Annotated in this window: 83 protein-coding genes, 1 tRNA gene and 12 pseudogenes (2 of these 96 running past the window's edge); 40 read left to right on the forward strand and 56 right to left on the reverse strand. The window is 63.6% G+C overall.

Going from position 1 to position 115343, the window contains the following annotated elements:
* From ACZ1G0_RS10495 to ACZ1G0_RS10520, 6 genes and pseudogenes are all read left to right on the forward strand, one after another.
* On the forward strand, positions 1-901 hold the 3' end of the coding sequence (locus ACZ1G0_RS10495; protein WP_472736890.1) for an N-6 DNA methylase. Its footprint begins 1232 nt before the window's first position; only the last 901 of its 2133 coding nucleotides appear in the window; its start codon lies beyond the left edge, outside the window; the stop codon is at positions 899-901.
* Positions 898-2808, forward strand: a complete 1911-nt coding sequence (locus ACZ1G0_RS10500) for a restriction endonuclease subunit S (RefSeq protein ID WP_472736891.1) — start codon at positions 898-900, stop codon at positions 2806-2808. Before ACZ1G0_RS10495 ends, ACZ1G0_RS10500 begins: the two co-directional genes overlap by 4 nt.
* Positions 2801-3589 (forward strand): hypothetical protein, encoded by a 789-nt coding sequence (locus tag ACZ1G0_RS10505; RefSeq protein WP_472736892.1) that lies wholly within the window; start codon positions 2801-2803, stop codon positions 3587-3589. The genes ACZ1G0_RS10500 and ACZ1G0_RS10505 overlap by 8 nt, the downstream gene beginning before the upstream one ends.
* 8 nt (positions 3590-3597) lie before the next feature.
* Positions 3598-4392: a type I restriction endonuclease gene (locus ACZ1G0_RS10510; protein ID WP_472736893.1), complete on the forward strand. Its 795-nt coding sequence runs from the start codon at positions 3598-3600 to the stop codon at positions 4390-4392.
* Positions 4356-6665, forward strand: coding sequence for a type I restriction endonuclease subunit R (locus tag ACZ1G0_RS10515; protein WP_472736894.1), 2310 nt, complete (start codon positions 4356-4358; stop codon positions 6663-6665). Before ACZ1G0_RS10510 ends, ACZ1G0_RS10515 begins: the two co-directional genes overlap by 37 nt.
* A 315-nt stretch (positions 6666-6980) precedes the next feature.
* Positions 6981-8002: pseudogene (locus ACZ1G0_RS10520) on the forward strand (L-idonate 5-dehydrogenase).
* On the opposite strand, the gene ACZ1G0_RS10525 reads toward ACZ1G0_RS10520, so the two are convergent.
* Positions 7999-9930, reverse strand: coding sequence for a DEAD/DEAH box helicase (locus ACZ1G0_RS10525; protein ID WP_472736895.1), 1932 nt, complete (start codon positions 9928-9930; stop codon positions 7999-8001). The pseudogene ACZ1G0_RS10520 and the gene ACZ1G0_RS10525 sit on opposite strands and share 4 nt — an antisense overlap.
* Before the next feature lie 239 nt (positions 9931-10169).
* Between ACZ1G0_RS10525 and bchE the strand changes: the two genes are divergently transcribed.
* Positions 10170-11858: a magnesium-protoporphyrin IX monomethyl ester anaerobic oxidative cyclase gene (gene bchE / locus ACZ1G0_RS10530; protein ID WP_472736897.1), complete on the forward strand. Its 1689-nt coding sequence runs from the start codon at positions 10170-10172 to the stop codon at positions 11856-11858.
* Entirely contained in the window at positions 11851-12423 is a 573-nt protein-coding gene (bchJ, locus tag ACZ1G0_RS10535; RefSeq protein ID WP_472736898.1) for a bacteriochlorophyll 4-vinyl reductase, read from the forward strand. Before bchE ends, bchJ begins: the two co-directional genes overlap by 8 nt.
* Here the strand turns inward: bchJ and ACZ1G0_RS10540 are convergent.
* Positions 12420-15875, reverse strand: coding sequence for a Hint domain-containing protein (locus ACZ1G0_RS10540; protein WP_472736899.1), 3456 nt, complete (start codon positions 15873-15875; stop codon positions 12420-12422). The genes bchJ and ACZ1G0_RS10540 overlap by 4 nt on opposite strands.
* A 256-nt stretch (positions 15876-16131) precedes the next feature.
* Here ACZ1G0_RS10540 and ACZ1G0_RS10545 point away from each other — a divergent pair, with 256 nt between their 5' ends.
* The 5 genes and pseudogenes from ACZ1G0_RS10545 to ACZ1G0_RS10565 all read left to right on the forward strand — a co-directional run bounded on the left by ACZ1G0_RS10545 (position 16132) and on the right by ACZ1G0_RS10565 (position 22825).
* Positions 16132-17910, forward strand: coding sequence for a sensor histidine kinase (locus tag ACZ1G0_RS10545; RefSeq protein WP_472736900.1), 1779 nt, complete (start codon positions 16132-16134; stop codon positions 17908-17910).
* Positions 17907-18887, forward strand: coding sequence for a sigma-54-dependent transcriptional regulator (locus tag ACZ1G0_RS10550; protein WP_472736901.1), 981 nt, complete (start codon positions 17907-17909; stop codon positions 18885-18887). The genes ACZ1G0_RS10545 and ACZ1G0_RS10550 overlap by 4 nt, the downstream gene beginning before the upstream one ends.
* Positions 18848-19255, forward strand: a complete 408-nt coding sequence (locus ACZ1G0_RS10555) for an AAA-type ATPase lid domain-containing protein (RefSeq protein WP_472736902.1) — start codon at positions 18848-18850, stop codon at positions 19253-19255. The genes ACZ1G0_RS10550 and ACZ1G0_RS10555 overlap by 40 nt, the downstream gene beginning before the upstream one ends.
* A 216-nt stretch (positions 19256-19471) precedes the next feature.
* Positions 19472-20461 carry a TAXI family TRAP transporter solute-binding subunit gene (locus ACZ1G0_RS10560; protein WP_472736903.1) on the forward strand — a complete coding sequence of 330 codons (990 nt, stop codon included), beginning with the start codon at positions 19472-19474 and terminating at the stop codon, positions 20459-20461.
* A 125-nt stretch (positions 20462-20586) separates the two neighbouring features.
* A pseudogene (locus ACZ1G0_RS10565) lies at positions 20587-22825 on the forward strand (TRAP transporter permease).
* A 311-nt stretch (positions 22826-23136) separates the two neighbouring features.
* Here ACZ1G0_RS10565 and ACZ1G0_RS10570 read toward each other — a convergent pair.
* The 4 genes from ACZ1G0_RS10570 to lon all read right to left on the reverse strand — a co-directional run bounded on the left by ACZ1G0_RS10570 (position 23137) and on the right by lon (position 27165).
* A tRNA-Val gene (locus tag ACZ1G0_RS10570) sits at positions 23137-23211 on the reverse strand.
* Positions 23212-23256: 45 nt separating this feature from the next.
* Positions 23257-23715 carry an HU family DNA-binding protein gene (locus ACZ1G0_RS10575; protein ID WP_472736904.1) on the reverse strand — a complete coding sequence of 153 codons (459 nt, stop codon included), beginning with the start codon at positions 23713-23715 and terminating at the stop codon, positions 23257-23259.
* 61 nt (positions 23716-23776) lie between these two features.
* Positions 23777-24568 carry a polysaccharide deacetylase family protein gene (locus tag ACZ1G0_RS10580; RefSeq protein WP_472736905.1) on the reverse strand — a complete coding sequence of 264 codons (792 nt, stop codon included), beginning with the start codon at positions 24566-24568 and terminating at the stop codon, positions 23777-23779.
* Positions 24569-24768: 200 nt separating this feature from the next.
* Positions 24769-27165: an endopeptidase La gene (gene lon / locus ACZ1G0_RS10585; protein WP_472736906.1), complete on the reverse strand. Its 2397-nt coding sequence runs from the start codon at positions 27163-27165 to the stop codon at positions 24769-24771.
* A 207-nt stretch (positions 27166-27372) separates the two neighbouring features.
* Between lon and ACZ1G0_RS10590 the strand changes: the two genes are divergently transcribed.
* A complete protein-coding gene (locus ACZ1G0_RS10590; RefSeq protein ID WP_472736907.1) occupies positions 27373-27768 on the forward strand; it encodes a DUF4149 domain-containing protein in 396 nt (131 codons plus the stop codon).
* Positions 27769-27831: 63 nt separating this feature from the next.
* On the opposite strand, the pseudogene tgt reads toward ACZ1G0_RS10590, so the two are convergent.
* Positions 27832-28961 (reverse strand): annotated as a pseudogene (gene tgt / locus ACZ1G0_RS10595) (tRNA guanosine(34) transglycosylase Tgt).
* Positions 28962-29142: 181 nt separating this feature from the next.
* On the opposite strand from tgt, the gene ACZ1G0_RS10600 reads away from it, so the two are divergent.
* From ACZ1G0_RS10600 to ACZ1G0_RS10615, 4 genes are read left to right on the forward strand one after another with little or no spacing between them, the layout of a single operon-like run.
* Entirely contained in the window at positions 29143-29499 is a 357-nt protein-coding gene (locus ACZ1G0_RS10600; RefSeq protein WP_472736908.1) for an SUF system Fe-S cluster assembly protein, read from the forward strand.
* Positions 29500-29538: 39 nt separating this feature from the next.
* Positions 29539-29901, forward strand: a complete 363-nt coding sequence (locus ACZ1G0_RS10605; RefSeq protein WP_472736910.1) for a HesB/IscA family protein — start codon at positions 29539-29541, stop codon at positions 29899-29901.
* A gap of 21 nt (positions 29902-29922) precedes the next feature.
* Positions 29923-30654 (forward strand): triose-phosphate isomerase, encoded by a 732-nt coding sequence (gene tpiA, locus ACZ1G0_RS10610; protein ID WP_472736911.1) that lies wholly within the window; start codon positions 29923-29925, stop codon positions 30652-30654.
* Positions 30651-31799 carry a cytochrome P450 gene (locus tag ACZ1G0_RS10615; protein ID WP_472736912.1) on the forward strand — a complete coding sequence of 383 codons (1149 nt, stop codon included), beginning with the start codon at positions 30651-30653 and terminating at the stop codon, positions 31797-31799. Before tpiA ends, ACZ1G0_RS10615 begins: the two co-directional genes overlap by 4 nt.
* 81 nt (positions 31800-31880) lie before the next feature.
* On the opposite strand, the gene uvrA is transcribed toward ACZ1G0_RS10615, so the two are convergent.
* The 8 genes and pseudogenes from uvrA to ACZ1G0_RS10655 form a co-directional block, all read right to left on the reverse strand.
* Entirely contained in the window at positions 31881-34760 is a 2880-nt protein-coding gene (gene uvrA, locus ACZ1G0_RS10620; RefSeq protein WP_472736913.1) for an excinuclease ABC subunit UvrA, read from the reverse strand.
* A gap of 88 nt (positions 34761-34848) precedes the next feature.
* On the reverse strand, positions 34849-35982 hold the full coding sequence (locus ACZ1G0_RS10625; protein WP_472736914.1) for an MFS transporter: 1134 nt from the start codon (positions 35980-35982) through the stop codon (positions 34849-34851).
* 107 nt (positions 35983-36089) lie between these two features.
* Positions 36090-37487: a dihydrolipoyl dehydrogenase gene (gene lpdA, locus ACZ1G0_RS10630; protein ID WP_472736915.1), complete on the reverse strand. Its 1398-nt coding sequence runs from the start codon at positions 37485-37487 to the stop codon at positions 36090-36092.
* Positions 37488-37563: 76 nt separating this feature from the next.
* Positions 37564-38136, reverse strand: coding sequence for a DUF924 family protein (locus ACZ1G0_RS10635; protein ID WP_472736916.1), 573 nt, complete (start codon positions 38134-38136; stop codon positions 37564-37566).
* A 78-nt stretch (positions 38137-38214) separates the two neighbouring features.
* On the reverse strand, positions 38215-39486 hold the full coding sequence (locus ACZ1G0_RS10640) for an MFS transporter (RefSeq protein WP_472736917.1): 1272 nt from the start codon (positions 39484-39486) through the stop codon (positions 38215-38217).
* A 75-nt stretch (positions 39487-39561) separates the two neighbouring features.
* Positions 39562-40622 (reverse strand): annotated as a pseudogene (gene queA / locus ACZ1G0_RS10645) (tRNA preQ1(34) S-adenosylmethionine ribosyltransferase-isomerase QueA).
* Positions 40623-40627: 5 nt separating this feature from the next.
* Positions 40628-42409 (reverse strand): hypothetical protein, encoded by a 1782-nt coding sequence (locus ACZ1G0_RS10650; RefSeq protein WP_472736918.1) that lies wholly within the window; start codon positions 42407-42409, stop codon positions 40628-40630.
* Positions 42346-43911, reverse strand: a complete 1566-nt coding sequence (locus ACZ1G0_RS10655; protein WP_472736919.1) for a hypothetical protein — start codon at positions 43909-43911, stop codon at positions 42346-42348. Before ACZ1G0_RS10655 ends, ACZ1G0_RS10650 begins: the two co-directional genes overlap by 64 nt.
* Before the next feature lie 122 nt (positions 43912-44033).
* Here ACZ1G0_RS10655 and bcp point away from each other — a divergent pair, with 122 nt between their 5' ends.
* From bcp to ACZ1G0_RS10675, 4 genes and pseudogenes are all read left to right on the forward strand, one after another.
* On the forward strand, positions 44034-44495 hold the full coding sequence (gene bcp / locus ACZ1G0_RS10660) for a thioredoxin-dependent thiol peroxidase (RefSeq protein ID WP_472736920.1): 462 nt from the start codon (positions 44034-44036) through the stop codon (positions 44493-44495).
* Between the two features lie 23 nt (positions 44496-44518).
* Positions 44519-45312: pseudogene (locus tag ACZ1G0_RS10665) on the forward strand (ferritin-like domain-containing protein).
* Between the two features lie 159 nt (positions 45313-45471).
* Complete coding sequence (locus tag ACZ1G0_RS10670) at positions 45472-46797, forward strand: DUF5930 domain-containing protein (protein WP_472736921.1); 1326 nt, start codon at positions 45472-45474, stop codon at positions 46795-46797.
* Entirely contained in the window at positions 46787-47305 is a 519-nt protein-coding gene (locus ACZ1G0_RS10675; RefSeq protein WP_472736922.1) for a bactofilin family protein, read from the forward strand. Before ACZ1G0_RS10670 ends, ACZ1G0_RS10675 begins: the two co-directional genes overlap by 11 nt.
* Before the next feature lie 49 nt (positions 47306-47354).
* Here ACZ1G0_RS10675 and ACZ1G0_RS10680 read toward each other — a convergent pair.
* Positions 47355-48148, reverse strand: a pseudogene (locus ACZ1G0_RS10680) (DUF2189 domain-containing protein).
* A gap of 99 nt (positions 48149-48247) precedes the next feature.
* Between ACZ1G0_RS10680 and ACZ1G0_RS10685 the strand changes: the two are divergent.
* Positions 48248-48772 carry a hypothetical protein gene (locus ACZ1G0_RS10685; protein WP_472736923.1) on the forward strand — a complete coding sequence of 175 codons (525 nt, stop codon included), beginning with the start codon at positions 48248-48250 and terminating at the stop codon, positions 48770-48772.
* Positions 48712-49506 (forward strand): glycosyltransferase, encoded by a 795-nt coding sequence (locus ACZ1G0_RS10690; RefSeq protein WP_472736924.1) that lies wholly within the window; start codon positions 48712-48714, stop codon positions 49504-49506. The genes ACZ1G0_RS10685 and ACZ1G0_RS10690 overlap by 61 nt, the downstream gene beginning before the upstream one ends.
* Positions 49507-49554: 48 nt before the next feature.
* Here ACZ1G0_RS10690 and prfB read toward each other — a convergent pair whose 3' ends face one another.
* The 6 genes from prfB to ACZ1G0_RS10720 all read right to left on the reverse strand — a co-directional run bounded on the left by prfB (position 49555) and on the right by ACZ1G0_RS10720 (position 55760).
* Positions 49555-50682, reverse strand: a complete 1128-nt coding sequence (prfB, locus tag ACZ1G0_RS10695; protein WP_472736925.1) for a peptide chain release factor 2 — start codon at positions 50680-50682, stop codon at positions 49555-49557.
* A gap of 62 nt (positions 50683-50744) precedes the next feature.
* A complete protein-coding gene (locus tag ACZ1G0_RS10700; protein ID WP_472737797.1) occupies positions 50745-53270 on the reverse strand; it encodes a penicillin-binding protein 1A in 2526 nt (841 codons plus the stop codon).
* Between the two features lie 110 nt (positions 53271-53380).
* Positions 53381-54073, reverse strand: coding sequence for an N-acetylmuramoyl-L-alanine amidase family protein (locus ACZ1G0_RS10705; RefSeq protein ID WP_472736926.1), 693 nt, complete (start codon positions 54071-54073; stop codon positions 53381-53383).
* Complete coding sequence (locus ACZ1G0_RS10710; protein ID WP_472736927.1) at positions 53995-54474, reverse strand: hypothetical protein; 480 nt, start codon at positions 54472-54474, stop codon at positions 53995-53997. The genes ACZ1G0_RS10705 and ACZ1G0_RS10710 overlap by 79 nt, the downstream gene beginning before the upstream one ends.
* Positions 54471-54599, reverse strand: coding sequence for a hypothetical protein (locus ACZ1G0_RS10715; RefSeq protein ID WP_472736928.1), 129 nt, complete (start codon positions 54597-54599; stop codon positions 54471-54473). Before ACZ1G0_RS10715 ends, ACZ1G0_RS10710 begins: the two co-directional genes overlap by 4 nt.
* An 18-nt stretch (positions 54600-54617) precedes the next feature.
* Complete coding sequence (locus ACZ1G0_RS10720; protein ID WP_472736929.1) at positions 54618-55760, reverse strand: pyridoxal phosphate-dependent aminotransferase; 1143 nt, start codon at positions 55758-55760, stop codon at positions 54618-54620.
* Positions 55761-55812: 52 nt separating this feature from the next.
* Between ACZ1G0_RS10720 and ACZ1G0_RS10725 the strand changes: the two genes are divergently transcribed.
* A complete protein-coding gene (locus tag ACZ1G0_RS10725) occupies positions 55813-56826 on the forward strand; it encodes a M48 family metalloprotease (RefSeq protein ID WP_472736930.1) in 1014 nt (337 codons plus the stop codon).
* Positions 56827-56885: 59 nt separating this feature from the next.
* The gene (locus ACZ1G0_RS10730; RefSeq protein ID WP_472736931.1) at positions 56886-57137 is read left to right on the forward strand and encodes a hypothetical protein; all 252 of its coding nucleotides are present in this window, start codon (positions 56886-56888) and stop codon (positions 57135-57137) included.
* Positions 57138-57211: 74 nt separating this feature from the next.
* On the opposite strand, the gene ACZ1G0_RS10735 is transcribed toward ACZ1G0_RS10730, so the two are convergent.
* The 8 genes and pseudogenes from ACZ1G0_RS10735 to purC all read right to left on the reverse strand — a co-directional run bounded on the left by ACZ1G0_RS10735 (position 57212) and on the right by purC (position 67040).
* Positions 57212-60193: an Rne/Rng family ribonuclease gene (locus ACZ1G0_RS10735; RefSeq protein WP_472736932.1), complete on the reverse strand. Its 2982-nt coding sequence runs from the start codon at positions 60191-60193 to the stop codon at positions 57212-57214.
* A 495-nt stretch (positions 60194-60688) separates the two neighbouring features.
* The gene (locus ACZ1G0_RS10740; RefSeq protein WP_472736933.1) at positions 60689-62020 is read right to left on the reverse strand and encodes a sigma-54-dependent transcriptional regulator; all 1332 of its coding nucleotides are present in this window, start codon (positions 62018-62020) and stop codon (positions 60689-60691) included.
* A gap of 14 nt (positions 62021-62034) precedes the next feature.
* Positions 62035-63796: pseudogene (locus ACZ1G0_RS10745) on the reverse strand (sensor histidine kinase).
* A gap of 57 nt (positions 63797-63853) precedes the next feature.
* A complete protein-coding gene (gene purQ, locus ACZ1G0_RS10750; RefSeq protein WP_472736934.1) occupies positions 63854-64522 on the reverse strand; it encodes a phosphoribosylformylglycinamidine synthase subunit PurQ in 669 nt (222 codons plus the stop codon).
* A 4-nt stretch (positions 64523-64526) separates the two neighbouring features.
* Positions 64527-65564, reverse strand: coding sequence for a zinc-dependent alcohol dehydrogenase family protein (locus tag ACZ1G0_RS10755; protein WP_472736935.1), 1038 nt, complete (start codon positions 65562-65564; stop codon positions 64527-64529).
* Between the two features lie 74 nt (positions 65565-65638).
* Positions 65639-65893: a hypothetical protein gene (locus ACZ1G0_RS10760; RefSeq protein ID WP_472736936.1), complete on the reverse strand. Its 255-nt coding sequence runs from the start codon at positions 65891-65893 to the stop codon at positions 65639-65641.
* A gap of 142 nt (positions 65894-66035) precedes the next feature.
* On the reverse strand, positions 66036-66266 hold the full coding sequence (gene purS, locus ACZ1G0_RS10765; protein ID WP_472736937.1) for a phosphoribosylformylglycinamidine synthase subunit PurS: 231 nt from the start codon (positions 66264-66266) through the stop codon (positions 66036-66038).
* 12 nt (positions 66267-66278) lie between these two features.
* Positions 66279-67040: a phosphoribosylaminoimidazolesuccinocarboxamide synthase gene (gene purC, locus ACZ1G0_RS10770; RefSeq protein ID WP_472736938.1), complete on the reverse strand. Its 762-nt coding sequence runs from the start codon at positions 67038-67040 to the stop codon at positions 66279-66281.
* Positions 67041-67187: 147 nt separating this feature from the next.
* On the opposite strand from purC, the gene ACZ1G0_RS10775 reads away from it, so the two are divergent.
* The 5 genes from ACZ1G0_RS10775 to ACZ1G0_RS10795 all read left to right on the forward strand — a co-directional run bounded on the left by ACZ1G0_RS10775 (position 67188) and on the right by ACZ1G0_RS10795 (position 72283).
* A complete protein-coding gene (locus ACZ1G0_RS10775; protein WP_472736939.1) occupies positions 67188-67502 on the forward strand; it encodes a DUF1476 domain-containing protein in 315 nt (104 codons plus the stop codon).
* A 309-nt stretch (positions 67503-67811) separates the two neighbouring features.
* A complete protein-coding gene (locus ACZ1G0_RS10780; RefSeq protein ID WP_472736940.1) occupies positions 67812-69707 on the forward strand; it encodes a GNAT family N-acetyltransferase in 1896 nt (631 codons plus the stop codon).
* A gap of 57 nt (positions 69708-69764) precedes the next feature.
* On the forward strand, positions 69765-70781 hold the full coding sequence (gene bmt / locus ACZ1G0_RS10785) for a betaine--homocysteine S-methyltransferase (RefSeq protein ID WP_472736941.1): 1017 nt from the start codon (positions 69765-69767) through the stop codon (positions 70779-70781).
* A 160-nt stretch (positions 70782-70941) separates the two neighbouring features.
* Entirely contained in the window at positions 70942-71646 is a 705-nt protein-coding gene (locus tag ACZ1G0_RS10790; protein WP_472736942.1) for a corrinoid protein, read from the forward strand.
* Positions 71647-71656: 10 nt separating this feature from the next.
* On the forward strand, positions 71657-72283 hold the full coding sequence (locus ACZ1G0_RS10795; protein WP_472736943.1) for a DUF1638 domain-containing protein: 627 nt from the start codon (positions 71657-71659) through the stop codon (positions 72281-72283).
* A 30-nt stretch (positions 72284-72313) separates the two neighbouring features.
* On the opposite strand, the pseudogene der reads toward ACZ1G0_RS10795, so the two are convergent.
* The 3 genes and pseudogenes from der to ACZ1G0_RS10810 form a co-directional block, all read right to left on the reverse strand.
* A pseudogene (gene der / locus ACZ1G0_RS10800) lies at positions 72314-73776 on the reverse strand (ribosome biogenesis GTPase Der).
* A 123-nt stretch (positions 73777-73899) separates the two neighbouring features.
* The gene (locus ACZ1G0_RS10805) at positions 73900-75138 is read right to left on the reverse strand and encodes a PQQ-binding-like beta-propeller repeat protein (protein WP_472736944.1); all 1239 of its coding nucleotides are present in this window, start codon (positions 75136-75138) and stop codon (positions 73900-73902) included.
* Between the two features lie 44 nt (positions 75139-75182).
* Positions 75183-75827 (reverse strand): hypothetical protein, encoded by a 645-nt coding sequence (locus ACZ1G0_RS10810; RefSeq protein ID WP_472736945.1) that lies wholly within the window; start codon positions 75825-75827, stop codon positions 75183-75185.
* Between the two features lie 208 nt (positions 75828-76035).
* Between ACZ1G0_RS10810 and ACZ1G0_RS10815 the strand changes: the two genes are divergently transcribed.
* Both ACZ1G0_RS10815 and ACZ1G0_RS10820 read left to right on the forward strand, forming a co-directional pair.
* A complete protein-coding gene (locus ACZ1G0_RS10815) occupies positions 76036-77283 on the forward strand; it encodes an efflux RND transporter periplasmic adaptor subunit (protein WP_472736946.1) in 1248 nt (415 codons plus the stop codon).
* Positions 77280-81007: pseudogene (locus tag ACZ1G0_RS10820) on the forward strand (efflux RND transporter permease subunit). The gene ACZ1G0_RS10815 and the pseudogene ACZ1G0_RS10820 overlap by 4 nt, the downstream one beginning before the upstream one ends.
* Before the next feature lie 60 nt (positions 81008-81067).
* On the opposite strand, the gene ileS reads toward ACZ1G0_RS10820, so the two are convergent.
* The 4 genes from ileS to ACZ1G0_RS10840 all read right to left on the reverse strand — a co-directional run bounded on the left by ileS (position 81068) and on the right by ACZ1G0_RS10840 (position 88408).
* Positions 81068-84031 carry an isoleucine--tRNA ligase gene (gene ileS / locus ACZ1G0_RS10825; protein ID WP_472736947.1) on the reverse strand — a complete coding sequence of 988 codons (2964 nt, stop codon included), beginning with the start codon at positions 84029-84031 and terminating at the stop codon, positions 81068-81070.
* A 370-nt stretch (positions 84032-84401) separates the two neighbouring features.
* Positions 84402-86012: an FAD-dependent oxidoreductase gene (locus ACZ1G0_RS10830; RefSeq protein WP_472736948.1), complete on the reverse strand. Its 1611-nt coding sequence runs from the start codon at positions 86010-86012 to the stop codon at positions 84402-84404.
* Between the two features lie 3 nt (positions 86013-86015).
* A complete protein-coding gene (locus ACZ1G0_RS10835; RefSeq protein ID WP_472736949.1) occupies positions 86016-86996 on the reverse strand; it encodes a YcjF family protein in 981 nt (326 codons plus the stop codon).
* On the reverse strand, positions 86993-88408 hold the full coding sequence (locus tag ACZ1G0_RS10840; protein ID WP_472736951.1) for a YcjX family GTP-binding protein: 1416 nt from the start codon (positions 88406-88408) through the stop codon (positions 86993-86995). The genes ACZ1G0_RS10835 and ACZ1G0_RS10840 overlap by 4 nt, the downstream gene beginning before the upstream one ends.
* Before the next feature lie 79 nt (positions 88409-88487).
* On the opposite strand from ACZ1G0_RS10840, the pseudogene truA reads away from it, so the two are divergent.
* Both truA and ACZ1G0_RS10850 read left to right on the forward strand, forming a co-directional pair.
* Positions 88488-89260 (forward strand): annotated as a pseudogene (gene truA, locus ACZ1G0_RS10845) (tRNA pseudouridine(38-40) synthase TruA).
* Between the two features lie 116 nt (positions 89261-89376).
* Positions 89377-90559, forward strand: a pseudogene (locus ACZ1G0_RS10850) (alpha-hydroxy acid oxidase).
* On the opposite strand, the gene ACZ1G0_RS10855 reads toward ACZ1G0_RS10850, so the two are convergent.
* A complete protein-coding gene (locus ACZ1G0_RS10855) occupies positions 90556-91710 on the reverse strand; it encodes an MFS transporter (protein WP_472736952.1) in 1155 nt (384 codons plus the stop codon). The pseudogene ACZ1G0_RS10850 and the gene ACZ1G0_RS10855 sit on opposite strands and share 4 nt — an antisense overlap.
* Positions 91711-91905: 195 nt before the next feature.
* Here ACZ1G0_RS10855 and ACZ1G0_RS10860 point away from each other — a divergent pair, with 195 nt between their 5' ends.
* From ACZ1G0_RS10860 to ACZ1G0_RS10870, 3 genes are all read left to right on the forward strand, one after another.
* A complete protein-coding gene (locus tag ACZ1G0_RS10860; protein ID WP_472736953.1) occupies positions 91906-92532 on the forward strand; it encodes a 50S ribosomal protein L25/general stress protein Ctc in 627 nt (208 codons plus the stop codon).
* Between the two features lie 99 nt (positions 92533-92631).
* On the forward strand, positions 92632-93342 hold the full coding sequence (gene pth, locus ACZ1G0_RS10865) for an aminoacyl-tRNA hydrolase (protein WP_472736954.1): 711 nt from the start codon (positions 92632-92634) through the stop codon (positions 93340-93342).
* A 24-nt stretch (positions 93343-93366) separates the two neighbouring features.
* Positions 93367-93759, forward strand: coding sequence for a DUF2237 family protein (locus ACZ1G0_RS10870; protein ID WP_472736955.1), 393 nt, complete (start codon positions 93367-93369; stop codon positions 93757-93759).
* A 261-nt stretch (positions 93760-94020) separates the two neighbouring features.
* Here ACZ1G0_RS10870 and trpB read toward each other — a convergent pair whose 3' ends face one another.
* The 14 genes and pseudogenes from trpB to ACZ1G0_RS10940 form a co-directional block, all read right to left on the reverse strand.
* Positions 94021-95268 (reverse strand): tryptophan synthase subunit beta, encoded by a 1248-nt coding sequence (trpB, locus tag ACZ1G0_RS10875; RefSeq protein WP_472736956.1) that lies wholly within the window; start codon positions 95266-95268, stop codon positions 94021-94023.
* A gap of 60 nt (positions 95269-95328) precedes the next feature.
* Positions 95329-95973, reverse strand: a complete 645-nt coding sequence (locus tag ACZ1G0_RS10880) for a phosphoribosylanthranilate isomerase (protein WP_472737798.1) — start codon at positions 95971-95973, stop codon at positions 95329-95331.
* A gap of 3 nt (positions 95974-95976) precedes the next feature.
* On the reverse strand, positions 95977-96321 hold the full coding sequence (locus tag ACZ1G0_RS10885) for a lipopolysaccharide assembly protein LapA domain-containing protein (protein ID WP_472736957.1): 345 nt from the start codon (positions 96319-96321) through the stop codon (positions 95977-95979).
* A 2-nt stretch (positions 96322-96323) separates the two neighbouring features.
* On the reverse strand, positions 96324-96608 hold the full coding sequence (gene ihfB / locus ACZ1G0_RS10890) for an integration host factor subunit beta (protein ID WP_472736958.1): 285 nt from the start codon (positions 96606-96608) through the stop codon (positions 96324-96326).
* A 250-nt stretch (positions 96609-96858) separates the two neighbouring features.
* The gene (rpsA, locus tag ACZ1G0_RS10895; RefSeq protein WP_472736959.1) at positions 96859-98535 is read right to left on the reverse strand and encodes a 30S ribosomal protein S1; all 1677 of its coding nucleotides are present in this window, start codon (positions 98533-98535) and stop codon (positions 96859-96861) included.
* A gap of 313 nt (positions 98536-98848) precedes the next feature.
* Positions 98849-100249: a UDP-N-acetylmuramoyl-L-alanine--D-glutamate ligase gene (murD, locus tag ACZ1G0_RS10900; RefSeq protein WP_472736960.1), complete on the reverse strand. Its 1401-nt coding sequence runs from the start codon at positions 100247-100249 to the stop codon at positions 98849-98851.
* Between the two features lie 57 nt (positions 100250-100306).
* A pseudogene (mraY, locus tag ACZ1G0_RS10905) lies at positions 100307-101388 on the reverse strand (phospho-N-acetylmuramoyl-pentapeptide-transferase).
* Positions 101389-101399: 11 nt separating this feature from the next.
* The gene (locus tag ACZ1G0_RS10910; RefSeq protein WP_472736961.1) at positions 101400-102809 is read right to left on the reverse strand and encodes a UDP-N-acetylmuramoyl-tripeptide--D-alanyl-D-alanine ligase; all 1410 of its coding nucleotides are present in this window, start codon (positions 102807-102809) and stop codon (positions 101400-101402) included.
* Positions 102806-104278 (reverse strand): UDP-N-acetylmuramoyl-L-alanyl-D-glutamate--2,6-diaminopimelate ligase, encoded by a 1473-nt coding sequence (locus tag ACZ1G0_RS10915; protein ID WP_472736962.1) that lies wholly within the window; start codon positions 104276-104278, stop codon positions 102806-102808. The genes ACZ1G0_RS10910 and ACZ1G0_RS10915 overlap by 4 nt, the downstream gene beginning before the upstream one ends.
* Before the next feature lie 12 nt (positions 104279-104290).
* Positions 104291-106090 (reverse strand): peptidoglycan D,D-transpeptidase FtsI family protein, encoded by a 1800-nt coding sequence (locus ACZ1G0_RS10920; protein WP_472736963.1) that lies wholly within the window; start codon positions 106088-106090, stop codon positions 104291-104293.
* A complete protein-coding gene (ftsL, locus tag ACZ1G0_RS10925) occupies positions 106087-106527 on the reverse strand; it encodes a cell division protein FtsL (RefSeq protein WP_472736964.1) in 441 nt (146 codons plus the stop codon). Before ftsL ends, ACZ1G0_RS10920 begins: the two co-directional genes overlap by 4 nt.
* Positions 106528-106530: 3 nt before the next feature.
* Positions 106531-107511, reverse strand: a complete 981-nt coding sequence (rsmH, locus tag ACZ1G0_RS10930) for a 16S rRNA (cytosine(1402)-N(4))-methyltransferase RsmH (RefSeq protein ID WP_472736965.1) — start codon at positions 107509-107511, stop codon at positions 106531-106533.
* Between the two features lie 7 nt (positions 107512-107518).
* On the reverse strand, positions 107519-108025 hold the full coding sequence (locus tag ACZ1G0_RS10935; protein WP_472736966.1) for a division/cell wall cluster transcriptional repressor MraZ: 507 nt from the start codon (positions 108023-108025) through the stop codon (positions 107519-107521).
* A gap of 507 nt (positions 108026-108532) precedes the next feature.
* Entirely contained in the window at positions 108533-109612 is a 1080-nt protein-coding gene (locus ACZ1G0_RS10940; RefSeq protein ID WP_472736967.1) for an Mrp/NBP35 family ATP-binding protein, read from the reverse strand.
* Between the two features lie 34 nt (positions 109613-109646).
* On the opposite strand from ACZ1G0_RS10940, the gene ACZ1G0_RS10945 reads away from it, so the two are divergent.
* Complete coding sequence (locus tag ACZ1G0_RS10945; protein WP_472736968.1) at positions 109647-110066, forward strand: DUF1127 domain-containing protein; 420 nt, start codon at positions 109647-109649, stop codon at positions 110064-110066.
* Positions 110067-110275: 209 nt separating this feature from the next.
* Here the strand turns inward: ACZ1G0_RS10945 and ACZ1G0_RS10950 are convergent, their stop codons facing one another.
* From ACZ1G0_RS10950 to ACZ1G0_RS10965, 4 genes are all read right to left on the reverse strand, one after another.
* Positions 110276-112678 (reverse strand): ATP-dependent helicase, encoded by a 2403-nt coding sequence (locus tag ACZ1G0_RS10950; RefSeq protein WP_472736969.1) that lies wholly within the window; start codon positions 112676-112678, stop codon positions 110276-110278.
* Between the two features lie 72 nt (positions 112679-112750).
* Positions 112751-114076, reverse strand: coding sequence for an MATE family efflux transporter (locus ACZ1G0_RS10955; protein WP_472736970.1), 1326 nt, complete (start codon positions 114074-114076; stop codon positions 112751-112753).
* Positions 114066-114575: a PaaI family thioesterase gene (locus tag ACZ1G0_RS10960; protein WP_472736971.1), complete on the reverse strand. Its 510-nt coding sequence runs from the start codon at positions 114573-114575 to the stop codon at positions 114066-114068. The genes ACZ1G0_RS10955 and ACZ1G0_RS10960 overlap by 11 nt, the downstream gene beginning before the upstream one ends.
* Positions 114572-115006: a PaaI family thioesterase gene (locus ACZ1G0_RS10965; protein WP_472736972.1), complete on the reverse strand. Its 435-nt coding sequence runs from the start codon at positions 115004-115006 to the stop codon at positions 114572-114574. The genes ACZ1G0_RS10960 and ACZ1G0_RS10965 overlap by 4 nt, the downstream gene beginning before the upstream one ends.
* Before the next feature lie 91 nt (positions 115007-115097).
* Between ACZ1G0_RS10965 and ACZ1G0_RS10970 the strand changes: the two genes are divergently transcribed.
* Positions 115098-115343, forward strand: partial view of a MerR family transcriptional regulator gene (locus ACZ1G0_RS10970; protein WP_472736973.1) — the 5' portion only. It continues 126 nt past the right edge of the window; the window shows 246 of its 372 coding nt (coding positions 1-246); the start codon lies at positions 115098-115100; its stop codon lies off the right edge, out of view.

Here is a 115343-nt window from a genome sequence, read left to right on the forward strand (position 1 = left end):
CTATGTCTGGATGGTCACGAACCGCAAACCGGCTGAGCGGCGCGGAAAGGTGCAACTGATCGACGGCACCTTGTTTGCCGAGCGGATGGACAAAAGCCTGAACAACAAGCGCCACCGCATCACGGACGACCAGATTGCCGACCTGACCTGCATCTATGGCAACTACTGCGACGGGGAACAGGCCGAGGTGGTGGTGAACAAGAAGACGGGCGAACGCGAAATTCGCACCGTCTCGCGCATCTTCAAGAACCACGAGTTCGGCTTCCTGCGCATTGTCGTGGAACGCCCCCTGCGCATGAACTTCCAGACCACGCCAGAGCGGATCGCACGGCTGGACGACCTCGACCCCAACAAGCACCCGGTGGCAGATATGCGGGCAGTGGTCGAGGCGATGGACGCAGACCGCCTTTACATGGACCTTGCCGAGTTTGATGCCGATGTGGTCGCCACCGCCGCCGATCTGGACATCAAACTGGGCAAAGGCGTTCGCAAGACCCTGTGGCTGACCATTGGCGACAAAGATCAAAAGGCCGAGCCGTGCATCTGGGTGGGCAATCGCCCTGAACCCGATGCTGAGCTGCGCGACACTGAGAACGTGCCGCTGCCTGAGGGCACCCAACTGCCCCTGCCAATGCAATTCGGCCCGGACCCGCAGAACAAGCTGAATGGCGAGGTGGTCACGCTGATGACCCCGGCCATCGATGCCTACATGGAGGCCGAGGTTCTACCTCATGTGCCCGATGCCTGGGTAGACTACAAAAAGACCAAGGTCGGCTACGAAATCCCGTTCAACCGGCATTTCTACGTCTACAAGCCCCCGCGTGAGCTGGATGAGATCGAAGGCGAGATCGAGACGCTTGAAGGCGAGATCGCCAAGCTGTTGGAAGGGTTGACGGCATGAGCTTTGTCGCCCGCCCTGACAGCAGCCCTACATGGGCCGACGACCTGCCAGAAGGCTGGACCGCTAATTGGGTCAAGTGGTCCGTCGCGTTCGCATCGGCCAAACCCGATGGCGAGGACATCGAGAAACTGCCCTACATCTCGAACGAAGACATCACGTCTTGGACAGGCAAGCTGCTCAAGGAAGACCCTGAGCCTGCCGACAAGGAAGGGCGGCTGTTCCGGCGTGGTGACGTGCTCTTCAACAAGCTGCGCCCCTATCTCGCCAAGGTCTATCAAGCGGACTTCGACGGGATCAGCTCGGGCGAGTTGTTGAACCTGCGGGCCTCGGAACGTGTCCTGCCCCGGTTCCTGTTTCACGTCCTGTCGTCCTATCCGTTTATCGACATCATCAATTCCGAGAGCTTCGGCACCAAGATGCCTCGTGCGGATTGGGAGACGGTGGGCCACCAGCCATTGCCACTCCCCGACCTCGACACGCAGCGGCGGATTGCGGGGTATCTGGATGACAAGACGGCGCGGATTGATGCGCTGATCGAGAAGAAACGGGCGCTGCTGGACCGGCTGGCCGAGAAACGCCAAGCCCTCATCACCCGCGCCGTCACCCGTGGTCTCAACCCTGACGCCCCCCTGAAAGACAGCGGCATTGACTGGCTCGGCAAGGTTCCGGCGCATTGGACGGTTGAAGCCCTCGGGTATCGGTATCAGGTCCAGCTTGGACGGATGCTGAATGCCGAGCGCGCCGAAGGTGACAACCTACGCCCATATCTGCGCGTTAATGATGTCCAATGGCGAAAGATCAGCGTCAAAGACCTGCCCATGATGGACTTCCCGCCAGACGCACAAGAACGGTATCGGTTGGAACCCGGCGACTTGCTCATAAACGAGGGTGGGAGTTATGTTGGCCGTTCCGCGATGTGGCGGGGTGAGTTGGAAGAATGCTACTATCAGAAAGCCCTCCATCGCGCCCGTCCATTGAATGATGAACGGGACACGGCGGAGTTCCTGTACTTCATCATGGAGATGGCTACACAGCGCAGCGTGTTCATCGCTGGTGGCAATCAGACAACTATTGACCACCTGACTGCTGAGCAATTGCGCTCATACCGCTTTCCCTTTCCACCTTTGGATGAACAAGAACGAATTGTTGCCTTTTTGGAGCCTCGTATCCAGACGTTTGAGGCTCTGGACGAGCAGATCAACAAGTCAATCGAACGGCTGAACGAGTACCGCGCCGCCGTCGTCACCGCTGCCGTGACGGGCAAGATCAAGGCGCTGCTGGCCGAGGATGCGCCCAAGCCCGCCAAGAAGGAGGCCCCCGCCGCCTTCAAACGCTCTGTGCTGGCCGCCTATATCGCCGATACGCTCTGCGATCACCCCACCTTTGGCCGGGTGAAGTTCCAGAAGCTCTTGCACCTGTGCGAAGCGCATCTGGAATTTCAGGAAGTCGCGGGCAACTACCACCGCGATGCCGCTGGCCCCTTCGACACGCAGATGATGCGTTCGGTCCATTCCCAGATCGAAAAGCAGGGCTGGATCGCGCCGGTGAAGGGCGACAAGGGCTGGACCTATGCCCGAGGCGAGAAGGTGGATGGCTATCGCAACCACTTCGACCGCTACTTCGGCGACCGCAAGAAGGCATTGGAAGACCTGCTCGCCCTGATCGCGCCGATGAAGACCCAACAGGCCGAAATCGTCTCGACCGCCTTCGCCGCGTGGAACGATCTGCTCTTGGAAGGCAAGTCGCCCAGCGATGATGAGATCGTTGACCTGATCCTGAACGACTGGACCGAGAGCAAGAAGGCCATCAGCCCCGACCGCTGGCATAGCGCACTCGCGTGGATGCGCGAAAAGGGCCTCACCCCACGCGGGTTGGGGGAGCATACGAAGAGGAAGCGTGATGAGTGAAATTGACGACAAGGACAAAGTCTGGAAGCAGCGACCTGTGATGCTCGCGCTCAGCGTAGCCGTGGCGCTTGTCGGTGGGTTTCTGGTAGGCGGAGCATTCGTTGATAGTTCCTTTGCCGACTATATTTATAATTACAACCTTCTGTTTGTCGGTGGGACAATCGTCTTGTCTATCCCGATCTTTTACAATGCGACCCGCAGCACGCTGCGATCTGACTTGCTGGACAGAGAAGTTATTGAAGAGAACAAGGAGCGGTTTGCCAATTTCTCCGGATACGAACAGTCTCCTTTGGTGCAGTCAGTTTATCGTCTCTATCTGGAGGCGGGTGATCAAAGAAGTTATGCGACAAAAAACCTTGCTATTGGAATGGGTCTAACGCTGGTCTCTGTGATCGTAATTGTATCCTTAATCGTAACAAGTCGTGCTACCGATGTGGCGGCATTAGAAACCGAGCGCTTTTTGTATACCTACCTGCTGCCTCGGGCCTCTGGGGTGCTGATTATCCAGTTGGTCGGTGCATTTTTCCTTCGTTGGTATTCACAAAACGTGCAGCGTATTGGGGATTTGTCCGAGCGCATTCTGATGATCGAGGTAATGCTTGCGGCCCAAGTTCTTGCCGGTGACGACGAGAAAAGCAAAAGAGACGTGCTCAAAGAACAGTTGTTGACCTTTGAGCTATCAAAGCTGTCGCGGCAGGCCGACAATCCAGATCGGCTTGACAAAGCTGTAATCCGAAAAATTGCGAACAACACAAGCGTGAGCATTTCCAACAAGGAATAGTAGGTTCCATGGCAGGGCACACTGAAACCGATTTTGAGAAGGCAATTGACCACGGGCTAACCTCGCAGGGGGGATACGCTCGCCGGTCGCCTGCGGACTTCGATGAGGACTTGTGCCTCTTTCCTGCCGATGTGGTGGGGTTCCTTAAGGACACCCAGCCGCAGAAATGGGATCAGCTCGAAGCCCTCTTAAAGGGGCAGACCGAGGATCAGGTGCTGTCCGATCTCGCCAAGGAGCTGACGACGAAGGGCACGCTGCATGTCCTGCGCCACGGGTTCCGCTGCTATGGCAAGACGCTGCGGCTCGCATATTTCCAGCCGAACACGGGCATGAACCCCGAGACGACCGCTCTCTATGCCCAGAACCGACTGACGATCACCCGGCAGGTCGCCTTCACCTCGGTCAAGAAGGCCCCCGGCGGCAAGGCCAAGCGGTGCATCCTCGACGTGACACTTGCCGTGAATGGCCTGCCGGTCGCCACGGCTGAGTTGAAGAACCCGATGACCGGCCAGCGGGCCGTGGACGCCAAGAAACAGTATGAGCGCGACCGCGACGAACGCGATCTGATTTTCAAGTTCAAGGAACGTGCGCTCGTTCATTTTGCCGTTGACCCTGACGAGGTGTGGATGACCACGCGCCTCAAGGGGGTGAGACTTTCTTTCTGCCTTTCAACAAAGGGTACAACCGGGGGGCGGGCAATCCGCCTGCAGAGGGGAACTGGAAGACCGCCTACCTGTGGGATGAGGTCTTGGCGCGGGATAGCCTCTTGGACATCCTGCAACGGTTCATGCACTTGGAGGTGAAGGAAAAGAAGGTCGCCACCAGCCGGGGTCCGAAGACCGTTCGTAGGGAAACGATGATCTTCCCCAGGTACCATCAGCTTGATGCGGTGCGGAAGCTGGTGGCCCATGCCAAGGGGCATGGAGCAGGCCGCAACTATCTCGTGCAGCACTCGGCAGGTTCGGGCAAGTCGAACAGCATCGCATGGCTGGCGCACCGTCTGGCGGGTCTGCATGACGCGGTGGACGCTAAGATTTTCCATTCGGTGATCGTGGTCACGGATCGCCTCGTTCTGGATCAGCAGTTGCAGAACACGATCTATCAGTTCGAGCATAAGACCGGCGTCGTAGAAAAGATCGACGAGAACACGCAGCAGCTTGCCCGCGCGATCTCGAACGGGGTTCCGATCATCATTTCCACGATCCAGAAGTTCCCGTTCATCGCTCAGGCGCTGCGCACGTTGGAGGATAAGGGCGAAGAGTTGACGCTGACTACGGCGGGCAAGCGATATGCCGTGATCGTGGACGAGGCGCATTCTTCTCAGACTGGTGAAACGGCATCAGCACTGCGGGGGATGTTGAACAAGGACGGGATCGAGGCGGCAATTGCTGCCCAGCTTTCAGATGTGGAAGACAAGAACCTGACGGATGAGGCAAAAAGGGCGATCCTGCGGGATACGCTGCGGCGTGGGAAGCAGCCGAACCTGAGTTTCTTCGCCTTCACGGCAACGCCCAAGTTCAAGACCAAGTCGATGTTCGATGAGCAGGGGCCGGATGGTCAGTCGCCATTCCACGAGTACACGATGAAGCAGGCCATCGAAGAGAGCTTCATCATGGATGTCCTCAAGCACTACACGACCTACAAACGGTTCTTCGGACTGGTGAAGCAGATCGAGAACGACCCACAGGTGCCTAAGCGGTCAGCGGCAAAGGTCCTGACCCAGTTTCTCACGCTGCACCCGCACAATATTGAACAGGTCGTCACGATCATTGTCGAACATTTCCGCTCGAACGTGATGCACGAGATTGGCGGGCGGGCAAAAGCGATGGTTGTGACCGGCTCTCGCCTAGAGGCCGTGCGCTACAAACTCGCCTTTGATCGCTATCTTGAGGAACGCGGTTACAAGGGGATCAAGTCTCTGGTGGCCTTCTCGGGCACTGTCGAAGACCCCGCCATTCCTGAAAGCGCGTACACCGAAGTTGGGATGAACAATGGGCTGCCAGAAGCAGAGTTGCCGGAGACATTCGACAGCGATGAGCATCGCGTTCTGTTGGTGGCAGACAAGTATCAGACCGGGTTCGATCAGCCACTGCTGCAAACGATGTATGTCGTAAAGCGGTTGGCTGGGGTGCAGGCTGTTCAAACCCTGTCTCGGTTGAATCGCATGGCACCGGGCAAGTCGCGGACCTTTGTTCTCGACTTCGCAAACGAAGAAGAGGACATCTTCAAGGCCTTCAAGCCGTACTACGAGGATACGCCCACCGGCGAGAACGTAGACCCCCAGCGCCTGAACGAGCTACAGCATCGACTATTGGAGTGGGCGATCTTCACGACTGAGGATGTCAGCGCCTTTTCAGTCGTTTGGTATGGCAAGAAGAAGGATCACACCGCATCCGACCATCGGACGATGAACGCTATTCTGGATCGTGCGGTTGAAGCTTTTCAGGATCGAGAAGAGGAAGAGCGTGAAGAGTTCAGGGGGCAGATCACCGCGTTTCGCAACCTCTACGCCTTCCTGTCGCAGATCATCCCTTATCAGGATAGCGAGCTTGAGCAGTTCTATACCTTCTGCCGCAACCTGATCTCCAAGCTGCCGCCTCCGGGTGATGGGTCGTCCTTCACTCTGGATGACGAAGTTGCGTTGAAGTACTTCCGCATTCAACAGATGACGCAAGGATCAATCGACCTTGACGATGGCGAAGCCGATCCGCTGAAAGGGCCAACGGATGTTGGAACGGCTGGCAGAAAAGATGAAGAGGTTGGGCTACGCGACCTAGTAGAACGGCTGAACGAGCGGTTCGGCACCAGCTTTACCCGTGCGGATCAACTATTCTTCGAGCAGGTCCGTGAGAGTGCAGAAAGTGATGACCGTATTGTCGAAGCTGCGCTTGCCAACAAGTACGACAACTTCTCGTCGTATCTCGAACGGATGTTGGATGAACTGTTCATAGACCGCATGGATGGCAATGAAGAGGTGTTCTCGAAGGTTATGAGCGACCAGCCGTTTCGGGCAGCAGTGCATAAGGGGTTGGCGCGGGAACTGTACGAGCGAATTAGGTCTTCCAAACAGCACTAAAGCGGGAAAAGCTTTCCTTGGTCCGGGCATCTGGTACAGTGAACCCAAGTACCTCTGGCAAGGCCTCTGCTAACCCACTGGTATCGTTTAAACAGATGGAAACCGGAGGCATTCCCTTCGTCTCCGCCACCCACATCCCTACCCCACATGTCATGACGTTGATTGAAGACGTGTATGGCTATTGCCAGTGTCCATGTGCTTCATCAATGATCCCGGTGCCCGCGTGCATGCCCGCATCACGCTAGACTGGCGTCGCGGGACTCGGTGTGGCAGCCTTTTTCTGCGCATCTTGCGCCGTGCCGCAAAGGAACACAGATGAAGACAATCGTTGCACATGCCGCAAGGGACCTGCGCGTTGAGGACCGTCCCGCGCCGGAACCTTTGCCCCATGAGGTGCTGATCGGGATCGAGCGTGGGGGCATTTGCGGATCTGACTTGCACTACTACAACCATGGCGGCTTTGGGACGGTCCGTTTGCGCGAGCCGATGACACTGGGGCACGAGGTCGCCGGTCAGGTGGTCGCCTTGGGGGCCGAGGTGCGCGGGCTGACGGTGGGCCAGCGCGTCGCGGTCTCCCCTCCCGACCTTGTTATGCCTGCGCGTTCTGCCATGAGGGCGCGCACAATCATTGCCTGGATATGCGGTTCTACGGCTCTGCCATGCCCTTCCCCCATATCCAAGGCGCGTTTTCGCAGTTCATTACGGCCGATCCGCGCCAGTGCGCCGATGCGGACGGGTTGTCCTTGGGCGAAGCGGCCATGGCAGAACCCTTGGCCGTGGTGCTGCACGCCGCCAGACGCGCGGGGGATTTGATGGGACGCCGCGTGCTGGTCACAGGCTGCGGACCCATCGGACAATTGGCAGTGATCGTGGCCCGCGCGGCAGGAGCTGCGCAGATCGTGGTCACAGATATCGCGCCCTTCACCTTGGCCAAGGCGGCTGAGGTGGGCGCAGATGCAACCCACGACATGACATCCGAGACCTTGGATCCCTATGCCGCCGACAAGGGCACCTTCGACGTGTTGTTCGAGTGTTCCGGCGTGGCGGCGGCGCTGGCGGCGGCGGTGCCCGCGATGCGCCCGGGCGGGATCATTCTGCAGCTGGGCTTGGGCGGAGACATGACCCTGCCCCTGCAAGCCATGACCGCCAAAGAGCTGGAGCTGCGCGGGTCTTTCCGCTTTCACGCGGAATTCTTCACCGCCGTGGACATGATGCGCAAAGGGCACCTCGATGTGGCGCCCTTGATCACACATACATTTCCGCTGGACCAAGCCATCGCCGCCTTTGAGATGGCATCAGACCGAACCCAAGCCATCAAGGCCCAGATCGCGTTCTAGTCCGACTTGGACCGCTTTTTGGCGTCGATGCGGGCCTTGTTCTTCTTGCTGTTGGACTTGCCCTTGGGCGGCGGTGGACCCTTGGGGCCATCGGGCTTGGGAACTTTGCCGCGGTGGAACGGCTTGCCGTCGGCCTTAGGTTTGGCGTGCGGTTTTCCGGGGGCTTTGCCCTTTGGCTTGCCCTCGCCTTTGGGTACGCCCTCGCCTTCGGGTTTGCCCTTGTAGGCGCTGACACCAGGCTGCGGTTTGCGCTTAGGCTTGCCCTCGAACTTGTCCCCCGGTTTGCCGTCAAACTTGGGTTTGTAGCCCGGTTTGCCACCGGGTTTTCCGCCCGGCTTGCCGCCAAATTTGCCTTGGGACAGGTTCGGCGCCTCGGCCAGTTGTTCGGCGTAAACGTCATCTTCGACCGGGCCGTTGCCCACGGCAGCCATGAACTTGGTGTCCGGGCCTTCGGCAATCTGAACGAAGGTATGGTCGGGGAAGATGCGGATCGCGCCCACATCATCGCGGGTCAGGTCACCCTTCTTGCAGATCATCGGCAACAGACGGCGCGGGTCCGCGTTGTCCTTGCGCCCGATGGACAGTTTGAACCACGTGCTGGGGCCAAACTCGGGGCGCGGGGTGGGTTTGGTGTCCACCGACGACAGCTCTTCGGGGGCAGTGTGGCTGGCGTGGAACAGGCGCAGGTAGGCGGCGGCCAGTTGTTCGGGGCTGAAGGTTTCGACCATCTTGGCGATGGTGTCGGCCTCGGTCTCGGGGGCAGGTTCTGCCCATGCGGGATCGGCAAAGATGCGGTCCATATCCTTGCCGCGCACAGCGTCCGCCGAGGGGGCCGCGCCCCATTCCGCCGTCACCTTGGCCATTTTCAGGATGCGCTCGGCTTTTTTGCGGGATTTGCGCGTGACGATCAGGGCGCTGGCCCCCTTGCGTCCGGCCCGGCCCGTGCGGCCCGACCGGTGCAGCAAGGTCTCGTGGCTGCTGGGCAATTCGGCGTGGACCACAAGATCGAGGTTGGGCAGGTCGATGCCGCGCGCCGCCACATCCGTGGCCACACAGACCGAGGCCCGCCCGTCGCGCATGGCTTGCAGGGCGTGGGTGCGTTCGGTCTGCGACAGCTCCCCGGACAGGGCCACGACCTTGAAGCCCCGGTTCGACAGCCGTGTCGTCAGACGGTTCACGGTGGCCCGCGTGTTGGCGAAGACAATCGCGTTGGGTGCCTCATGGTAGCGCAGGGTGTTGATCACCGCGTTCTCCACGTCACGTTCCCCGACCTCCAGGGCCAGATAGCTGATGTCGGCGTGCTGCTTCGCCTCGGACTTTGTCTCGACCCGGATCGCGTCGCGCTGATAGCTTTGGGCCAGCCGCACGATGGGCTGGGGCACGGTGGCCGAAAACAGCAGGGTCTGGCGATCCTCGGGCGTCTCGCCCAGGATGAACTCAAGGTCTTCGCGGAAACCCAGATCCAGCATCTCGTCCGCTTCGTCCAGCACCACGGCGCGCAGGTTGGTCAGGTCGATGGACCCGCGCAGGATATGGTCCTTCAGGCGGCCGGGGGTGGCGACGACAATGTGCGCACCGCGCGACAGGGCGCGGCGTTCGTCGCGCATGTCCATGCCCCCCACGGTCGAGGCCAGCTGCGCGCCCGCCTTTTCGTAGAGCCACGCCAACTCGCGCTTGACCTGCAATGCCAGCTCGCGCGTGGGCGCGATGACAAGGCCCAAGGGTGCGGCGGCTTGATCGAAGATGTCCGCCTCGCCCAGCAGGGTCGGCGCGATGGCCAGACCGAAACCGAGCGTCTTGCCCGACCCCGTCTGGGCCGAGACCAGCAGGTCCGCGCCGATGTATTCGGGGGACATGACGGTGGTTTGGACGGGGGTCAGTGTGTCGTAGCCGCGCGCATCCAGCGCAGCTTGCAGAGTCTTTTTCACAGTATGGGCTTCTTCAGATCTTGGCCGCACTTGAGGTCTTTCGACAGGGCCGGATGCCCGGTGTCCGCCACGGCGCGCGAACACAGAGCAGGCATAGGGCCTTGCGCGGGAAAAGTACAGGCCCCCTGCCCGGTCTGCGACGATTGGGGCCGCGTTCTGCGCGCGGCTTGATCTGTGTCAACCTCAACAATGATAAAATGTGTCAATTTGTTGTTACACCTGCAAGCGAGGCCCCTCAGATGCGAATCGTATTTATTCACCCGAACTATCACTCTGGCGGCGCGGAAATCGCGGGCAACTGGCCCCCGGCATGGGTGGCGTATCTCGCAGGCTCCCTGAAACGGGCGGGCTTTGATGATGTGCATTTCATCGACGCCATGACCAACCATTTCGACGACGACACCGTGGCCGACAAGCTGCGCGCGTTGCAACCGGACCTTGTGGGCTGCACCGCCATCACCCCGTCGATCTACATGGCCGAACGCGCCCTTGAAATCGCGCAAGAGGTCGTGCCAAACGCCCTACGCGTGCTGGGCGGGGTCCACGCAACCTTCATGTACAAACAGGTTCTGTCCGAGGCGCCCCATGTCGACGTCATCGTGCGCGGCGAGGGCGAAGAGATCATGGTCAACCTGGCCCAGTCCGTGGCCGAGGGGCGCTATGACGCGGATCGTGGCACCATCAAGGGGTTGGCCTTTAAGGACGGCGATCAGATCATCGCCACCCCCGCGGCCAGCACGGTCAAGGATCTGGACGGCATCGACCCCGACTGGTCCCTGCTGGAATGGGACAAGTACATCTACATCCCCCTGAACAAAAAGGTGGCGATCCCGAACCTTGCGCGCGGCTGTCCGTTCACCTGTTCGTTCTGTTCGCAATGGAAGTTCTGGCGCGACTACAGGGTGCGCAACCCGATCAAGGTGGTGGACGAGATCGAGCGTCTGGTGAACGACCACGGGGTCGGCTTCTTCATCCTTGCGGACGAGGAACCCACGATCAACAAAAAGAAATTCGTCCAGTTCTGTCAGGAGCTGATCGACCGGGGCCTGCCGGACAAGATCCAGTGGGGCATCAACACCCGCGTCACCGACATCTACCGCGACAAGGACCTGTTGAAGTTCTACCGCAAGGCCGGGCTGGTTCACGTATCCTTGGGCACAGAGGCGGCGGCCCAGCTGAAGCTGGATATGTTCAACAAGGAAACCAAGGTCGAAGAGAACAAAGAGGCGATCCGCCTGCTGCGCGAGGCCGACATCTTTACCGAGGCACAGTTTATCGTCGGGCTGGACAACGAGACCGCCGAGACGCTGGAGGAGACCTTCCAGATGGCCTGGGACTGGCAGCCTGACTTGGCAAACTGGTCCATGTACACCCCCTGGCCCTTTACGCCGTTGTTCCAGGACCTCAAGGATCAGGTCGAGGTGTTCGACTTCAGCAAGTACAACTTTGTGACACCAATCATGAAACCTGCGGCCCTGACGCGCGGGGAACTGCTGGACGGGGTGATGAAGAATTACCGCCGCTTCTACATGCGCAAGGCGCTGTTCCATTACCCTTGGCGCGGGACTGGATACCGGCGCAATTATCTGCTGGGCTGCCTGAAGGCCTTTCTGAAGGCAGGCGTCGGGCGTACCTTTTATGACCTTGGCAAGGCCGGGTATTGGGGGCCGCAGACCAAGGGCAAGGTGGATTTCCACTTTGACGAGACCCGCACCATCGCCGAGGCCCAGATGGAGGATTGGGAAGCCAGCGCCGACAAGGCCGCCCGCGCCGCCGAACGCCGCGAGGCCGTGAAGGCGCAGATGAAGGAACGCGGGATCGAGCGGCGCGCTGATTTCAAAATGCCCAACGCGGCCGAAGTGAAGGCGGACCGGCGCATGTCGGTCAAGGCCTGCGGCGGCGGGACGGAGCAGATGGAAGATGTCTAGCACCGTCGGGCCCAATGCGATCCTGCAGTTGCAACAGCCCATGGATCGGCATTTAGGCGCAGGCGCGCTGGCCGCCATTTTGGCCCGCACCCGGATCGACCTGCCCAGCGGAGAGGAGATGATCCCCCAAGGACAGGTCGCCGCCGTGCACAGCGCCCTGTGGCACGACCATCCCGGCGCGGCCCGTCAGGTCAGCCGGGACGCGGGCAAGGGCACGGCGGAATACATCGTCGCCCATCGCATCCCCGCGCCCGCACGTCTGGCTCTGCGCTGGATGCCCCGCGCGCTGGCCGAACGCGCCCTGACCCGCGCGATCCTGAAACATGCGTGGACATTCTGCGGCTCCGGCTCGGTCACGGCCACGCACAAGCGCGGCGCATGGCAGTTTCACATCCACGACAACCCCCTGATTGATCCCGCGCGCCCGGGGGTCAAGCAATGCCACTGGCACGCGGCGGTTTTCGCGCAGTTGTTCAGCCAACTTTTGGGCCGCACGTACCGCGCCAACGAATTGAGCTGTTGCGGCCAAGGGGCAAAGGCCTGCACGTTCGAGGTACGTGCCTAAACCGCACACCGGCCCGGGCCCATTTGCCACAAAGCGGCTTCATAGGCCTTGAGCGTGCTGCGCGCTGTCGGGCCATAGCTTGCAGCACCTTTGGTTCGCAGTTCAGGGAACAGCGTCAGCACTTCTTCGCGCGCCTCTTCCGCCAATCCCGCAAGGGCCATGTCACCGGGGTGAAAGCTCTCGCTGAATGCGCCGTCGGCCAGAACGATCTCGTGATGGTCAAACATCATGTGGAAATACTCAACCTGCGCGCAGGGCACACGACGGATCGTGGTATCATTGATCAGCATTTTTGCGGCTGCCAGAACCTCGGTTTCTGCGGTCAACATCTCCGCTTGCCACCCGGTCAACAGCATCCTGTGCTGCGGCGAGACGGTCAGGTCACGGTCATTCCCGAAGGTGCCCGCCGCGATGGCGATCGGGGCCAGCGCCCCCTGCCCGACGACAGCACGCGACCCAATCCAACGGATGGGCTGAAAGCCGTTGTCACGGGTCAGTATCAGATCACCTTCGCTCAGGTCCTCGATCGCAACGGGCCCTTTGATCGTGGTGATCATGGCCCCACGCGTAAAGCATGGCACAAAGCTTTCGATGTTTTCAAAGGCAAGTGTGCCAAGCGTGTCACCGGCCGCGTTGGTCCATGTCACGGTGCCGTCGAACCCATTGCCATCTGCATCGACAACCGTATCAATCGACAACCCACCACCCGGCGTGGCAGAGCCGGTCAGGTCCAGCGTATCTTGATCCGAGGCCGAGCCGTCGCCGCCCCCGTAGATCAAGTCGCCATAGCCCTCACTTAGCCCATTGATCAGGAATAGATCGGCATCCGCCCCACCGTCCATGACATCGCTGCCCGCGCCGCCAGTCATGGTGTCTTGCCCAAGCCCTCCCGAAATCTGATCAGAACCAGCATCACCGAACAACGCGTCATCGCCAGCACCACCGTCCAACGTGTCCGCCTCGGTGCCGCCATTGATCGTATCGTCCCCACCTTCACCGAAAATCTGATCTGCCCCGGCGCCACCAGACAGAACGTCTTTGCCCGCAATGGGTGTGCCGGTCACTGTGCTCAGATCATTGATCTGATCAAGGTCAATGGTGCCATCGAACGCGCCATCAGCAGCGTCTAGCGCGTCAAAGTCGATGTTACGCAGAAGCGTCAATTCACCGGTTTGTATGTCGCCCAACGGATCAAGGGCGGTGTTATTGCTGAACGCCAGATCAGCCAGACCGTCGCCGTCAAAGTCACCAACATTCGCGCCAGAATTGGAAAAGTCGCTTTTGTCGATAATTCGATAGGAATTCGCCTGTGCCGCGATGTTGGACGAGATGATGTTGCCGTCCACCGAACCGTCCGCGGCGTCAGCGGCGGCCAAGTCTTGCGACGACAGCAGATAGTATTCGTGCCCTTCACCGCCACCGCCAGAGGCAAGAAAGACATCCTCAATCCCATCACCGTCCGTATCCTCCACAAACCGAGACTCGCCAAAAATGCGGTCTGCAGCGGTCCCTGTGATCTTGTACGAATTGGGGCCAAGCACGGTGTTGTCGCCCAGAACGATGGCATTTCCAATCGTGCCATCAGCGGCGTCCATGGCCGCAACATCGGTAGAATCGATAATGAAAACCTGACCAATCTGCGAAAACACGGACCCGCTCGCATCGGTCCCGCTGGAGGAGATCAGAAAATCAAGCGTTCTGTTGCCAGTGTGATCTGCGGTGGCATCAATATCCAAGGACCCCAGGAAGGTATCGTTTGACCCACCCGTGCTGACGCCCCGAAACTGAAAGCTGTTGGCCTGCGCAGCAATCTGACCGCCAAGGATGATCCCATCCCCGTCTGCGTCCGCCGCCGCCAATTCGGCAGAGGAGACAAACGTGACCTGAGAGTTGCCCGCGTTCGATGTATAGGCGAAATCGTCAATACCATCGCCGTCGAAATCCCCGACATTTTCAACTTGGTTACCCGTGGCGGTCCGATTGCCATCGCGCAGCTCGTAGCTGTCGGTTTGATCCTTGATCAGGTCTGCGTTGATCTGGCCATCCACCGCGCCGTCTGCAGCATCGAGGGCGGCAAGGTCGCTGCTGGCCAAAGCCAGCACCCGGCCCGCAACAACTTGAGTGTCCCCAAATTCTTCTCGCAGAGACCCGATCAAGATGTCATTCAGGCCATCGCCGTTGAAATCAATAGGCTCTGCGACAGACGAGGCAAATTCAGCGCCTTGGTCGGGGATCAGGAATTCGTAGGAATTGGCAAGGCTCGCAATGTTGTCGGCGTCGATACGATTGTCATCGGTGCCATCCGCCATATCCGCAGCCTCTAGCTGCGCACCGGATAGGATATAAGCCTCGGATTCCGAAAAATCGCTTTGGGCGAAATAGTAGTCTTGAATACCGTCGCCGTCGATGTCGCCCAAGGTCACAGCACGCACATCACTGGCCCCGATCTGGCCCATGTCGATCTTGTAGCTGCCCGAGTTGGTTTGGGTCAGGAGGTGTTGTGCCCGAACCCCGCCGTCCACAAGGCCGTCATCCCAATCGGCGGGCTGCACGTCCTTGGCCGAAATGATGTATGCCACACCGGACCGACCTGTAGCCATAAAGTCGTCAAGACCATCGCCATCATAGTCGCCGATGCCGTTGTATTCGTAGCCGATCTGCTCGACCCCCAGTTCGCCGTAGATGCGCAAGCTATACTCAGGCGCGCCGACAGGGACGCCAGCATCACCGAATATGACGTCATCGCCAGCACCACCATCGACGGTATCGGCCCCTTCACCGCCAAGCACAGTGTCATTGCCAAGGCCTGCACTAATGTGGTCATCACCGCCATTGCCGTGGATCACGTCGTCCACGCCGTCCGGCCCGTCAATAATGTCACCACCGTCGTCTGTGGCACCAAGCGTGTCGTTGTAATCAGGGGCCATCACCTCGCCCGTATCCTCGCCGTCGACGACGCCATCAGGCGGCGGTGTCGTATCGAGGCCCGGTGTCGTTTTGGCAAAATCTGAATGGGTCAGTGGACCATTGCCTGTGGCACCAGTAAAAGTGATTGCCGTGACATTCGCATATTGGGGTGCGCCGGGTATGGCTGGGGTTGAGTCCTGAATGGCTTGGTCTGTGAAAAAGCCGACGGTGTATGTGTTCAATCCATCGCTCAGAACAACGATCCCTATGGGCACGCCGGTCACAGATTTTGCACCGTTGTCATAGGTCAAATCGACTGTGTATTCCGTAATGCTTTGGACCAATAAGCCAGTGGTACCATCATAGGTAAAGGCATCACCGACGTTGATTTGGCCCGCCATACTTTCTGAGGTTTGCAGTGTTGTCGCAGGATCAATCACCCCGCCCGAAGCATCAGTAGCGCCCTTGTAGGTGAAGGTGCTGCCAACAGAGATCGCGGGGGCTGTTTGCCAAAAACTGACCTGGTTGCCGTCAAGATTGACCATTTCACACTCCTTTTCGCTGTCTGGATGCGATTCCGTCACCGCGCCAACGTGTGCCCGCCAAATGGCAGGTCTTTGCGGCAAAAAGATGGGCGGCTTGTTACGAAAGCTAGGGCACACAATTCCCAGCAGCCGTATTGGCGCCGCATTTGAACGTAGCTCTACGGGGTCGTGCGGGCCTGCGAATGACCTATGACGACAGGTGCAGCGATGCAGGTTTACCTTGCGACCACGTTCTGCAATGGCCCATACCTAGCCCATGTTGACGCCCCGTCGGTCTGTATCGCTGTTTGTCACCACCTTGGGGGGACTGTGCCTTGTGGCGGGTGCACTGCTGTTTGCGCCGCTGGAACGACACTACCAAACCCGGCAGGCCGCGCAGGACACCATCGCGTTGAAACTGGCCGCCGAAAGCTTGCGCGCCGCCTTGGGACGCTTCGCCCCTCTGCCCGCCTTGATCGCGGAACGGCCCCAATTGATCGAGGCGCTTGCGGGCGCGGCTGATGCCCGCGTGCTGGACCGCGTGAACGACGACCTGCGGCAGACGGCAACGGCGGTCGGGGCCTCGCAAGTGTTCTTGATGGATATCACAGGCCAGACCATCGCCACCTCTGCCAAGGATGAACAGGGCAGCTTTCTGGGCCGCAATTTCAACTACACGACCTACTTCGAACAGGCTGTAAATGGGGACCCCTCCAGCTTTCAGATCTATGGCACGACCACGGGCGAGCAGGGCTATTACTACGGTGCACCGGTCGAGGATGGCACGCGCCTTGTCGGCGTGTTGGCGGTCAAGTTCCAAGTGGACGCCTTCGAGAGTGTCTGGCGTGGGGCGGACAATGAGTTTGTGGTGTTCGACCAAAACGACTTCATCCTGATGTCGTCCAACCCCGATTGGCACTTTCGCGCCATGCGCCCGCTCAGCGAGGCGACGCGCCAAGTTATTGCACAGAACCTGCAGTATCCCATCGACCGCATCGACCTTTTGCCCATCACAACCCGCGCCCTGACCGACACGGCCAGCGTTCTGGCTGTGGACGGCAGCGACGCAGGTTCATTTGTGATGGTCGCCTTGGATTTGCCCGAACATGGATGGACCATCGCCTCGCTGTCGCCCACAACTCCGGCGACCGCGAACGCCCTGCGCGCTCTGTTGATTGCGGCCCTCAGCGCCTTGTTGATCCTGGCGGGGCTGTTTGCCCTTCTCTTGGCGCGGGTGCGTCAGGTGGAAAAGGCAGAACAGCAAGAAAAATCCAAACGCGCGCTGGAGAATGCCGTGGCAGAACGGACCGCGGACCTGCAGCACGCCGTACGCGAATTGAAACGAACCCAGGCCGATTTGGTGCAGGCGGGCAAAATGGCGGGCCTTGGCCAGATGTCCGCAGCCTTGTCGCACGAGTTGAACCAACCCCTGTCCGCGGTCAAAACCTATGCGGATAACGCAAGGGCATTTGTCAGGCGCGGGGATTTGGACGGCGCGGACGGCAACCTGAGCCGTATTTCCAAGATGGCCGATAGGATGGCGTCCATCTCGGCGCATTTGCGTAACTTTGCCAGACGCCCGCAACAAGCGATCGGTCCGGTGTCTTTGGATGGCGTAATCCGGGACAGCCTTGGTGTGATTAGCTTGCGCCTAGAGGCAGAGGGCGGTCTGATCAACTACACCCCACCCGATGCGGACGTGTGGGTCATGGGCGGGCAGGTCCGTCTGCAACAGGTCGTAGTGAACCTGATCAACAACGCCCTTGATGCCATGGAAGGGCAGGTTAACCCGGTCGTCGACATCTTTGTGTCTGATACCCGCATCACCGTACGCGACCATGGCCCGGGCATTGACGACACCGTCCGTGATCAGCTGTTTGATCCGTTTGTAACCACGAAGATCACGGGCAAAGGGTTGGGGCTGGGCCTTGCGATTTCCTATAACATCGTGTCGGACTTCGGCGGTAAGATAACGGGCCGGACCCACCCGGACGGAGGCGCCGTGTTTTGTGTAGACTTGATGCCAGCGGTTGCAGAGAAGATCCCGGCCCAATGACCCAAACCGTGTTTTTCGTAGATGATGAAGAAGAGCTGCGCGCCGCCGGGGCCCAGACCTTTGAGTTGGCCGACATCCCCGTCGAGACCTTTGCCAACGCCGAAGATGCGCTGGCCCGCATCAGTCGCAGCTTTCCGGGCGTCCTTGTCACCGATATCCGTATGCCCGGCAAAGACGGCCTGTGGTTGCTGCGCGCGGTCTTGGAGATTGACCCAGCCTTTCCGGTGATCCTTGTCACAGGCCACGGGGACGTGGAACTGGCGGTTCAGACCATGCGCCAAGGTGCCTATGATTTCGTCGAGAAACCCTTTGCTCCGGCGCGTTTGGTGAGCACCGTGGAACACGCACTGGAAAAGCGCCGCCTGACGATTGAAAATCGCGCGTTGAAACGGGACGTGGGCGGCAATGACCGGGTCGAGGCCCGTTTGATCGGACGCTCTGCCCCCATGGTCGCCCTGCGCAAGGCTATCCGCACCATTGCTGCAACGGATGCCGATGTGTTGATTTGCGGGCCAACCGGGGCGGGCAAAGACCTGACCGCCCGCGCCTTGCATGATATGTCCGAACGCAGCCAGCACCCGTTTGTGCATATCAATTGTGCTGCCCTGCCCGTGGATTTGGTCGAGACAGAATTGTTCGGTCACGAGGCGGGCGCCTTCGCCGGTGCCATGCGCCCCCGTTTCGGCAAGTTTGAACACGCCCGCCAAGGCACCGTGTTTCTGGACGAGGTCGACTGTTTGTCCGTCGAGGTTCAGGCCAAACTGTTGCAGGCCATTCAGAACCGACAGATCACACGACTGGGCTCCAACGACCCGGTGGATCTGGATATCCGCATTCTGGCTGCGGCCAAAACCGACCTCACAGACGCGGTGGCCGAAGGTCGCTTTCGCGCCGATCTGTTGTATCGCCTGAATGTCATCACGATCGACGTCCCCCCTTGGATGCGCGTCGTGAAGATATCGCATCGCTGTTTCTGAACCTCGTGGCACAGGCCAGTGCGCGCTACTCAAAACCCCTGCCCGATGTACCGCCGCAGGTTCTGACCCAACTCGGCATGCGGTCGTGGCCTGGCAACGTGCGCGAGTTGCGTAATGCGGCGGACCGGTTCGTTCTGGGTCTGGGGGCCGTGCCTCCGTCGGGCGAACCCGCGGCAGAGCAGTCGTTGGCGCAAGCGATGGCCGCACACGAAAAATCCTTGATCGTGGCCGCTCTGACAGCCAACGGCGGGCAGCTGAAAGCGACCTATGAAACCCTCGGCCTGTCGCGCAAATCGCTCTACGAGAAAATGCAGAAGCACGGGATCAGCCGACAAGACCTCGCCGATGACAGGGTGGAACGGGATTGAGATCGCCCGGTGTCCCCAATTCCACACACGCAGAGCACCGTTTGCCCCCAAAGCCACCCATCGCGCCGAGCTTTTTGAAACTGTTATCGCTATCACCGCGCTCGTCCTGTTGCGTTTTATCGCGGGCACGGATGTCTATGGCCCCGGATCACGGCGCGCATAGCACCTGATTAAAGCCCATCGGGGAGTGGTGGGCACATATGTGGAGGAAACATAATGAAAACGATTACCGCAATTCTTGCGACGACAGCCCTGACGGCTACGGCTGCTTTTGCTGACGGCCATCAGGACCGCACCGGCTGGCCCGAAAGCTTTACCGTGGGCACAGCATCCCAAGGCGGCACCTACTTTGCCTATGGCGCAGGCTGGGCCAACCTTGTGGCCGAAGAGCTGGGCGTGACCGGCGGCGGCGAAGTCACCGGCGGGCCGATGCAGAACATGGCGCTGGTTCACACCGGCGACGCCCAGTTCGGCATGACCACAATGGGCCCCGCAGCAGAATCCCGCGCGGGCACCAACCCGATTGCACCGGGCCTGCAAATGGACAACGCCTGCGCGATGTTCCCCATGTACCAGACACCGTTCTCGGTCACGGCGCTGGCCTCGTCCGGCATCGCATCCATCTCGGATATCCCTGATGGGGCGCGCATCGGTTTTGGTCCCGCAGGCTCAACTTCTGACACCTACTTCCCTCGTATGATGGAAGAGCTGGGCGTGAACTTTGAACGCCGCAACGGCGGTTGGTCCGACCTTGGTGGCCAGCTGCAAGACGGTCTGCTGGACGTGATCGCCTTCGCCGCCGGTGTGCCCGTGCCCGCCGTCAGCCAGCTGGAAGTGCAAACGGATGTGAACATCATCGAGTTCACCGAAGAAGAGCAAGCGACCATTCAGGCCGCCTTCCCCGTGGCCGCCTTCGAGATCAGCGCTGACGCCTACACCACGCTGACCGCGCCCGCGCGTTCCGTGTCCATGTGGAACTTTGCGATTGCAAACTGTGATCTGCCCGCCTCCTTCGTAAAGGCCGCTGTGGACGTGGTCATGTCCGACAACGAGCGTATGGTGAACATCCACCGCGCCGCCCGTTCCACCCTGCCCGAAAACTGGGACAAAAACGCCGGTGTTCTGCCATGGCACCCCGGTGCGGCCGAATGGTTCATTGAGAACGCAGGCGCAGACATCCCTGCCGATCAGATTTTTGGCAACTGATCTGACCTGATGCTCCGGGGCGGCGATCTGCTGCCCCGGAACTTTGCGACAGCCTTTTGCCGGTTCTGACGTGATAAGCGGTCCTATTGGGGGAGCGTTTTTCCCGTAAGACGTAGGGCGAAACAATGAACACCACAGCACGACACGACGATGATCAACCCGGCGACCAGCTTGATGGCCCCGTCCTCGCCGAAGGCGTTGACGAAGAACCGGTCGTCAGCAATCAGCGTATTTTCACCGGCAAAGCCTATCTGGCCATCGCAGCCCTTGCAGGCTTCTACGCGATTTTCCACATGGCGGCCCTGAACGGCTGGTCGATCCGGGGCTGGACCGGTGTGGATCTGCCCTTCCTGCCCGTCTTTCCCATGGAGACATGGAACTTTCGGATCGTGCACATCGCAGGCGCGCTGATCCTTGGGTTCATCCTGTACTCTGCCCGGGCCTTTCCTGACACGGACAAGGGGGGCAAACACCCGCTGGACCTTGCGGCCTATGCCGCTCTGATCCCCGCGCTCTATGCGCTTTATACCGCGTTCTCCTTCGCCAGTCAGATTGCTGGCGGGGTCATGTGGAACGGGATGAGCCCCGAGATCCGCGCCGATGAAATCTATCACTACGGTCTGCCTCTTGTCGGCGCGACCACTGCGGGCATCGTCATCAGTTGGCTGCGCCCCCGCGTGCAAGGGGCCATCGCCCCCGCTGATCTGGTGCTGTCGGTCTGTGCCGTAGCCGTGGCCGCCTACCTGATCACCATCTTTGGCACCGCCATGCGCACGTCCACGGGCACCGCATTCGCCCCCATCGGCATGAGCATCGCCGCCGTCGCAGGGGCCGCCCTGATCATGGAGTTGACCCGCCGCGTCGCGGGCCTTGCCCTTGTGATCATCGCAGGCGTCTTCCTGGTCTATGTGTTTGTGGGTGATCTGTTGCCGGGTTTCCTGAACGCGCCCAACATCACTTGGGACCGCTTCTTTAGCCAAGTCTATACGGACGCAGGGATCCTTGGGCCAACCACGGCCGTGTCCTCCACCTACATCATCCTGTTCATCATCTTTGCGGCCTTCCTTCAGGCCTCCAAGGTGGGTGACTATTTCGTCAACTTCGCCTTTGCCTGTGCCGGTCGGGCGCGGGGGGCCGGCCAAGGTGTCTATCTTTGCCTCGGGCTTGATGGGCATGATCAACGGCACTTCGGCGGGCAACGTGGTCGCCACTGGATCCCTGACAATCCCCTTGATGAAGAAGGTGGGCTACAAGCCCCAGACCGCAGGCGCGGTCGAGGCTGCGGCGTCAACTGGTGGACAGATCATGCCGCCCATCATGGGGGCCGGTGCCTTCATCATGGCAGAGATCACAGGCATCCCCTACCAAGACATTGCCATCGCGGCGCTGATCCCGGCGGTCCTGTACTTCACCTCCATCTACTTCATGGTCGACTTTGAGGCCGCGAAACTGGGCATGCGCGGCATGCGCGAAGATGAGCTGCCCAAGTTCAAGGACATGATCCGCCGCGTGTTCCTGTTCCTGCCCATCATCATCCTGATTGCGGCCCTGTTCATGGGATACTCTGTCATTCGGGCGGGCACGCTGGCCACGGCCTCCGCAGCGGTGGTCAGTTGGTTCACGCCCTACCGCATGGGAATCCGGTCCGTCGCCAAAGCCTTTGAGCTGGCGGGCGTCATGTCGATCCAGATCATCGCGGTCTGTGCCTGTGCGGGTATCATCGTGGGCGTGATTTCCCTGACAGGGGTGGGCGCGCGGTTCTCGTCGGTGTTGCTGAACATCGCGGATGCGAACCAACTGCTGGCACTGTTCTTTGCCATGTGCATCTCGATCCTGCTGGGCATGGGGATGCCGACCACCGCCGCCTACGCCGTGGCCGCATCGGTGGTGGCCCCGGGCCTTGTACAGCTGGGCATTCCAACCCTGACCGCGCACTTCTTTGTGTTCTACTTTGCCGTGGTGTCGGCCATCACGCCCCCTGTGGCGCTGGCCAGCTATGCGGCGGCGGGGATCTCGGGGTCGAACCCCATGTCGACCTCCGTGGCGTCGTTCAAGATTGGCATCTCGGCCTTTATCGTGCCCTTCATGTTCTTCTACAACGGTGCGCTCCTGTTTGACGGGGCGTGGTACGAAATCCTGCGCGCAGGGATCACGGCCATTTTTGGGGTGTTCTTGCTGTCCTCCGGGGTGCAGGGCTGGTGGGTCGGCAACCGCGCCGCACCCCTGATCCGAGTGGCCCTGATCGTCGTGGCCCTGTTCATGATCGAGGGCAGTGTTCTTTCCGACATGATTGGCGTGGGCGCCGCGTTGGCCCTGTTCCTGATCGCCCGCGCAACCAAGGGTGGGACGCTGGCCAAAGGCTAGTCCCCACTTGCACAAACGAAAACGCCCGCGCCGTGAACGATACACAGCGCGGGCGTTTGGTATTGGTACCACGGGCCCTCAGACCGAGACCCTGGACAGCACCTTTTTCCCGGTCCGACCGCCCGCGCGTATTGTTGATATGGCAGCGCCCCCAAGGGCCGCGCCACACAACCACTGACGCCCGTCATTCATCTCACAAATGGCCCACACGACAGGCCCAAGTCTGATGCAAGGCGAGATCTGTGTTCCGCAAAAGGCCGCGAAGCCCAAGAGCGGAGGCTTTAGGCTAAAGCCGAAAAAAGAGATAAAAGTGGTGGGTGATAAGAGATTTGAACTCCTGACATCTTCGATGTGAACGAAGCGCTCTACCACTGAGCTAATCACCCTTGGCGCGGGGTTTAGCGGCCCCGCGCAGCCGATGCAAGACCGATTTAGTCGGCGTCTGGCCCGTTTTCCGGCCCGTCTACCGCACGCAAGGGCGGGCGGGTTGAAGGGCGGATCTTGGCGACGAAAACCTGACCGCCGGACGTCTGTTTTGCGCGTTTGATCTTGATGGCACCCAGTTCCGGCGATTGCACGTCGCGGCCTGCGGCAAAGCCTTCGGACAGGATGCCCATCATCGCCTCGACGGCATTCTTCGCCTCTTTGCGCTTCATGCCGGTGCGTGCGGCGACCTGCGCGATCAGCTCGGGCGTTTTCAACGGCGCGACGTCAGGGCCGTCGGGCACCGCGGGTGTGATCACGGTGGGTTTCGTAACGGGGGATGCGTCCTGCACCGCCTTGGACACAGGTTCGGACGTGGGTTGCACGACCTTGGGCTTGACCGTGGATTTGGCCAAAGTCTTGATCGGTTTCTTTTTCGGGGTCTTTGCCAGTGTTCTGCTTGCCATGTTGGGCTCCTCTGCTCCGCTCCAGCCTACCAAACCCCGCCCCAACACGCAAAGTGTTTGCCTAGGACGGTACGGCAGACAGCCTAAAGTTGCGTGTATGCCAGCGCGGCCAGCCCAGCATTTCGGACACGGTCACGCATTCCAGCCCCCGCGCCACCAGCCCATCCAGCGTGGCAGGCATGGCGTTGATCGTGCCCGGGTGGATGTCGTGGGACAGGATGATCCCGCCCGGACGCGCAGCGCGCAGGATACGTTGGGCCACGACCCCTGCCCCCGGACGCCGCCAGTCCTGCGGGTCAACGGACCACAGGATCGTGGGCAGGTTGCGGGTCTGGTGCACCATCAGCCGCTGGCGTGAGGTCAGTGCGCCGTAGGGTGGACGCATGGTGACCGGGGCCTTGCCCGTCGCCTTAAAGATGGCGCGCGTGGTGCTGTCGAGTTGGGCGCGCACCTCCCCCTCCCCCAGTTTGGACAGGAAGGGGTGGGACCAGCTATGATTGCCGACCTCGTGCCCCTCGTCCATCATCCGGCGCACAAGGCCGGGGTGCCGGACCACACGGTCCCCAATCACATAGAACGTGGCCCGCAAGCCCCGCGCCCGCAGCATATCCAACAGGATCGGCGTCAGACGGGGATGCGGCCCGTCGTCGAAGGTCATGGCGACCACCGGGCTGGCGGTTTTGATCGCGCTGATCGTCGCCCGCTCGCCGCTGTTGATATCCCCGGGCAGGCGGATGCGCGGCACGGCCCCGCTGACGTGCCCGGCGGCGTGGTTTGGCGTGGTGGCAAGGGCCGGTGCGGCCAGGGTGCTAGCCAGCCCCGCAAGCACCAGCCTGCGCGATAGAATTTCCATAAAGCTCCCCCAGAGCATGAGTCGCCACGACCCTAAACAGCGCGCCGATGGGGGACCAGCCCTTAGTGGGCGGTCAGGGTGAACCAAGGGGATAAATCACGGGAAGCAGCTTGGCGGGCAAGCGGCGCACATGCACTGCGACCAGCCCGCGCAAGGGCACGGAAAAAGGGCGGGACCATCGCTGGCCCCGCCCCTATGGGTCAGTGTGCTGTGGCGGCGGCGCCAGTGTCGCCGCTGGCGCGGGCAATGGCTGCGGCCTCCTCGGCCGCGGCGTCCCATTCGACCGGCTCTGGTGTGTCCACAAGGGCCAACTTCAACACCTCGGACACGTGGGTCACCGGAATGATTTCCAGCCCCTGCTTCACGTTGTCGGGGATATCCGCCAGATCCTTTTCGTTTTCCTGCGGGATCAGCACCGTCTTGATGCCCCCGCGAAGGGCGGCCAAGAGTTTCTCCTTCAGGCCACCGATGGGCATGGCGTTGCCGCGCAGAGAGACTTCGCCCGTCATTGCGATGTCGTTACGCACCTTGATGCCCGTCAACACCGACACGATGGAGGTGACCATGGCCAGACCCGCACTGGGCCCATCCTTGGGCGTGGCCCCATCGGGGACGTGGACGTGGATATCCATCTTGTCGAACGCGGGCGGTTTGACCCCGATCGAGGGCGAGATGGACCGGACATAGCTGCTGGCCGCATCGATGCTTTCCTTCATCACATCGCCCAGCTTGCCTGTCGTCTTCATCCGCCCCTTGCCGGGCAGCTTGAGCGCCTCGATATGCAGCAGATCCCCCCCGACGGACGTGTAGGCAAGGCCCGTGACGACGCCGACCTGGTTTTCATCCTCAGCCAGACCGTAGCGGTACTTCTTGACGCCCAGATAGTCGTCCAGATTGTCCGCATCCACCTTGACCGCATCCACCTCGCCCTTGACGATCTTGGTGATTGCCTTGCGGGCGACCTTGCCGATCTCGCGTTCCAGATTCCGCACGCCCGCCTCGCGGGTGTAGGTGCGGACCATCTCGCGCAGGGCACTTTCGTCCAAGGCAAACTCGTCCTTTTTCAGGCCGTGGTTTTTTATCTGCTTAGGCACAAGGTGCTGCTTGGCGATCTCGGTCTTTTCGTCCTCGGTGTAGCCAGCCAACGGGATGATCTCCATCCGGTCCAGCAGGGGCCCAGGCATGTTATAGCTGTTGGCCGTGGTCAGGAACATGACGTTGGACAGGTCGTACTCGACCTCCAGGTAGTGGTCCACGAAGGTGGAGTTCTGTTCTGGATCCAGCACCTCCAACATCGCAGACGCGGGATCGCCCCGGAAATCCTGCCCCATTTTGTCGATTTCATCGAGCAGGATCAGCGGGTTCGTCGTCTTGGCCTTTTTCAACGCCTGAATGATCTTGCCGGGCATCGACCCGATGTAGGTCCGCCGGTGGCCCCGGATCTCGGATTCGTCGCGCACGCCGCCCAGCGAAATGCGGATGAACTCCCGCCCCGTGGCCTTGGCCACGGATTTGCCCAGCGACGTCTTACCGACACCGGGGGGGCCCACAAGGCACATGATCGGGCCGCGCAGCTTGGCGCTGCGCTGTTGCACGGCGAGGTATTCGACGATGCGTTCCTTGACCTTGTCCAGACCGTAGTGATCCTTGTCCAGAACCGCCTGGGCGGCGTTCAGGTCTTTCTTCACGCGGGACTTCTTGTTCCACGGGATAGACAGCATCCAGTCCAGATAGTTCCGCACCACGGTCGCCTCGGCGGACATGGGGGACATGTTCTTGAGCTTTTTTACCTCGGCCTGCGCTTTCTCCAACGCCTCCTTGGACAGCTTCACACCCGCGATCTTGTCCTCAAGCTCCTGGATCTCGTTCTGGCCGTCTTCGCCGTCGCCCAGTTCCTTCTGAATGGCCTTCATCTGCTCGTTCAGATAGTACTCGCGCTGCGTCCGCTCCATCTGGCTTTTGACGCGGGTCTTGATCTTTTTCTCGACCTTGAGCACGGACATCTCGCCCTGCATGTGGCCGTAGACCTGTTCCAGACGGTCCGCCACGGTCAGGGTTTCCAGCAGATGCTGTTTCTCGCCCACCTCGATGCCCAGATGCCCGGCCACAAGGTCGGCCATCTTGGCCGGTTCCTGGGCGTCGGCCACGGCCGTCAGCGCTTCTTCGGGGATGTTTTTCTTGACCTTGGCGTAGCGTTCGAACTCTTCGGCCACGGACCGCATCATGGCGTCCACGATGGTCTCGTCGCCAAGGCTTTCTTCCAGCACCGATGCCTCGGCCTCGAAGAAATCGGGGTTGTCGATGAACGCCTCGATCCGCACCCGCGACCGCCCCTCGACCAGAACCTTCACGGTGCCGTCGGGCAGTTTCAGCAGTTGCAGGACATTGGCCAGCACGCCGGTGCCGTAGATGCCGTCAATTTCGGGGTCGTCCACACTGGCGTCGATCTGACTGGCCAGCAGGATCTGCTTGTCGTCGCGCATGACATCTTCGAGCGCTTTGACAGATTTTTCGCGTCCCACGAACAGCGGCACGATCATGTGGGGAAACACCACGATGTCGCGCAGGGGCAGGACGGGATAGGATGGATTTTGCATCAGGTTTCCTTCGTTTTTCGCAGACTGGCCTGTCCCGCTTGGCGGCAACGGGGCCGGTCCCGGTGAGGGACTATACATCTGGGGTGTCGGACCAGTCCCGTCAACCATTGGCACGCAGTGTGCACGTGCGGCCCCTGCGCCGCAAGGGTGCCTGGGGCATTTGGTGAACAGTCTTGACCCCGCAGGCCGCGCCCTAGGTCACACAACATGACAATGATCCTGACCCTTATCGCGGCCCTGTTGTTCGGGGCCATGTCCGCCTTCAGCTTTGGCTTTGCGGTGTTGATGTTCAAACTGTTTCCCAAGGATCAGGCGCGTGCCGCGATCCGGGGGGCGTTTCCCCATTACTATTTGGCCGTGATCGTGATGTCCGCGATCTGCGCCCTGGGGGCGGTCCTTGTGGACCCGCTGGTCGCAGGGGTCCTGGCCGCGGTGTCCGTCACAACGATCTATGCCCGCCAGATCCTGATGCACCAGATCAACGCCGCCACGGACCGGGGCGACACGGGTGCGTTCGGGCGGCTGCACGGGGTGTCCGTAGTGCTGCAACTGGCGCAGATTGCCGCCGTGGGGTGGGTGTTGGTCAACGTAAGCGCCGGCTGAGGCAGCAGGAGCGAGGGGCCAGCCCCTCGCGCTCCCCGAGGGTATTTGAGGAACAATGAGGGGTCAGAGCGGCTCCAGGTCGCCAGCGGCGCGCATTTTATGAAAATTTGCTTGGAATTGATCGTAGGTGCCCGCCGCGATGGCCGCGCGAATGCCCTGCATCAACTGTTGGTAGTAGTGCAGATTGTGCCATGTGAGCAGCATGCCGCTGATCATCTCGCCGCTGCGGAATACGTGGTGCAGATAGGCGCGGGAGTAGTTGGTGCAGGCCGGACAGGTGCAGCTTTCGTCCAGCGGGCGCGGGTCGTCGGCGTGGCGGGCGTTCTTGATGTTGACCTGTCCGCGCGGGGTCCAGGCCTGTCCGGTGCGGCCCGACCGGCTGGGCAGCACGCAGTCAAACATATCAATGCCGCGCGCCACGGCGCCGACGATGTCGTCAGGCTTGCCCACGCCCATCAGGTAGCGCGGCTTGTCCCGGGGCAGCTGTTCGGGGGCATAGTCCAGACAGCCGAACATCGCCGCCTGCCCCTCGCCCACGGCCAGCCCGCCCACGGCGTAACCGTCGAATTCGATGGCGCGCAGGGCCTCGGCTGACCGGGCGCGTAGGTCTTGCTCGAGGCCGCCCTGCTGGATGCCGAACAAGGCGTGGCCGGGTCGATCCCCGAACGCATCGCGGGACCGTTGGGCCCACCGCATGGACAGCTCCATGCTTTGCTCGATCCGGTGGTAATCGGCGGGCAGCGCGGGGCATTCATCGAAACACATGACGATGTCGGAGCCCAGCAGTTTCTGGATCTCCATGGACCGTTCCGGCGTCAGGCTGTGCTTGGACCCGTCGATGTGGCTGCGGAAGGTCACACCCTCTTCGGTGAGTTTGCGCAGGTCCGACAGGGACATCACCTGAAACCCACCGCTGTCAGTCAGGATCGGGCGGTCCCAGTTCATGAACCGGTGCAGCCCCCCAGCCGCGCGATGCGTTCGGCAGTCGGGCGCAGCATCAGATGATAGGTGTTGCCCAGCAGAATGTCCGCCCCCGTGGCGCGCACGCTTTCGGGCATCATCGCCTTGACGGTCGCCGCCGTGCCCACAGGCATGAACGCGGGCGTGCGGATCTCGCCGCGCGGGGTGTCGATCTGGCCCGTGCGCGCACGGCCATCGGTGGCGGACAGGGTGAAGGTGAAGCGCTGTGTCATGGGGCGTGGCCTACCCCGAGGCGCGGCCCGCGCCAAGGGGGAATGGGAAGCGGACATGCGTCTGTATGGGCGGTGCGCGGGGGTGGCACCGATTGTGGCCGTAAACGAATGGCCCCTAGACGCGCCCGGTCATGATCCCTATGTTTTCAGTCAGAAATCGAAAATCGCAGGACATGCACACATGACCACCGAACACATGGAAGGCGCGCCCCTGATCAAGCCGTCCTCGACCGATCACCCCTTGCACGAGGATATCGTCGAGGCCTGCCGCAGCGTGTTTGACCCCGAGATTCCGGTCAACATCTACGATCTGGGATTGATTTACACCATTGATATCAATCCCGAAAACGAGGTCAGCGTGATTATGACCCTGACCGCACCGGGCTGCCCCGTGGCCGGCGAGATGCCCGGCTGGGTGGCCGATGCCATCACGCCCCTGCCCGGTGTCAAACACGTGGACGTCGATCTTGTGTGGGAACCACAGTGGGGCATGGACATGATGTCGGACGAGGCCAAATTGGAACTGGGCTTTATGTAGCCCCGCACAGCCCCTATGTTGGGGCGAAAGGAGACACCCATGTTCGGCATTCCCGGTCAAGCGCCCGTCACGCTCACCCCCTCTGCGGTCACGCAGATTTCCAAGTTGATGGCCAAGGACGGCACCAAGGGCCTGCGCATCGGCGTCAAGAAGGGCGGCTGCGCGGGCATGGAATACACCATGGAATACGTGTCCGAGATCGAGCCTCACGACGAGGTGATCGAGGTCGAGGGCGCGCGCGTCATGATCGCCCCCATGGCCCAGATGTTCCTGTTCGGTACCGAAATCGACTACGAGGTCGCGCTGCTGGAATCGGGCTTCAAATTCAAGAACCCCAATGTCGTTGACGCCTGCGGTTGCGGTGAATCGATCAAGTTCGCGGACGCGGATACAGACCAATAATCCGTCAAGAAGGACGCGCCGATGCCCCGTAAACTGGCCGCCGGAAACTGGAAAATGAACGGCCTGTCGGCGCATCTGGACGCCCTGTCCGGCATCGCAGACACGGCTCGCAGCACCGGGGTGGACACGCTGATCTGCCCACCGAACACCCTGATTTCGCGCGCAAAAACAGACGGCCTGTCCCTTGGTGGGCAGGCCTGCCACGCGCAAGTGTCCGGCGCGCATACGGGCGACACCTCCGCCGAGATGCTGGCGGACGCCGGAGCGTCTTACGTGCTGGCGGGGCATTCGGAACGGCGCACGGATCACGGCGAGACCGACGCGGACGTCGCCGCCCAGACCCAGGCCGCATGGCGCGCCGGGCTGATCGCGGTGATCTGCATCGGCGAGACTTTGGCACAGCGCGAAGAGGGCGAGACCCTGTCCGTCCTGCGCGCCCAAGTCGCCGGATCTGTCCCCACGGGGACAACCGCCGCCAATACCGTCATCGCCTACGAACCCGTCTGGGCCATCGGCACCGGGCTGGTCCCCAGCACCGATCAAATCGCCCAGGTGCACGCCGACTTGCGCGCGCAATTGACGGACCGGTTCGGCACGGGTGCCGATATCACGCTGCTGTACGGCGGGTCGGTCAAGGCCGCCAACGCAGCTGACATCTTCGCCGTGGCCGACGTGAACGGCGCACTGGTGGGGGGCGCCTCCCTGACGGCGGCCGACTTCTGCCCGATCATCGAGGCCCTGGCGCAGGCGTGAAGACGGTCCATTTCGACATCCGCGACCGGGCCTTTATCCAAGACCCCTACCCGACCTACGACCACATCCGCGCCATGGGCGAATTGGTCTGGTGGGACGCCTTGGATATGCCCGTTGCCGCTGGATATGACACGGTCAACGCCCTGCTGCGCAACAGAAAACTCGGCCGCGCGCCGATTTCACCCCCGGACATCCCCGCGCGGCTGCAACCCTTCTACGATGTGGAGGCCCACTCGATCCTGGAGCTTGAACCCCCGCGCCACACCGCCCTGCGCGGACACCTGACGCGGGCCTTCACCTCTCGCGCCATCGCCGCCCTTGGCCCCCAGATCGAGGCCCTGTGCGACCACCTGATCGACGCCTTCCCCACGGGGACGTTCGACCTGCTGGACACGTTTTGCCGCCCGATCCCAGTACGCATCATCGCCCGCTTCATGGGCGTGCCAGAGGGAGACGCAGATCAGCTGGTCGACTGGTCCAACGCCATGGTACGCATGTATCAGACCCACCGCACCCGGGCGGACGAAGACACCGCCGTGGCCGCCACACTCGCCTTTCGCGCCTACCTGACAGATCACATCACCCACAAGCGCCGCCACCCGGGCGATGACATGATCACAACCCTCTTGGCCGGTGACATGACCCATAACGAGCTGATCACCACCTGCATCCTGCTGCTGAACGCGGGGCACGAGGCGACGGTGCACACCCTTGGAAACGCGCTCAAAACCCTGCTGGACACCGGCGCGCGCCCGGATGGCACCGCCAGCTTTACCGAAGAATGCTTTCGCCAAGACCCGCCCCTGCACCTGTTCACGCGCTATGTCTATGACGACGTCACCGTGGCCGATACGACCCTGAAACGCGGGGATCAGGTGGGACTGCTGCTGGGGGCCGCCAACCGCGACCCGCGCGTGTTTCCGGACCCGGCTACCTTTGACCCGACCCGCAAGAAACCCGCGATCCTCAGCTTTGGCGCGGGCCTGCATTTTTGCATCGGCGCGCCCCTGGCCCGGCTGGAGGTCGGCATCGCCCTGACCCGCCTGTTCCAGCGCTGCCCCAGCCTTCGGCTGGCCACACAGCCAAGCTACGCGGACATCTGGCATTTCCACGGGCTGGACGCCCTGTACGTCGCACAGCCCTAGCCCTCATTGTTCCAAAAATACCCTCGGGGGTCTGGGGGCAGCGCCCCCAGCGGATCGGGGCCGCAGGGCCCCGAAACATCTCTACTCCGCCGCCAGCTTCCGCTCCAACAACGGTTTCAGGTAGTGGCCGGTATGGCTCTCAGCGACCTCCGCCACCTGCTCGGGCGTGCCCGTGGCCACGACGCGCCCACCGCCATCCCCGCCTTCGGGACCGATGTCGATGATGTGGTCGGCGGTCGTGACCACGTCCAGGTTGTGCTCGATCACCACCACCGTGTTCCCGCCGTCCACCAGCTCGTGCAGCACTTCCAACAGCTTGCGCACATCCTCGAAGTGCAGGCCCGTGGTGGGTTCGTCCAAAATATACAGCGTCCGTCCCGTAGACCGTTTCGCCAGTTCCTTGGACAGTTTCACCCGCTGCGCCTCGCCGCCTGACAGGGTCGTGGCCTGTTGGCCCACCTTGATATAGCCAAGGCCCACCCGCATCAGCGCATCCATTTTCTCGCGGATCGACGGCACGGCCTTGAAGAAGGTCTGCGCATCCTCCACGGTCATATCCAGCACGTCGGCGATGCTTTTGTCCTTGAACTTGATTTCCAGCGTCTCGCGGTTGTAGCGCGCGCCTTTGCAGGTCTCACACTCCACATAGACGTCGGGCAGAAAGTGCATCTCGATCTTGATCACGCCGTCGCCCTGACAGGCCTCGCACCGCCCGCCCTTGACGTTGAAGCTGAAACGCCCGGGCTTGTAGCCGCGCGCCTTGGCCTCTGGCAGCCCGGCGAACCAGTCGCGGATAGGCGTGAAGGCACCGGTGTAGGTGGCGGGGTTGGACCGGGGCGTGCGCCCGATAGGGCGCTGGTCGATGTCGATGACCTTGTCCAGATGCTCCAGCCCCTTGATCGTCTCGCAGGGTGCGGGCGTCTGGCGCGCGCCGTTCAACTTCATGGATGCGGTCTTGAACAGCGTCTCGATGGTCAGCGTGGACTTACCGCCCCCCGACACGCCCGTCACACAGACGAATTTGCCCAAGGGGAACTCGGCCGTCACCGATTGCAGGTTGTTGCCCGTGGCCTTGACCACGGTCAGCTTTTTCTTGTTGCCCTTGCGACGCTTGGTGGGCACGGCAATCTCGCGCTTGCCCGACAGGTAGGCCCCGGTGATGGAATTCTCGTCGGCGGCGACCTGCGCAGGCGTGCCGTGGGACACGACCCGCCCCCCGTGCACCCCGGCCCCCGGGCCGATGTCGAACACGTAGTCGGCCTCGCGGATCGCCTCTTCATCGTGTTCCACCACGATCACCGTGTTGCCCTGATCGCGCAGTCCCTTCAGGGACGTCAGCAAGCGGTCGTTGTCACGCTGGTGCAGCCCGATGGATGGCTCGTCCAGCACATAAAGCACCCCCGTCAGCCCCGACCCGATCTGGCTGGCCAGCCGGATGCGCTGGCTTTCGCCCCCCGACAACGTGCCGGAGTTGCGCGACAGGGTCAGATATTCCAGCCCGACATTGTTCAAAAAGCCCAGACGTTCGCGGATTTCCTTGAGGATGGCGCGGGCGATTTCGTTGTTCTGGGCGGACAACTGGCTGGGCACCCGGTCGATCCACTCGAACGCCTCGCGGATCGACATCTGGACGACATGGCCCACGTGCAACCGCTCTTCTGCCGGGCCCTTTACGGGGCCGATGCGCACGGCCAGCGCCTCTGGCCGCAGGCGAAAGCCGCCGCAGGCCCCGCAGGACCGGTTGTTCTGGAACCGCTCAAATTCTTCGCGAATCCAGTTGCTGTCGGTCTCGCGGTAGCGGCGTTCCATGTTGGGGATCACCCCTTCGAACACGCGCGTCACCTGATAGATCCGCCCGCCTTCGTCGTAGCGGAAGGGGATTTCCTCTTCGCCCGAGCCGTAGAGGAACAGCTTTTGCACCTTTTCCGGCAGGTCCTTCCACGCGGCCTTTTTGTCAAAGCCCAAGTGTTTGGCGATGCTGTCGATGGTTTGCAGGAAATAGGGCGATTTGGTCTTGGCCCATGGGGCCAGAGCGCCCTTGGCCAGCGACAGGGTCACGTCCGGCACGACCAAGCGTTCGTCAAAGAACAGCTCGTGCCCCAGCCCGTCACACTTGGGACAGGCCCCAAAGGGCGCGTTGAACGAGAACAGACGCGGCTCGATCTCCGGGATGGTAAAGCCGCTGACGGGGCAGGCAAATTTCTCGGAAAAGGTGATCCGCTCGGGGTCCCCTTCTTTGGGCGCGGTTTCAAGGATTGCGATGCCATCGGCCAGATCCAGCGCGGTGCGGAAGCTGTCCGCCAGCCGGGTCTGCACCCCGTCGCGCACCACGATCCGGTCCACCACCACGTCGATGTCGTGGCGGAATTTCTTGTCGAGGGTGGGCGGTTCGTCCAGATCGTAGAATTCCCCATCCACCTTGACGCGCTGAAACCCCTGTTTGCGCAGTTCAAGGAATTCCTTGCGGTACTCGCCCTTGCGGTCGCGGATGATCGGCGCCAGCAGGTAGCCGCGGGTGCCCTCCTCCATGGCCATGACGCGGTCCACCATGTCTTGCACCTGCTGCGCCTCGATCGGCTCCCCGGTCTCGGGCGAATAGGGCGTGCCCGCGCGCGCGTACAGCAGACGCAGGTAGTCGTAGATCTCGGTCACGGTGCCCACGGTGGACCGGGGGTTCTTGGAGGTCGTCTTTTGTTCGATACTGATCGCCGGGGACAGGCCGCTGATGTGATCCACGTCCGGCTTTTGCATCATGTCCAGAAACTGTCGCGCATAGGCAGACAGGCTTTCGACATAGCGCCTCTGGCCTTCGGCATAGATCGTATCAAACGCAAGGCTGGATTTGCCCGACCCCGACAGCCCCGTGATCACCACCAACTGGTCGCGCGGGATATCCACGTCGATGCCCTTCAGGTTGTGTTCGCGCGCGCCGCGCACTTCGATCTGTTTCAACTCAGGCATATCATTCCCCACGGCTTTGGTTGGAACCTAATCGCGCGGCGCGCCGGGTCCATGGGGTTTATGGAACATTACCCGAACACGGGCAACTTTATTTGATCCGCGCCTGCAGGACGGCCAAGATCGCCACGCCGCCCGCGCAAAACGCCAGCGTCACGGCGACCATGGCGGGCAATCCGCCCAAGGCATAGGCGGCCACAAAGATCGGCGTGCCCGTGGTGGTACCCACATTGCCCAGCTGCGCAATGGCCCCCGTGGCCCGGGCGCGGTCCGTCAGGCTGGCGTTGAAGTGCGGGATGGTGGCAAAGCACGCCCCCGGGATCAGCCCCGCCGCCAGAAACAGGGCCAGCGCGGTCAGGGTGCCGGGGGCGGCCACCACGGCCACCATGGCAAGCCCCGTGGCGACAAAGCCCACGATGGACAGGTGGGTGGGGGCAGTGCGGCGCGCCAGCACCCCTGCCCCGAAGGTCCCAATCAGCGACACCAGCGGCAGGATCGCCGTCTTGATCGCCGAGAACCCAAGCGCGCCCGGCAGCACGGCAATCAGCGCGATGTACAGGATCGTGTAGAACACGAACCCCGCCCCCGCGATCACAAGGCGCGGGGTGGTGTAGATAGTGCGGTGCACCGCCCAGAAACCGGGCTGCGCCGTTGTCCCCGTGGGGACGGGTGCGATGCGCCGGGCGGTGATCAGGGCCATCACGGCCAGCCCTACCCCATGCAGTGCGAACACCAGCGGCAGGCCTCCGATGGCGAGGATCGGCGGAAAGATCACCGCGCAGATCGCAAGGCTGATCCCGAAAAAGCTGGCCCAGATGCCCATGACCACCGGGCGGTCGGCGTCGGTGGCAAAACCCGCCATCAGGGGCGGTGCCGCGACCACAAGGCCAAGGTGGGAAAACCCCTCGACCGCGCGGGTGGCGATCATGGCCCATGCGGGCAGGTTCAAGGCTTGCATCAGGGACATGGCCGCGCCCAGAACCATGGACCAGACCAGCACACGCACGACCCCTTGCCGCGCGATCCAGCCACCCGCCACAACACCGAACACTATCCCGACGAGGCCCACGACCGAGATGATGAAGGGCGCAATTGCCCCGTACCGGTCGGTCAGCGGGTCAAGGGTCAGCGTCAGCTTACCGAACTGAGCGGCGGCAAAAAGGCCCACCAGCAGGATCAGAAAGACGGCGGGCCAGTCGGTGCGGGGTTGGGCAGATTGGGTCATGGCGCTGGCTTAGACCTGTCCGCCCGACGTGCATAGGTCAGAAATGGCAAGGGGCGCGGGCGTCAGCCCGCGCCCCCCGTGGCGACGCATGAAATGCGGCGCAAAACCTACATGTGAATCACGCGGTCGTAAGCGTCCAGCACCGACTCGTGCATCATTTCCGACAGGGTCGGGTGTGGGAACACGGTTTCCATCAGGTCCTCTTCCGTGGTCTCCAACTTTTGGCCCACGACGTAGCCCTGGATCATCTCGGTGACCTCGGCCCCGATCATATGGGCGCCCAGCAGTTCCCCGGTTTTGGCGTCGAACACGGTTTTCACCAATCCCTCCGGCTCGCCCAGGGCGATGGCCTTGCCGTTGCCGATGAAGGGGAAGCGGCCGACCTTGATGTCGTATCCCAACTCTTTGGCCTTGGCCTCGGTATAACCCACAGAGGCGACCTGCGGATGGCAGTAGGTGCAGCCCGCGATGCTTTCGGGTTTGATCGGGTGGGCTTTGTTCGACCCTTTGATCAACTCCGCCACCATGACGCCCTCGTGGGACGCCTTGTGCGCCAGCCAAGGCGCGCCAGCGATGTCACCAATCGCGTACAGGCCATCAACGCCCGTGCGGCAGTATTCGTCTGTCACCACATGGGTGCGGTCGATCTTCACGCCCAGCTCTTCCAAACCCAGACCTTCGACGTTGCCCACGATCCCCACGGCAGAGATCACGGTGTCGAACTCCATTTTCTCGACCTTGCCCTTGGTCTCGATGTGGGCGGTCACGACACCCTTGCCCCGGTCCAGCTGTTTGACCATGGATTTCTCCATGATCTTCATGCCTTGCTTGGTAAAGGACTTCTTGGCGAAGGCGCTGATTTCGGCGTCTTCGACAGGCAACACGCGGTCCATGACCTCGACCACGGTCGTGTCGGCGCCAAGGGTGTTGTAGAAGCTGGCGAATTCGATGCCGATGGCGCCGGACCCGATCACCAGCAGCTTTTTGGGCATGCGCTTGGGCGTCAGGGCGGCCTTGTAGGTCCAGACCAGATCGCCATCCGCCTCCAGCCCCGGCAGTTCGCGGGCCCGTGCGCCCGTGGCCAGTACGATGGCCTTGGACGTCAACTCTTCGGTGCCCTTGTCGGTCTTGACGCTGACCTTGCCCTTAGCAGGGATTGTCGCCTCGCCCATCACCACGGTGACCTTGTTCTTTTTCAGCAGGTGGCCGATGCCGCCCGACAGCTGCCCCGCCACATCGCGGGAGCGTTTGACCACGGCGTCCAGATCGTAGCCGATGTTTTCCGCCTTCAGGCCGAAATCCTTGGCACGTTCCATCAAATGAAACACCTCGGAAGATCGCAGCATGGCCTTGGTCGGAATACAGCCCCAGTTCAGGCAGATGCCGCCCAAATGCTCCCGCTCTACCACGGCGACGTTCAGGCCCAGTTGGGCCCCCCGAATGGCGGCAACATAGCCGCCGGGACCCGCGCCGATTACGATCATATCATAGGATTTCGAAGACATCACTCACTCCGTGTCTGATTTAGTTTAGCCTTAAACCATTTCAGACACGGATTCGAGAAGCCCCTTGGTCACTGCGTCAAGCTGCCGCCTTTAGCGCCTCCACCACCGCGCCGTAGCCGCCTTGTTCCATGAACGTCTGCTCGGCCCCGGTGTCCGTGCGCCCCAGGGCCGCGTTGCGGAACGGAAAGCGGCCGAACTTGCGAATGATGTCCCGGTGGGCCTGCGCGTGTAGCAGGGTTTCGGGCGCATCCATCCGGCTGGCGATCAGGCGCACGGCCCGGTCCTGATCCACCAGACATTCGGAATGTTCCAGCGGCAGGTAAAAGAACTGACGCGCGGGGGCGTCGATCTGTTCGTCAAGCCCACGGTCGATGGATTTTTTGGCCACGGCCCGGGCCTTGTCGTCCGTGGCAAAGGCCTGGGCGTTCCCACGGAACATGTTGCGGGGGAATTGATCCAGCAGGATCAACAGGGCCAGCGCCCCGCGCGCCGTGGTGTCCCAAGCGTCATAGGCTCCGGCCTTCGCCGCCACCCACGCCGCGCCGAAGCGGTCTGTGATCCTGGTGTCCAGATCGGGACCGCCGGTGTACCACTGGTCCGGTCCGCATTCGTCCAGCCAAAAGGTCAGGACGTCATCAGGCGTCGTCATTGGGATGTCCTCCACACTTCTCCCGCTCTGGGTTAGCTTTGCCTGTTTTTTAAACACTGTCCAGCGCGGCGTTATACCCTAGGCCGCCGCGTCGTCAGGCTCTTCGCCCGCCTGCTCTTCCCACTCTTCGACAACAGCCTCCATGGTGACGGCGGTGGCGGCTGGGGTCATGGGGGTCATGGGCACCATTTCGTAATCGTCATCGTTCACGGGGATCGCCCGCTGGGTCATCCGGTATGCGGCGTAGGCCGACAGTGTCCCCAGAAGGACGGCGAGGAAGATAAAGAACCCCTCAGGCCCGATCACATCCATCATCACGCCCACGATCAGCGGCCCCACAATCGCCGCAGCCCCGTTGATGAACAGCAGCCGCGCCGAGGCGGAGGCCATGTCTTCGGGCGCAAGGTAGTCGTTGGTATAGGCCAGCACCAGCGCATACAGCGGGTTCGCCATGCCACCGATCATAAAGGCCGCCGCCAGCAATCCGTAGAACCCGCCAAGACCCGCAACCGCAGGCAAACACCCGAACGCCCCGGCAATCGAGACGTAGAAGATCAACTGCCGCCGATCCATGCGGTCGGACAGCCAGCCGATGGGCAATTGCAACAGCATCCCACCCGCGTAGATCGCCGACACGAACAGCGCGATCTGCCCCATGTCCAAGCCGATCAGCGCGCCGTAGACCGCCGCCATCCCGAACAGGGCCGAGAACATGCCCCCCAGCAGAAAGATGCCAACGCAGCCCAAGGGCGACACGGCATAGATCTCGCGGAACGACATGGGTTTGGTCGCCTCGAAGGGCGGCACCGGGCTGGCCGAAAGCAGGATCGGCGCAAAGGCGATGCTGACCAGAACGGACGGCAGGATGAACAGGATGAACCCGCCCGCGTCCCCAAAGGCAAAAATCGCCTGCGCCGTGACGATGCCGGCCATCTGGACGATCACGTAAAGCGACAGGGCCTGCCCGCGCGTCTCGTTCGTGGTGGCATTGTTCAGCCAGCTTTCGGCGGTGATGTAGACCCCGCAAAAGCAGAACCCCACAACCACCCGCAACGCCGTCCACGAGATCGGATCGACCAAGACCGGAAACAGGATCAACGCCGCCGAGATCAGGGACCCAAGGGCCGCAAAGACCCGCACGTGGCCCACGCGGCGGATCATCTCGGGCACCATCCGGCTGCCCAGCAAGAAGCCCGCGAAATAGGCGGACATGACGATGGACAGGACAGAAGTCGACATCCCCTCCAGCCCGCCGCGCACCCCCAGCAGCGTGCCCTGCAGGCCATTGCCCACCATCAGCAGCATCATGCCAAGCAGCAGCGCCCAAGTGTTGTTAAAAACGTTGATCATGGCCGCATCCAATCCGCCGGGGTTCCCCCTCGCATATGCCTTTGCACCGGGGATTCTATCCCAAGGGCGACTGTTTTATGCGCCCTTGTCGCTGGGCAACAAAAGGGAGGCATCCCCATACGAGAAGAACCGGTACTTTTCCGCCACCGCATGGGCATAGACCCGGTCCATCCGGTCCTTGCCCATCAGCGCGCTGACCAGCATCAAAAGGGTGGATTTCGGCAGGTGAAAGTTTGTCATCAACCCATCCGTCACCTGCCACTTGAACCCCGGATAGATAAAGATGTCGGTCCAATCGGCAAAGGGCTGCACCTGCCCGTCCTTGGCCGCGCTTTCGATCAGGCGCAGGGCGGTTGTCCCCACGGGGACAACACGGCCACCTGCCGCGCGGGTGGCGTTGATCTCGGCGGCGGCGCGCGCGGTCACTTCACCCCATTCGGCGTGCATCTTGTGGGTGGTGACGTCATCCACCTTGACCGGCAAAAAGGTGCCCGCGCCCACGTGCAGGGTGACTTCGGTAAACTCTACCCCCTGTCCCGCAGGGCCTGCAACAGGGGCGCGTCAAAATGCAAGGACGCGGTGGGCGCGGCAACGGCCCCCTTGTGACGCGCGAAAATCGTCTGATAGTCGTCGTGGTCCTGCGCATCCGCCGCGCGTTTGGCGGCGATGTAGGGCGGCAGGGGCATGGCCCCGGCCTGCGCCAGTGCCGCATCGAAATCGTCACCCGTCAGGTTGAACCGGATCGTCACGTCGCTGTCGCCGCGCGCCACCACCTGCGCCGTCAGGGCGTCGGAAAAGGTGATCGGATCCCCCGGGGCCAGTTTGCGCAAAGGTTTGGCCAAGGCGCGCCATGTCCCGTCCGCACCGGGGTCGGTCAGGGTCAGTTCCACCTTGGCCGTGACCGGGCCTTGGGCACTATCCCGGTGGCGCTGACCGAACAGGCGGGCGGGCAGAACCTTGGTGTTGTTCAGCACCAACCTGTCGCCCGGGCGCAGCCAACGGGTCAGGTCCGTAACGATCTGGTCGTGGATCGCATCCCCATCTGCCACCAGCAACCGGGCAGAGGATCTTGGCCGCGCGGGCCGCGTTGCAATCAGGCTTTCGGGCAGGTCGAAATCAAAGTCGTCAAGTTTCATGGCGCTCACTGGCTGGCGGTGGGTGGGGGGCGTCGGAAGATATCGCGAAACACCCCGGGCGTCAGGGCCGACAGGGGGTTCACGGAAATCTGCGGCGCATCCGCACTGCCAGATAGCCTGTAGTTCAGGCCAAACAAACCCTCATCTCGCCGCGCAAACAGACCGCCCAGCAAACCGTTGACGATGTAGAAGGGCGACACCACCCCCTGCAGGTCCAACTGCCGCGCGCCCAGATCGACCACACCGTCGGCGGTCAAACCGATGGAGGGACCAAGGGCCGAGGCCCGCAGGACGCGGATGTCCCCCGGGCGCAGCTCGAACGCGCCGCTGACGTCGTTGAAAACCAGCCCCTCGCCCGACAGCTGTTCAAGGATCCCCACGATAGAGGCCGCCTGCAAAAGCTGTGCCAAGGCGGGGGCGTTGACCACCCGCAGACCCTCGATCTGGACTGTGCCATCGTAGCGGCCCGGCCCCGGGCGCGGCATCAGGGTCAAATCCAGTGTGCCGCCACGGGCGTCCCGGAACGCCTTGATCGCGGACAGGACCGCGCCTGCATCGTTGGACAGAATGCGCACGGCAGTGCCCTGATCCGTGGGCAGCAGCGTCCCCCGGACCGCCGCCTGCCCGTTGACCCGGCCCGTGAACTGCCCGCCCATGCCGCCCGCGTCCGACAGCTCGGCGGTCAGTTGGTTCAGGACGATCCCTTCCGAGACGACCAGTCGGTCGAGGGCCAGCGTTACCGGGCCTGCGGTACCACCGCCCGACCCGTCCCCGCCCAGATTGGCGCGGCGCAGATCGACCGCACCCCCCGCCACGGCCACAGCCACGGGCCGACCCGGCCCCCGCCCGGTCAGGCGCACCGGCGCGTCCAGCCAACCGCCCAGGCGCACCCGGTCAAACCGTGCCACATCCAGATCGCCACCGGGGTTCAGCGTGATGCTGCCCGAAGCGGTCAGGCCCGGCACCTCGATCGACAGGCGCGGGATCTGCGCGGGGTTGGTCAGGATCACATCCAACGACAGCGCCCCGGTTTGTCCCGCCTGCTTGGTCAGGCCAAGACCGGGCGCGGAAAGGGTCAGCCCCGCCAGATCACTGTCCAGCGCCAGGGCTCCGGGCTGGCCCCGCGCCAGCGCCATGGCAAAGCGCAGGGGCGTGCTGCCGCCGATGGTGACTTGGCCGAGGTTGATGCCAAAGGTCTGCAACGCCTCGGGCGTGACCGTGGCCACCCCGGTCAATTTTGCGGGGGCCGCCCCTTCGCCCGGCGCGGTGATCGGCTGGCGCCAGTTGGCCCGCGCCGCGACCCCGTCCAGCGTGACGTCGCCGGTGATCTGCACCGCCGCCGGCGTCACGGACAGGTCCAACCTGCGCGCCCGCAAAGTCCGGTTCGGCACAAGGGAGTCGCTGGCCACGCCGGATAGAACGCCGGTGATGTGGTAAACCACGTCCTCGGGCGGGGGCTTTTTGATCAACGGCACCGTGACGCGGCCCTGCACCACCGCGCGGCCCGAGGCGAGGGTGGCGGGACGCTGGGCCTTATCCAGCAGAAAGAACGGCCGGTTATTCATCACGGTCAGAAGCGCGGGGATTGCCCCCGACACCCTTAGGTCCGCCACGCCAATGGCGGGGCGGGTGCCCACGTCCTGAATCGTGAAGACCGTACCGGCAAGATCCACGGGGCCGTGGCCCCCCGTCTGCACGACCGTGCCCTGATCCACGCGAAAGGTCAGCCGCGTGCCGTCCAACTGGGCCACGCCGCGCGCGTCCACCGCCGGGGGCAGGTAACGCATGAAGCGTACGGCGGCCTCCTCAAACTCGAAATGACCCGCAAGGCGCGGGGGGCTCCGGGCACCAAACGGACCGATGCGGCCACGTCCGTCACCCGGCCTGCATCGACAGACCGCATGACCCAAGCCCGTGTCTTGGGGATCGCCGCCGGGGGCCACAGGGATTTGACCCAAGGCACGGTGATATTCTGCGACGACAGGTCAATCCGGCCCGCCACCCCGGCATCCCCAAGGGCCACCTGCCCGCGCGCGGTCACCCCCTGCCCGTCATGGCCGATAAACGCCTGCCCGATTTCGACGTTGAACGGTGCGAGGGTCACGCGCCCCTCGAACAGGGCACTGTCAAACATCACCGGTTCGGCAAACAGGCCATCGGGGTCAAGCCGCAGGTCTGTGGCCGCCAACTGGGCCACGATGGGATCGGCAAGGCTTGGTCCCAACAGCGCCTGTCCCGCGACGGACAGGCTGAGGGTTTCGGAACTCAAGGTCGCGGATGTGATTGCGATCTGGCGGGCGGCGGGGTCAAAGGCCAGTTCTGCCCGCAGGCTGTCAAAGGCCGTGTGATCCACCCCCATGAGGCGCCCGGCCCCAAGACTGACCGAGGCCTCGACCCCTTCGATCCGGCCGTCTTGGGTGGCGGTGGCATTGACGGCGGCGGACAAGCGCGCCTCCAACAGGCCTGCGCGGCTGTCCGGACCCAGGACCGTGGCCAGTTCCGCCAAGGGCAGGCCAGAGACCTGCGCCTGCAAGGACGCGCCCTGCCCGATGCCGTGGGTCAGGGACAGGCGCGCCGTGGCGGGATCCTGGGTGGTAGAATAGCCGGGCATGTCCACGCCAAGCACGACCGAGATCTGGTCCGCCCGGCGAAACAGCGACAACCGGCCATCGCGCAACGCCAGACGCCGCCCGGTGCGCAGGTCGCTGTAAATCAGCTCCACGCCCGCGATCGTCGTGCTCGTCAGCTCGGCCAGCACAGGATCGAGCGCCAGCGCATCCAGCGCCGCCAAGGCCGCGCCCAGATCACGGGGCAGCGCGTTGAAGGCCTCTCCGTCCCCGGCAAAGGCCACGTCCAGCGTCCCATCCACAAGCCGCTGCACCCGCAGGCGCACCCCCGACAGCGCAAGGCTGCGCGGCACGACCTGCCCGCGCACCAAGGGCCGGGCGGCAAGGGTCAGCACCGCCTCGGACAGGCGCAGGGCCGGGCGGCCTTGGGCCGTCAGCAGGCGGCCATCCAGCACGTGCACCTCCAGGGCCAGGGTCTGGGCATCCACAGCCACGCCCGCCGCCGTCAGATCCACCCGACCGCGCGGGCCAAGGGCGGCGTTGGCCTGATCCTCGATCCACGACACGCTCCAATCGGGCAGCCGCACCGGCCCGTCAGAGGCCGCGATCACCAGCCCCCCAAGCGCGAAAACCGGCACGCAGATCACCGCCAGCAGCGCAAACACCGCCACGCGGCGCAAGCGGCCCTTGGGGCGCATGGGGTCGGGTTCAGTGGATGTCATCACGGCCAGCGCTGTTTGGGTTGCGGGGATGGGCGTCTGCCCTTTATTGTGACCTGCCCCGGACTAGGTTTCAAACCCTTAGAGCACACCAACCGCCATCGGCGACAAAGCGAGACTGACATATGCCCGACATTGGATCCCCCGCCCCCGATTTCACCCTGCCCCGCGATGGCGGCGAGACCGTCAGCCTGTCCGATCTGAAGGGCCAGAACGTGGTGCTGTATTTCTACCCGCGCGACGACACCTCCGGCTGCACCAAAGAGGCGATTGCCTTCACCGGGCTGACCGATGCGTTTGCCGCCGCCAACACTGTGATCTTCGGCATCTCCAAGGACACCGTCGCCAAGCACGAAAAGTTCGTGGCCAAGCATGATCTGGGCGTGCCCCTGCTGTCCGATGCGGATGGCACCATGTGCGAGGATTATGGCGTCTGGGTCGAGAAATCCATGTACGGCAAGACCTATATGGGGATCGAACGGGCCACCTATCTGGTGGATGCAGAGGGCAAGATCGCCGCCGTCTGGCGCAAGGTCAAAGTGCCCGGACACGCCGAAAAGGTCCTTGAGGCCGCGCAATCCCTATGAGCCAGCCTAAGACCCTGTGCGATATGGCGCTGGAGGTGCTGAGCACGGCGGACGGGCGCGCGAAAACCGCGCTTGCCCGGCGTCATGCGGCCACGTGGTTCGCGGCACGCAAGGCAGGGACACCGATCCCCGTTGGCCGCGCTGACCCACCGTTGCGCCCGGCACGCCCCGAGGCACCTGCGTTGCTGGACCCTCGCGACGTGCCCAAGCGCAAGCCCGGCACGCCCGAGGGGCGCCGCGCCCTGCTGCACGCCGTGGCCCATATCGAGTTGAACGCCGTGGACCTGCACTGGGACATCATCCCCCGGTTTGCGGGTACCCCCATGCCCCTTGGCTTCTACGACGATTGGGTCAAGGCAGGGGATGAAGAGGCCAAGCACTTCAACCTGATGGCCGACTGCCTTGAAGAAATTGGATCTTTCTATGGCGACCTGCCCGCCCACGCAGGCATGTGGCGCGCGGCCGAAGACACGGCGGGCGACTTCATGGGCCGCCTTGCCGTGGTGCCCATGGTCCTGGAAGCACGAGGGCTGGACGTGACCCCGGGCATGATCAAGGTGTTCCGACAGGCCAAGGCCGACAGCGCCGTCGCAGCCCTGGAGACGATCTATGCCGAAGAGGTCGCCCACGTAGCCTATGGATCCAAATGGTTCCACTACCTGTGCGGACGTCACGAGATGGACCCCAGGGACGCGTTTCACGATCTGGTGCGCCGCTACTTCCACAGCACCCTGCGCGGCCCCTTCAACGAAGAAAAGCGCGCCGAGGCGGGCATCCCCCGGATTTCTACTGGCCCCTGACCGAAGCCGCTTCGTAAGCACCGACTTACCGCAGGATCGGCGGGGTTTTGCCGGTCCTGTCATGCGCTGCGCTGCGGCGTGCACGACGCTTGCCCCACCCTGCGACTTCCGTCTAAAAGACGCAGACCCAAGGCAGGCCGTGCCCTGCCCAGACTTCGCGCAAAGGATCATCGCCCGTGAAACAGCGGATCACCGACCGGATCAATGCACGGCTGGAACGTTACCTGCCGGAACAACGCCTGTTTTTGAAGTCCGCAGAGGGCACGCGCTTTGTGCGGCTGCGCCCGTCCACGCAAGCGATTGCCCTGGTCGGATCGGCCCTGTTCGTGGGCTGGACCGTCATCGTGACCGCGTTTTTCCTGCTGGGCGCGATCAGCGCCGGATCTGCCCGGGACCAGGCGGCGCGGACCCAGGACCTCTACGAGGCCCGGATCAACGCCCTGTCCAGCGAACGCGACACCCGCGCCATGGAGGCCGAAAAGGCGCTGGAGCGGTTCTACGTGGCGCTGGATCAAGTCAGTCAGATGCAGGAAGAACTGCTCGCCTCCGAGGACCGCCGGCGGGAACTTGAGACCGGCATCGAGGTCATCCAGACCACCCTGCGCCGCACTATCAAGGAACGTGACGAGGCCCGCAATCGCGCGGACCTTCTGCTGGCGGAACTGGAAACCGCCACGGGCACGACCCAGACCGCATCGGGCCAAATGGCCGACGCCAAAGCCACCCTTGCCTTTCTGACAGACGCGCTGGACCAGACCGCCCTGACGCGGGACGAGGCCCGCACGGTCGCCGCCGCCGCCGAGGCCGACAAACAGCGTCTGGAACGTCAGGCGCAGTTGATGCAGGACCGCAACCGCCAGATCTTTGGCCAGATCGAAGAAGCGATGGATGTGGCGCTGAAACCGCTTGAAAAAGCGTTCACCGCCGCAGGCTTGCCCACGGATCGTATCTTGCAAGAGGTGCGCCGGGGCTACAACGGCATGGGCGGCCCCCTGACGCCCATCAGCTTTTCCACTCGGGGCGATCCCCTGCTGGACGAAGACACCGAACGCGCCAACGCCATCCTGCGCCGCATGCAAGAGGTGGACATCTACCGCGAGGCCGCCGAACGCGCGCCCCTGGGCTATCCGATCCGGGCCGCGCACCGCCAGACTTCGGGCTTTGGCCCCCGGTGGGGACGCATGCACAACGGCCTCGACTTTGCCGGTGCCCATGGCACCAACATCTATGCCACAGCCGACGGGGTGGTGAAAAAGGCGGGCTGGTCCTCGGGCTTTGGCAAACTGGTGATCATCGAACACGACTTCGGGTTCGAGACCTACTACGCCCACAACACCCGTCTGCGGGTGACACCGGGCCAAAGGGTCTCGCGCGGGCAACATATCAGTGATATGGGCTCGACCGGACGGTCCACCGGGACACACCTACACTACGAAATCCGGCGCAATGGGCGCCCTCTCAATCCGCAATCCTTCATCACAGCAGGTCGCAATGTTTTCTAAATCCAAAATCAACGAACCCGGTCCCAAAGCCGACGCCTCCACAGCACCGCCAAAACCCGCGATGCCTTCGGCCCAAACGGCCGCGCCGTCCAAGCCCGATCTGGGCGCAGGTGCCAGCGCCATGAAGCCCAAGGCCGCCCCGTCGGTCCTGTCCTCGGACCTGATGATCAAGGGCAACCTGAAATCCACCGGCGACATCCAGATCGAAGGTCAGGTCGAGGGCGACATCCACGCCCACCTTCTGACCGTGGGCGAAGGTGCCATCGTGCGCGGCGAAGTGGTTGCAGACGACGTGGTCGTCAATGGCCGGGTCATCGGTCGCGTGCGCGGCCTGAAGGTGCGCCTGACATCGACCGCGCGGGTCGAAGGGGACATCATCCACAAGACCATCGCCATCGAATCCGGTGCCCATTTCGAAGGCTCCGTGCAGCGTCAGGACGACCCCCTCGGCGGGGCCAAGCCAGCCGCCCGCAAACCGGCCCCGGCCCCCGCAGCCGACAAATCCTAAGTCGCCCTACAGTGACCGACAAGCGCGCCCTGCGGGGCGCGTTTTGCGTTCAGGGGTGCGAGAGCGCGCGCAGGTAGATGTGCCATGACGCGTGCCCCAGCACCGGCAGCACCACCAGCAGGCCCAGAAACCCGGGCAACATCGCCACAAACAGGCTGATGGCGACCACCGCGCCCCACCCCAGCATGACCGCCAGATTGCCCGCGACAGTGCGCCAGCTGACGATCATGGCCGTGACAAAGTCCAGCTCCTTGTCCAGCAGCAGGGGCAGGCTGATCACCGTGATCATGAACAGCACCGTGGCCAGGACACCGCCCACGGCGGACCCCACGGCCAGCATCGTGATCCCGTTCACCGTCCACAGATAGTCCAGCGAGGTTGACACATTCGTCATCACCTCTAGCCCCATGAACAGGGCGAACAGCATGTGCGCCAGAAAGTTCCAGAACAAAAAGAACACCAGCATCACCCATGCCATGGTAGGCAACTGGCGGTCCTTCTGGCGCAGGATCACGCCAAAGATCGCACCGGGCGACAGCGCCTCGCCGGTTTGGCGGCGGCGGGACACTTCGTACAGGCCCACGGCGGCAAAGGGCCCCAGCAGGGGAAAGCCCAGCGTGATCGGCAGCGCCCACCAGATCTGCCCCGTCACCGCAAGAAACACATACAGCCCCCAGCCCCCCGCCACGTAGAACGCCGCAAAGGCCAACCCATAGAGGGGGCCGCACGGAAATCCTGCCACCCGGCGCGGATCGACGCCTTGATGTCGGCTGCGCTCATGGTGTTCACGGTTGGTACGGGGGCGGCGGCAAGGGGGGCGGTCTGGTCAGGCGTATGGGTCATGGGTCGTCTCTCGGTCTGGTGCGATCAGGCTAGCCTGCGCGCCCCGCAAAGCCCAAGGGATTTCTTGCCACGGGCCCCAAAGGCCCCTACCCCGATGCCATGACGCGCCCTGTCCTTTTGTGCACCCTCGGCTCTCTGGGGGATTTATACCCTGTCATCGCCATGGCCGAGGCGCTGGAGGCGCGGGGCCAACCGACCCTGCTGGCCCTGGAGGCGCAGGACGCCGCCTTTGCCCGCGCGCGGGGCCTGAACGCCATCCCCTTCGGCCCGACCCGGGACCAAATCACCGCCCAATCCGGCCTGTCAGAGGTGGACATCGCCCGCATGGTGTTCCGCGACCCCTCGCTAGTCTTGAACCGGTTGATCCTGCCCAACCTAGGCGCGCTGACCCGGGACTTGATCCCCCATGCGCGCGAGGCGCGGGCGGTGTGTTCGACCCTGCTGGCCATGGCCGCGCCCTTGGCCGCAGAGGCGACGGATACGCCCTTCGCGCCGCTGTTGTTGCAGCCGATGCTGGCGCGCAGGCTGGACGCCCCCCGCGCGTTCCCGGCTTTGTGCCGCCCATGTTCGCCCAAACCCCAAAGGGGGCGCGGCTTGCGTGGAACCGGACGTGGTTCCGGGTGATCACGGCCGTGTTGCGCGCCCGGCACCTCGGGCCGATCAACCGTATCCGCGCGGACCTTGGGCTGCCCGCCCGCGACTTTGTCCCCCTGCTGGACCCGATCTCCGCTGCAACGGTGCAACTGGGCCTTTGGGACGCGGCCTTTGCCCCCCAGACGGCGGCCCACCCAGAGGTCACGGTCTGCGGGTTCCCAACCCCCGTGACCGAAACGGCACTGGACGCGGACCTTGCGGCCTTTCTGGATGCAGGACCGCCGCCCATGGTGGTGACACTTGGGTCTGCGGGGCACAGCCTGGCCGGGGCGGGGTTCTGGGCGGATGCCGTCGCCCTTGCCCGTCACGCCCATATGCGCGCAGTTCTGCTGGCGGGCCCCGAAGCCACGCCCACCGGGCCGGACATCCACGCCTGCGCCTTTGCCCCCCACACAGCCCTGTTCGCCCGCGCCGCCCTCGTGCTTCACCACGGGGGTATGGGAACGACCACGGCGGCCTTGCGCGCGGGCGTGCCGCAACTGATCCGCCCCTTGGGGGCCGATCAACCGGACAATGCCGCCTTGGTCGCTGATCTGGGCGCAGGCGTCCGCCTGCCGCGCCGGGTGAACAGCGCGAAGGCCCGCGCCCTGCTGACACAGGCCCTGGGTCTGGACGCACAGGCACGCAACACCGCGCATTTGTTCACGCAAGACGGCACGGACCGCGCCGCATGCACCCTGTTGGACACCCTCTCCGCCCACTGATGCAAGCGCCAGACAAAACATGGAATGCGGCGCAGCCGCGCCTTTGGGTCAGTCGTCGCCCGCGGCGTCCGCGCGGGATTTGCCTGCGACGTCGTTGGCAAGAACACTGGCCATCACACCGTTCAGATCCCCGTCCAGCACGCCGCCGGTGTCCGACGTCTCGAACCCCGTGCGCAGGTCCTTGACCATCTGGTAGGGTTGCAGGACGTAAGATCGGATCTGGTTGCCCCAGCCCGCGTCGCCCTTCGCCTCGTGGGCCGCGTTGATCGCCTCGTTCCGGCGGTCCAGCTCCATCTGGTAGAGCCGCGATTTCAGGGCCTTCATGGCGATGTCACGGTTCTGGTGCTGGGACTTTTCCGAACTGGTGGTCACGATCCCCGTGGGGATGTGGGTGATCCGCACCGCCGAATCCGTGGTGTTCACGTGCTGCCCGCCTGCGCCCGAGGACCGGTAGGTGTCGATGCGGATATCATTGGGCTGCACCTCGATGTCGATATTGTCGTCCACCACCGGATAGACCCAGACCGAACAAAACGACGTGTGCCGCCGCGCGCTGCTGTCATAGGGCGAGATGCGCACCAACCGGTGCACGCCGGATTCCGATTTCAGCCAACCGTAGGCGTTGTGGCCCGAAATCTTGTAGGCTGCGGACTTGATCCCCGCCTCTTCGCCCGGGGTCATGGATTGCAACTCCACCTCGTAGCCCTGCTTTTCCGCCCACCGCGTGTACATCCGCGCCAGCATACTGGCCCAGTCACAGGACTCGGTCCCCCCCGCGCCAGAGTTGATTTCAAGGAAGGTGTCGTTGCCATCGGCCTCACCGTTCAGCAGGGCCTCCAACTCCTTGGCGGCGGCGACATCCACGAGGTTGGCTATGGTCGCCTCGGCGTCGGCGATGACCTCGGCGTCGTCTTCCATTTCGCCCAACTCGATCAGCTCCAGACTGTCGTTCAGGTCCGTTTCCAACCCTTCCACACCCTTGATCGCATCGCCAAGGGCCTGCCGCTCGCGCATCAGTTTTTGCGCCCGGTCGGGATCGTTCCAAAGGGTGGGATCCTCGGTCATGGCGTTGAACTCTTCCATGCGGTGGGACGCAGTCTCCCAGTCCATCCGCTGTTTCAGCAGCTTGATGGATTTGCGGATCGCTTCGGCTTGGTTTTGAATTTCGGAACGCATGGACGGCCTCTAGATGTGTGCCGCCGTTCTAGCCCGCCCCCCGGCGGGGGGCAAGCGGACCTCTAGTACAACCCACCGGAACTGAGCGACCCGAAGGTGGCCCGTTCAGGCACAACCACGGTCCGACCCGTCGCTGTCGTGACCTCGCGGTCGCCGCCACCGCCCTCTTCCTCGCCACGGGCGTACAGCGGCAGGTCAGAGGCCATGCCGAACCCACCATCCACCGTGGCCAGCAGGCCGAACACAGGCTCTTCCCCGTCGCGGAAATACTCGGACACGACGTGATCGCCCGTGGCATTGTCCGGCAGGCGCGCCCCCGAGAAACGGTCGATCTTCACGAAATACCCGCCGCCGGGCACCTCGAAGGGGCCGGCGCCGTATTTCTTGATCGCCTCTTTCATGAACTCGTTGAACACGGGCCCGCACATCCCACCGCCCGAGGCACCGGGCCCAAGGGTGCGCGGCGTGTCGTGCCCGATGTAGCACCCAGCCGCGATGGAGGACGAAAAGCCCACGAACCACACGTCCTTGGCATCGTTGGTCGTACCGGTCTTGCCCGCAATCGGCACGGGCAGGTTGATGGTCTTGCGCGCGGTGCCCCGGTCCACGACCCCCTTCATCATCGAGGTCAGCTGGTAGGCCGTGACCGCATCCATCACCCGTTCGCGGTTGGTCGTGATCTGGGGCCCACGCCCGGGGTCAAGGCTGGCGTACCGGCAGTCCTCGCAGATCCGTTTGTCGTGGCGGAACACCGTGCGGCCATAGCGGTCCTGGATCCGATCCACCAGCGTCGGCTCCACCCGTTCCCCGCCGTTGGCGAACATCGCGTAAGAGGCGACCATCTGGTACAGCGTGGTTTCCTGACTGCCCAGGGAGTTGGCCAGCAGCGGTTCCATACTGTCGTAGACCCCGAAATCCTCGGCGTAGCGGGCGACGGTCTCCATGCCTACGTCCTGGGCCAGACGCACGGTCATCAGGTTCCGCGACCGCTCGATCCCCGTGCGCAGGGGCGATGGGCCGTAAAAGCGGTTCGAGGCGTTCTTGGGCCGCCAGATCTCTCCGCCCGAGCGGACCTCGATCGGTGCGTCGATCACGATGGTGGCGGGGGAATAGCCCGAATCGAGGGCGGCGGCATAGACAAACGGCTTGAAGCTGGAGCCCGGCTGCCGCGTCGCCTGGGTTGCGCGGTTGAACACCGAGTGTTGATAGCTAAAGCCGCCCTGCATCGCCAGAACCCGGCCCGTGTTCACGTCCATGGCCATGAAACCGCCCTGCACCTCGGGCACTTGGCGCAAGGACCAGCGGATCAGCTCTCCGGTATTGTCGTCGGTCATCTGACGCACATGGACCACGTCACCGGGGTTGAAATTGTCCACGAAGGACCCGCGCATCCATGCGATGTCGTTGCGGGGCACATCCACGGTGCCCGCGATGAACTCGACCCCCAAGGTCATGGATTGATCGCCCACATCCAGCACCACAGCGGCGTGCCACAGGGTGGGTTGAATGATATCGCGGGGCACATCGGCATCGGACAGCGCCTCGCGCCATTGGTCTTCGTCGCCCAGCAGGGCCGTGTCGATCACCTCGCCCGTGCCACGCCACACCCCTTGGTTGCGGTCATAGCTTTCCAACGCCCGGCGCAGGGCGATGGCGGCGATGTCCTGCATCTCGGGGTCCACGGTGGCGCGTACGGTGTAGCCGCCCGTAAAGAATGCCTCTTCCCCGAACTCGCGGGTGATCTGACGGCGGATTTCGTCGGTGAAGTAATCACGCGGCGGCAGGGCGGCCTTGAACGGCTGGAAATCGCCCGATTGCACCGTGCGCAGGGGCTCGCTGCGCGCCGCTTCAAATTCCGCCCGGGTGATGTAGCCGTTCTCGAACATCTCGCGCAGAACAAAGTTGCGGCGCGTCTCGGCCCGTTCACGCTGGCGCACGGGGTGATAGCGGGACGGCGCCTTGGGCAGCACCGCCAGATAGGCCGCCTCGCCGATGGTCAGCTCTGACAGGGTCTTGTTGAAATAGGTCTGCGCGGCGGCGGCCACGCCATAGCTGTTCTGGCCCAAAAAGATCTCGTTCAGGTACAGTTCCAGGATCTGTTCCTTGGACAGGGTTTCCTCGATCCGGCTGGCCAAGATGATCTCCTTGACCTTGCGTTCTGCGCTGCGATCCGAGGACAGCAGGAAGTTCTTCATCACCTGCTGCGTGATCGTCGAGGCCCCGCGCAGGTCTTCGCCCCGTGACCGCACCGCGTCGATGCCTGCGGCGACCATGCCCCGGGGGTCATAGCCCGCGTGGTTGTAGAAGTTCTTGTCCTCGGCCGAGATAAACGCCTGTTTCACCAGATCGGGAATTTCCTCGGCCGGGGCGAACAGGCGGCGTTCGCGGGCGAATTCATCCATCAACTGCCCCTCGCCCGAATAAATCCGGCTGATGGTGGGGGGCGCATAGGTGGCCAGCTGTTCGTGGTTGGGCAGGTCGCGTCCGTACATCCACAGGATCGCCCCCACGGTGACAGCAGCCCCGATGATGCCAAGGGTTACAAAGCTGAACAGGCCACCGATGGTGGACAGAAGGAATCGGATGATGAACAAGGTCGCGGCCTACCTAGGAAGAGGGTTGATGCCAACATAAGGGGTCCGGGCGCTTAGGTCAAAAGGCGACAGCACGCCTTTCGGCAAAGTCCCGCCCGCAAGCGCTATTGCCGCAACCGCGCCGCGATCTCGGCGTCCTGCAATGCCCAGCGTTGCAGGGCAATCACCACCCCGCGCGCGGCCTTGGCCCGCCACTCGGGGTTTTGCAGGTTGGCCAGATCCCGGGCGTCGGACATGAACCCCACCTCCAGCAGCACGCTGGGCACGTCCGGGGCCTTGAGCACCGCGAAGGCCGCTTCCAGCCGCGGGCGTTTGTGCAGCCGTCCGACCGCCTGCCCGATCCCGTCCACCAAGGCGTCTGCCAGCGCGGCAGAACGGGGGGCCACCTCGGCCCGGGCCAGATCCATCAAGATGCCTGCCACCTCGTCATCGTGGTTGTGCAGGTCCACGCCCAAGATCAGATCATCCCGCGACATGCGCTGCGCCAACAGGTCCGACGCCGCGTCCCCGTCCATGGGCGACAGGGTATAGACCGTCGCGCCCGAGGCCTGACCTTCGGCTATCGCATCCGCATGCAGGGAAATGAACACATCCGCCTGCGCCTCGCGGGCGATGGACATGCGCCGCAACAAGGGCACGAACACGTCCTCGTAACGGGTCAGCACCACGTGGAACCCGCCCGCGCGCAACAGCGCCTCTTCGACCTCGCGCGCGAAGGTCAGCATCTTGTCGGCCTCGCGGATGCCCTGACGCTCGGCGCCGGGATCAATGCCCCCGTGCCCCGGGTCCAGTACCACGATGATGTCGCGGTCCCCGGCTTGGCGGGGGCGTGTGGCCGGGGGGCCGTCTGCGTGGGCGCATCCACGACCGCAGGCGCCTGGGCCGCGAGGGCGGCGGCAAAGTCGGTGGCACTGGCCGCACGCAACGTCACGCGGATGGCAGCGGTCCCTTCGTTCGGATCGGTGGTCATGCCCGCCTGATCCACGGTGTAGGGCCCGTCCAGCACCGCCACCAGCCGGGACCACCCCGGGCGCAAACTGCCGAACCGCAGATCTGTCACCGCGTCCGAGCGGTTCAGGGCGGCGGCCTCTACGCCGCGCCAGTCAATTTCTCGAAAGTCCGCGATCAGGCGCGGCGGGTTGTCCGCAAGGCGCACGGACCACGGCACGGCTTGGGTCAGGGCCAGATCCAGCGTCACCCCCCACGCCGGTCCGACACCGAGGACGCGCCGGGATCAATCCGCGCCACGGCGCGAAACTCCTGCGCCGTGGCAGGGACGGACAGGGCCAACACAAGGGCGATCAGTGCGAATAAACGTGTCATACCCAACCCTAACGCCCCCTACCCGCGTGCCGCCATGAACCGTTCCAAACGGACCAAGCCTTCGCGGATATCCGCCGTGGACCGGGCGTAGGAAAAGCGCAAGGTGCCGTGCCCGCGCACGGGATCGAAATCAAGGCCCGGGGTCACGGCCACACCTGCCTTGTCCAAAATCTCGGCGGCGAAGGCACGGCTGTCGTCGGTCAAGTGGCTGACGTCGGCGTAGATGTAGAACGCCCCGTCGGGCGGCGCGATGCGGTCAAACCCTGCGCGCGGCAACCCCTCCAACATCAGACGGCGGTTCTCGGTGTAGACGTCGAGGTTCGCGGACAGTTCCGCCTCTGCGTCCAACGCCGCAAGGGCGGCGATCTGGCTGGCGTGGGGGGCGCAGATGAACATGTTCTGCGCCAGCCGTTCCACCGTGCGCACGTGATCCTGCGGCACCACCATCCAGCCCAGCCGCCACCCGGTCATGGAGAAATACTTGGAAAAGGAATTGATCACATAGACATCGTCGCTGACCTCAAGGGCGCTGACCGCCCGGCCCTCGTACTGGATGCCGTGGTAGATTTCGTCCGACACAAAGGACACGCCCTTGGCGTGACACGCCTCGATCAGCTCCGTAAGCGCGGGCTTACCCAGCATCGTGCCCGTAGGGTTCGACGGCGAGGCGACGATCAGACCCGCCATATCCGCCGTGATATCCCCCGCCTGCGGCTGGTACCGGGCGGCGGCGGTGGTCTCGATCCGGGTGGGCTGCAACGACAACGCCTTCAGGATCTGGCGATAGGACGGATAGCCCGGATCCCCCAACCCCACCTTGTCGCCCGCATCAAACAGCGCCGTGAAGGCAAGGATAAAGGCCGACGACGACCCGGCGGTGATCACCACCCGCCCCGGGTCCAGGTCCACCCCGTACCAATCCATGTACAGCTGTGCGATCCGCGCGCGAAGGGCGGGCAGGCCAAGGGCCACGGTATAGCCCATGGCATCGTCCCCCAACGCCTCGGCCAGGGCGGCGCGGGCGGCCATGGGGGCGCCGGTGCTGGGCTGGCCCACCTCCATGTGGATGATGCTGCGGCCCGTGGCCTCGGCCTGACGGGCGGCCTCCATCACATCCATCACGATAAAGGGATCCACTTCGGACCGGGTTGCACGTTTCATCCTAGGCTCCATACTGTTGCGTGTGGTGAACCAGCCCGGGGGACAAAGGTCAATGGCATGGATAAAGGGGCTGACACTGGCCTGCGCAAGCGCGCTTTGGCTGACGCTGGGGGCATGGGGCGCACAGGCGCAAACCGTGATCCGCGATGCGGAGATCGAACACGCCCTGTCCCGCGTCGCCCAGCCGGTGTTGCAGGCGGCGGGCCTGCCCGCCTCCACCCGCATCATCCTGATCCGCGACCGCCAGCCCAACGCCTTCGTGGTGGACCGGCGGTCGATCTATATCCACACCGGGCTGATTGACCTGCTGGACGATGCCGACCAACTGCAAGGCGTCATCGCCCACGAGGCGGCCCATATCGCCAACGGCCACCTGTCCCGGCGGGCGGCCAATGCGGGGGCAGCCAACACGGCCGCGGGCCTTGGCCTTGCGCTGGCGCTGATCGCCGGGGCCGCAGGCGGCGGGGGCGAGGCCGCCGTGGGCATCGCCGCAGGCACCCAAGGGGCCGCAGCCCGCGCCTTTTTGGCCCACACCCGCGCCGAAGAGGCCAGCGCCGATCAAAGTGCCCTGCGCTACATGACCAGCGCGGGCGTCGACCCCAACGCCATGGCCGAAGTCCTGCGCAAATTTGCGGGCCAAGCCGCCCTGTCGCGCGGCAGGCAAGACCCCTACATCCGCAGCCACCCCCTCAGCCGGGACCGCATCCGCGCCGTAGAGGCCTATGCCGCCGGTGTCACCCCGCGCACCGTCGACCGGCGCGCGGTGGAATACTGGTACGCCCGCGCCCGCGCCAAGCTGACCGCCTTTACCGCCAGCCCCAGCACCGTGATCCGGCGCGCCCGGGGCCGCGACGACGAATTGGGCCTGATGATGCAGGCCGTGGGCTATCACCGCCGCCCCGACGCCGACCGCGCCACACAGGCCCTGAACCGCCTGCTGGCTCTGCGCCCCAACGACCCCTTCTACCGAGAGTTGCGGGGCCAGATCCTATTGGAAAGCCGCCAGCCCGCCGCCGCCGTGCAGGCCTACCGCCAAGCGGCGCAATTGGCCCCCGGGAACCTCTGATCGCGGCGGGGCTGGGGCGCGCGCTGCTGGCCGCCAACCAGAATGCCGAGGCCCTGCGCGTGCTGTCCAACGCCCGCAGCCGCGCGCCCTCGGACCCCAACCTGCTGCGCGATCTGTCCATCGCCCACGCGCGGGCGGGGCAAAACGGGCTGGCCGCCGTGGCCAGTGCGGAACGGCTGGCGGTGCTGGGCAAGTTGGAGGATGCGGGCAAGCTGGCGCAGCGCGCCATGGGGCTGCTGCCGCGCGGATCGCGGGGCTGGCTGCGGGCGGAGGATGTGTCCGCCGCCGCAGAGCGCGCCGCCCGCCGCTAGATCGGCAGGCCACAGGGCGGCCACACCCAAGAGACAGGCACGAAAAAGGGCGCCGCAGGGGCGCCCTTTCCGTGTCACCTGATGCGAGGGTTAGCCCCGGGACCACCACCCACGCCGCTTGGGCTTGGTGGGTTCGGGGTCCGGCGTAGGCTCGGACGTGGCGTCAGCTTCGGCCACCTCCGCCACAGGCTCCGGTGCGGGCTCCGGTGTCGCTTCAGGCGCGGAGTCCGGCTCTGCGGGGGCCGCTTCGGCCTCTGGTTCCTCAGCCTCTGGTTCCACAGTCTTTGAGTCCACAGTCTTTGAGTCCACGGGCGCGTCCTTGGGCGCTTCGGCTTCCGGCTCTGCGGGTGTGTCCACCACCGGGGCCGGGGCCTTGGCGCGCGCGCGGCGCTTTTCTTGGGCGCTTCCGCAGGGGCCTCTTCCTTGACCTCGGCTACAGGCTCCGCTGCTTTTGCAGGCTCGGCCTCGGGATTGGCCTCCTCGGGCTTGGACTCTTCGGTCTTGACCTCATTTGACCCGGATTCGTCGGTCTTGGCTCCCTCCGACGGGGCCTCCTCGGTCTTGGCCTCATCGGACTTCTTGCGACCGCGCCCACCGCGGCTGCGGCGTCGTTTCTTGGGCTTCTCTTCGTCGCCCTCGGAAGCAGGCGTCTCGGCCTTGTCATCAGAGGCAGCCTCGCCGCCCTCGTCATTCCCATCGCCGTTCGACTCGCCGTTCGATTCCTCGCTCTGATCATCGGACTTGCGCCGGCGGGACCGGCGGCGGCGGCGCTTCTTGGGCTTGTCCTCGCCCTCGGTGTCCGGTGTCGCTTCGGCGTCCCCCTTGGACGCGTCTTCGACGACCTCGGCCTCTTCGACGAAATCCTCATCATCCTCGATGTAGGGGCTGTCCATGGACACCACCTCGGCGCTGGCCTTGGGGATCACGCGGGTGGCGGTTTTGGATTTCTCCATCTCGTAATCCGGGGCCACCAGATGGGGGTCCACCACGATGCGCACGGCCATGCCGTACCGCTGCTCGATCATCGCCAGATGCTCGCGCTTGTCGTTCATGATGTAATTGGCCACATCCACGGGCAGTTTCAGCGTCACCTCGCGGGTCCGCTTGCGCACGCCCTCTTCCTCCAGCGCCCGCAGGATCTGCAACGCCAGACTGTCGTCGGACCGGATCAACCCCGTGCCATGGCACGCCGGGCACGGCTGGGTCGTCGCCTCGATCATGCCCGGGCGCAGGCGCTGGCGCGACATCTCCATCAGGCCAAAGCCCGAGATGCGCCCCACCTGGATCCGCGCACGGTCCGATTTCAGCGCGTCCTTCATGCGCTTTTCCACGGCGGCGTTGTTGCGGCGTTCGTCCATGTCGATGAAGTCGATCACGATCAGGCCCGCAAGGTCACGCAGACGCAGCTGGCGCGCCACCTCGTCGGCGGCCTCCAGATTGGTCTTGGTGGCGGTCTCCTCGATGGACCCTTCCTTGGTCGCCTTGCCGGAGTTGACGTCGATCGCCACCAGCGCCTCGGTCACGCCGATCACGATGTAGCCGCCGGATTTCAGCTGCACCGTCGGGTTGAACATGGCCGTCAGGTACGACTCGACCTGATACTTGGCGAACATCGGCATCGGGTCGGTGTGGCGTTTCACGTTCTTGGCGTGGGACGGCATGATCATCTTCATGAAGTCCTTGGCCTCGCGGTAGCCCGCCTCGCCGTCCACGATCACCTCGTCAATCTCTTTGGAATAGAGGTCGCGGATCGAGCGGCGGATCAAATTGCCCTCTTCATAGATCGGCGCGGGTGCGATGGATTTCAGGGTCAGAGTGCGGATCGATTCCCACTGGCGTTGCAGGTATTCGTAGTCGCGCTTGATCTCGGTCTTGGTGCGCTTGGCCCCCGCCGTGCGAATGATCAGACCGGCGCCCCGTGGCACGTCGATCTCGTTCGCGATTTCCTTCAGCTTCTTGCGGTCGGTGGCTTGGGTGATCTTGCGGCTGATCCCGCCCCCGCGCGCGGTGTTGGGCATCAACACGCAGTAGCGGCCCGCGAGGGACAGATAGGTGGTCAGGGCCGCGCCCTTGTTGCCACGCTCTTCCTTGACGACCTGCACCAGCATCACCTGGCGGACTTTCACCACCTCTTGGATCTTGTAGCGCCGGGCGCGGGGCTTGCGGGCCGGGCGCACCTCTTCGATGTCGTCGTCATCGGCGACGGTTTCGACGTCCTTGTCCTTGTCCGACGCGCTGGAGCGGCGGCGGGAGCGTTTTGGCTTGTCCTCGACCACCTCCACGGCCTCGGCGGGTTCTGCTTCGGCCTCGGCTTGCGCGGGGGCGTCCACCACTTCCATGCCGGGGATATCGGCGGGCTCTGCGGCTGGTTCTGGGGCGGGGTCTGCGACCACGTCACCCTCGGGGGCGGCGTCATCGGCGGCGGCGTCCTCGGGCTCGTCCGAAATGACGGCGTCTTCCAGACCCGCAGCCTCGGCGATGGTGTCGGGGGTGTCACCGTCCTGCGCCGGAGTGTCCTTGAGTGTGTCCTTGGATGTGTCCGTGGAAGGGGCGTCCTGCGCCGCGTCCGCCTCCGCAGCAGCAGGCTCGGCAGGGGCATCGTCGGCCTTGGGCGCATCTTGCGCAGCCGCGTCGGCCTCGGCAGTCGCGTCGGCCTCGGCAGTCGGGTCGGTCTCGGTCCCCTCCTCGGCCTTCTTGGACCGCGCGCGGGTGCGGCGGGCCCGTTTGGGCTTGGGTGCGGGTTCGTCCTCTTCCGCCTCAGCCGCGGCCTCGGCCAGTTCCTCGGCCAGGATCGCATCCCGATCCGCCTTGGGGATCTGGTAATAATCCGGGTGAATTTCCGAAAACGCCAGGAACCCGTGGCGGTTGCCGCCGTAGTCCACAAAGGCCGCCTGCAACGACGGTTCGACCCGGGTCACCTTGGCGAGGTAGATATTGCCAGCAAGCTGGCGTTTGTTCATGGATTCAAAGTCGAACTCTTCAACTTTGTTGCCGTCTGCCACGACCACACGGGTTTCTTCCGCGTGAGTCGCGTCGATAAGCATCTTTTTGGGCATTGTATCTTTCTGCACGGCAACCGTCCCGCCCTCCCGGTGGCCAAAGTCCAAGGAGCTTGGCCGCAGGGGGTGAACAGGATCGGGTGGCGTGTCTGGCTGGGGCGTGCGCGCGGGTCACACGTGCCAAGCCCACGCGGTCGTGCCGCCGTGCCTGCCGTGTGGTTTCTGCCTCGCGTTGCATCGCGTTCTCAACTCCGCCCCGGCCATCTGGCAAGGGGCTGTAAAATGTGCCTCGACGTCAAAACATGCGAGGCGGCTTCTGGGTGCGGTGCACCCGCATCAGTCTGGGCGGTCGCCTGTATGGCAGCGCGTCCCAGTGAATTCTCTGCCGTACACGACACCCCTTGGGTGGCGCGTATCGTTCGACCAGCCTAGCGTGAAAACCGCCCCACGCGCAATCCACAAACCACCAACCCCGCGCAAGCAAACGAAAAACCGCATGTCGCCCGGCTGCTTTGGGCCAAAAGATCCGCACGGGGCTGTGGGGATCACCCCTTACAGGTAGTTCGCACGACTCAGCCCATACTTCGCCATCTTCTCGTTCAGGGTCCGGCGGGGCAGCGACAATTCTTCCATGACACTGGCGATGGAGCCCTTGTGCCGGCGCATGGTGTTGTCGATCAACATCCGCTCGAACGCCTCGACGTATTCTTTCAGGGGTTTGCCCTGGGTCGTGACGGTGGGCGTGATCGACGCCTCCTCCCCCTCGTCGGTCAGCAGCGCACTGATGGACCCGGTGCCGCGCCGGTTTTGCAACACCGCCCGCTCGGCCACGTTGATCAATTGGCGCACATTGCCGGGCCATGGGGCCTGCAACAGTTGCGCGGCCTCTTGCGCGGTGACCTGCGGCGCGTCGGATCCGTATTCATCGCTGAACTGGTCGGCGAAATGGGTAAACAGGGACAGGATATCCTCGCCCCGGTTGCGCAGGGCGGGCAGGACCAGCTTCATCGCCGCCAGACGGAAATACAGGTCCGGGCGCAGGGCCTCTTCGCAGGTCTTGTCCGGGTCCGCGCAATTGTGGATGGCGATGATCCGGGTTTCCGCCGGGGTGCCCTGGTCGTTGATGTAGGACAGCAGCCGCGCCTGCAGGGCCTGGGGCAGCGCCTCGATATCCTCCAGCACAAGGGTGCCGCCGCGCGCCTCGTCGATCAGGGCGGGGGTGTCGTCGCCGGTGCCGAACAGACGCGCGGCCAACTCCGCCTCGCCCAAGGCCGCACACGAGATCAGCGCCAAGCGTTTGCCCGCGCGCGGCCCCACCGCGTGCAGGGCATGGGCCACAAGGGTCTTGCCCGTGCCCGTCTCCCCGTCGATCAGGACATGACCATCGGCCTGCCCCAGATCCAGGATATCCTCGCGCAGACGTTCCATCGCGGGGCTGGACCCGATCAGTTTGCGCGTCAGGGCGGTGCCGTCGGACAATTCGCGCCGCAGGGCCCGGTTGTCGAGGGTCAGCGCCCGGGTGGTCGAGGCGCGGCGGGCCAGATCAGACATGCGGTCGGGATTGAACGGCTTTTCCAGAAAATCGAAGGCCCCCACGCGCATTGCCTCCACGGCCATGGGCACATCGCCGTGGCCTGTGATCATGATCACCGGCAGCCCGCTGTCCATGGCCATCAGACGCTTCAGAAAGGCCATCCCGTCCATGCCCGGCATCTTGATGTCCGAAATCACCACCCCCGGGAACCCGGGGCCGATGGATTTCAGCGCGTCCTCGGCGCTGGCGTAGGTCTCTGTCTCGTAGCCCGACAGGGACAACCACTGGCTGATGGACTGACGCATGTCCTGTTCGTCGTCGACAATCGCGATCCGCGGAGAAGTGCCCATGGTATAGCCTTTTGTTATTGTGCCGCTGTGGCGCGGTCTTCTTTTAAGATGGGAAGGATGATTTCAAAAACAGCCCCCCGCCTCGCCGTTGCGGGCGGAAAGCCGCCCACCAAGGTCGGTGACGATGCCAGACGAGATGGCAAGGCCAAGGCCCACCCCCTCGCCGGGTTTTTTGGTGGTAAAGAACGGCTCGAACAGCTGATCGAGGTCCTTGATCCCCTCGCCCGTGTCCCGCACCGCCAGCACCGCCGCGTCCCCCGCCGTCAGCAGCAGGTCCAACTCGCGCACCTCTTGGCCCTTCATGGCGTCCAGCGCGTTGCGCACAAGGTTCACGATCACCTGTTCCAGCCGCAGCCGGTCCACCATGACCATCACCGGACCATCGGGCACGGTCCGCGACAGGGACACGCCCATGGATTTGATCTGCGGTTCCATCATGGTCAGGGCGGCGGTGACGCTGGCGCGTATGTCCACAGGCTCGAAGGCCTCGCCGCCCTTGCGGGCATAGGATTTCAACTGTCGGGTGATCGCGCCCATCCGTTCGATCAGGTCGTCAATGCGCTGGAACGAGGACTGCGCCTCTTCGGCGCGCTTGCGTTGCAGCAACAGCTTGGCCCCCGCCAGATAGGTCTTCATCGCCGCGAGCGGCTGGTTCAATTCGTGACTGACCGCCGCCGACATCTCGCCCAGCGCCGCCAGCTTTTGGGACTGAGCAAGGGATTGTTCGGTTTCCTTCAGGGTTTCCTGCACCCGTTCCCGCTCGGCCACTTCGCGCGACAGCCGGGCGTTCAGGCGGCGCAGCTCTGCCGATTCGCGCTGGAACAGCAGGGATTTCAACTGCGCCCGGCGCGTCAGCATGTAGAACGCCGCCGTCAGCAACAGGGCAAAGGCCATGATTTCCAGCGCCAGAACCCCGTTCACCCGTTCGCGCACGCTGGCATAGGTGGTGAATGTCACCAGCCGCCAGCCCCGGAACGGGATGCGCGCCTCGGTCTTCATCAGCGCATCGCCCGTAAAGAACTGCCGGTCCACGTAGGGCGCCCAGTTGCCCGTGGCCTCGATCGCGCGGGCAATGGCCGAGGGCGCCGACAACTCCGCCAAGGCCCCCTCGACCGTGGACCCGCGCCAGCGGGGTTCGGTGGACAGGATCACCACGCCCTGGCTGTCGGTGATCACAACCGCCTCGGTGGTGCCGCGCCAGCGTTGTTCGAACTTGGCCAGATCCACGGCCACTTCGATCACACCCAAGGTCGTCGTCCCCTCCCGCACCGCCCGCGCGAAGGAAAAATCATAGGCCCCGGTTTCCTGCTGCGTGATGGTAAAGACCGTGTCCTCGGACCGCAGCGCCTCGACCACGTAGGCCGCATTGCGATGGTTGGTGCCCAACATCTCGCGGCTGGTGGCGGCGACCGCGCGCCCCTCCAGATCAATCAACAGGATCGAGGCCGCGCCGATTTCATCCACATAGGAAATCAACCGCTGGGACGTGCCCGTGTAGTCCTGGGAATTCAGCGCCGCGATCATCGTGGGGTCCCGGGACAACAGCAGTGGCACGACCGAGTTGCGCTGCAACTCCGACAGGACGGCCCCGGCATAAAGCGCCTGCCGCAACTCTGCCCTTTGCTGGGTCGATTCCGTGAACCGTTCCGTCAGCAGCCGGTTCGTGACCCAGACGGTCGCAATCGCCAGCACAACCAGCAAGGCAATCACCCCGCGCACGGCCCATGGCAGCGGCGGAGATTTGATCTTGTTGTCGGTTTGCGGCAGCGTCACCATTCCGGCACGCTAGCGGGCGTTTGCAGCGGCCTCAAGGCCAGCGACACACCTTCGGCGTCAAGCCGCCACCAACCCCTCGGCCAGCGCTTGGAACAGGGCGGCCCCATCGGTGTTGCCGTGAGCCGGATCGGCGGCGCGTTCGGGGTGGGGCATCATGCCCAGCACCCGGCGGTTGGCCGACAGGATCCCGGCGATATCCGCGTCCGAGCCGTTGGGGTTGTCACCGTAGGTAAAGGCGATCCGGTCCTCGCCCGCCAGCATGGCCAGCGTGTCGGCATCGGCGGTATAGTTGCCGTCGTGGTGCGCAATCGGGATCTGGATCGTGTCGCCCTTGGTATAGCGCGCGGTAAAGGCGCTGTCCCCGGTGCCCACCACCAGCGGCGTGGTGCGGCAGATGTATTTCAGGCCTGCGTTGCGCAACAGCGCCCCCGGCAGCATCCCCGTCTCGGTCAGGATCTGAAAGCCGTTGCAGGGCCCAAAGACATAGCCGCCCCGGTCCGCATGGGCCTTCAGGGCGTGGGCCACGGGGCTGTGGGCCGCAATCGCGCCGCACCGCAGATAGTCGCCATAGCTGAACCCACCGGGCACGCCCACCACATCGACCCCATCCGGCAGGGCCGTTTCCTTGTGCCAGACCATCTGCACGTCAAACCCGGCGGCGCGGAACGCCACGGCCAGATCACGGTCACAATTGGACCCGGGAAAAACGAGGACGGCGGCTTTCATGGCATTACCCCTTGAAATCAGTGATCACGGCGACGCCGGGGGGCGTGGGGCCGTTGAAGGCCGCAAGCTCGGCGCTGGTGTCAGATAGCCTAACCTCGCGTGCGATAAGCGGCGACATATCGACCTGCCCGCGCGTGATCAAGTCCAGAAGGCTGGGGTAGCGCCAGCTGGGCATCCCCCGGCTGGCATAGATCGCAAGGTTGGCCAGATAGACCGCGTTCATGTTGACGTTCATATGGGCGGTGTGGCCCGTGGGCAGGCCAAGCTGCACGTGCCGACCAAGGGGGCGCAAACATTCGATGGACGAATTGACCGTGGCCTCGATGCCAAGGGCCTCGACACTGACATGGGCACCGCCCGCCGTCAGGTCCTTGATCTGCGCGCCCACGTCACCCGCGCGCGCGTCGATCACGTGTTCTGCGCCCAGCCCCTTGGCATGGGTCAGTTTTTCGGGGACCACATCCACGCAGATCACCCGCGCGCCCAGGGCCTGGCCCAGGATCAGCGCCGACAGGCCCACGCCCCCGGTGCCATGGACCGCCAGCCATTCGCCGGTGCGCAGGGCCGCCCGGTCCGTCAACCCGTGCCACGCAGTCGTCACCCGACAGCCCAGACCCGCCGCCACCGTGGGCGACAGCCCGTCCGGCAGGGGTGACAGGTTGTGGTCAAAGGGCACGGCGACATATTCCGCGAACGCACCCGGTTCGACGAATCCCGGCAGACGTTGGTTGGGACAGGTGTTCTGCACCCCCGCCTGACAACTGGGGCACGACCCGCAGGCCAGGATGAACGGGGCCACCACCAGATCGCCCACCTTGTAGGTGGCGCGGGGTCCCGCCTCCACCACCTCGCCGCAGTATTCGTGGCCGCCGATCTGGCCCACCTTGACCCTTGGGTGTTCGCCCACCCAGCCGTGCCAATCGCTGCGGCACACGCCACAGGCCAACACCTTCAGGACCACCCCATCCTCGGGGCAGTCGGGGTGCGGCACATCCCGAATTTCGAGCGGTTCATTGTAAGCTTTGATGACGGCGGCGCGCATGGGGATCCTTTCGTTTTGGGATCACCTTACGCACCTGACCGCCCAGTGCCACGATTTTTCGTGGGCCAACTGCATCAAGACCCGTCTTGGGTTTTGGAGGCACAGGTGCACGGCGCGGTGTGGGCCGCCCGCTGAAAGGCATTCCGCCCGGTGCGCGCCCGACAGGCGGGACACAGACGCGCAAACGAGTCGGACCGGTCGCGCACCACATGCCAGATGTAACCCGCCAAAACGAGCCCGAGCACCAGACCCACCGGCCAGGCCCCCACGACAAACAGCGCCCCGATCCCGCCCAGGATCAATGCCAACAGCAAAAGTCCAAGTCCCATCACACCCCGACGTTAACCGACCGCGGTCGGACCAAGCCAGCGAGATTTTGCAAAACACACATCACGCCGGCCCCAGACCCCGACCTGCGCGAGGATGTGCACGGGTTTTGGCCGACCCGTGCGGGATCATGCACGAGTCGCGTCAGTCGATTTCGACCCGGTAGCTTTCGATCACGGTGTTCGCCAGCAGCTTTTCGCACATGTCCTTGACCGCCGCCTCGGGGGTGCCGTCGGCCAGGTCCAACTCGATCACTTTGCCCTGACGCACCCCTTGCACACCGTCAAACCCAAGGGCGCCCAAGGCGTGGCGCACGGCCTCGCCCTGAGGGTCCAGAACACCGTCTTTCAACATCACAAATACACGGGCTTTCATGGGGTCTTGTCCTTAGTTGATCAGGGTCGGTTTGGTCACGGGGCCGTTGTTGGCGGGCAGGATGCCCAGCCGTTTGGCGACCTCGGAATAGGCGTCGGTCAGGCTGCCAAGGTCGCGGCGGAACACGTCCTTGTCCAGCTTCTGGCCCGTCTCGATATCCCACAGCCGACAGCTGTCGGGGCTGATTTCATCAGCAATTATAAGACGTTGGAAGTCATTGTCCCAGACGCGCCCGATCTCGATCTTGAAATCCACCAGCCGGATCCCGACCGCCAGCATCATGCCCGACATGAAGTCATTGACCCGCAGGGCCAGCGCCACCATGTCGTCCAGATCCTGCTGCGTGGCCCAGCCGAAGGCGATGATATGTTCCTCGGCCACCAGCGGATCGCCCAGCTTGTCGTCCTTGTAGCAGAACTCGATGATCGGGCGCGGCAGCTGCGTGCCTTCGTCGATGCCAAGGCGTTTGGACAGGGACCCGGCGGCGTAGTTGCGCACGATCACCTCCAGGGGGATGATCTCGCACGAGCGGATCAGCTGTTCGCGCATGTTCAGGCGTTTGAGAAAGTGCGTAGGCACCCCAATCTGCCCCAGACCCACCATGAAAAACTCTGACAGGCGGTTGTTCAAAACGCCCTTGCCGTCAATTATGTCTTTCTTTTCAGCGTTGAAGGCGGTGGCGTCGTCCTTGAAATACTGCACCAAGGTGCCCGGCTCTGGGCCTTCGTACAGGATTTTGGCCTTGCCTTCATAGACGAGTTTGCGGCGTGCCATGGGTCTCTCCGATCAGATCTGCGCGAGAGGACCTCGCATCTTGGCGCCCGTTTAGGGCAAAGACCGCGATGCAGCAAGGTGTCAGACCTTGCAGCGCGCAAGGGGCGCATGCATATCTAGGTCAACACTTTGAAACAGGAGCAGACCATGTCCACCTTCGATGACCGCGAAAATGCCTTTGAAAACAAGTTCGCCCACGACCAGGAGATGATTTTCAAGGCCACGGCCCGCCGCAACAAGCTGACCGGGTTGTGGGCCGCTGATCTGCTGGGCAAAACCGGCGATGACGCCGCCGCTTACGCCGTTGAGGTCGTGAAGGCCGCTTTCGAGGAAGCGGGCGACGAGGACGTAATCCGTAAGCTGGTGGGCGATCTGGGCGACAAGGCCGACGACGCCACCATCCGCGCCAAGCTGAGCGAGATGATGATCGAGGCGCAAAAACAGATCATGTCGGAAACCTGATCAAAACAGACTAAAAGGCGCGGCACATTGCCCTTATCGGCCCCCTGCCGCGCCCGTTCGCGTTAACAGACTTGCAAGGCTTGGGTGCTAGCCCTTAGGCACCGGAGCCAAGCGCACACGATGCGCACGCCGCAGATGTTATAGCTCACCCCTTACTGCGACGGGAACCGGCCGGCGGAGAAACCGCTTCGCGCGTCCTGCTGAACCAGACGCGCGTAGAATTCTGCCAGCGATCCGGCCCCCCGTGCATGTGTGTCCATCCTGCTGCAACCGAACCCGCATGGCCCGCCCGTGCAAAGGAGGGCCTGGATGACGATGCCACTGCGACCCCACAGCCTTAGGGCCAAACCGCTCAACACATTGCGCCAAGCCGTGCCTGTGCTGATCGGGGTCGTGTTGATCGCCATCCTGATCCAGCGCCTGTCCGAATTGGATCGCGCTGCAATCGCAACGGCGTTTCAGGCCATTGGCCTTTGGCAATGGGCGGTCTCGATGGCCCTGTCCGCCTTCAGCTTTTGGGCCGTTGCTCACTATGACTTGATCGCCCATCGTCTGATCGGGTCGCGCATCGGCAAGGGGCGCGCGCTGGCCGCAGGGGCCGCCGCCACCGCCATCGCGCAGACCCTTGGCCTTGGGGCCATCACCGGGACACTGGCTCGGTGGCGGTTGTCCGGCGGGCACCTGACCTCTCCAGCCCATGCGCTTGGGATCACCGGCATTGTCACAGGGGGCTTCTTTTTCGGATGGGCGCTGATCACGGGGGCGGCCTTTGCCCTGTTGCCCAGCAATGGCGCACCGGCGTGGCTGTTGTGGGCCGCCGCCCCGGTGGTGGTGTTCATCGCAGCGATTACCCTTGTCGCCCCGCGCATCACCCTGTGGCGCTGGACCCTGACCCTGCCCGGCTGGCCCGTCTTGGGGCGTTTCATCTTCTGGGCCGCGCTGGACACCAGTGCGGCGGCCCTTGCCCTGTATGTCCTGATGCCCGAGGGCATGATCACCTTTGGCTGGCTGCTGCCCGCCTTCCTGCTGGCCCTTGGCCTTGGCATCGTGTCCGGCACGCCCTGCGGGATTGGCGCGTTCGAGTTGACCCTGCTGGCCGTCCTGCCCGTGACCGAAGCGCCCGAGGCTGTGGCCGCCATCATGGGCTTTCGCATCACCTACTACATCATTCCCGCTGTGATCGCTTTGGCCTACGTGATTCTGGCCAAAGACCATACGACGCCCCCTTCCCCGCCGACCAAGCGTAGCCCGACGCAAAGCGCCGTGCGCAGCGCAAAGGACCCCCTGGTCGCCCTTGGGTTGGAGAAAGGCCGCGATTGGATCGGCGACCACCCCAGCGGGCGCTGGCATGCCCACGGGGGCAACCATACGGTTTTGGCCATTGGCGATCCCCTTGGCGCGCCTGCCGTGGCCCTGCGCGGCCTGACGGATCACGCCACCCATACCCTGCGCCGCCCGGCCGTGTACAAGGCGACACCGCGCATGGCGACGTACCTGCGCGCCACCGGATGGTGGACCCTGCCTTTGGGGGCAGAGGCGCTGTTGCACCCGGCGACCTTTGACCTGTCGACACCGAAACACCGTCAGTTGCGCCGCAAACTGCGCCACGCCGCCAAGGCAGGGATCACGGTGGAACAGCCAAGCGCCCTTCCGTGGACAGCCCTCGCCCGCATCGACGCGGAGTGGTGCGCGGATCACGGTGGCGCACGGGGCTTTTCCATGGGGCAGTTTGATCCGCATCTGTTGGACCAGCAAGTGGTCTTTGTCGCCTACCGCCAAGGGCGACCCGTTGCCTTTGTCACCTTCCACGTGACGGACAGCGGCTGGATGCTGGACCTCGTACGCCACCCAAAGGCATTTGCAGACGGCACAATGCACGCCTTGATCGTCGCGGCCATAGACAAGGCGCGGGCCAAAGGTGTCGCACGCCTGTCCCTCGATTGCGTGCCGGGGCACCTGCCCCATGCCCGCGGCACGATTGGCCGGTTGGCGGCCTCGGCCCACGCACGGCTACCGCACGCCAAAGGATTGCTGCAATTCAAACAGTGCTTTGATCCCATATGGCGCCCGCGTTACGTTGCCGCGCCCGGCCCGTTTGCACTGGTTTTGGCCGCCTTTGACGCCGCACAGGCCCTGAAACCACACGAAACCACCGCCCGCAGCCTCGCTCATGATCTTCATGCGAAAGATGCATTTGCTGCATAAAGCGATTTCTGTCAGGGCGACACAAAGCGCGGCGCGCGCACACCAAAGGAAGACCCCATGACGAATGCCCTCTCTCAAATGCTCGCGGAACGGGACTGGATCCTCGCCGATGGCGCCACGGGCACCAACCTGTTCAACATGGGATTGTCATCGGGCGACGCGCCGGAACTTTGGAACGCCGACAAACCAGACAACATTCGCGCGCTGTACAAGGGGGCCGTGGACGCGGGCAGCGATCTGTTCCTGACGAACTCGTTTGGATCCAACGCCTCTCGCCTGAAACTGCACCACGCGGCTGACCGCACTTTTGAATTGTCCCGCCTTGCGGCGGAACTGGGGCGTGAAGTGGCGGATGCCGCGGGCCGCACGGTGGTCGTCGCGGGATCCATGGGGCCAACGGGAGACATCATGGAACCGCTGGGCCCGCTGACCCATGGCAGCGCCGTCGAGATGTTCCACGAACAGGCCGAGGGGCTGAAGGCTGGCGGCGCGGACGTTTTGTGGATTGAAACCATTTCCGCCCCCGAGGAATTCATCGCCGCCGCCGAGGCGTGCAAACTGGCCGGCATGCCGTGGTGCGGCACCATGAGCTTTGACACCGCCGGACGCACCATGATGGGCGTCACATCGGCTGCGATGGTCGCTATGGTGGACAAGCTGGATCACCCTCCGCTGGCCTTTGGTGCAAACTGTGGCGTGGGTGCGTCGGACATGTTGCGCACGGTCCAGGGGTTCGCCGCCACGGGCACAGAGCGCGCCCTGATCGCCAAGGGCAACGCCGGCATCCCGAAGTATCACGACGGCCATATTCACTACGACGGCACCCCCGAATTGATGGGTCAATACGCGGTGATGGCCCGCGACAGCGGTGCACGGATCATTGGCGGCTGCTGTGGCACCATGCCGGAACACTTGGCGGCCATGCGCGCCGCCCTCGAAACCGTGCCCAAGGGCGAGGTGCCAAGCCTAGACGCGATCACCGCCACCTTGGGTGGGTTTTCGTCTGCCAGTGACGGAACGGACGGCAACGGCCCCGCCGCGCGCACAACCAAACGGCGTCGCCGCGCAGGATAGGTCGGTCATGTACACTGTATGCAAAGCCATACAAAACCACGAACCGAGCCGGAACAAACGCATCCAAAGTCGGTAGAGGCGTGACCCGTGTCGCAATTTGGCGGGTTTCGCCTGCGACAATCACGCATTCAAAATGTACAACGGCAAGCAGGAGGCCCCCATGTCCGACGAAGAAGACGACATCATCCTGTCCGAATTGGACGACGAAGAGCTTGTCGCGCAGATGTACGACGACCTTTACGATGGCCTGAAAGAGGAAATCGAAGAGGGCGTGGGCATCCTGCTGGAACGCGGCTGGACCCCTTACGACATTCTGACCAAGGCGCTGGTGGGCGGCATGACCGTGGTGGGCAACGACTTCCGCGACGGGATCCTGTTCGTGCCAGAGGTGCTACTGGCGGCCAACGCGATGAAGGGCGGCATGGCCATCCTGAAGCCACTGTTGATCGAAACCGGTGCGCCGCGCGTGGGCAAGATGGTGATCGGCACGGTCAAGGGCGACATTCACGATATCGGCAAGAACCTCGTCTCCATGATGATGGAGGGGGCCGGTTTCGAAGTGGTGGACCTCGGGATCAACAATGCGGTCGAGTCTTACCTCGAAGCGTTGGAGGCTGAGAAACCCGATATCCTCGGTATGTCCGCCCTGCTGACGACGACAATGCCATACATGAAGGTGGTCATCGACACGATGGTCGAAAAACAGATCCGCGATGACTACATCGTTCTAGTGGGCGGCGCGCCCCTGAACGAAGAGTTCGGCAAGGCCATCGGCGCGGACGCCTATTGCCGCGACGCCGCTGTTGCCGTGGAAACCGCCAAGGAATGGGTGGCGCGCAAGCACAACCAAATGGCGGCGGGCTGACCCCGGCCCCGTGCAGGTTTCAGACGAAACACTGACCAACGACGGGCTTCGCCACACCAGCGGGGCCCGCGTTTTGGTTCTGGCCTGCGGGGCCTTGGCGCGGGAAATCCTCGCGATCCGTGACACCTGTGGTCTGACCCATATCGACCTGCATTGCCTGCCCGCGATCCTGCACAACACGCCTGACAAAATCCCCTGGGCCGTGCGCGACGCCGTGCAGGCGCACCAAGCGGACTATGACACGATCTTTGTCGCCTATGCGGATTGCGGGACGGGCGGGCTGTTGCAGCACACGTGCGACGCCCTTGGGGTCGAGATGATCGCGGGGCCGCATTGTTACAGCTTTTTCGAGGGCAACGAGACGTTCGCCGCCCGCGATGAATTTACGGCGTTCTACCTGACAGACTTTTTGGTCCGTCAGTTCGACGCCTTCGTGACCAAGCCCCTTGGGCTGGATCGACACCCGGAACTGCGGGACATGTATTTCGGGAACTACGAAAAACTGGTCTATCAGGCGCAGACGGATGACCCTGCCCTGCTGGCCAAGGCACGCAGTTGCGCGGATACCCTTGGCCTGGCCTTCGAACACCGCCCCACGGGCTACGGTGACTTGGCTATGGCGATCGAAGGCCTCTGACCCGCGCAATCTTCCGTCAGATCAGACCGATCACTCGTCCGCACGCCCCTTGCCCATGTGCTTGCGCAGGCGGGATGGGGTGGATTTCTTTTTGTTCTTGTACGGGTTCGCATCCTGCTGGCCGCGCATGTGCAGGCGGATCGGCACGCCGGGCATGTCGAAATCCTCGCGCAGGCCGTTGACCAGATACCGCGTGTAAGACGCGGGCAGCTTATCGGGATAGGAACACATGCACACAAAGCCCGGGGGCCGGGTCTTGGCCTGGGTCATATAACGGATGCGGATGCGGCGACCGCCCGGTGCGGGGGGCGGGTGCTGTTCCAGCATCCCCGTCAACCATCGGTTCAGGGCGGCGGTGGGCACACGGCGGTTCCAGACCTCATGGCTGCGCACGATCGCCTCGCGCAGACGTTCCAGCCCCTGCCCGTCTTGGCGGACACCGTGATCAACGGCGCGCCGCGCAACTGGGGCAGCAGCTTTTCGAACTGGTATTTCAGGTCTTTCAGCTTTTCCTGCTTCTCGTCCTCTATGTCCCATTTGTTCACGGCGACCACGACGGCGCGCCCTTCGCGGGCGGCCAGATCAGCGATGCGCAGATCCTGCGCCTCGAACGGGATGGCGGCGTCCAGCAGAACAACCACCACTTCTGCGAACTTCACGGCACGCAGGCCATCACTCACGGAAAGCTTTTCCAGCTTTTCCTGAACCTTGGCCTTTTTGCGCATGCCGGCGGTGTCGAACAGGCGCACGGGGGTGCCGCCCCAATCCAGCGCCAGCGCGATGCTGTCGCGGGTGATCCCAGCCTCGGGCCCTGTCAGCAAGCGATCTTCACCGATGATCTTGTTGATCAGGGTCGACTTGCCCGCGTTCGGGCGGCCCACCACGGCGATTTGCAAAGGGCGCTTGGCGGTAGGGCGCCACGCTTCGGCGTCGTCTTCGTCGAAATCCTCGTCCTCAAGGTCGACGTCGGCCTCTGCCTCTTCCGACGCGCGCTCTGCCGCTTCGATATAGGGGCGCAACATGCCTGCGAGTTCCGCCATCCCCTCGCCGTGTTCGGCGGACAGGCCCAAGGGCTCTCCGAGGCCAAGAGCATAGGCCTCCAACATGCCTGCCTCGCCCGCGTGCCCTTCGGCCTTGTTCGCGGCCAGCAGGACGACACCGCCCTTGCGGCGCAGGATATCGGCAAAGACTTCGTCCGCCGGGGTCACACCAACGCGGGCGTCTACCAGAAACAGGGACACATCGGCCATATCGACGGCGCGTTCCGTCAGACGGCGCATGCGCCCTTGCAGACTGTCGTCCGTGGCCTCCTCCAGGCCCGCCGTGTCAATCACTGTAAAGCGTAGATCGCCCAGGCGCGCGGCCCCTTCGCGCAGGTCACGTGTCACGCCGGGCTGGTCGTCGACCAAGGCCAGACGTTTGCCCACAAGGCGGTTGAAAAGAGTGGATTTGCCCACGTTCGGGCGGCCCACGATGGCAAGGGTCAGGGACATGTCGATTCTCGGTGCGAGGGACCGCAAAGCGGCTTGGCCCTGCCCCTACCTGACACGTTACGCAACTTCAACGGTAGGCGACCAGTGACCCGTTGCCCGACACGACGTAAAGCGCGCCGTTCATCACGATGGGTCGGGTCGCAGCGCCCCCGCGCAGGGGGTCTGGTACACCTCGTCTCCGGTCTCAGGATCAAAGGCGCGCAGGGTGTCGTCGGAGGAGGCCACCCACAGTTTGCCATTTGCCAGGATCGGCCCGAAATGCGCAAAGATCGCCTGACGCCGCTTGAGCCTGCGGTTCGAGAAGAAGGGCAACGGTTGGGCCCAGATCTGTGCCCCGGTTTCAGCATCAAGACGCATCAGCTGATTGCGGTCAGACACAAAAAAGACCGAGCCACCGGCGGGCAGAACAGGACTGATCGCGCCCTCGTTCGCGGTCCACTTGCGTGCGCCGCCAAAGGCGTTCAGCGCGACCAGACGTCCCGCAGAGGTACCCGCATAGAGCGTGTCGCCATCCACCACCGGATCGGCGGTGATGTCGGACAGGTCATTATAGGCCACACCCCGGCGGCTGCCCGCAACGGCAGAGCCCCACACACGGATGCCCGACTGACGGAGAGCCGCAACCAATTCACCGGACCCGAACGGGAACACCACCACCCGGTCTGTCACCGCTGGCGAAGGGGCAGTTGCCAGAACGGCGGCTGCGGGTGACGCGGGCAGTTCCCACAAGATCCGCCCGTTGGTCAGGTCAATGGCCCAAGCGCGGTTGTCCCGGCTGACCAGATACATCGTGTCCCCTTGGAACGCGGGTGCCGTGATCGGCGCATCCAAGCGTTGCTGCCACTGCTCGGCCCCCGTGGCGGGATCCAGCGCATGCAACAGGCCAAAGCCGGTGGTGGCATAAAGCACCCCTTGGTGCAGCCCCAGGCCCCCGGCAGTGGCCTCTCCGGCCCGTTCGTAGGACGGCACAAGATCCTCGCGCCACAGAACGGCACCGGCCTCGTTCACGGCCGTAACAGCCCCCATGGAATCCATGGCGTAGATCACACCATTGGCGGCAACCGGGTCCGCGACAATGCGGTTGCGGCGTTTGTTGCCCGCCCCGATCGACGTTGACCAAACCGCCGTGGGCGTATCACTGGCCAACGCTGCATGGGGTGCGGTATTGCGCGATGTGCCCGCACGTGTCGGCCAAGCCTCCAACGGTTGTGCAGTGGACAGAGAAATCGGCGCAGTTGCAGAGCTTGCCTCACTGGGGGCGGTCGGGCGCACAGGCTCCCGCTCGCCCGGTAGAAACACTTTGCGGTCACTACAGCCCGCAAGGGCGGTCAGCACGAGGCCAATCATTAGGGTCTGTTTCATGTCGCTCGCGTGCCCCCGCGTCAGTCTATGCTTGCGTGTCGCCCCTATGCAGGCGTCACGTCACCGCCTAGCGCCACAATCAACTGCAATGCCCGGCGGCGCAACCCATCGGTTGCCCCCTCCGCCTCGCCCAGATCGCGCAGGATCGTGAGGGCGCCGTCGGTGTCGCCTGCCGCAATCGCACGCAGGGCCTGCTGTTCCATCGCCAAGGGCCGGAAGGTAGATCCCGGCGTGGCCAGTTCCTCAAGGATCCGCGTGTCTTGCGCCTCATCGCCGGTCCCGCCCGCCATCTGCGCCTTCAAAAGGGCCAACTGGCGATAGATTGGGGGCAGCCCGGGCCGCTCTGCCAAATCTTGCAAAACAGTCGCAGCCGTCGCCGGATCATCGGTGCCCGCAGCCACAGCCGCTGTGAAAAGGGCCAGCAGCATTTCCTGATCTTCGGTTTGCGCCGTGACGGTTGTCAGGGCCGCGCCCGGATCATCGGACGTCAGGGCCGCCAGCGCCGCGTCGCCAAACGCCTGCGCCCGGGCATTCTGCGTCGCGGACTGGTATTCAAACCACGCCGCATAGCCCACGATGCCCAGCACCATCAACAGGGGCAGCCATCCCCACCGCTTGGCCAAACGGTACAGGCGGTCCTTGCGCACTTCTTCGCTGACTTCGTCGATAAAGCTGTCCGTATTGGCCATGGTGTGCGCGTCCCCTAGATGTTGCGCGCTTTTAGCCCCGCAGCCCCCCTAAAGCCAAGTCCCTTCTGCGCATAGACCTGCTGCGCGCAGCCCCTTGCAAATAAATACCCTCGCGCGTAAATCTGAACTGGTCGGTTTAGCGTATTAAATTACATTACCGTTTGAATGAAAACCAAGGGTGCTTCTCCCCACCCGTCGGAGTACTGAAATGCGCGTGTTTCCTCTTATCACCGTGGCGCTGGTCGTGGTTGTCCTGTTCTTTGTCGTGTTGCAGCGTGATGCGCTGCTGGGCTTTGCCCGCGGCGAAGACACTGTGCCGGAGCCTGTGCAGAACCCAATTCCCGTTGCCGTGGCCGAGGCCAATGCAAACGAAGGCGAAGGGGCGGCAGTGCACGTGATCGCCCGCAAGTCTGTGGCGCAAGAGGTAGAGAACGCGGTGCGCCTGCGCGGCCAGACCGAGGCCGCGCGCCAAGTGGTGGTGCGGTCCGAGACCACCGGCCTTGTGATCTCCGAACCCTTACGCAAGGGCGCATTCGTAGAGGCTGACCAGATGCTTTGCCAGCTGGACCCCGGCACCCGCGCGGCCAGTCTGGCCGAGGCTGAGGCGCGCCTGACCGAAGCGCGCGCCCGTGGGCCCGAAGCAGAGGCGCGCATCGCCGAGGCGCAAGCCCGCCTGCAAGAAGCCGAAATCAACCAAACCGCTGCGGAGCGTTTGGGCGAGTCGGGATTTGCATCCACCACCCGGGTGGCCAACGCCGATGCCTCGCTCAGCTCCGCCCGGGCTGCGGTTCAGGCCGCGCAAACCGGGCTTGACAGTGTGGAGGCGGGGATCCAAGCCGCAGAGGCCGCGGTCCGCCGGGCCGAAGATGCCTTGCAAGAGTTGGATATCCGCGCGCCCTTTTCAGGCCTTTTGGAATCAGACACGGCCGAACTCGGCAGCTTGCTGCAACCCGGCGCGGCCTGTGCCACGGTGATCCAGCTGGACCCAATCAAATTGGTGGGCTTCGTGCCCGAAACCATGGTGGACCGTATCACCGTGGGTGCCCGTGCGGGCGCGCGCCTTGCCTCGGGTGGTGAAGTGGTCGGCCGTGTGACGTTCCTTTCGCGCTCTGCCGACAACCTGACCCGCACCTTCCGGGTAGAGGTCGAGGTGCCGAACGCCGATCTGTCCATCCGGGACGGGCAAACGGCCGAGATACTGGTGGAGGCCTCGGGCGAAACGGCGCACCTTCTGCCTGCGTCCTCCCTGACGTTGGATGACGACGGACGTCTCGGCGTGCGGTGGGTGGACGCGGACACCCGCGCGCGATTTGCCCCCGTGACCCTACTGCGCGACACACCCGAGGGCGTGTGGCTGGCGGGTCTGCCTGACGAAGTCACCGTGATCCTTGTGGGTCAAGAATACGTCATCGATGGTGTTAAGGTCGATGTTTCGTTCGAGGAGCTGACCCAATGACCGGTATAATCGACTGGGCCGCTGGCCGTGCGAAAATGGTCTTTGCCTTTGTGCTTTTGTCCATCTTGGCGGGCACAATTTCTTACGTTGGGCTGCCGAAAGAGGGCGAGCCTGACATCGACATCCCCGGCATCTTTGTCTCTGTCCCTTTCCCCGGCATCTCTGCCTCTGACAGTGAGAAGCTGCTGATCAAACCGATGGAAACCAAACTGTCGGAGTTGGACGGGCTGAAATCCTATAATTCCACTGCGTCTGAAAACTTTGCGGGCATCTTCCTCGAATTCGAATTCGGTTGGGACAAGACCGCCGTGATCGCCGACGTGCGCGACAAGATGGGACAGGCAGAGGCGGAGTTTCCGGCCGGGGCCGAACAATACGAGATCAACGAGATCAACTTTTCGGAATTCCCGATACTGGTCGTAAGCTTGGCCGGTGATGTGCCCGAACGCACTCTGCTGCGCCTTGCCAAGGACCTGCAAGACGACCTGGAGGGCATGGCCGCCATCCTGGAAGCGGAATTGGCCGGCGACCGGGACGAGATGTTGGAGGTCCTGATCGACCCCCTCGCCCTAGAGGCTTACAACGTCACGGCAGGCGAGCTGATCAGTGTTGTGTCCAACAACAACCTCTTGGTGGCCGCGGGTGCCGTGGAAACCGCATCCGGCGCGTTCCCGGTCAAGATCCCTTCGTCCTTCGATGAACCTGTGGATGTCTACAACCTGCCCGTCAAAACCAATGGCGACCGGGTCATCACGCTGGGCGATCTGGCGCAGATCAACCTGACATTCCAAGACCGCGTCAGCACCGCACGCTACAACGGGGATGCCACCGTGGCCGTGCAGGTGGTCAAGCGCAAGGGTTTCAACATCATGGACACCGCCGCCGAAGTGCGCACGGTCGTAGATGAAAAAGTCGCCGGTTGGCCGCAAGAGTTGCGCGATGCCGTCGAGGTCAGCGTGACTCTGGACCAATCGCGCGCCGTGCGCTCCATGGTTAGTCAGTTGGAAGGGTCGGTTCTGACCGCCGTGGCCCTCGTGATGATCGTTGTTCTTGCGTCCCTTGGGTCGCGGTCCGCCCTGCTGGTCGGCTTTGCGATCCCGACGTCGTTCCTGTTGTGCTTTGCCCTGCTGGCCGTGATGGGGGTCGCGATTTCGAACATCGTGATGTTTGGCCTGATCCTCGCCGTGGGCATGCTGGTGGACGGGGCCATTGTTGTGGTCGAATACGCCGACAAAAAACTGGCCGAGGGCAAGCCCCCCATGCAGGCCTATACCGAGGCCGCAAAGCGCATGTTCTGGCCCGTCGTCTCTTCCACGGCAACAACCCTGTGCGCGTTCTTGCCCATGCTGTTTTGGCCCGGCGTGCCCGGTGAGTTCATGGGCATGCTGCCGGTCACGCTGATCTTTGTTCTGTCCGCCTCCCTCGTGGTGGCGCTGGTCTACCTGCCGGTGATGGGGGCCTCGCAGGCCGTATGAGCCGGTTCTTCGAGGCCGGGTCCGAGGCCCTGCGCACCGTGGTGCCATGGTACATCGTGCGCGCCGTGCTGACAGTGCTGGGGGCCTACGCCATGTTCGTGGCCGCGATGCAGACGATCAATCCGCAGTACATCCTGCCCCTGCCCGAAACGCTGTCGCCGGTTCTGGCTCCCCTGCCCGGCGCGGTCATGTTCGCTTTGTCCGCTATGGCCATGTCGGTCCTGCTGGGATCGGTCACAGTCACTCGCAAGGCGACCCGCGTTCAAGGCCGCTACAAACGTACGCCCTTTGGCTGGTTCATTCACGCCATCGTAGGCAACCCGATCATGCCATTGGTGGCCATCGGGACGGTTCTGTTCACCGTGGTCAGCGTCTTCGGCTATTTTGGGCAGAACAACAACGGCGTTGAATTCTTCGTGGAGTCGGAAACAGAGCAGGCGATTGTCTACGTCCGCGCCCGGGGCAACCTGTCGCTGGATGAAAAGGACGCGCTGCTGAAACGGGCCGAGGAAATGGTTCTGGCCACCGCCGGTATCGAAAGCGCGTTCTCTTTTGCCGGGGACGGCGGGTTGAACCAGAACACCGGCGGGGCCTCTGCCCCACGCGACACCATTGGCCAAATCCAGATTGAGATCACACCATGGGAAGACCGGCCAACTGTGCTGCAAGATTGGTTCACCATCCCACTGATCAACTACACGGTGCAGACCCGTGTCGTGGACCCAGCCTTTGACGGGGACTTGATCGCAGACGATCTGCTGGCCCGGTTGCGCACATTGCCCGGGACCCAGTTTGACCTGCTGAACCAGTCCCGGGGCCCGGCATCGGGCAAACCGATCCACCTGCGCCTCAAGGGCAACAACTGGGAAGAGTTGCAAGCCGCGACCGCGCTGGCCCGCGCCCAGTTCGAAAACACCCCCGGCGTGGTTGATATCGAAGACACCCTGCCCCTGCCCGGCATCGACTGGGAGATCAACGTCGACGTGGAGAAGGCAGGCCGCTTCGGCGCGGATGTGGCGACCGTGGGGGCCATGGTCCAGCTGGTCACACGCGGTATCCTGCTGGATACGATGCGGGTCGACAGCTCCGACGACGAGATCGAGATCCGCGTGCGCCTGCCCGAAGAAGATCGCGTTCTATCCACACTGGACGAGCTGAGGGTGCGCACCGCCGAAGGCTTGGTCCCACTGGCCAACTTCATCACCCGTCAACCGGTCCCGCGTCTGGCCCAGATCGACCGGATCGACGGCTTGCGGTTCTTCGACGTCAAGGCGGACGCCGCCGCGGGCCTAGTCAAATTGGTCGACGCCGATGGCGCAACCGTGGATGTCGTGACCGAAAGCGAGGCCCAGAACTTCCCCGACCTGACCCGCGTGCCCGTCAATGGCAACGAACGGATCACCGCTCTGACCGAATGGCTGGACACCAATCCCCTACCCCAGGGTGTCAGCTGGGAGTGGACGGGCGACCAACAGGACCAAGAGGAATCCGGCGCCTTCCTGATGCAGGCGTTTGCCGGGGCGCTTGGTCTGATGTTCATCATCCTGCTGGCGCAGTTCAACTCGATCTACAACTCGGTTCTGGTGCTGCTGGCAGTAGTGCTGTCCACCACAGGCGTGTTGATCGGGATGCTGGTGATGGACCAGACATTCTCGATCATCATGACGGGCACAGGCATCGTTGCGCTGGCGGGGATCGTGGTGAACAACAACATCGTTCTGATCGACACCTACCAGGAATACAGCCGCTACATGCCGCGGCTGGAGGCGATTACCCGCACCGCTGAATCCCGCATCCGGCCCGTGCTGTTGACCACCCTGACGACAATGGCGGGCCTTGCCCCGATGATGTTCGGGCTGTCGTTCGACTTCATCGGCGGCGGCTATTCAGTCGAAAGCCCGACAGCCCTGTGGTGGATCCAGCTGGCAACGGCGGTGGTCTGGGGTCTTGGCGTCGCGACGATCCTGACCCTGATCTTTACGCCTGCGATGCTGGCCCTGCGCGTCTGGGTGGGCCACTACTTCTTCGCCATTGGGCGGGGGCTGGCGTGGCTTGGGGCGGCACGTGGATCGCGCCTGGTCGAGGATATGGCCCTGCGCCGTGCTGCCAAGCGCGAGGGGTTGCCGACCTTGCTGTGGGCCGAAGAGGACCCCGTCGAGGTGGTGACGCCCGAGCCTGAGATCAAAGCGGATCCATCGGCGCAGGACACACCTCCCCCGGATGGCGTACCCCTACGGGCGGCAGAATAAAGAACCGAGTTAAAAAAGGCCGCTCCTCGGAGCGGCCTTTTTCTTGGGAAACGAAAGGTGTCAGCCAGCAAGCGCCGCGTCGCACCTCCCGCAGACATCCTCGTTGGTATGGGTACCCACGTCGGGCAGCACCTTCCAGCAGCGCTGGCACTTGGCCCCATCCGCTTTGGCGAAGGTGACTGCAATCCCGGGCACATCTTCCAGCGTGAAGGCACCCTCGCCCGCCGCGTCGGTCGTGACGACCACGGCAGAGGTGATGCACAGATCGTCAAAGGCAACCGTGTCCAGCACGGCCTTGGTGTCCGCATCCACGTGGACGGTCGGCGCGGCCTCCAGGCTGGCACCGATGACCTTGTCCCGACGCTGGATTTCCAACGCCCCCGTCACAACCCGGCGGGCGCGGCGCACGGTGGCCCACTTCGCCGCCAGTGCCGCGTCCGCCCAATCCTCGGGCGTGTCCGGGATGTCGGTCAGGTGGATCGAACTGTCCTCGCCTGGGTGACGTTCCAGCCAGACCTCTTCCATGGTGAACACAAGGATTGGGGCCAGCCATGTCGTAATCCGGTGATAGAGCAGATCCAACACCGTGCGCGCAGCCCGGCGGCGGACGGTATCGCCGTCACAATAAAGCGCGTCCTTGCGCACGTCGAAGTAGAAGGCCGACAGATCCAGCGTCGCAAACTCAAACACGGCTTTCCACGCACCGGCAAAGTCGTAGGCCGCGTAGGCCGAGCGCACTTGGGTGTCCAACTCCGCCATCCGGTGCAGAACCCAACGCTCCAGCTCCGGCATATCGGCCACGTCTACACGGTCGGCCTCGGTGAAGTCCGCCAAGGATCCAAGCATGAAGCGCATGGTGTTGCGCAGCCGACGATAGCTGTCCGCCACCCCTTTCAGGATCTCCGGCCCGATGCGCAGGTCGGCGGTGTAGTCCGATTGCGCCACCCACAGGCGCAGGATGTCGGCGCCGTATTGGTCGATCACCTGTTGCGGGGCGATGGTGTTGCCGACGGATTTCGACATCTTCATGCCCTTCTCGTCCAGCGTGAACCCGTGGGTCAGCACCCCGCGATAGGGCGCGCGGCCCCGGGTGCCACAGGCCTGCAACATCGAGGAATGGAACCAGCCGCGGTGCTGGTCCGTCCCCTCCAGATACAGATCGGCCAACCCATCCTCGCTGCCATCTTCGCGGTCGCGCAGAACGAACGCATGGGTGGAGCCGCTGTCGAACCACACATCAAGAATGTCAAACACCTGGTTGTAATCATTGGCATTTACCAAATTTCCAAGGAAACGTTCCTTGGCACCGGGCTTGTACCAGGCATCCGCGCCCTCGGCCTCGAAGGCCTCCAAAACCCGGGCGTTCACTTCGGCGTTCTGCAACAGGAAATCCGGGTCCGTGGGCTTGGCGTCTTTCTTCACAAAACAGGTCAGCGGCACGCCCCATGCCCGTTGGCGCGACAGCACCCAGTCGGGCCTCGCTTCGATCATGGAATACAACCGGTTGCGCCCGGTTTGCGGGGTCCATGTGACAAGCTCATCGATAGAGGTAAGCGCGCGCTTACGAATGGTATCACCGTAGTCGTCCTGCCCATCGCCCACGGGCTTGTCGATGGCGGCGAACCACTGGGGGCGGTTGAGACGGATCACCGGGGCCTTGGACCGCCAGCTGTGGGCATCGCTGATCTTGATCCGCTTGCGCGCCAGCAGACCGCCGACCTCGACCAGTTTCTCGATCACAGCCTTGTTGGCCCCGCCGGGCTTGCCGTTGGACTTGATGATCTGCTGACCGGCAAAGAACGGCAGGTCGTCGCGATAGCTGGAATCGTCGAGGATGTTGTAGGTCATGGGCAGGCCATGTTTGACCCCGATGGCATAGTCGTCGTCGCCGTGGCTGGGTGCGGTGTGCACAAAGCCGGTGCCGGCATCCGCCGTGACGTGATCGCCGGGCAGCAGGGGCACGTCAAAGTCCCACTCACCGCCCGCCCCCTCGGCCCCGTTCAACGGGTGGGCGCAGGTCAGGGTTTCCAATTCCTCAGCCGTCACATCGCGCAGGCGTGTCCACTGCCCGTCTTCCAGACGCGCGGCACCCAGGGTGTCGGCGGCAAGGGCATCGGCCATCAGGTACTTGCCCCCCTTCACGGCCCAGCATTCCTCGGGCGTGTCGGTGACTTCGTACAGGCCATAGCTGATGCCCGGGCCAAAACAGATCGCGCGGTTTTGCGGGATCGTCCAAGGGGTCGTGGTCCAGATCACAACCATCGCGCCGGTCAGGTCTTCCGCCAGATCGAACAGAGTGCCGACAAAATCCGTCGCCTCGTCCAGCAGAGCCAACTTGGTGTTCGGCACCACGCGGAACGGCACCCAGATCGCGTCGGTCTGACGCTCGTGGTACTCCACCTCTGCTTCGGCCAGCGCGGTCTTTTCCACGGGCGACCACATCACGGGCTTGGACCCTTGATAGAGCGTGCCGTTCATCAGGAACTTCTGGAACTCTTCGGCAATCACCCGTTCGGCGTGAAAGTTCATGGTCAGGTAAGGATCGTCCCACTTGCCCGTGACACCCAGACGTTTGAATTCATCGCGCTGGATGTCGATCCATCCTTCGGCAAACTTGCGACATTCCTGACGGAACTCGACCACGTCCACGGCGTCCTTGTCGCGGCCCTTTTTGCGGTACTGTTCTTCGATCTTCCATTCGATGGGCAGGCCGTGGCAGTCCCAACCGGGGATATAGCGCGCATCCTTGCCCATCATCTGCTGGCTGCGCACCACCATGTCCTTGAGCACCTTGTTCAGCGCGTGACCGATGTGCAGATTGCCGTTCGCGTAGGGCGGGCCATCGTGCAGGGTGAACGGCTGTCGTCCCGTCTTCTCGCGCAGGCGGTCATAGATGCCGATCTCGGCCCAACGGGCCAGCCACGCCGGTTCGCGTTTGGGCAGACCAGCCCGCATGGGAAATTCGGTTTTGGGCAGATTAAGGGTGTCTTTGTAGTCGCGGGGTGCAGTCGCGTCAGAGGCCATGTCAGGCGTCCTTCATGTCTTGGGAATGGCAAAGGGGGCGGCGCGGGTGTCCATACGCCTGTGCCCGGCGGCTCAGTGCAGAGCGCCGGGGGTGATAATTCGAATGATGATCATCACATAACCCATCTTGAGGGGGAGTATAGGCCGCCAGCCCCGAGGCGGCAAGGCACTTTAGGACCGTCGGGACTGTAGACCGCGCGTCCATGAAACGCCGTAGTCGAGATGAAATTTCTCCAAGTGACAGGCTAACCGGTACGATGCTGAAGGTTATCGCTCGGGTGCGGTCGCTGTTGATCGTCATGTGAGGACCGCCGCTGCCACAGGCATTGGCCTGGACAACGTGCAGCTCAATCGCGGCTAGGGCGCTTGGCTAGGCGTTGACGTGGTCCCAGACCTTGGAGATCACCACCGACCCTTCGCCCACCGCACTTGCCACCCGTTTCACGGAGCCTGCGCGCACATCGCCCACGGCAAAGATGCCGGGGGTCGAAGTGGCATAGGGGCTGTCGGCGTTGGCACCGGTGATCACAAACCCCTTGGCATCCAACGCCACGTGATCGCGCAGCCAGTCCGTGTTGGGGGCCGCCCCGACCATTACAAAGACCGCGCCCGTGCGCAGGTCCCAATCCTGCCCGCTGGTCTTGTCGCGGATGGTGGCCCGTTCCAGCCGATCCGCGCCGTGCAGATCGCGCACTTCGGTGCGGTAGTGGATGGTGATGGCCGGATCCGCATCCAGCCGGTTGGACAGGTAGGACGACATGCTGGCCGCAAGACTGTCGCCGCGCACCATCAGGTGCACGTGACGGGCGTGACGACACAGGAACATCGCCGCCTGCCCCGCCGAATTGCCGCCCCCGATGATCACCACGTCTTGGTTCTTGCAAAACCGCGCCTCGATCTCTGTGGCCGCGTAGTAGATGCCCGCGCCCTCGAAATCCTCAAGGCGCGGGATGGGCAGGCGGCGGTACTGCACGCCCGTGGCCACCACAAGTGCGCGGGCACAGGTCTGGGTCCCGTCATCAAGGCCGACACAGAACACACCGTCCGCGCGCCGCTCGATTCCGACGGCCCGGCGGGGCACAGCAAAGCGGGTGCCGAACTTCATCGCCTGCACCTCGCCGCGCCAGCACAGATCTGCACCGGAGATCCCCGTGGGAAAGCCCATATAGTTCTCGATCCGGCTGGAAGTGCCCGCCTGCCCCCCGATGGTCGCGTCCTCAAGGACCAGCGCCGACAGCCCCTCTGCCCCGGCATAGACGGCCGCCGCAATCCCGCCCGGCCCGCCGCCCACGATCAACACATCATGCACCTCGCCCGGATCAAGGTTCAGGTCCAGACCGAACAGCCTGGCTACCTTGGCAGGCGTCGGCGCGTCGATCACCATGCTGTCCCCGAACAACAGCGCGGGGGCGCCGCCGGACAGGTTGCAGACATGCTCGAGGTCCTGCGCCTCTTTCTCGGCGTGATCCAGCACACGGAACGGAATGCGGTTGCGCGCGGCAAAGGCCGCGATGGCGCGTAGGTTGCGATCCTCGTCCAGCCCAATGAAGGTCAGGGCCGCACGGTTGCTTTCCAACAACCGCCGCCTGCGCGCTGCAAAAACGGTCACGATGATATCCGACATCTCGGGCATTTCGGACATCAGGCGCAGCAGATCCGTGCGGGGCACGGCAATCGCGCGTACATCCGTCACGGCCCGCTGTGGCAGCAGCGCCGCACCACCGGTCAGCATGGCAATTTCGCCTGTGAATTGGGTCGGGCCCAAGGTCGCATCGCCGTAGCGGGTGCCAAGCAGAGGGTCTACAGCCTCCGCCTGCCCTTCCAGGATATAGTACATCGTATCCAGCGGCTTGCCCAATTCAGTCATCATATCGCCCGCCGCAAAACGCACCTCGGTGCCCGCTTTGGACAAGGCGCGCACATGGGCGTCGGACAGGGGCGTGCGCACCATTGTGCGCAGATCAACAGCAAGGCTTTCCATGGGCTATTCCTTTTGGCCAAACAGCCCAGTCACGCTGCGCTTCATTATCACTGTCACCGAAGGTGGCTTGGCGGCGGCAAAGGGCAAGGGGCGACACACCTCCATCGCGGCCACGCCGACCCGGGCTGTGAGCGCTCCGTTCACCAACCCCTCGCCAAAGCGGCGGCTGATCTTGGAGAGCACGCCGCCCCCCGCGATGTGGCCGATCAGATCGTCCCCCACAGCGACCGCGCCCGTGGCCACCAAATGGGTCATGACGCTGCGCGCCAGACGCCAACTGCCAAAGGTGCCCCCACGCCCGCCGTAGATCTCTGCGATGCGGCGGATCATGCGCAGATTGGCGGTCAGGGCCGTCACCACATCGGCCAAGGCAAGGGGCACAAGGGCCGTAACCGTGGCGACCTGACGGGCGGCGGCCTCGACCTCGCGCGTCGCAGCTTGGTCCAGCGGGGCCAGCACATGGGCCTCGGCGGCGGCAAACAGGGCGGGCGCGTCAAAGATATCCGCCTGCACCTCGGCCAAGCGGTCGCGGCCCCAGCGGGTGTCCGCCCGCGCCCCATACATGCCGGTCAGGCGCGCGGTGACTTTGCGCGCCGCCGTCAGGTCCGTGGCCGCCAAGGCGTCCCGCTTGATCCCGTCGATCCGGCGCAAACGCGACAGGGCGGCGAGTTCCTTTACCGCCAACGCCAAGCCCACGACGATCAACGCCCCGAGCAATGCCGTCGCAATCCACCCCAGCACCGGGTTCGCGGCCAGCAGCGCAGTGGCAAAGTTCCACGCCGTGACGGACAGCACAAAACCCATGAGCGTCAGGACCAGCGCAAAGAACGCCCGTGCCAAGCGCGAAGGCCGCCGCGTCGCCAGCACCACCGCCGTTTGCATCGCCTGGCCCTGTGGCGCGTCATGGATGGGGGCCGCGTCCGCAGGGGACGGTGCGGGGTCTTCGATGTCGAATACCACGGGGCCTTGGGTCGGGTGGGTCATAGCACGCTTCTCCCGCGCAGACGGTCGGCCAGCAGAAACTCCGCCGCTTGGTCCAGCCGGATGTGTGGCGGGCCGGACCCCGGGCGCAGGGAATTGGGCGCAGGGGCAAACCGCATGATGTTGTAATCCCCGCCCAGCCATGCCTCTGCCGCTTCGCGCGCAGGGGTCAGCAGTTGGTTGGGATCAGCGGGCAGCGCCCCGGGATAGAGCGCGGCTTCCTTGCCAGTGTCCAGCAACCGCCCCCGCACCACGCCAAGGTCCCGTCCCTGATGGCTGCGGGTTTCCTCGACCGTGCACCGCAGCGACGCGATCGACATCGCCGCCGTCTGTGCGCCCGCGAAATCGGCGCGGTCCTTGGCGTCTCGCACCAGCGCCTCGGTCAGCGCGGTCAGGCTGGCGTGTTGTTCGTGGTGCAGGTGATCGGCCTTGGTGGCCGCGAACAGCACCTTGTCCACTTTGCGCCCGGCAAACAGTTGCGTCAGAAAGGCATTGCGCCCGGGCCGAAACGCGCCCAACAGGTCAGACAGCCCAAGGCGCAGATCATCCACAGCGCGCGGGCCGGCATGTACCGCGCCCAACACGTCTGCCAGAATGATCTGCCGGTCGATCCGCGAGAAATGATCCCGAAAGAAGGGCCGCACCACTTGGGACTTATAGGCGTCGAACCGCCGGGCCATCTCGCGGCCCAATGACCCGCGCGCGGTGCTGGCATCGGGCAAGGGGGCAAAGGTCAAGGCGGGCGACCCGGCCAGATCCCCGGGCAACAGGAACCGCCCCGGCGTCAGGTCATAGGCGCCCTTGCCGCGGGCGACCTGCAAGGCGTCTGCGTAAGCGGTGGCTAACGCCGATGCCACCGGTTCGTCATGTTTTGCGGCGCTGTCCACGGCGCGGGCCTGCGCCAGATAGTCTGCGGCGCCCCACCGCTCTGCCCGGGCGAAGGCGCGCTTGGTCCAGGTGGCGTAGTCCATATCCAACAGGGCAAGGTCCAAAAGCCATTCCCCCGGATAATCCACGATATCCAAGTGGACCGTCCGCGCCCCGCGCAGACCGCCCAGCAGGCCGCCCGGTTGCACCCGCAGGGACACGCGCAGCTCGCTGATGGCACGGGTGCCTTCGGGCCAATGGGGCGTTGTGCCGGTCAGGGCAGACAGATGCGCCTCGTAGTCGAACCGGGGCACGGTGTCGTCGGGCTGGGGCTGCAGGAACGCGGCCTCTATGGCGGGCGAGAACCCGGGCATCCGCCCCCGGTCCAACAAATTGGCCACCAGCGAAGTGATGAACACCGTCTTGCCTGCCCGGCTTAGACCTGTCACGCCAAGGCGGATCACAGGCTCCAGAAAGGTCTCGGACACGGCGTCGCCAACCCCTTCGACAGTGCGGACCAATGCGTCCGCCACGCGGCCTACGACCATGCTGTTTCCTTCTCGTTTCCTTAACAATAGGGACGGCGTCCGCCCTTGTGTAGGGGGGATGCCGCGCTACCCCTTCCCCATGCCAAGATATGCGATGCAAGTGGAATACGACGGGCGGCCCTACGCGGGGTGGCAACGTCAGAACGGGCCTGCCACGGTTCAACAAACCCTGGAGGAAGCCTTGCGCACCATAGACCCGTCGGTGCCGTCCATCGGTGCGGCGGGCCGCACAGACGCAGGGGTGCACGCCACGGGGCAAGTCACCCATGCGGACCTGTCGCGGACATGGGAGCCCTTCCGCCTGTCCGAGGCGGTGAACTACCACCTGAAGCCGGCCCCCATCGCCATCACCGCTTGCGCGGCTGTGGCCGACGATTGGCACGCGCGATTTTCAGCGTTGGAGCGGCGCTACACCTTTCGCCTGATCGCCCGCCGCGCGCCCCTGACCACGGACAAGGGGCTGGCGTGGCGCGTGCCGGGGCCGCTGACCCTTGCGCCGATGCAGCAGGCCGCGCAGCACCTGATCGGCACCCATGACTTCACCACCTTCCGCGCATCCATCTGTCAGGCCAAGTCGCCCGTGAAATCCATCGACGAGATCACGATCACCGAACACCCCTACCCCGGCGGACAAGAGTTTCGCTTTCACCTGCGCGCGCGCAGCTTTCTGCACAATCAGGTCCGCTCGATCGTCGGCACCCTCGAACGGGTCGGTGCGGGGGCGTGGCCCCCGCGCGCGTCCGTGACGCCCTTGCCGCCTGTGACCGCGCCGCCTGTGGTCCGGTTTCGCCCCCTGACGGGCTGACGCTGACCGGGGTGTCTTACCCCACGTCCCCCTTCATTGGGTCTTAAATCCCCCGGGGGTGTGGGGGCTGGCCCCCACCCGCCGTCCCCTGCGCGCCTTTGGCCACTTGCGCGACGCCTGAATTGGTATAGAAAGTTTACCAATATAAGGATCGGAGCCAAACATGCCAGTCATCACCAATATCGAAGACCTCAAACGGATCTACGCCCGGCGCACACCCAAGATGTTCTACGACTACACCGAAAGCGGGTCGTGGACGGAACAGACGTTCCGCGAGAACACGTCCGACTTTGAAAAGCTGCGCCTGCGCCAGCGGGTCGCCGTGGACATGACGGGCCGGACCACCAAGTCCACCGTGCTGGGGCAAGAGGTGTCCATGCCCGTGGCCCTGGCCCCCGTTGGCATGACCGGGATGCAGCACGCGGATGGCGAGATCAAAGCCGCCCGTGCCGCCGAAAAATTCGGCGTGCCGTACTGCCTGTCCACCATGTCGATCTGCTCCATCGAGGATGTGGCCGAACACACGACCAAACCGTTCTGGTTTCAGGTCTACACCCTCAAGGACGACGACTTCATGCGCAGGCTTCTGGACCGGGCCAAGGCCGCCGGGGTGGAAACCATTGTCATTACCGTGGACCTGCAACTGTTGGGCCAGCGGCACAAGGATCTGAAAAACGGGCTGTCCGCCCCCCAAACCCACCCTGAAAACCATGGCCAATCTGGCCACGAAATGGGCGTGGGGCCTTGAGATGCTACAGACCAAGCGGCGCTTCTTTGGCAACATCGTGGGCCACGCCGAAGGCGTGGGCGACCCGGCCAGCCTGATGGAATGGACCGCAAACGCCTTTGACCAATCGCTGGATTGGGACCGGATCAAGGTGTTGCGCAAGATGTGGGGCGGCAAGGTGATCATCAAGGGGATCCTCGATGCCGAAGACGCCCAAAAGGCCGTGGATGTGGGCGCGGACGCCATCATCGTGTCCAACCACGGCGGGCGGCAGTTGGACGGGGCGCTGTCCTCGATCCGCGTCCTGCCCCAAGTGGTGGAGGCCGTGGGCGACAAGATCGAGGTCCACATGGACAGCGGCATCCGGTCCGGCCAAGACGTGCTGAAGGCCGTGGCCATGGGCGCCAAAAGCTGCATGATCGGGCGGGCCTATATTTACGGCCTCGGCGCGCAGGGCGAGAAGGGTGTCACAAAGGCGCTGGAGGTGATCCACAAGGAACTCGACACCACCATGGCCCTGTGCGGACGGACCGACATCAACACGGTCGACAGCTCCATCCTTCTGATCCCCGAGGGGTTCACCGGACGCTGGGAAAACCTGCACAACCGCGCAGGCTAGACCCCAAAGCGGCGGGCCAGCACAAGCGTCAGGACGGGGATCAATGCCAGAACCCCGGCCACCGCGGCGAACGCCATGCGCAGCCCGCCCCATTCGGCCAACAGGCCCACAAGTCCCGGGGCCAGCATGAACCCCAGAAACCCAATCACCGCGACCCGTGCGATGGCGCGGGTCCGGTGTTCGGGCGGGCACAGCCTGCCAACCATGGCGATGCCCAAGGGCCCGATCACAGAGACGCCCAGTCCCAGCAGCGCAAACCCGATGTAGGCCACCACGGGCGATCCGGCAAAGGCGGCGATCAGGGTGCCGGTGATGGTGATCAACCCCGCCACCTCGATAATCAGGCGATCGGGGTAGCGTGACGTGATCACCTGCCCAAAGAACCGCCCCACCGTCATCGTCAGGCCCAGCAAGGCCGGACCCAATGCACCTTGGGCCGCGATCCCGCCAAGGGTGCGTTCGATGTGCAGGGCGGACCACGCCTCGACCGCGGCCTCTGCGGTAAAGGCCACCATGACGATCCCCCCACACAGCAGGACCGGCAAGAAGGGCAGACATTGGGCGGGGGCGTTCGGGTCCGAAGGGGCCTGGGTACTGGCGCAGCGCACAAACGGTACGGCGCACAGGGCCAATATCGCGGCGGTGGTCAAAATCTCGGCCGGCGAGAACGCGGCTTGGCGGGCCAGCCCCGTGGCAATGGCCGACAGCCCGTAAGCCAGGCTGAAGCTGCCATGACCTGCGTTCATCAAGGGGCGGGCATAATGCGCCTCCAACTCTGAGGTGCGCGCGTTCACCACCACGTCCACAAGGCCCGAACACATGCCCAGCAGGATCATCACCACAAACAGCGACAGGCCGGAATTCGTATGCCCGGGCAGCAAAAACGCACCAGCCAGCATCACCATCCCCACCGGCAGGGCATTGATCCGCAACGAGGCATCGAACTTGGGCGCCAGCCACATGGTCGGCAGCAACCCGATGGCCGTGCCCATCAACAACAGCCCGAACGTCGCATCACTTGCCCCCACTTGCGCCTTGATTGCCGGGGCTTGCGCCGCGAAACTGCCCCACAGCAAGCCCAGCACCGCAAACGCCACAGACGGGCGGCGGTTCAAACGCAAGGCAGTGATCAGGTCGTTCAGCACGGACATGGCCCCCGCTAGCGCCTTTGTGACAACGGTGCAACGGCACAGGGCACCCGCAGACGGAACACTGTGTGATTGCTATGACGACAATGACCCAAGGCGGCGCCGGAATCGCCTTGCGTTTTGACCCCTGCCCCTGTAACGCCACGACCTGTTGGGCCTACACCCTGGAGGAGGCCCCTTAATGTATGGAGAATTATCATGGCTGGAGAGATTCCAGATCTCGTCGTAGAGGCACGCGCGGGGACAGGCAAGGGAGCCGCCCGTCAAGCACGTCGCGATGGCAAAGTACCCGGTGTGGTTTATGGCGGCGGCGCGGACCCCGTTGCAATCGAAATGCCCTTCAACGTGCTGCTCAAGCGCCTGAAGGCTGGGCGGTTCATGTCCACCCTGTTCAACCTGAAGATGGAAGGCGCCGAAGATGTGCGCGTGATCTGTCGCGGTGTGCAGCGTGACGTGGTCAAAGACCTGCCCACACACGTGGATTTCATGCGCCTGCGTCGCACGTCCAAAGTGTCCCTGTTCATCCCCGTTGATTTCACCGGCGAAGAAACCTCGCCCGGGATCAAGAAGGGTGGCGTGTTGACTGTTGTGCGCCCCGAGGTGGAACTGAACGTGACCGCTGGCGATATCCCCGAAAGCATCACGGTCGACATCTCGACCCTGAACGTCGGCGACACCGTGACGATTTCCGACGTGACCCTGCCCGAAGGGGCCAAGCCCACGATCGACCGCGATTTCGTCATCGCCAACATCTCTGCCCCCTCGGGTCTGCGTTCGTCCGAGAACGAAGCCGAAGACGGCGAAGAAGAAGCCGCAGAAGAATAAGCCCGACTTACGTCGAGGTGACAGCGCGCGCGAGGGGCCCCTTGCGCGCGCTTTTCTTTTGGGGCCGTTGGGTTATTTTGGGCACAAGGGGGACAGGCGATGATCATTTTCACAGGGCTGGGCAATCCGGGCGCAAAATACGCCGCCAACCGCCACAACATCGGGTTCATGGCGATGGACCGGATCGCCGCCGATCACGGCTTTGCCCCTTGGCGGTCCAAGTTTCAGGGCCAACTGTCCGAAGGACGTTTGGGCGGCGAAAAGGTGATCCTGTTCAAGCCCGAGACCTTCATGAACCGATCCGGCCAACCCCTCGCCGCCGCCATGCAGTTTTTCAAATTGACCCCGGCCTCACTGACCGTGTTCCACGACGAGCTTGACCTCGCCCCCGGGAAGGTGCGTGTCAAACAGGGGGGCGGCCATGCGGGGCACAACGGGTTGCGATCCATCCACCAGCACCTTGGCCCCGACTACGCCCGCGTGCGTCTGGGCATCGGGCATCCGGGGCACAAGGACCGTGTGGCCGGATACGTGTTGTCGGACTTTGCCAAGGCCGAACAGGGCTGGCTGGACGATGTCATGCGCGGCATCAGCGACGGTGCGGCGCAGCTGGCCGATGGGGACAGCGCCAAGTTCCTGAACGCCGTCGCCCTGCGCGTCGCCCCGCCCCGCAGCGGGACGGGGAAACAGGGCGCAAAACCCGCGCCCAAGCCCGATACCGCGTCGGGGGGAAATCGGGGGTGGTTTCGGGGGGGATTTCGGGGGATGCCAAAACGCCGGAAAAAGAACCCACGGCCCTCGAAAAATTGATGCAGAAATTCAGATAGGACGAACATGACCAACCGCCCGCCAATCGAACCCTCCGTCAATGTTCTGGATGGACCGCTGCAAAGTTGTTCCCTTGATCCTGTGACCGGATTCTACCGCAACGGGTGCTGCGACACGGGCCCCATGGACGGCGGCAGCCATACCGTGTGTGCCGTAATGACCGAGGGGTTTTTGGCCTATTCCAAGTACCTCGGCAACGACCTGTCCACCCCAAGGCCCGAGTTCAACTTTCCCGGCCTCAAGCCCGGTGACCAATGGTGCCTGTGTGCGTCGCGCTTTTTGCAGGCCCATGACGAAGGGGTCGCGCCCAAGGTCAATCTCGCCTCGACCCACAAGGCCGCGTTGCGCATCGTGGATATGGAGGTGCTGGCGCAATACGCACTGGACGTATCGGAGTGATCGACACCTTTGCATTTTGCGATTGACCCATAGGGGCTGTTTTCTTAGTGTCATCGGGCCAATGGGGTTGTTCGAAAGAATTCCCATGGCTCTGAGGCTTGCGCCTGCCAGGGCCGGTGCAACCACCGGTCCTGGTTTTCAGAGCCACAGAATGAAGGCCGTGCGACTGGACCCGCACGGCCTTTTTCTGTGTCATTACAGGCATGTAGGCACGAAAAAAGGGGCAGTCCCCTGCCCCTTTACATCGAAATCTAAGCGCGATTATTCGACGCTGCGCCCCTCGGGGCCAGTCATGTCAAAACCAAGCGCACGCGCCACCGTAAAGATATCCTTATCACCACGCCCGCACATGTTCATGCAGATGATGTGGTCCTTGGGCAGGTTCGGCGCGATCTTCATCACATGAGCCAACGCGTGGCTGGGTTCAAGGGCGGGGATGATCCCCTCTTGCGCACAGCAGACTTGGAACGCTTCCAACGCCTCCTTGTCGGTGATCGCGACATACTCGGCGCGCCCAATATCGTGCAGCCAAGCATGTTCCGGCCCGATGCCGGGGTAGTCGAGACCCGCAGAAATCGAGAAACCTTCGAGGATTTGGCCATCATCGTCTTGCAGCAGATAGGTGCGGTTGCCGTGTAGAACGCCGGGGCGACCGCCCGTTAGGGACGCGCAGTGTTCCATCTTGGCGTTCACACCCTTGCCGCCCGCCTCGACCCCAATGATGCCGACCTCTTTGTCGTCCAGAAACGGGTAGAACAGGCCCATGGCGTTGGACCCACCACCGATCGCAGCGATCAGAGTATCGGGCAAACGCCCCTCCGCAGCCAGCATCTGTTCACGCGCTTCCTTACCGATGATGGCTTGAAAATCACGGACCATGGCGGGGTACGGGTGCGGCCCGGCGACCGTACCAATGCAGTAGAACGTATCGCGCACGTTGGTGACCCAATCGCGCAGGGCATCGTTCATGGCGTCCTTCAGGGTGCCCCGACCGCTGGTCACGGGGATCACCTCGGCCCCCAGCAGGCGCATACGGAACACGTTTGGCGCCTGACGTTCCACATCGTGGGCGCCCATGTAGACCACGCATTTCAAACCGAATTTCGCGCAAACTGTGGCCGTCGCAACACCGTGTTGCCCCGCCCCCGTTTCCGCGATGATCCGGGTCTTGCCCATGCGGCGGGCCAGAATGATCTGTCCCAGCACGTTGTTGATCTTGTGCGCGCCGGTGTGGTTCAGTTCGTCCCGCTTGAGGTAGATCTTGGCCCCGCCCAGATGGTCCGTCAGACGCTCCGCAAAGTAGAGCGGTGAGGGACGGCCCACGTAATGCGTCCAAAGGTAGTGCATCTCGTCCCAGAAGCTCTGGTCGGTCTTGGCGTGTTCGTACTGCGCCTCCAGCTCCAAGATCAGCGGCATCAAGGTTTCGGAGACGAAACGGCCCCCGAAGTTGCCGAAACGACCGTTTTCGTCAGGTCCGGTCATAAATGAATTGATGAGGTCTTCGGCCATGGTCGTTCCTCCGGTGGGGTGCATTGGGATGTGTTAAAAGAGCCAGCGGATCGGCGCAAGCTAGTCCTGTGCCGACTGAACGAAGGCCGCAATCTTGGCGGGATCTTTGATACCGGGCGCCGCCTCCACCCCGGAGGACACGTCAAGCTGTTTGGCTCCCGTGCGTCGCGCGGCCCCGGCGGCATTGTCGGGCGTCAGGCCACCTGCCAGCATCCACGGTTTGGCCCAATACTTGCGCGTCGCCAAAAGTTGCCAATCGAATGCAAGCCCGTTGCCGCCGGGCAGGTCCGCACCCTTGGGCGGTTTGGCGTCGATCAGCAATTGATCCGCAACCACAGAGTACAAGTCGATATCGGCAAGGTCAGAGGCATTCGCAATCCCGATGGCCTTCATCACCGGCAGACCGTAACGCGCGCGGACCGCTGCCACACGCTGGGGCGTCTCGTGGCCGTGCAGTTGGATCATGTCCAAGGGCACTTTTGACGTGATCGCATCCAGCGTTGCGTCGTCCGCGTCCACAGTCAAAGCCACCTTGGCCAGCCCCAATGGTGCGTGAACGGCCAGCCCTGCGGCCTGGTCCACAGTGACGTTGCGCGGGGACTTCTCAAAAAACACAAAGCCCGCGTAAAGCGCACCAGCGGCGGCCGCAGCATCCACATCGGACGTTCGGGTCAGTCCACAAATTTTGACGGAAATCGCCACAATCGGCTACTTGGCGCCGTCTAGCAGCGCAAGCACGTCGTCACCGCTGTCCGTTGTCTTGGCCTTTTTGACTTCGCGGGCAAGGCGGTTCGCCTCTGACCGGGCGCGCACGGCCTCGGCGCGGTGCTTGTGCTCGCGGAACCATTCCCAGACGAAACCGATCAGAACACCACCAATCAGACCACCGAACACGACGACATACAGGGGCAGGCTGATCGAAATCGGCATGTTCATCAGCCCGGCCAAATCAGCGGGCAAAAGGTTCAGGGTGACGACCTGACGGTTCGCAAGGGCCACCGTTACAAGGCAAATCGCAAGGACCGCCAAGAATGCATACCGCAGAAAACGCATGGCTAGTCCTTTCCGTTCAAACGGTCGCGCAGCAGCTTGCCGGTCTTGAAGAAGGGCACGTGTTTCTCCTCCACCTGCACCGTTTCGCCTGTGCGCGGGTTGCGGCCCACTCGGGCGTCACGTCGTTTGACCGAAAACGCGCCAAAACCGCGCAGCTCCACACGGTCGCCATCGGCCATTGCTTCGATAATCGTGTCGAAAATTGTATTCACGATGCGTTCCACATCACGTTGGTACAGATGCGGATTATCATCCGCGATCTTTTGGATCAGCTCGGAACGTATCATGCGTGGCGTCCTCCCCAGAGTGGCCGAATTATTCCCAAGTATAGGGCAAGTTGGCAGCGAACCGAAACGCCCTTGTCATGGTTTTTTGATCCTTTTGCCCGGCAAACTGCAAAAAAGTGCGCGCTGCGTTAGGGTTACAGGCGCGACCAGCCCGTTGGGCGGTACTACTGCGCGCTGTAAAAGGAATCGCAAACGCAAACGGCCCCGCCTTTCGAGGCGGGGCCGCTGCAATCCTTCAGAACCCTTAGGGTTATTCGTCGCCCTTCAGCGCCGCACCAAGGATGTCGCCCAAGGACGCACCGGAGTCGGAGGAGCCATACTGCTGCACGGCCTCTTTCTCTTCTGCGATCTCGCGGGCTTTGATCGACAGACCCAGACGACGGGTCTTCTGGTCCACGTTGGTCACGCGCACGTCGATCTTGTCGCCTGCGCCGAAACGCTCTGGACGTTGATCGGCACGGTCGCGGGACAGGTCGGACCGGCGGATGAAGGAGGTCATACCTTCGTAGGACACCTCGATGCCGCCTTCTTCGATCTTGGTCACTTCCACAGTGATGATCGAGCCACGCTTCACGCCGCCAACAGCTTCGGCAAAGGGGTCGCCGTCTGCCGCCTTGATCGAAAGCGAGATACGCTCTTTCTCGACGTCCACTTCGGACACGACGGCATTGACCATGTCGCCTTTGCGGTAGTCGCCGATCACGTCTTCGCCACGACCTTCCCATGTCAGGTCGGACAGGTGCACCATGCCGTCGATGTCGCCGGGCAGACCCACGAACAGACCGAATTCGGTGATGTTCTTGACTTCGCCTTCGACCTGCGTGCCCTCGGGGTGGGTTTCTGCAAACACTTCCCATGGGTTACGCTGCGTCTGTTTCAGACCCAGAGACACGCGGCGCTTGGCACCGTCGATTTCCAGCACCATGACCTCAACCTCTTGGCTGGTGGACACGATCTTGCCGGGGTGGACGTTTTTCTTGGTCCAAGACATCTCGGACACGTGTACCAGACCTTCGACACCGGCTTCCAGCTCGACGAACGCACCGTAATCGGTGATGTTCGTGACGCGGCCCTGATGGACCGAACCCAGAGGATACTTGGCACCAACAAGGTTCCACGGATCTTCCTGCAGCTGCTTCATGCCCAGGCTGATACGGTGGGTATCTTTGTTGATCTTGATGACCTGCACCTTGATCGTCTCGCCGATGTTCAGCACCTCGCGTGGATCGTTCACGCGGCGCCATGCCATGTCGGTGACGTGCAACAGGCCGTCCACACCGCCCAGGTCCACGAAGGCCCCGTATTCGGTGATGTTCTTGACCACGCCTTCGACCGTCTGACCTTCGGTCAGGTTGGCGATCACCTCGGCGCGCTGTTCGGCGCGGGATTCCTCGAGGATCGCACGGCGCGACACAACGATGTTGCCCCGGCGACGATCCATTTTGAGGATTTGGAACGGCTGCTTCAGACCCATCAGGGGGCCTGCATCGCGCACGGGGCGCACATCCACCTGAGAGCCGGGCAGAAACGCCACAGCGCCGCCCAGATCGACCGTGAAGCCGCCCTTGACGCGACCGAAGATGGCGCCTTCGACACGCTCTTCGGACCCGTAGGCTTTTTCCAGACGGTCCCATGCTTCCTCGCGGCGGGCCATCTCACGCGACAGCACGGCTTCACCGCGGGCGTTTTCGACGGACCGCAAGAAGACCTCGACGTCGTCGCCAACGGCCACTTCGGGTTCTTCACCGGGGGATGCGAATTCTTTCAGATCAACGCGGCCTTCCATTTTGTAGCCGACGTCGATGATGGCCTGGCCCGCTTCGACAGCGATGACCCGACCCTTAACAACCGAACCTTCGTTCGGGGTATCAATTTCGAGGCTTTCGTTCAAAAGCGCTTCGAATTCGTCCATGAGATTGTTTGCCATGTGGCGTAGATATCCTTTTAGAGCGTTATACTGGCCGCGCGGTTGTCTCCGCCGGTCTTTGGGTTGATGTTGGTCCATAAACAAACGGGCCGGTAAAAGCCGACCCAGTCGAGACCTGCGCGGTATAGCCGCGAGACCCCTGCCCCGCAAGCCCCCGTTCAAACCGCCATATAGGTCCGGTTTGGCGGTGAAACCTGACACTGTTCCGTTGAAGCTGACCGGCCTTTGCACATCGTGGCACACACTTCATGCGCCCTGCCGGGCCGAAGGCACCATTGCCCCTGAAACAAGCCAGTCCCGAGCGCGCGCTGGTCTAGGTCACAAGCCGCGACACCTGCGACGCGAAATCTTCGCCGCGTTTCTCAAAACTGTCGTATTGGTCGAAACTGGCCGCCGCAGGGGCCAGCAGAACGACCTCGCCCGGTTGGGCATCCGCGCGCGCGCGGGCGACGGCGGTGGCCATGTCGGTGCAAATCTCGGCCTCCACCCCCGGCAGATCCAGGGCAAAGGCCGCCGCCTCGCGCCCAATGACATAGGCCTTGGCGACGTTGCCCAAGTGCCCATGCAGACCCTCCAAGCCGCCTTCTTTCTGCAAGCCGCCGCAAATCCAACGGATACGCTTGAACGCCGACAGAGCCTTGGCCGCCGCGTCCACGTTGGTGGCTTTGCTATCGTTGACGTAGGTCACACCGCCCACGGTCGCGATCACCTGACTGCGGTGGGGCAGACCGGGATAGCTGCGCAGGCCGTCCTCGATCATGCGCGGGGCAAGGCCAAGGGTCCGGGCCGCGGCATAGGCGGCACAGGCGTTCTGGTGATTGTGCGCACCGGGCAGGCCAGCGATGTCGCGTAGGTCGATGCTTGTGACCTGCCGCCCCTTGCGCCATTCGGTTAGAAAGCCCTTGCGCGCCGTGACCTGCCAGCCAGGGCCAGCCAGTTTCTGGCTCGCGCTGATCCGGATCACACGGTCGTCCGCCGCCCCCTCGGACAGTTGGTTGGCCAGAAAGCGGCCCTCGGCCTCGTCCACGCCAATCACAGCGCGATCCGGACCACCCTCGGCAAACAGGCGGCGCTTGGCGGCGAAGTATCCGCCCATGCCCGCGTGCCGATCCAGATGATCGGGGGACAGGTTGGTGAACACGGCAATGTCCGGGGTCAGGGCCCGGGCAAGCTCTGTCTGGTAGCTGGACAGTTCCAGCACGATCACGGCGCCATCCGCGGGCGGGTCCAGATCCAGCACCCCGCGCCCGATGTTGCCCGCCAGCGCCGCAGGTTTGCCCGCCTGTGTCAGGACATGGTGCAACAGGGCCGAGGTGGTGGATTTCCCGTTCGACCCCGTGATCGCCACCACGCGCGGCGGAGTTTCCATGTTGAACCAGTCGGATTGCCCAAGGCTGCGAAAGAACAGGCCGATGTCGTTGTCCACGGGCACACCGGCGGCCAGCGCGTCTGCAATGGTGCGGTGCGGTGCGGGGTACAGGTGCGGGATACCGGGGGACACGACCAGCAGGTCCAGCGCTTCCACAGCACCGCGTTTTGTCAGGTCCTCCACCACCAGCCCTTCGGCCATGGCGGCGGCGCGACCGCCCTCGCCGTCGTCCCAGCATATGGCCATCGCACCACCCGCATTCAACGCGCGCGCCGCTGACAGCCCCGTTCGCCCCAGACCAAGGACACCGACGCGGCGGCCAGCAAGGCCCGACACGGGGATCATTGCGCCGCTCCGAACTCAGATTGAGGCCGGTGGGCCGAAAAACGTTCGCCCGACATCCTAGCGCACCTTCAGTGTGGCCAACCCGATCAGCGCAAGAATCAGCGAGATGATCCAGAACCGGATCACGACCTGCGGCTCGGCCCAGCCCTTTTTCTCGAAATGGTGGTGGATCGGGGCCATCAGGAAAACCCGCTTACCCGTGCGTTTGAAGTACAGGACTTGAATAATGACCGACAGCGCCTCGACCACGAACAGGCCCCCCACGATGGCCAGAACAAGCTCGTGCTTGGTAGAGACCGCGATGGCCCCAAGCGCACCGCCCAAGGCCAGCGAACCGGTATCCCCCATGAACACGGCGGCGGGTGGCGCATTGTACCACAGGAACCCAAGGCCCCCGCCCACAAGGGCCGCCGTAAAGATCAGGATTTCCCCGGTGCCAGGCACGTAGTGGACATCCAGATACTCGGTCACGTCCACCCGGCCCACGGCATAGGCGATGATGCCAAGGGTTGTGGCGGCAATCATCACGGGCATGATGGCCAGCCCATCCAGCCCGTCCGTCAGGTTCACCGCATTGGCGGCCCCCACGATCACGATCATCGCGAAGGGGATGAATAAGACCCCTAGATTGATCAGCACATCCTTGAAGATCGGCACGGCCAGCTGGTTCGACAGGCCCTCGGGATGCAGCTGTGTGGCCAAGTACCCGGCCAAACCCGCAATGGCGAACCCAAGGCCAAGGCGCACCTTGCCGGACACCCCCTTGGTGTTGCCCGCACTGACCTTGGCATAGTCATCCACAAACCCGATGCAGCCGAAACTGATGGTCACAAACAGCACCAGCCAGATGTAAGGATTGTCCGGCCGCGCCCAAAGCAGGGTCGAAACGGTCAGGGCCGACAGGATGAGCAGGCCACCCATGGTGGGCGTGCCGGCCTTGGCGAAATGGGTCTCGGGGCCGTCGTCGCGGATCGGCTGACCCTTGCCTTGGCGGCGGCGGAGCAGATTGATCAGAGGTTTTCCAAAAATGAACCCGAAGATCAACGCCGTGAAGAATGCCCCCCGGCCCGAAAGGTGATGTAGCGAAACAGGTTGAAGACATCGCCACCGTCAGAAAACTCGGTCAACCAGAATAACATGGGGGCACCCCTTACCGCGCGTTTCCTCTCGCTTGGCCCAAATCCGCCAGCGCGTCAACCACGCGTGCCATATCCATGGACAGCGATCCTTTCACCAGCACGATGTCGCCGGGTGCCACAAGATGGTGGGCCTGCTGCGCCATGTCGGACGAAACTTGCGTGTGGGTCCCCCGTTTGGCCGTGGGCAAGACGGCGTGCAGATGGGCCATCAGGGGGCCGATGCAATGGATTTGATCTATCTTTTCCACCGCGTCGAGGCGGACCAGGTCTGCGTGCAAGGCGGCCTCGGTCGGTCCAAGTTCCTTCATGTCCCCAAGGATCGCGATGCGCCGCGCCCCCCGCGCAACCTCGGTGGCTGCGAGCGTGGCGAGGGAGGCCGCGACCGAGGTTGGATTGGCGTTGTAGGCATCGTCGATCAAGGTGAAGCCCATGCCCTCGCGTGCAGCATCCAGCGACACAAAGTGCCGGGCGCCGCGCCCGTCCGGCGGCGACCACTGGGCCAGATCCATCGCGGCCCGGGACACATCGGCCCCCACCGCGTGAACCGCCGCCAAGACCGCCAGCGCATTCAAGGCAAAGTGGACCCCGGGCGCGCCTATCTTGAAGATCAAACGCCCCTCGGGCGTCTGCGCCACGCAGGTCAGGCTGTCGGCGCTGGCCTGAACGTCCAACAGCCGCCACTCCGCGTCCTCGGCCCGGCCAAATCGCACAGGCCGCCCCTGGGCCGCCGCCGCGAGGATTTGCGTCTGGTCGATATCAGCGTTCAGGATGGCTGTCCCCGTGGGGACAAGCCCAGAATAAATCGCTGCCTTTTCCCGCGCGATGCCCTTGATCCCGTCTGCAAAGGCCTCCAGGTGCACGGGGCCCACGGTCGTGACCATGGCCACATGGGGACGGGCCTGCGCGGACAACGGCGCGATTTCGCCCGGGTGGTTCATCCCGATCTCGATGACCGCAAAGGCGCTGGCCGGATCCATGCGGGCAAGGGTCAGGGGCACGCCCCAATGGTTGTTGAAACTTTTGACCGCCGCGTGGGTGGCACCTTGGCCCGACAGGACATGGGCCAGCATATCCTTGGTCGAGGTTTTGCCCACGGACCCGGTGATCCCAATCACCTTGGCAGAGGTGCGGGCGCGGGCGGCACGGCCCAAGGCCTCTAACCCCGCTTGCACATCGTCCACCACCAGCAAAGGTGCGTTGTCGCTTACCCCTTGCGGGATGCGAGAGACCAGCGCCGCCCCCGCCCCCTTGGCCAGCGCATCGGCCACAAAGTCGTGCCCATCCCGCGCCGCCGTCAGCGCCACGAACAAATCGCCGCGCGCGATGGAGCGTGTGTCGATCGACAGCCCCGTAACCGACCACTTACCGACTGCGCGCCCACCGGTAGCGGCTGCGGCATCCGCTGATGTCCAAAGGGTCATTGCGCGCCCTCCTGATCCAGAACCTGCACCGCGATGGAGGCTTGTTCCACATCATCAAAGGGCAGCACATCATCGCCGACGACCTGCCCTGTCTCGTGCCCCTTGCCCAAGATCACCAGCGTGTCGCCGGGGCCGCACATGTCCACGCCGCGCAGGATTGCCTCGGCCCGGTCACCGATCTCGGTGGCGCCGGGGGCGCCCTGCATTACGGCGGCGCGTATGGTGGCGGGGTCCTCGCTGCGCGGGTTGTCATCGGTCACGATCACCACATCCGCGGCCCCAGCCGCAGCCGCCCCCATCAGCGGTCGCTTGCCCGCATCCCGGTCACCGCCCGCGCCCACGATGGCAATCACACGGCCAAGCACATGGGGCCGGATTGCCCGCAGGGCCGTCTCGACCGCGTCCGGCGTATGGGCGTAATCCACAAAGACCGCCGCCCCGTTGGCGCGCACGGCGGCCTTTTGCATCCTGCCCCGTACAGTGCCCAGCTGGTCCAACACGGCAAAGACCTCCTCCGCTGGTTCACCGGCAGCAATCACCAGACCCGCGGCCATCAGGGCATTGGCCGCTTGGAACCCGCCGATCAGGGGCAGTCGCGCGCTGTGGGATTTGCCCTGCCAATCAAACAACACCTCTTGCCCCGTTGCCTCGAACCGCTGGGCGCGCAGGCGCAGGCGGGCGTCGGGGTGTGCGCCCACGCCGATCACCTCTTGCCCCCGGTCCGTAGCGATCTGGGCCACCTTGGCCACCTGCGGGTCGTCAAGGTTCAACACCGCGACACCGCCCGATGGCAAGACGCGGGTGAACAGGCCCAGCTTGGCCTGAAAATAAGCCTCGAACGTCTCGTGGTAGTCGAGATGGTCTTGTGTGAAATTCGTGAACCCGGCGGCGGCCAGATGGACCGCATCCATGCGGGCCTGATCCAGCCCGTGGCTGGAGGCCTCCATCGCGGCGTGGGTGACACCGGCCCCGGCCATACCTGCAAGGACCCGGTGCAGGGTGATTGGTTCGGGCGTGGTATGGACCCCGGGGGCGCTATAGGCCCCCTCAACGCCCGTGGTGCCCATGTTGGCGGCCTTGATCCCCAAGGCTTCCCACAATTGGCGGGTAAAGGTCGCAACAGAGGTTTTGCCGTTCGTGCCCGTCACGGCCACCATGGTTTCGGGCTGCGCACCAAAAAACAGCGCCGCCGCCCCGGCAAGCGCTGCGCGCGGATCTTCGACCAGGACCACCGCCTGATCCGCAATCACATCGGCCGCGATCTGTGCGCCCTCGGGGTCCGTCAGGATGGCGCTGGCCCCCATGCGCACGGCGTATTGGATGAATTCGCCCCCGTGCACGCGCGATCCGGGCAAGGCGGCGAACAGGTGGCCCGGTTCAACAAGGCGGCTGTCTACGGACAGGCCAGTGATCACCGGGTCCGCGCCACCACGGGCGCGCAGGCCGAGGGCAGAAAGTGTGTGCGCCATGACGGCCTCCGCTTAGTTTGCGGAGACAGGTATCGCAGAAAGCCGGTGGGATTCAACGTCTGGACGCAGGCCCAGCAGCGGGGCGACGCGATCAATGATTGCGGCGGCCACGGGCACGGCGGTCCAGCCTGCGGTGCGCCGGGGTTTGGGGCCGCTGCGATCCTCGGGCTCGTCCAATGTCACGACCAGAACATATTTGGGATCAAGGGCTGGAAACACGCTGGCAAAGGTCGTGATTACCTTGTCCTCGTAGTATTGTCCCCGGGCGTTCAGCTTGTCCGCCGTCCCGGTCTTGCCGCCCACGCGGTACATGGGCAGACGCGCCATGGAGGCGGTGCCCCGGTCGCTGGCCACCACCTCGTGCAGCATTTCGCGGCTGATGCGCGAGACCTCTTCGGACACCACGCGCGGGCCCAGCGGTTTGGGTTCGGTGCGTTTCAGCAAGGTCGGCGTGATCTTGGTGCCGCCGTTCAGAATACTGGCGTAGGCCGCCGCCAAGTGCATCGGGCTGGCCGACAGCCCGTGGCCATAACTGATGGTCATGGTGTTGATGGGGCGCCATTGCGCGGGGATCAGGGGGCGACCGGCGCGGGCCTCGCCCAGCTCCAGCGCCGTGGCTTCGAAAAAGCCCAGAGAGCGCAGAAAGTCCTGCTGACGCTCGCCGCCGATCTGGATCGCCATGCGCGCCGTCCCGATGTTGGAGGATTTGACGATCACGTCCGTCACCGACAACGCGTTGCCGTAATTGTGGAAATCATTGATCGAATGGCCGCCCTCACGCAGGGGACCACGGGTGTTGATCATGGTGTCCGGATTGACCAGCCCCAACTCCAACGCTTGGGCAGAGGTGAAAATCTTGAAGGTCGAGCCAAGCTCGTAGACCCCCTGCACCGCGCGGTTGAAGGTCGGGTTGTCGCCCTGCGCCTCGCCCGCGATGGGATCACGGGGGCGGGCGTTGGGGTCGAAGTCTGGCAGGCTGGCAAGGGCCACGACCTCGCCGGTGTCGATCTCCATCAAGATGGCCGCAGCCCCCTTGGCGTTCAGCAGCTTCATGCCGCCATACAGCAAATCCTCGGTGGCCTGTTGGATCGTCAGATCAAGAGACAGTTGCAGGGGTTGGCCCTGTCGGGCCGGGTCGCGCAGGGCCTCGTCGAACACTTTTTCGACCCCCGCACGGCCCACCACCTCCGCCGAACGCACGCCTTCGCGGCCATAGCCAGCCCCGCCCAGAACATGGGCCGCCAAGGCGCCATTGGGATACAGACGCATTTCGCGCGGACCAAACAGCAGGCCCGGCTCCCCCAGATCATGGACGGCTTGTTGCTGTTCGGGGCTGATGTTGCGGCGGATCCAGAAGAATTTGCGGTCGGACTGGAATTTCTCGGTCCATTCGGCCACGTCAAAGCCTTCGAAAATCTCGCCCAGCCCTTGGGCGGCGGCCACGGGATCAACCATGTCTTGGGGGTGGGCATAGAGGGCGTTTGTCACAAGGTTGGTGGCCAGAACGCGCCCCTCGCGGTCCACGATGTCGGCGCGCGCCGCGACGATGGCCGCGCCGGAGTTGTCGGCGATGCGCGGCTCCTCCACCTCCGAGGCGGCGATGATGCCTGCGCGCAGGCCCACGATCAAAAAGCCCGCAAAGAACGCCAGCCCCACGACGAACAACCGCGTCTCTGCGCGGCTGCGCAGGGTGTCGCGCATCTGCTCGTGACGGGCGCGCAGGTTTGCCGCCTCGATCTGGTCGGGGTCTTGGCCGATGGTGCGGGCGCGCAGGATGCGCGAAAGGGGACGCAAGGGAATGCGACGGGTCATGGGACGGCCTCCGGCTCTGGGGCGTAGGGCGCGGGTTGGATCATCGTGGCAGGTGGCAGGGTTCCGACCATGGGCGTGATTTCACCGATGGTATCCATGGCAGTGCTGGGGTCCAGCCCGGCCAGGGGGTCCGGCAACACCACTGCGGGGGGCGGCGGATAGCCGATCTGCGTGACCGTGCCGAACTGTTCGGCGGTGATTTCCATCAAACCCAGCCGTTCAAAGTTCATCTCGTGCAGCACGCGCAACCGGTCAGGACGGTTCAGGTAGGCCCATTCGGCCCTGAGCACCGACAGCTGTTCATGAGCGCGGCCAAGCTCCACCTGCAGGCGCGTGACTTCGCGGGCGGTTTGCCGGGTCTGATAGCCTTCGTGGTACGCCCAATAGGCCAGCAACACGACCGAGACGATGGACAGGAAATAGATGACACCACGCATGGGCTAGATCCCCTCTAGGTCTGTGATTTTGGGCAAGGCCAGCCCCTTGGTATCCAACGGCGAGCTGGGTGCATCCGTGCGCCGGGCCAACCGCAGACGGGCGCTGCGGGATCGGGGGTTCACGGCCAGTTCCGCATCCGACGGACCGATGGCGCGCTTCGGCGACAGGACGAATTCGGGCGCGCGGGTGGCGATCTCGGGGGCGTAGCGGTTGCCCCCGCCCCCCGCGTCACTGCGCGCCGCCATGAACCGTTTGACCACACGATCCTCTAGGGAATGGAACGTCACCACCGCCAGCCAGCCGCCCGGTTTCAAGATACGCTCCGCCGCGACCATGCCCCGGATCAGCTCTCCGAATTCGTCATTCACGGCGATGCGGATGGCCTGAAAACTGCGCGTGGCGGGATGGCTTTGCCCGGGCTTGGGGCGCGGCAGGCAGGATGCGACCAGGTCTGCCAGATCCAGCGTGCGGGTGATCGGGGCCTCGGCCCGTTTGCGGACGATGGCCCGCGCAATCCGGCGGGCCGCGCGCTCTTCGCCGTAGTGGTGCAGGATATCGGCGAGGGTGCCTTCATCGGCAGTGTTGACCACATCCGCAGCACTGGCCCCGGCCTGCCCCATGCGCATATCCAGCGGCCCGTCCTTCTGAAACGAAAAGCCGCGGTCCGGCTGGTCGATCTGCATGGAACTGACGCCAAGGTCCAAGACCACGCCGTCCACCAGATCCACATGGGTGGCCATGTTGGAAAACACGTCATTGACCAGCGCCAATCGGTCGCCGTAATCCGCCGCCCAAGGGGCCGCGAGGTCGAAGGCCGTCGCATCCCGGTCGAAGCCGGTGACCTTGGCGGCCCCCGCATCCAGCAACCGTCGAGTGTAGCCCCCCGCCCCAAAGGTGCCATCCACCCAGTGGCCCGCAATGGGTGCGCAACCGGCTAGGATCGGGTCAATCAGGACGGGGATGTGAGGCGCGGCAGCGGTCATTGTCGGTCTATCCCTCGCCCGAGGGGGGCAGGTTGAACAATTCCGCCGGATGGAAATCCGGGTCCTGTTCGGCTAGGAAGGCGTCCAATTCCTCCTCGGAGGGCGCGGCTGCCTCGGCCTTCATGATCTGGAAGGTGTCAACACCGGACCGGAACACACACTCGCCCTCGAGGTCCAGATGTTCACGGATGTGTTGTGGCAGCACCAAGCGGCCCGTTTCGTCCACGGTCAGATAGGTGGACCGGGCATTGTACATCATTTCCAGCAAACGCCGGTTCTTGCTGCCCCGGGGCATGGCCTCGATATCGGCAAAGATGTCCTGCATCGCCGACACGGTGTAAACGGTGACATAGGGTTGGCGCTTGTTGGGGTGGTTGATGTAGAGCCCAACCGGCTTGCCATCGGCATAGGCTGGATCTGCGGCCTCAAGCACACGTCGAAAGGCTGCGGGGATTGAGACCCGTCCCTTTCCGTCCACCTTGTGGGTGGAGGTGCCTGTAAACCGTAGTGCCATCGGCCCCTTTGGCCCCCAAGTGTCCGGTTTCGACCGCCCAAACGTGGAAAGGGCGGATCGAGCTGCTGCCACTGCCCGATCCGCCGCTCGTCCCATCACTGGGTCTGTCCAACAGCGCTGCCACCTGGGGGGATGTCTGCTCGCTGCGCGTCGGATCTTTCAGAGCGGGGATGCCTGTATGAAACTGCCTATTTGGAGTTCTGCGATCTGCGCCGCGTTTTGTTCCCGTTCTGCATAGACTTTGTGACATGGGAACGCGCGACCTGACAAGGGATTATATGGGAATACGACCCATTTTCTGAGTTTGGGAATTCCGGGCAAAGCGCTGCGCCGCAGTTGGCCCACAAATCGCGCCAGCTACAATCAATGGCACAACATCTTGTGGTTAATGCTCCCGCCCCCTGTGCCATAAATATCACTATGATTTGGGCAAGAATGAGGCAGGCACAAAAAAGGCCCGGGACTCCATGAAATCCCGGGCACAGACCATGTATTCCCAAAGTGGATCTAGGCCATGCCGCCGGCCACCAAACGGCGCGCCAGCTGGGCAAAGGCATCGGCCACAGGGCCCTCGCCCGCCGCAATCGGCGTACCCCCGTCCCCGGCGATCCGGGTCTCAAGATCCAGCGGCAAGGCTCCAAGGAAGGGCAGGCCCAAAGTTGCAGCCTCCTTCTCGACCCCGCCTTGGCCGAAAGGATGCGCCGTGTGACCACACTCTGGACAGATGAAGGCGGCCATGTTTTCGACCAATCCCAGAACGGGCGTGTTCAGGGTGCGGAACATGTCCAGCGCCTTGCGCGCGTCCAGCAGGGCGACGTCCTGCGGGGTGGACACCACAATCGCGCCGGAAACGACGGTTTTGGTGCACAGGGTCAGCTGCACATCGCCGGTACCCGGCGGCAGGTCGATCAGCAGCACATCCAACGCCCCCCACTCGACCTGGCCCAGCATCTGTTGCAGCGCCCCCATCAACATCGGACCGCGCCAGATCACGGCCTTGTCCGGGTCCATCATCAGCCCGATGGACATCATCGTGACGCCGTGGGCCTGCAGGGGGATGATCTTTTTTCCATCGGGGCTGGAGGGTCGCTTGCTGACTCCCATCATGCGCGGCTGGCTGGGGCCGTAAATGTCAGCGTCCAGCAAGCCCACCTTACGGCCCTGTTTGGCCAAGGCCACGGCGAGGTTTGACGACACCGTGGATTTGCCGACACCGCCCTTGCCCGAGCCGATGGCCAGCACGTGTTTGACGCCGGTGACCTGTTCGGGACCGGCTTGGGGTTTGGGGTGGCCGCCAATCTTCAGGCTCGGCGCAGGCTCTTTCGGGGCGGGCTTGGCAGGGCCGTGAGCGGTCATGGCGACCTGCACGGACGTCACACCGGGGATCGCGGCGACTGCCCCTTCGGCAGCGCGACGCACGCCCTCCATACGTTTGGCAGCCTCTGGATCCTCGACCTCCAGGACAAAACGCACCGCGCCCCCATCCACCACCAAGGCGCGCACCATGTCGCGCGAAGCCACGGTGCCCCCATCGGGCAGCCCCAAGGTGGTCAAGGCCTCCATCACGGTTTCTTTGGTCACAGACATGGCACGCTCCGATAGATTTGGGTTCACGCAGTAGGTGGCGCGCACCAAGACCCATGACAAGGGCAAAGCCCCCGCGCCTGTGCCGTTACCGCAAACATTTCAAGACCCGGACCCATGCAAATGCTGCATAGCAGCAATTCCCATGTGTCCATTGTGCGAACGCAGCATTTCTCTATTTTCGATCACAACGAAACGCCGCAAGGACGCGGCACTTACGAAAAGGGTTAATCAGATGGCTTACAACCATACCACTGCGGCCCAATATGGGCTTTCCGCGCGGATCACATCGATCTTCGAAACCGCCAAGGCAGACTTCGCCAAATGGCGCATGTATCGCAAAACAGTGTCCGAGCTGCAATCGCTCAGCATTCGGGAACTGGCCGACCTGAACATTCATCCAGGTCAAATCCGCGGCATCGCTCGCGAAAGCGTTTACGGCCCCTACCAGGGCTAATCAGAATTCGGATCGCCCCCTCCTCCCTTGGGGCGACTGATAGGCAGCTGGGTTTTCCTCCTCCCTTTTAACCCGCTGCACCCTTTGGCCCTCCTCCTTCCTTGGGGCCAAGCTGATCTCCTCTCCTCCTCCCTTTGAGGAGATCGCATAATAAGAACGGCGGCCCATCCTCCCATGGGTCGCCGTTTCTTTTTCAAACCTTGATTTGTTTAAAACGGCACGTCGCCCGCTTGCTCGGCGGGCACAAGGAATTTGCCCACCAGCTTCTTGGCCCCGGCCTTGTCAAACTCGACTTCCAACTTGTCCCCCTCCAGCGCAATGACAGCGCCGTAGCCGAACTTGGTGTGGAACACGCGGTCGCCGATCGTAAAGGCGCTGACGGCCTCGGCATCGATCACCATGTTGCGGGTTTCCTTGGGCTGGGACATGGGCCTGCGGGCCGCGTTGCCCTGCAAGCGTCGCCAACCGGGGGAGTTGTAGACATCCGCCTTGGTGGCCTTTTCCTGCAGGTCCGATTCCACGCCCCCCGACATGGCCCGCTGTTGCGCCGCCGCCATGCCCGCAGCCCCGAACCCGCCGCCGTACAGGCCCGGCGGCGTCAGGACGTCGACATGCTCTTCGGGCAGCTCGTCGATAAACCGCGACGGCATGGCTGATTGCCACTGGCCGTAGACCCGCCGGTTGGCGGCAAAGCTGATGGTGCAAACCTCTTCGGCGCGGGTGATGCCAACGTAGGCCAGTCGGCGTTCTTCCTCCAACCCCTTCACGCCGCTCTCGTCCATGGATCGCTGGCTGGGGAACAATCCGTCTTCCCAGCCGGGCAGGAACACCACCGGAAATTCAAGGCCCTTGGCCGCGTGCAGGGTCATGAGGGTGATCTTGTCGTCCTCGGCGTCTTGCGTGTTGTCCATCACAAGGCTGACGTGTTCGAGGAAACCTTGCAGGTTCTCGAACCCCTCCAACGCCTTCACAAGTTCCTTGAGGTTGTCCAGCCGCCCCGGCGCCTCGGGGGTTTTGTCATTGAGCCAGTGGTCGGTATAGCCCGACTCCTCCAAGATCACTTCGGCCAGTTCGATATGACTGCGGCCCGCCAGCAGTTCGGCGCGCCAGCGGTCCATGCCGGCCACAAACTTGGCCAGTTCGGATCCGCCCTTGCCACCGATGCCCTTGGTGGCCACGATCAGGCGCGCCCCTTCCAGCAGGCTGACGCCGTTGGACCGGGCCATCATCTGGATCTTTTGCTGGGCCTTGTCGCCCAAGCCGCGCTTCGGGGTGTTCACGATCCGCTCGAACGCCAAGTCGTCCTCGGGCGTGACCACCAGGCGGAAGTAGGCCATGGCGTCGCGGATTTCGAGGCGTTCGTAGAACCGAGGCCCGCCCACCACGCGGTAGGGCAGACCGATGGTCAGGAACCGATCCTCAAAGGCGCGCATCTGGTGAGACGCCCGCACAAGGATCGCCATCTCGTTTAGCGTGTGGGGGGTGCCACCGCGGGTGCCTTGCAGCATCGCCTCCGCCTCCTCCCCGATCCAGCGGGCCTCTTCTTCGCCGTCCCAGTGGCCGATCAGGCGGACTTTCTCGCCCTCGGCCCGGTCGGTCCACAAGGTCTTGCCCAGCCGCCCCTTGTTTCCCGCGATCACACCGGACGCAGCCCCAAGGATATGGGGCGTAGAGCGGTAGTTCTGTTCCAGCCGGATCACCGCCGCACCCTCGAAGTCCTTTTCGAACCGCAGGATGTTGCCCACCTCGGCCCCGCGCCAACCGTAGATCGACTGGTCATCATCACCCACGCAACAGATGTTGCGGTGCCCACCGGCCAACAGACGCAGCCACAGGTACTGCGCAACGTTGGTGTCTTGGTATTCGTCCACAAGGATGTAGCGGAACCAGCGGCGGTACTGGTCCAGCACGTCGTCGTGGGTCTGAAAGATGTGTACGACATGCAGCAGAAGGTCGCCAAAGTCGCAGGCGTTCAGGGTCAGCAGGCGGTCCTGATAAGCCTGGTACAGCTTGACACCCTTGCCATCAAAGGCGCTGGCCTCGGCCACGGGCACCTGGTTGGGTCGCCAGGCGCGGTTTTTCCACTGATCCAGGATCCCCGACAACATGCGCGGGGGCCAACGCTTTTCGTCGATCCCCTCGGCAATGATCAGCTGTTTAAGCAGCCGGATCTGGTCGTCGGTATCCAGGATGGTGAAGTTGGATTTCAGGTGCCCGCCGGGGCCTTGGATCAGTTCCGCATGGCGGCGCAGCAGTTTCACGCAGATCGCATGGAACGTGCCCAGCCACGGCATCCCTTCGACCGAATGGCCCATCAGCCCCGCGACGCGGTCCTTCATTTCCCGGGCGGCCTTGTTGGTAAACGTCACTGCCAGAATCTCGTTGGGCCGGGCGCGCTGCGTGGCCAGCAGATGCGCAATGCGCGCGGTCAGGGCCCGGGTCTTGCCCGTGCCTGCCCCCGCCAGCATCAGCACCGGTCCGTCCAGCGTTTCCACCGCCCGCGCCTGTTCGGGGTTCAGCCCGTCAAGGTAGGGCATGGGCCGCGCGGCCATGGCCCGTTGCGACAGGGAGGAAGCAGCAGCAAAGGCGTCAGAGTCGTCAAAATCCATCATGGGGGCAAGCCTAGCGCGGGCACACGAAAAGGAAAAGCCTATGTTCGCGGTCTGTTCGCACTTGTGAACTTTTTACGCCGCAGCGCGTTCAAGGGCTGGATAGCGCGCCGCCAGTGTCACCCCGCGCGCCACGAAAAAGATCATCAGTGCCGCCCAAAGCCCGTGGTTGCCAAAGCCCGCCAATCCGTAGACCGCTGCCAGATAGACCCCAAAGGACACCAGCATCATATTGCGCATATCGCGGGTGCGCGTGGCCCCGATGAAGATCCCATCCAGCATCCACGACGCCCAGCCAAGGATCGGGGCGGCGATCATCCAAGGCAGGTACTGGGCGGCCTTGGATTGCACTTCGGGCGCTTTGGTCATCACCTCGATCAACCATGGGCCGCCAAGGGCAAAGGCCAGGGACAGGGTCACCACCGTCACCCCACCCCAGAACGCCGTCATCACCGCCGCGCGGCGCAGGGTCTTGCGGTCCCGGGCGCCAAAGGCCTTGCCCACCAGCGCCTCGGCGGAAAAGGCGAAGCCGTCCATGGCGTAGGCGGTGATATACAGAAACTGCAAAAGGATCTGGTTGGCGGCCAGTGCCACGGTCCCTTGGTCGGCGGAATAGACCAGCACGAAGGACGTGAACGCGATCTGCAACAGAACGGACCGGATCATGATGTCCGTGTTTACCAGCGCCATGGTGCGCAGGCGCGCCCGGTCGAACAGGCGTGTGGGATCCGCCCAACCGGGCAACCGGAACGCCGCGCGCGCCAGCCACAGGCCCAGGGCCAGCCCCGACCATTCCGCAATGAAGCTGGCCGTCGCCACCCCCTGCACCCCCCAGCCCAGCCCCAGCACGAACCAAAGGTTCAGCACCACGTTCAGCCCGTTCATCCACAGTTGGATCGCCAGAACGCCCCGGGTCCTTTCTTGCCCTATCAGCCAGCCCGTGACCCCGTACATGGCGATCGTGGCGGGGGCGGACCAGATGCGGATGGCCATGTAGTCGCGGGCCAACCCCTCGACCTGCGCACTTGCCGGAGAGACGGAGAAGATCGCGGCGAACAGCAGGACTTGGCCCGCGATGAATACGGCCCCTGCCCCCAGCCCGATCATCAGCGCGCGCATCAGCAGCGCGCCGACCTCGGCCCCATCATCAGCCCCCGAGGCTTGCGCCGTCAGCCCGGCGGTGCCCATGCGCAGAAATCCGAAAATCCAGTAGATCGCCGTCAGCGCGACAGACCCGGCGGCCACGGCGGCCAAGGGCGCGGGGTCCGCGATTTGCCCCACAACGGCCGTGTCTACCGCACCCAGGATCGGCACAGTTGCATTGGACAACACAATCGGCAGGGACACCGCCAGCACGCGTCTATGCGTAATGGCCCCGATGGACCGGGCGCTAGCTGTCACGCGCAGCCTCGCGCGGGGGCATCAGGAAATGCCCGGTGCCTTGGGCGAACAGTCGGTCGCGGTTGTCCTGCCAGCCTTCCACATGGACGCTGGCGTAGCGCCGGCCAGAGCGGTTGATCCGTGCGCGCGCATAGGCATCGCGCGGCAAGCCCGCGCGCAGGTAGTCCACGGTGAAGTCGATGGTCTTGGGCAGGCGCGGCAAGGTCTCGGGTGTCAGTTCGGTCAGGCGCCCGGCCTCCAGATCGTCCCAGATCATGGCCCAGGACAGGGTGATGATCGCCGTGACCTCCAGAAAGGCCGCCGTCACGCCGCCGTGGATTGCGGGCAGCAGAGGGTTTCCGATCAGCATATCGTCATAATGCAGGGTCGCAGTCAGCTCGTCCCCGCGCCGCTCGAACCCTATGCCCATGAACTGAATGTAGGGCACACCTTCGACCAAGGCCGCCAGCGCCGCATCGCGCCGTTGCTTGACGACTTGCACAGGTTCCGGGCGCTTCATCGTTTCCGCTCCACGGTGAAGGCACCATTTGCCACGGCCACGGGGCCGCCGCCCTCCTCGTCGAAGGCCTCGGCCCGGACAAAGGCCACGGACCGGGTGATATGGTGGCAATGGGCGCGGGCCGTGATCCGCTGACCCGGGGTGGCGGCGCGCATGTAGTCGATGCGCAGATCAATGGTGGCCGTGCCCGCGGGCGCATCGGGGTGAGACATCACGGCCGCCCCGCCGCTGGTGTCCATCAGGGCCGACACCGCGCCGCCGTGGATCACGCCGGTCTTGGGGTCGCCCACCAGCCGCTCATCATAGGGCATGGACAGAACCGCCCTGCCCTCGCCAATGTCGTCCATCCGCATGGACAGCGCCTTGCAGTGGGGCAGCGCCTCGATGAATTGGCGCGCCAGTTGCGCCTTTTTATCCGGGTCTAACGTCATGGCCTATCTGCGCCCAAGGTCCCCGCGCGCGCAAGGGGTGACAGCGCCCGCACCATATGAAAAGCTGTGATGGGGAACGAGGGAGAGTGAAATGACCGACAGGTTGACGTTCAAGGATATGTGCGCGCGGTTCGATGTGACCCCGCGTACCTTGCGCCACTATGAATACATTGAACTGCTGGCCCCCGAAAAAGAGGGCCGATCCCGGTTCTATGGCCCGCGCGAGATTGCGCGCATGACCCTGATTCTGCGGGGGCGCAAGTTCGGCTTTGCTCTTGAGGACATCCGCCAGTGGCTGGAGCTGTATGACGCCGACCCCGAGGGACGCACCCAGATG

This window comes from Thalassobacter sp. HA4-2, from assembly GCF_055693705.1.

Excerpts from the sequence above, each read along its gene's own strand:
- ACZ1G0_RS10500 (WP_472736891.1), top strand. The coding sequence starts at position 898 with ATGAGCTTTGTCGCCCGCCCTGACAGCAGCCCTACATGGGCCGACGAC.
- ACZ1G0_RS10505 (WP_472736892.1), top strand. The coding sequence starts at position 2,801 with ATGAGTGAAATTGACGACAAGGACAAAGTCTGGAAGCAGCGACCTGTG.
- ACZ1G0_RS10510 (WP_472736893.1), top strand. The coding sequence starts at position 3,598 with ATGGCAGGGCACACTGAAACCGATTTTGAGAAGGCAATTGACCACGGG.
- bchE (WP_472736897.1), top strand. The coding sequence starts at position 10,170 with ATGCGAATCGTATTTATTCACCCGAACTATCACTCTGGCGGCGCGGAA.
- bchJ (WP_472736898.1), top strand. The coding sequence starts at position 11,851 with ATGTCTAGCACCGTCGGGCCCAATGCGATCCTGCAGTTGCAACAGCCC.
- ACZ1G0_RS10540 (WP_472736899.1), bottom strand. The coding sequence starts at position 15,875 with ATGGTCAATCTTGACGGCAACCAGGTCAGTTTTTGGCAAACAGCCCCC.
- ACZ1G0_RS10545 (WP_472736900.1), top strand. The coding sequence starts at position 16,132 with ATGTTGACGCCCCGTCGGTCTGTATCGCTGTTTGTCACCACCTTGGGG.
- ACZ1G0_RS10550 (WP_472736901.1), top strand. The coding sequence starts at position 17,907 with ATGACCCAAACCGTGTTTTTCGTAGATGATGAAGAAGAGCTGCGCGCC.
- ACZ1G0_RS10560 (WP_472736903.1), top strand. The coding sequence starts at position 19,472 with ATGAAAACGATTACCGCAATTCTTGCGACGACAGCCCTGACGGCTACG.
- ACZ1G0_RS10575 (WP_472736904.1), bottom strand. The coding sequence starts at position 23,715 with ATGGCAAGCAGAACACTGGCAAAGACCCCGAAAAAGAAACCGATCAAG.
- ACZ1G0_RS10580 (WP_472736905.1), bottom strand. The coding sequence starts at position 24,568 with ATGGAAATTCTATCGCGCAGGCTGGTGCTTGCGGGGCTGGCTAGCACC.
- lon (WP_472736906.1), bottom strand. The coding sequence starts at position 27,165 with ATGCAAAATCCATCCTATCCCGTCCTGCCCCTGCGCGACATCGTGGTG.
- ACZ1G0_RS10590 (WP_472736907.1), top strand. The coding sequence starts at position 27,373 with ATGACAATGATCCTGACCCTTATCGCGGCCCTGTTGTTCGGGGCCATG.
- ACZ1G0_RS10600 (WP_472736908.1), top strand. The coding sequence starts at position 29,143 with ATGACCACCGAACACATGGAAGGCGCGCCCCTGATCAAGCCGTCCTCG.
- ACZ1G0_RS10605 (WP_472736910.1), top strand. The coding sequence starts at position 29,539 with ATGTTCGGCATTCCCGGTCAAGCGCCCGTCACGCTCACCCCCTCTGCG.
- tpiA (WP_472736911.1), top strand. The coding sequence starts at position 29,923 with ATGCCCCGTAAACTGGCCGCCGGAAACTGGAAAATGAACGGCCTGTCG.
- uvrA (WP_472736913.1), bottom strand. The coding sequence starts at position 34,760 with ATGCCTGAGTTGAAACAGATCGAAGTGCGCGGCGCGCGCGAACACAAC.
- ACZ1G0_RS10625 (WP_472736914.1), bottom strand. The coding sequence starts at position 35,982 with ATGACCCAATCTGCCCAACCCCGCACCGACTGGCCCGCCGTCTTTCTG.
- lpdA (WP_472736915.1), bottom strand. The coding sequence starts at position 37,487 with ATGTCTTCGAAATCCTATGATATGATCGTAATCGGCGCGGGTCCCGGC.
- ACZ1G0_RS10635 (WP_472736916.1), bottom strand. The coding sequence starts at position 38,136 with ATGACGACGCCTGATGACGTCCTGACCTTTTGGCTGGACGAATGCGGA.
- ACZ1G0_RS10640 (WP_472736917.1), bottom strand. The coding sequence starts at position 39,486 with ATGATCAACGTTTTTAACAACACTTGGGCGCTGCTGCTTGGCATGATG.
- ACZ1G0_RS10650 (WP_472736918.1), bottom strand. The coding sequence starts at position 42,409 with ATGCGTTACCTGCCCCCGGCGGTGGACGCGCGCGGCGTGGCCCAGTTG.
- ACZ1G0_RS10655 (WP_472736919.1), bottom strand. The coding sequence starts at position 43,911 with ATGACATCCACTGAACCCGACCCCATGCGCCCCAAGGGCCGCTTGCGC.
- bcp (WP_472736920.1), top strand. The coding sequence starts at position 44,034 with ATGCCCGACATTGGATCCCCCGCCCCCGATTTCACCCTGCCCCGCGAT.
- ACZ1G0_RS10675 (WP_472736922.1), top strand. The coding sequence starts at position 46,787 with ATGTTTTCTAAATCCAAAATCAACGAACCCGGTCCCAAAGCCGACGCC.
- ACZ1G0_RS10685 (WP_472736923.1), top strand. The coding sequence starts at position 48,248 with ATGACGCGCCCTGTCCTTTTGTGCACCCTCGGCTCTCTGGGGGATTTA.
- ACZ1G0_RS10690 (WP_472736924.1), top strand. The coding sequence starts at position 48,712 with ATGTTCGCCCAAACCCCAAAGGGGGCGCGGCTTGCGTGGAACCGGACG.
- prfB (WP_472736925.1), bottom strand. The coding sequence starts at position 50,682 with ATGCGTTCCGAAATTCAAAACCAAGCCGAAGCGATCCGCAAATCCATC.
- ACZ1G0_RS10715 (WP_472736928.1), bottom strand. The coding sequence starts at position 54,599 with ATGACACGTTTATTCGCACTGATCGCCCTTGTGTTGGCCCTGTCCGTC.
- ACZ1G0_RS10720 (WP_472736929.1), bottom strand. The coding sequence starts at position 55,760 with ATGAAACGTGCAACCCGGTCCGAAGTGGATCCCTTTATCGTGATGGAT.
- ACZ1G0_RS10725 (WP_472736930.1), top strand. The coding sequence starts at position 55,813 with ATGGCATGGATAAAGGGGCTGACACTGGCCTGCGCAAGCGCGCTTTGG.
- ACZ1G0_RS10735 (WP_472736932.1), bottom strand. The coding sequence starts at position 60,193 with ATGCCCAAAAAGATGCTTATCGACGCGACTCACGCGGAAGAAACCCGT.
- ACZ1G0_RS10740 (WP_472736933.1), bottom strand. The coding sequence starts at position 62,020 with ATGGGCACTTCTCCGCGGATCGCGATTGTCGACGACGAACAGGACATG.
- purQ (WP_472736934.1), bottom strand. The coding sequence starts at position 64,522 with ATGAAAGCCGCCGTCCTCGTTTTTCCCGGGTCCAATTGTGACCGTGAT.
- ACZ1G0_RS10755 (WP_472736935.1), bottom strand. The coding sequence starts at position 65,564 with ATGCGCGCCGCCGTCATCAAAGCTTACAATGAACCGCTCGAAATTCGG.
- ACZ1G0_RS10760 (WP_472736936.1), bottom strand. The coding sequence starts at position 65,893 with ATGGGACTTGGACTTTTGCTGTTGGCATTGATCCTGGGCGGGATCGGG.
- purS (WP_472736937.1), bottom strand. The coding sequence starts at position 66,266 with ATGAAAGCCCGTGTATTTGTGATGTTGAAAGACGGTGTTCTGGACCCT.
- purC (WP_472736938.1), bottom strand. The coding sequence starts at position 67,040 with ATGGCACGCCGCAAACTCGTCTATGAAGGCAAGGCCAAAATCCTGTAC.
- ACZ1G0_RS10775 (WP_472736939.1), top strand. The coding sequence starts at position 67,188 with ATGTCCACCTTCGATGACCGCGAAAATGCCTTTGAAAACAAGTTCGCC.
- ACZ1G0_RS10780 (WP_472736940.1), top strand. The coding sequence starts at position 67,812 with ATGACGATGCCACTGCGACCCCACAGCCTTAGGGCCAAACCGCTCAAC.
- bmt (WP_472736941.1), top strand. The coding sequence starts at position 69,765 with ATGACGAATGCCCTCTCTCAAATGCTCGCGGAACGGGACTGGATCCTC.
- ACZ1G0_RS10790 (WP_472736942.1), top strand. The coding sequence starts at position 70,942 with ATGTCCGACGAAGAAGACGACATCATCCTGTCCGAATTGGACGACGAA.
- ACZ1G0_RS10805 (WP_472736944.1), bottom strand. The coding sequence starts at position 75,138 with ATGAAACAGACCCTAATGATTGGCCTCGTGCTGACCGCCCTTGCGGGC.
- ACZ1G0_RS10810 (WP_472736945.1), bottom strand. The coding sequence starts at position 75,827 with ATGGCCAATACGGACAGCTTTATCGACGAAGTCAGCGAAGAAGTGCGC.
- ACZ1G0_RS10815 (WP_472736946.1), top strand. The coding sequence starts at position 76,036 with ATGCGCGTGTTTCCTCTTATCACCGTGGCGCTGGTCGTGGTTGTCCTG.
- ileS (WP_472736947.1), bottom strand. The coding sequence starts at position 84,031 with ATGGCCTCTGACGCGACTGCACCCCGCGACTACAAAGACACCCTTAAT.
- ACZ1G0_RS10830 (WP_472736948.1), bottom strand. The coding sequence starts at position 86,012 with ATGGAAAGCCTTGCTGTTGATCTGCGCACAATGGTGCGCACGCCCCTG.
- ACZ1G0_RS10835 (WP_472736949.1), bottom strand. The coding sequence starts at position 86,996 with ATGACCCACCCGACCCAAGGCCCCGTGGTATTCGACATCGAAGACCCC.
- ACZ1G0_RS10840 (WP_472736951.1), bottom strand. The coding sequence starts at position 88,408 with ATGGTCGTAGGCCGCGTGGCGGACGCATTGGTCCGCACTGTCGAAGGG.
- ACZ1G0_RS10855 (WP_472736952.1), bottom strand. The coding sequence starts at position 91,710 with ATGTCCGTGCTGAACGACCTGATCACTGCCTTGCGTTTGAACCGCCGC.
- ACZ1G0_RS10860 (WP_472736953.1), top strand. The coding sequence starts at position 91,906 with ATGGCTGGAGAGATTCCAGATCTCGTCGTAGAGGCACGCGCGGGGACA.
- pth (WP_472736954.1), top strand. The coding sequence starts at position 92,632 with ATGATCATTTTCACAGGGCTGGGCAATCCGGGCGCAAAATACGCCGCC.
- ACZ1G0_RS10870 (WP_472736955.1), top strand. The coding sequence starts at position 93,367 with ATGACCAACCGCCCGCCAATCGAACCCTCCGTCAATGTTCTGGATGGA.
- trpB (WP_472736956.1), bottom strand. The coding sequence starts at position 95,268 with ATGGCCGAAGACCTCATCAATTCATTTATGACCGGACCTGACGAAAAC.
- ACZ1G0_RS10885 (WP_472736957.1), bottom strand. The coding sequence starts at position 96,321 with ATGCGTTTTCTGCGGTATGCATTCTTGGCGGTCCTTGCGATTTGCCTT.
- ihfB (WP_472736958.1), bottom strand. The coding sequence starts at position 96,608 with ATGATACGTTCCGAGCTGATCCAAAAGATCGCGGATGATAATCCGCAT.
- rpsA (WP_472736959.1), bottom strand. The coding sequence starts at position 98,535 with ATGGCAAACAATCTCATGGACGAATTCGAAGCGCTTTTGAACGAAAGC.
- murD (WP_472736960.1), bottom strand. The coding sequence starts at position 100,249 with ATGATCCCCGTGTCGGGCCTTGCTGGCCGCCGCGTCGGTGTCCTTGGT.
- ACZ1G0_RS10910 (WP_472736961.1), bottom strand. The coding sequence starts at position 102,809 with ATGACCCTTTGGACATCAGCGGATGCCGCAGCCGCTACCGGTGGGCGC.
- ACZ1G0_RS10915 (WP_472736962.1), bottom strand. The coding sequence starts at position 104,278 with ATGGCGCACACACTTTCTGCCCTCGGCCTGCGCGCCCGTGGTGGCGCG.
- ACZ1G0_RS10920 (WP_472736963.1), bottom strand. The coding sequence starts at position 106,090 with ATGACCCGTCGCATTCCCTTGCGTCCCCTTTCGCGCATCCTGCGCGCC.
- ftsL (WP_472736964.1), bottom strand. The coding sequence starts at position 106,527 with ATGCGTGGTGTCATCTATTTCCTGTCCATCGTCTCGGTCGTGTTGCTG.
- rsmH (WP_472736965.1), bottom strand. The coding sequence starts at position 107,511 with ATGACCGCTGCCGCGCCTCACATCCCCGTCCTGATTGACCCGATCCTA.
- ACZ1G0_RS10935 (WP_472736966.1), bottom strand. The coding sequence starts at position 108,025 with ATGGCACTACGGTTTACAGGCACCTCCACCCACAAGGTGGACGGAAAG.
- ACZ1G0_RS10940 (WP_472736967.1), bottom strand. The coding sequence starts at position 109,612 with ATGTCTGTGACCAAAGAAACCGTGATGGAGGCCTTGACCACCTTGGGG.
- ACZ1G0_RS10950 (WP_472736969.1), bottom strand. The coding sequence starts at position 112,678 with ATGATGGATTTTGACGACTCTGACGCCTTTGCTGCTGCTTCCTCCCTG.
- ACZ1G0_RS10960 (WP_472736971.1), bottom strand. The coding sequence starts at position 114,575 with ATGAAGCGCCCGGAACCTGTGCAAGTCGTCAAGCAACGGCGCGATGCG.
- ACZ1G0_RS10965 (WP_472736972.1), bottom strand. The coding sequence starts at position 115,006 with ATGACGTTAGACCCGGATAAAAAGGCGCAACTGGCGCGCCAATTCATC.